This is a genomic window from Streptomyces sp. PR69 (genome assembly GCF_026420845.1).
GTDB lineage: Bacteria > Actinomycetota > Actinomycetes > Streptomycetales > Streptomycetaceae > Streptomyces.
The window spans coordinates 57,672-171,463 of sequence record NZ_JAOWCB010000003.1 but is presented as its reverse complement, the minus strand read 5'-3'; the positions used below and the strand labels follow the sequence as shown (position 1 = coordinate 171,463).

At 72.8% G+C, this 113,792-nt stretch carries 94 protein-coding genes, 3 pseudogenes and 1 riboswitch (2 of these 98 cut by a window edge); of the genes and pseudogenes, 59 read left to right on the top strand and 38 right to left on the bottom strand.

What is annotated here, in order from left to right:
* The 3 genes from OF819_RS04140 to OF819_RS04130 form a co-directional block, all read left to right on the top strand.
* Nucleotides 1-278, top strand: the 3' end of a protein-coding gene (locus OF819_RS04140; RefSeq protein WP_267241938.1) for an ABC transporter ATP-binding protein. It extends 661 nt beyond the left edge of the window; the window shows 278 of its 939 coding nt (coding positions 662-939); its start codon lies off the left edge, out of view; it ends in the stop codon at nucleotides 276-278.
* A gap of 79 nt (nucleotides 279-357) precedes the next feature.
* Nucleotides 358-1,938, top strand: a complete 1,581-nt coding sequence (locus OF819_RS04135; protein WP_267241937.1) for an amidohydrolase — start codon at nucleotides 358-360, stop codon at nucleotides 1,936-1,938.
* Nucleotides 1,939-2,078: 140 nt separating this feature from the next.
* Nucleotides 2,079-2,645 carry a GNAT family N-acetyltransferase gene (locus OF819_RS04130; protein ID WP_267241936.1) on the top strand — a complete coding sequence of 189 codons (567 nt, stop codon included), beginning with the start codon at nucleotides 2,079-2,081 and terminating at the stop codon, nucleotides 2,643-2,645.
* A 106-nt stretch (nucleotides 2,646-2,751) separates the two neighbouring features.
* On the opposite strand, the gene OF819_RS04125 is transcribed toward OF819_RS04130, so the two are convergent.
* From OF819_RS04125 to OF819_RS04100, 6 genes are all read right to left on the bottom strand, one after another.
* Complete coding sequence (locus tag OF819_RS04125) at nucleotides 2,752-4,002, bottom strand: acetylornithine transaminase (RefSeq protein WP_267241935.1); 1,251 nt, start codon at nucleotides 4,000-4,002, stop codon at nucleotides 2,752-2,754.
* Nucleotides 3,999-4,910, bottom strand: a complete 912-nt coding sequence (gene argB, locus OF819_RS04120; protein ID WP_416370466.1) for an acetylglutamate kinase — start codon at nucleotides 4,908-4,910, stop codon at nucleotides 3,999-4,001. Before argB ends, OF819_RS04125 begins: the two co-directional genes overlap by 4 nt.
* Before the next feature lie 23 nt (nucleotides 4,911-4,933).
* Nucleotides 4,934-6,085: a bifunctional glutamate N-acetyltransferase/amino-acid acetyltransferase ArgJ gene (argJ, locus tag OF819_RS04115; RefSeq protein ID WP_267241934.1), complete on the bottom strand. Its 1,152-nt coding sequence runs from the start codon at nucleotides 6,083-6,085 to the stop codon at nucleotides 4,934-4,936.
* Nucleotides 6,082-7,122: an N-acetyl-gamma-glutamyl-phosphate reductase gene (gene argC, locus OF819_RS04110; protein ID WP_267241933.1), complete on the bottom strand. Its 1,041-nt coding sequence runs from the start codon at nucleotides 7,120-7,122 to the stop codon at nucleotides 6,082-6,084. Before argC ends, argJ begins: the two co-directional genes overlap by 4 nt.
* 60 nt (nucleotides 7,123-7,182) lie before the next feature.
* A complete protein-coding gene (locus tag OF819_RS04105; RefSeq protein WP_267241932.1) occupies nucleotides 7,183-7,839 on the bottom strand; it encodes an isochorismatase family protein in 657 nt (218 codons plus the stop codon).
* A gap of 87 nt (nucleotides 7,840-7,926) precedes the next feature.
* The gene (locus OF819_RS04100; protein ID WP_267241931.1) at nucleotides 7,927-8,646 is read right to left on the bottom strand and encodes a siderophore-interacting protein; all 720 of its coding nucleotides are present in this window, start codon (nucleotides 8,644-8,646) and stop codon (nucleotides 7,927-7,929) included.
* 160 nt (nucleotides 8,647-8,806) lie between these two features.
* Here OF819_RS04100 and panD point away from each other — a divergent pair, with 160 nt between their 5' ends.
* Nucleotides 8,807-9,223, top strand: coding sequence for an aspartate 1-decarboxylase (gene panD / locus OF819_RS04095; protein ID WP_267241930.1), 417 nt, complete (start codon nucleotides 8,807-8,809; stop codon nucleotides 9,221-9,223).
* Nucleotides 9,224-9,553: 330 nt separating this feature from the next.
* On the opposite strand, the gene gndA is transcribed toward panD, so the two are convergent.
* The gene (gene gndA, locus OF819_RS04090) at nucleotides 9,554-10,996 is read right to left on the bottom strand and encodes an NADP-dependent phosphogluconate dehydrogenase (protein ID WP_267241929.1); all 1,443 of its coding nucleotides are present in this window, start codon (nucleotides 10,994-10,996) and stop codon (nucleotides 9,554-9,556) included.
* Between the two features lie 368 nt (nucleotides 10,997-11,364).
* Between gndA and OF819_RS04085 the strand changes: the two genes are divergently transcribed.
* The 7 genes from OF819_RS04085 to OF819_RS04055 all read left to right on the top strand — a co-directional run bounded on the left by OF819_RS04085 (nucleotide 11,365) and on the right by OF819_RS04055 (nucleotide 19,568).
* Complete coding sequence (locus tag OF819_RS04085; protein ID WP_267242072.1) at nucleotides 11,365-12,126, top strand: DeoR/GlpR family DNA-binding transcription regulator; 762 nt, start codon at nucleotides 11,365-11,367, stop codon at nucleotides 12,124-12,126.
* A gap of 143 nt (nucleotides 12,127-12,269) precedes the next feature.
* Nucleotides 12,270-13,637 (top strand): ABC transporter substrate-binding protein, encoded by a 1,368-nt coding sequence (locus tag OF819_RS04080; RefSeq protein WP_267241928.1) that lies wholly within the window; start codon nucleotides 12,270-12,272, stop codon nucleotides 13,635-13,637.
* Nucleotides 13,634-14,623, top strand: coding sequence for a carbohydrate ABC transporter permease (locus tag OF819_RS04075; protein ID WP_267241927.1), 990 nt, complete (start codon nucleotides 13,634-13,636; stop codon nucleotides 14,621-14,623). The genes OF819_RS04080 and OF819_RS04075 overlap by 4 nt, the downstream gene beginning before the upstream one ends.
* Nucleotides 14,620-15,498 carry a carbohydrate ABC transporter permease gene (locus OF819_RS04070; RefSeq protein ID WP_267241926.1) on the top strand — a complete coding sequence of 293 codons (879 nt, stop codon included), beginning with the start codon at nucleotides 14,620-14,622 and terminating at the stop codon, nucleotides 15,496-15,498. The genes OF819_RS04075 and OF819_RS04070 overlap by 4 nt, the downstream gene beginning before the upstream one ends.
* Nucleotides 15,495-16,487: a zinc-dependent alcohol dehydrogenase family protein gene (locus OF819_RS04065; protein ID WP_267241925.1), complete on the top strand. Its 993-nt coding sequence runs from the start codon at nucleotides 15,495-15,497 to the stop codon at nucleotides 16,485-16,487. The genes OF819_RS04070 and OF819_RS04065 overlap by 4 nt, the downstream gene beginning before the upstream one ends.
* A complete protein-coding gene (locus tag OF819_RS04060; RefSeq protein ID WP_267241924.1) occupies nucleotides 16,484-17,410 on the top strand; it encodes a PfkB family carbohydrate kinase in 927 nt (308 codons plus the stop codon). The genes OF819_RS04065 and OF819_RS04060 overlap by 4 nt, the downstream gene beginning before the upstream one ends.
* An 865-nt stretch (nucleotides 17,411-18,275) precedes the next feature.
* Nucleotides 18,276-19,568 (top strand): transglycosylase family protein, encoded by a 1,293-nt coding sequence (locus OF819_RS04055; RefSeq protein WP_267241923.1) that lies wholly within the window; start codon nucleotides 18,276-18,278, stop codon nucleotides 19,566-19,568.
* Here the strand turns inward: OF819_RS04055 and OF819_RS04050 are convergent.
* Nucleotides 19,449-20,456 (bottom strand): DMT family transporter, encoded by a 1,008-nt coding sequence (locus OF819_RS04050; protein WP_267241922.1) that lies wholly within the window; start codon nucleotides 20,454-20,456, stop codon nucleotides 19,449-19,451. The two genes, OF819_RS04055 and OF819_RS04050, sit on opposite strands and share 120 nt — an antisense overlap.
* A 398-nt stretch (nucleotides 20,457-20,854) precedes the next feature.
* Here OF819_RS04050 and OF819_RS04045 point away from each other — a divergent pair, with 398 nt between their 5' ends.
* Together OF819_RS04045 and OF819_RS04040 are read left to right on the top strand one after the other, a co-directional pair.
* Entirely contained in the window at nucleotides 20,855-22,315 is a 1,461-nt protein-coding gene (locus tag OF819_RS04045; protein ID WP_267241921.1) for an SDR family NAD(P)-dependent oxidoreductase, read from the top strand.
* Nucleotides 22,316-22,600: 285 nt separating this feature from the next.
* A complete protein-coding gene (locus OF819_RS04040) occupies nucleotides 22,601-22,774 on the top strand; it encodes a hypothetical protein (RefSeq protein ID WP_267241920.1) in 174 nt (57 codons plus the stop codon).
* A 162-nt stretch (nucleotides 22,775-22,936) separates the two neighbouring features.
* On the opposite strand, the gene OF819_RS04035 is transcribed toward OF819_RS04040, so the two are convergent.
* The 3 genes from OF819_RS04035 to OF819_RS04025 are packed head-to-tail and all read right to left on the bottom strand — an operon-like array spanning nucleotide 22,937 to nucleotide 25,751.
* Nucleotides 22,937-24,343, bottom strand: a complete 1,407-nt coding sequence (locus OF819_RS04035; RefSeq protein ID WP_267241919.1) for a lipase maturation factor family protein — start codon at nucleotides 24,341-24,343, stop codon at nucleotides 22,937-22,939.
* Entirely contained in the window at nucleotides 24,343-24,936 is a 594-nt protein-coding gene (locus OF819_RS04030) for a DUF1990 family protein (protein WP_267241918.1), read from the bottom strand. The genes OF819_RS04035 and OF819_RS04030 overlap by 1 nt, the downstream gene beginning before the upstream one ends.
* Nucleotides 24,933-25,751, bottom strand: a complete 819-nt coding sequence (locus OF819_RS04025; RefSeq protein ID WP_267241917.1) for a YndJ family protein — start codon at nucleotides 25,749-25,751, stop codon at nucleotides 24,933-24,935. Before OF819_RS04025 ends, OF819_RS04030 begins: the two co-directional genes overlap by 4 nt.
* Nucleotides 25,752-25,895: 144 nt before the next feature.
* Here OF819_RS04025 and OF819_RS04020 point away from each other — a divergent pair, with 144 nt between their 5' ends.
* From OF819_RS04020 to OF819_RS04010, 3 genes are all read left to right on the top strand, one after another.
* Nucleotides 25,896-27,095, top strand: a complete 1,200-nt coding sequence (locus OF819_RS04020; protein WP_267241916.1) for a DUF6777 domain-containing protein — start codon at nucleotides 25,896-25,898, stop codon at nucleotides 27,093-27,095.
* A 65-nt stretch (nucleotides 27,096-27,160) separates the two neighbouring features.
* Nucleotides 27,161-29,257 (top strand): SpoIIE family protein phosphatase, encoded by a 2,097-nt coding sequence (locus tag OF819_RS04015; protein ID WP_267241915.1) that lies wholly within the window; start codon nucleotides 27,161-27,163, stop codon nucleotides 29,255-29,257.
* Nucleotides 29,258-29,568: 311 nt separating this feature from the next.
* The gene (locus OF819_RS04010) at nucleotides 29,569-30,453 is read left to right on the top strand and encodes an Fpg/Nei family DNA glycosylase (RefSeq protein WP_267241914.1); all 885 of its coding nucleotides are present in this window, start codon (nucleotides 29,569-29,571) and stop codon (nucleotides 30,451-30,453) included.
* A 62-nt stretch (nucleotides 30,454-30,515) separates the two neighbouring features.
* Here OF819_RS04010 and OF819_RS04005 read toward each other — a convergent pair whose 3' ends face one another.
* Entirely contained in the window at nucleotides 30,516-31,229 is a 714-nt protein-coding gene (locus OF819_RS04005) for a zf-HC2 domain-containing protein (protein WP_267241913.1), read from the bottom strand.
* Nucleotides 31,230-31,345: 116 nt separating this feature from the next.
* On the opposite strand from OF819_RS04005, the gene OF819_RS04000 reads away from it, so the two are divergent.
* The 4 genes and pseudogenes from OF819_RS04000 to OF819_RS03985 all read left to right on the top strand — a co-directional run bounded on the left by OF819_RS04000 (nucleotide 31,346) and on the right by OF819_RS03985 (nucleotide 36,198).
* The gene (locus tag OF819_RS04000; RefSeq protein WP_267241912.1) at nucleotides 31,346-32,137 is read left to right on the top strand and encodes a LytR/AlgR family response regulator transcription factor; all 792 of its coding nucleotides are present in this window, start codon (nucleotides 31,346-31,348) and stop codon (nucleotides 32,135-32,137) included.
* Nucleotides 32,138-32,274: 137 nt separating this feature from the next.
* Nucleotides 32,275-32,658: a hypothetical protein gene (locus tag OF819_RS03995; RefSeq protein ID WP_267241911.1), complete on the top strand. Its 384-nt coding sequence runs from the start codon at nucleotides 32,275-32,277 to the stop codon at nucleotides 32,656-32,658.
* A 34-nt stretch (nucleotides 32,659-32,692) separates the two neighbouring features.
* Nucleotides 32,693-34,396, top strand: a pseudogene (locus tag OF819_RS03990) (cation acetate symporter); the annotation flags it as partial.
* 584 nt (nucleotides 34,397-34,980) lie between these two features.
* Entirely contained in the window at nucleotides 34,981-36,198 is a 1,218-nt protein-coding gene (locus OF819_RS03985) for a sensor histidine kinase (RefSeq protein ID WP_267241910.1), read from the top strand.
* A gap of 28 nt (nucleotides 36,199-36,226) precedes the next feature.
* On the opposite strand, the gene OF819_RS03980 is transcribed toward OF819_RS03985, so the two are convergent.
* A complete protein-coding gene (locus OF819_RS03980) occupies nucleotides 36,227-36,808 on the bottom strand; it encodes a hypothetical protein (protein WP_267241909.1) in 582 nt (193 codons plus the stop codon).
* A 239-nt stretch (nucleotides 36,809-37,047) separates the two neighbouring features.
* On the bottom strand, nucleotides 37,048-37,629 hold the full coding sequence (locus OF819_RS03975; RefSeq protein ID WP_267241908.1) for a sigma-70 family RNA polymerase sigma factor: 582 nt from the start codon (nucleotides 37,627-37,629) through the stop codon (nucleotides 37,048-37,050).
* A gap of 338 nt (nucleotides 37,630-37,967) precedes the next feature.
* On the opposite strand from OF819_RS03975, the gene OF819_RS03970 reads away from it, so the two are divergent.
* The 3 genes from OF819_RS03970 to OF819_RS03960 all read left to right on the top strand — a co-directional run bounded on the left by OF819_RS03970 (nucleotide 37,968) and on the right by OF819_RS03960 (nucleotide 43,544).
* Nucleotides 37,968-39,158, top strand: coding sequence for a CapA family protein (locus OF819_RS03970; RefSeq protein ID WP_267241907.1), 1,191 nt, complete (start codon nucleotides 37,968-37,970; stop codon nucleotides 39,156-39,158).
* Between the two features lie 55 nt (nucleotides 39,159-39,213).
* The gene (gene lysX / locus OF819_RS03965; protein ID WP_267241906.1) at nucleotides 39,214-42,525 is read left to right on the top strand and encodes a bifunctional lysylphosphatidylglycerol synthetase/lysine--tRNA ligase LysX; all 3,312 of its coding nucleotides are present in this window, start codon (nucleotides 39,214-39,216) and stop codon (nucleotides 42,523-42,525) included.
* Nucleotides 42,526-42,647: 122 nt separating this feature from the next.
* On the top strand, nucleotides 42,648-43,544 hold the full coding sequence (locus OF819_RS03960) for a polysaccharide deacetylase family protein (protein WP_267241905.1): 897 nt from the start codon (nucleotides 42,648-42,650) through the stop codon (nucleotides 43,542-43,544).
* Between the two features lie 145 nt (nucleotides 43,545-43,689).
* Here the strand turns inward: OF819_RS03960 and OF819_RS03955 are convergent, their stop codons facing one another.
* Nucleotides 43,690-44,346, bottom strand: coding sequence for a class F sortase (locus OF819_RS03955; RefSeq protein ID WP_267241904.1), 657 nt, complete (start codon nucleotides 44,344-44,346; stop codon nucleotides 43,690-43,692).
* Between the two features lie 377 nt (nucleotides 44,347-44,723).
* Here OF819_RS03955 and OF819_RS03950 point away from each other — a divergent pair, with 377 nt between their 5' ends.
* A complete protein-coding gene (locus tag OF819_RS03950) occupies nucleotides 44,724-45,206 on the top strand; it encodes a hypothetical protein (protein WP_267241903.1) in 483 nt (160 codons plus the stop codon).
* A 95-nt stretch (nucleotides 45,207-45,301) separates the two neighbouring features.
* Here the strand turns inward: OF819_RS03950 and OF819_RS03945 are convergent, their stop codons facing one another.
* Nucleotides 45,302-45,817: a hypothetical protein gene (locus tag OF819_RS03945; RefSeq protein WP_267241902.1), complete on the bottom strand. Its 516-nt coding sequence runs from the start codon at nucleotides 45,815-45,817 to the stop codon at nucleotides 45,302-45,304.
* A gap of 334 nt (nucleotides 45,818-46,151) precedes the next feature.
* On the opposite strand from OF819_RS03945, the gene pip reads away from it, so the two are divergent.
* From pip to OF819_RS03925, 4 genes are all read left to right on the top strand, one after another.
* Nucleotides 46,152-47,114, top strand: a complete 963-nt coding sequence (gene pip, locus OF819_RS03940; RefSeq protein ID WP_267241901.1) for a prolyl aminopeptidase — start codon at nucleotides 46,152-46,154, stop codon at nucleotides 47,112-47,114.
* 242 nt (nucleotides 47,115-47,356) lie between these two features.
* Nucleotides 47,357-48,376, top strand: coding sequence for an SCO0930 family lipoprotein (locus tag OF819_RS03935; RefSeq protein ID WP_267241900.1), 1,020 nt, complete (start codon nucleotides 47,357-47,359; stop codon nucleotides 48,374-48,376).
* A 226-nt stretch (nucleotides 48,377-48,602) separates the two neighbouring features.
* Nucleotides 48,603-49,415 (top strand): SAM-dependent methyltransferase, encoded by an 813-nt coding sequence (locus tag OF819_RS03930; protein WP_267241899.1) that lies wholly within the window; start codon nucleotides 48,603-48,605, stop codon nucleotides 49,413-49,415.
* Nucleotides 49,412-51,580, top strand: coding sequence for a putative bifunctional diguanylate cyclase/phosphodiesterase (locus tag OF819_RS03925; protein WP_267241898.1), 2,169 nt, complete (start codon nucleotides 49,412-49,414; stop codon nucleotides 51,578-51,580). The genes OF819_RS03930 and OF819_RS03925 overlap by 4 nt, the downstream gene beginning before the upstream one ends.
* 626 nt (nucleotides 51,581-52,206) lie before the next feature.
* On the opposite strand, the gene OF819_RS03920 is transcribed toward OF819_RS03925, so the two are convergent.
* Nucleotides 52,207-53,088 (bottom strand): LysR family transcriptional regulator, encoded by an 882-nt coding sequence (locus OF819_RS03920; protein ID WP_267241897.1) that lies wholly within the window; start codon nucleotides 53,086-53,088, stop codon nucleotides 52,207-52,209.
* An 84-nt stretch (nucleotides 53,089-53,172) separates the two neighbouring features.
* Between OF819_RS03920 and OF819_RS03915 the strand changes: the two genes are divergently transcribed.
* The 3 genes from OF819_RS03915 to OF819_RS03905 are packed head-to-tail and all read left to right on the top strand — an operon-like array spanning nucleotide 53,173 to nucleotide 56,637.
* Nucleotides 53,173-53,931, top strand: a complete 759-nt coding sequence (locus tag OF819_RS03915; RefSeq protein WP_267241896.1) for a succinate dehydrogenase — start codon at nucleotides 53,173-53,175, stop codon at nucleotides 53,929-53,931.
* A 1-nt stretch (nucleotide 53,932) separates the two neighbouring features.
* Nucleotides 53,933-55,894 (top strand): fumarate reductase/succinate dehydrogenase flavoprotein subunit, encoded by a 1,962-nt coding sequence (locus OF819_RS03910; RefSeq protein WP_267241895.1) that lies wholly within the window; start codon nucleotides 53,933-53,935, stop codon nucleotides 55,892-55,894.
* Nucleotides 55,891-56,637, top strand: coding sequence for a succinate dehydrogenase/fumarate reductase iron-sulfur subunit (locus tag OF819_RS03905; protein WP_267241894.1), 747 nt, complete (start codon nucleotides 55,891-55,893; stop codon nucleotides 56,635-56,637). Before OF819_RS03910 ends, OF819_RS03905 begins: the two co-directional genes overlap by 4 nt.
* A 573-nt stretch (nucleotides 56,638-57,210) precedes the next feature.
* Here OF819_RS03905 and uvrA read toward each other — a convergent pair.
* Nucleotides 57,211-59,676, bottom strand: a complete 2,466-nt coding sequence (gene uvrA / locus OF819_RS03900) for an excinuclease ABC subunit UvrA (RefSeq protein WP_267241893.1) — start codon at nucleotides 59,674-59,676, stop codon at nucleotides 57,211-57,213.
* 37 nt (nucleotides 59,677-59,713) lie between these two features.
* Nucleotides 59,714-60,706 (bottom strand): LLM class flavin-dependent oxidoreductase, encoded by a 993-nt coding sequence (locus tag OF819_RS03895; protein WP_267242071.1) that lies wholly within the window; start codon nucleotides 60,704-60,706, stop codon nucleotides 59,714-59,716.
* Between the two features lie 147 nt (nucleotides 60,707-60,853).
* Here OF819_RS03895 and OF819_RS03890 point away from each other — a divergent pair, with 147 nt between their 5' ends.
* The gene (locus tag OF819_RS03890) at nucleotides 60,854-61,345 is read left to right on the top strand and encodes an HAD family acid phosphatase (RefSeq protein ID WP_267241892.1); all 492 of its coding nucleotides are present in this window, start codon (nucleotides 60,854-60,856) and stop codon (nucleotides 61,343-61,345) included.
* An 80-nt stretch (nucleotides 61,346-61,425) separates the two neighbouring features.
* Here the strand turns inward: OF819_RS03890 and OF819_RS03885 are convergent, their stop codons facing one another.
* Entirely contained in the window at nucleotides 61,426-61,641 is a 216-nt protein-coding gene (locus OF819_RS03885; protein WP_267241891.1) for a dodecin, read from the bottom strand.
* A 187-nt stretch (nucleotides 61,642-61,828) separates the two neighbouring features.
* On the opposite strand from OF819_RS03885, the gene OF819_RS03880 reads away from it, so the two are divergent.
* The 3 genes from OF819_RS03880 (at nucleotide 61,829) to OF819_RS03870 (ending at nucleotide 65,010) form a co-directional block, all read left to right on the top strand.
* On the top strand, nucleotides 61,829-63,082 hold the full coding sequence (locus OF819_RS03880) for an extracellular solute-binding protein (protein ID WP_267241890.1): 1,254 nt from the start codon (nucleotides 61,829-61,831) through the stop codon (nucleotides 63,080-63,082).
* A 171-nt stretch (nucleotides 63,083-63,253) separates the two neighbouring features.
* Entirely contained in the window at nucleotides 63,254-64,072 is an 819-nt protein-coding gene (locus tag OF819_RS03875; protein WP_267241889.1) for a GNAT family N-acetyltransferase, read from the top strand.
* Nucleotides 64,069-65,010, top strand: a complete 942-nt coding sequence (locus OF819_RS03870; protein WP_267241888.1) for a lysophospholipid acyltransferase family protein — start codon at nucleotides 64,069-64,071, stop codon at nucleotides 65,008-65,010. Before OF819_RS03875 ends, OF819_RS03870 begins: the two co-directional genes overlap by 4 nt.
* Nucleotides 65,011-65,044: 34 nt before the next feature.
* Here the strand turns inward: OF819_RS03870 and egtD are convergent, their stop codons facing one another.
* Genes egtD through egtA form a run of 4 tightly spaced genes read right to left on the bottom strand, consistent with a single transcriptional unit; the run spans nucleotide 65,045 to nucleotide 69,360 of the window.
* Nucleotides 65,045-66,007 (bottom strand): L-histidine N(alpha)-methyltransferase, encoded by a 963-nt coding sequence (egtD, locus tag OF819_RS03865; RefSeq protein ID WP_267241887.1) that lies wholly within the window; start codon nucleotides 66,005-66,007, stop codon nucleotides 65,045-65,047.
* Nucleotides 66,004-66,759, bottom strand: coding sequence for an ergothioneine biosynthesis protein EgtC (gene egtC, locus OF819_RS03860; protein ID WP_267241886.1), 756 nt, complete (start codon nucleotides 66,757-66,759; stop codon nucleotides 66,004-66,006). Before egtC ends, egtD begins: the two co-directional genes overlap by 4 nt.
* On the bottom strand, nucleotides 66,759-68,054 hold the full coding sequence (gene egtB, locus OF819_RS03855) for an ergothioneine biosynthesis protein EgtB (RefSeq protein ID WP_267241885.1): 1,296 nt from the start codon (nucleotides 68,052-68,054) through the stop codon (nucleotides 66,759-66,761). The genes egtC and egtB overlap by 1 nt, the downstream gene beginning before the upstream one ends.
* Before the next feature lie 4 nt (nucleotides 68,055-68,058).
* Nucleotides 68,059-69,360, bottom strand: a complete 1,302-nt coding sequence (egtA, locus tag OF819_RS03850) for an ergothioneine biosynthesis glutamate--cysteine ligase EgtA (protein ID WP_267241884.1) — start codon at nucleotides 69,358-69,360, stop codon at nucleotides 68,059-68,061.
* A gap of 125 nt (nucleotides 69,361-69,485) precedes the next feature.
* Between egtA and OF819_RS03845 the strand changes: the two are divergent.
* The 4 genes and pseudogenes from OF819_RS03845 (at nucleotide 69,486) to OF819_RS03830 (ending at nucleotide 73,025) form a co-directional block, all read left to right on the top strand.
* A pseudogene (locus OF819_RS03845) lies at nucleotides 69,486-70,224 on the top strand (TIGR02452 family protein).
* Nucleotides 70,225-70,337: 113 nt separating this feature from the next.
* Entirely contained in the window at nucleotides 70,338-71,366 is a 1,029-nt protein-coding gene (locus tag OF819_RS03840; protein WP_267241883.1) for a LacI family DNA-binding transcriptional regulator, read from the top strand.
* A gap of 60 nt (nucleotides 71,367-71,426) precedes the next feature.
* On the top strand, nucleotides 71,427-71,693 hold the full coding sequence (locus OF819_RS03835; protein WP_267241882.1) for a hypothetical protein: 267 nt from the start codon (nucleotides 71,427-71,429) through the stop codon (nucleotides 71,691-71,693).
* A gap of 147 nt (nucleotides 71,694-71,840) precedes the next feature.
* Nucleotides 71,841-73,025, top strand: a complete 1,185-nt coding sequence (locus OF819_RS03830; protein ID WP_267241881.1) for a thiolase family protein — start codon at nucleotides 71,841-71,843, stop codon at nucleotides 73,023-73,025.
* A 28-nt stretch (nucleotides 73,026-73,053) separates the two neighbouring features.
* On the opposite strand, the gene trxA is transcribed toward OF819_RS03830, so the two are convergent.
* Together trxA and OF819_RS03820 are read right to left on the bottom strand one after the other, a co-directional pair.
* The gene (trxA, locus tag OF819_RS03825) at nucleotides 73,054-73,461 is read right to left on the bottom strand and encodes a thioredoxin (RefSeq protein WP_267241880.1); all 408 of its coding nucleotides are present in this window, start codon (nucleotides 73,459-73,461) and stop codon (nucleotides 73,054-73,056) included.
* Nucleotides 73,462-73,712: 251 nt separating this feature from the next.
* Complete coding sequence (locus OF819_RS03820; RefSeq protein ID WP_267241879.1) at nucleotides 73,713-74,432, bottom strand: CBS domain-containing protein; 720 nt, start codon at nucleotides 74,430-74,432, stop codon at nucleotides 73,713-73,715.
* A 217-nt stretch (nucleotides 74,433-74,649) separates the two neighbouring features.
* Here OF819_RS03820 and OF819_RS03815 point away from each other — a divergent pair, with 217 nt between their 5' ends.
* The 4 genes from OF819_RS03815 (at nucleotide 74,650) to OF819_RS03800 (ending at nucleotide 80,582) form a co-directional block, all read left to right on the top strand.
* Nucleotides 74,650-75,390 (top strand): helix-turn-helix domain-containing protein, encoded by a 741-nt coding sequence (locus tag OF819_RS03815; protein WP_267241878.1) that lies wholly within the window; start codon nucleotides 74,650-74,652, stop codon nucleotides 75,388-75,390.
* Between the two features lie 96 nt (nucleotides 75,391-75,486).
* Nucleotides 75,487-76,308, top strand: coding sequence for an HAD family hydrolase (locus tag OF819_RS03810; RefSeq protein WP_267241877.1), 822 nt, complete (start codon nucleotides 75,487-75,489; stop codon nucleotides 76,306-76,308).
* Nucleotides 76,305-78,710 (top strand): glycoside hydrolase family 65 protein, encoded by a 2,406-nt coding sequence (locus tag OF819_RS03805; protein ID WP_267241876.1) that lies wholly within the window; start codon nucleotides 76,305-76,307, stop codon nucleotides 78,708-78,710. Before OF819_RS03810 ends, OF819_RS03805 begins: the two co-directional genes overlap by 4 nt.
* A 126-nt stretch (nucleotides 78,711-78,836) precedes the next feature.
* The gene (locus OF819_RS03800; protein WP_267241875.1) at nucleotides 78,837-80,582 is read left to right on the top strand and encodes a GAF domain-containing protein; all 1,746 of its coding nucleotides are present in this window, start codon (nucleotides 78,837-78,839) and stop codon (nucleotides 80,580-80,582) included.
* Between the two features lie 80 nt (nucleotides 80,583-80,662).
* On the opposite strand, the pseudogene OF819_RS03795 reads toward OF819_RS03800, so the two are convergent.
* From OF819_RS03795 to OF819_RS03780, 4 genes and pseudogenes are all read right to left on the bottom strand, one after another.
* Nucleotides 80,663-81,331: pseudogene (locus OF819_RS03795) on the bottom strand (response regulator); the annotation flags it as partial.
* Between the two features lie 108 nt (nucleotides 81,332-81,439).
* A complete protein-coding gene (locus OF819_RS03790) occupies nucleotides 81,440-82,162 on the bottom strand; it encodes a CBS domain-containing protein (RefSeq protein WP_267242070.1) in 723 nt (240 codons plus the stop codon).
* Between the two features lie 73 nt (nucleotides 82,163-82,235).
* Nucleotides 82,236-82,694, bottom strand: coding sequence for a Crp/Fnr family transcriptional regulator (locus tag OF819_RS03785; protein ID WP_267241874.1), 459 nt, complete (start codon nucleotides 82,692-82,694; stop codon nucleotides 82,236-82,238).
* Nucleotides 82,695-82,783: 89 nt separating this feature from the next.
* A complete protein-coding gene (locus OF819_RS03780) occupies nucleotides 82,784-83,371 on the bottom strand; it encodes a hypothetical protein (protein ID WP_267241873.1) in 588 nt (195 codons plus the stop codon).
* Nucleotides 83,372-83,535: 164 nt separating this feature from the next.
* Between OF819_RS03780 and OF819_RS03775 the strand changes: the two genes are divergently transcribed.
* Entirely contained in the window at nucleotides 83,536-84,501 is a 966-nt protein-coding gene (locus OF819_RS03775) for a pirin family protein (protein WP_267241872.1), read from the top strand.
* Nucleotides 84,502-84,523: 22 nt separating this feature from the next.
* Here the strand turns inward: OF819_RS03775 and OF819_RS03770 are convergent, their stop codons facing one another.
* Entirely contained in the window at nucleotides 84,524-85,501 is a 978-nt protein-coding gene (locus tag OF819_RS03770; RefSeq protein WP_267241871.1) for a LysR family transcriptional regulator, read from the bottom strand.
* A 110-nt stretch (nucleotides 85,502-85,611) separates the two neighbouring features.
* Between OF819_RS03770 and OF819_RS03765 the strand changes: the two genes are divergently transcribed.
* Nucleotides 85,612-86,019, top strand: coding sequence for a DUF4345 domain-containing protein (locus OF819_RS03765; RefSeq protein WP_267241870.1), 408 nt, complete (start codon nucleotides 85,612-85,614; stop codon nucleotides 86,017-86,019).
* A gap of 63 nt (nucleotides 86,020-86,082) precedes the next feature.
* Here OF819_RS03765 and OF819_RS03760 read toward each other — a convergent pair whose 3' ends face one another.
* From OF819_RS03760 to OF819_RS03745, 4 genes are all read right to left on the bottom strand, one after another.
* On the bottom strand, nucleotides 86,083-87,270 hold the full coding sequence (locus OF819_RS03760; RefSeq protein WP_267241869.1) for a GTP-binding protein: 1,188 nt from the start codon (nucleotides 87,268-87,270) through the stop codon (nucleotides 86,083-86,085).
* Nucleotides 87,271-87,275: 5 nt separating this feature from the next.
* Nucleotides 87,276-87,446, bottom strand: coding sequence for a 50S ribosomal protein L32 (rpmF, locus tag OF819_RS03755; protein ID WP_267241868.1), 171 nt, complete (start codon nucleotides 87,444-87,446; stop codon nucleotides 87,276-87,278).
* Nucleotides 87,447-87,549: 103 nt separating this feature from the next.
* Nucleotides 87,550-92,037, bottom strand: coding sequence for a caspase, EACC1-associated type (locus OF819_RS03750; protein ID WP_267241867.1), 4,488 nt, complete (start codon nucleotides 92,035-92,037; stop codon nucleotides 87,550-87,552).
* Entirely contained in the window at nucleotides 92,006-92,422 is a 417-nt protein-coding gene (locus OF819_RS03745; RefSeq protein WP_267241866.1) for an effector-associated constant component EACC1, read from the bottom strand. Before OF819_RS03745 ends, OF819_RS03750 begins: the two co-directional genes overlap by 32 nt.
* A gap of 201 nt (nucleotides 92,423-92,623) precedes the next feature.
* On the opposite strand from OF819_RS03745, the gene OF819_RS03740 reads away from it, so the two are divergent.
* The 3 genes from OF819_RS03740 (at nucleotide 92,624) to OF819_RS03730 (ending at nucleotide 97,852) form a co-directional block, all read left to right on the top strand.
* A complete protein-coding gene (locus tag OF819_RS03740; RefSeq protein ID WP_267241865.1) occupies nucleotides 92,624-94,708 on the top strand; it encodes a PQQ-binding-like beta-propeller repeat protein in 2,085 nt (694 codons plus the stop codon).
* Between the two features lie 160 nt (nucleotides 94,709-94,868).
* Complete coding sequence (locus OF819_RS03735) at nucleotides 94,869-96,728, top strand: glycosyltransferase family 2 protein (protein WP_267241864.1); 1,860 nt, start codon at nucleotides 94,869-94,871, stop codon at nucleotides 96,726-96,728.
* Nucleotides 96,725-97,852, top strand: a complete 1,128-nt coding sequence (locus tag OF819_RS03730; RefSeq protein WP_267241863.1) for a glycoside hydrolase family 26 protein — start codon at nucleotides 96,725-96,727, stop codon at nucleotides 97,850-97,852. Before OF819_RS03735 ends, OF819_RS03730 begins: the two co-directional genes overlap by 4 nt.
* A 33-nt stretch (nucleotides 97,853-97,885) precedes the next feature.
* On the opposite strand, the gene OF819_RS03725 is transcribed toward OF819_RS03730, so the two are convergent.
* The 3 genes from OF819_RS03725 to OF819_RS03715 form a co-directional block, all read right to left on the bottom strand.
* Nucleotides 97,886-98,872: an alpha/beta hydrolase gene (locus OF819_RS03725; protein WP_267241862.1), complete on the bottom strand. Its 987-nt coding sequence runs from the start codon at nucleotides 98,870-98,872 to the stop codon at nucleotides 97,886-97,888.
* Between the two features lie 332 nt (nucleotides 98,873-99,204).
* Entirely contained in the window at nucleotides 99,205-100,635 is a 1,431-nt protein-coding gene (locus OF819_RS03720) for a serine/threonine-protein kinase (RefSeq protein WP_267242069.1), read from the bottom strand.
* A gap of 98 nt (nucleotides 100,636-100,733) precedes the next feature.
* Nucleotides 100,734-101,546 carry a serine/threonine protein kinase gene (locus OF819_RS03715; protein ID WP_267241861.1) on the bottom strand — a complete coding sequence of 271 codons (813 nt, stop codon included), beginning with the start codon at nucleotides 101,544-101,546 and terminating at the stop codon, nucleotides 100,734-100,736.
* A gap of 156 nt (nucleotides 101,547-101,702) precedes the next feature.
* Between OF819_RS03715 and OF819_RS03710 the strand changes: the two genes are divergently transcribed.
* The 11 genes from OF819_RS03710 to OF819_RS03660 form a co-directional block, all read left to right on the top strand.
* The gene (locus tag OF819_RS03710; protein ID WP_267241860.1) at nucleotides 101,703-102,476 is read left to right on the top strand and encodes a DUF72 domain-containing protein; all 774 of its coding nucleotides are present in this window, start codon (nucleotides 101,703-101,705) and stop codon (nucleotides 102,474-102,476) included.
* 236 nt (nucleotides 102,477-102,712) lie between these two features.
* Nucleotides 102,713-103,399 carry a 2OG-Fe dioxygenase family protein gene (locus tag OF819_RS03705; RefSeq protein WP_267241859.1) on the top strand — a complete coding sequence of 229 codons (687 nt, stop codon included), beginning with the start codon at nucleotides 102,713-102,715 and terminating at the stop codon, nucleotides 103,397-103,399.
* Nucleotides 103,396-104,253 (top strand): class I SAM-dependent methyltransferase, encoded by an 858-nt coding sequence (locus OF819_RS03700; RefSeq protein WP_267241858.1) that lies wholly within the window; start codon nucleotides 103,396-103,398, stop codon nucleotides 104,251-104,253. Before OF819_RS03705 ends, OF819_RS03700 begins: the two co-directional genes overlap by 4 nt.
* Nucleotides 104,250-106,181, top strand: a complete 1,932-nt coding sequence (locus OF819_RS03695) for a hypothetical protein (RefSeq protein ID WP_267241857.1) — start codon at nucleotides 104,250-104,252, stop codon at nucleotides 106,179-106,181. The genes OF819_RS03700 and OF819_RS03695 overlap by 4 nt, the downstream gene beginning before the upstream one ends.
* Nucleotides 106,178-107,479 carry an MFS transporter gene (locus tag OF819_RS03690; protein ID WP_267241856.1) on the top strand — a complete coding sequence of 434 codons (1,302 nt, stop codon included), beginning with the start codon at nucleotides 106,178-106,180 and terminating at the stop codon, nucleotides 107,477-107,479. Before OF819_RS03695 ends, OF819_RS03690 begins: the two co-directional genes overlap by 4 nt.
* Complete coding sequence (locus tag OF819_RS03685) at nucleotides 107,476-108,777, top strand: ATP-grasp domain-containing protein (protein ID WP_267241855.1); 1,302 nt, start codon at nucleotides 107,476-107,478, stop codon at nucleotides 108,775-108,777. The genes OF819_RS03690 and OF819_RS03685 overlap by 4 nt, the downstream gene beginning before the upstream one ends.
* Nucleotides 108,774-109,940, top strand: a complete 1,167-nt coding sequence (locus OF819_RS03680; RefSeq protein ID WP_267241854.1) for a GNAT family N-acetyltransferase — start codon at nucleotides 108,774-108,776, stop codon at nucleotides 109,938-109,940. The genes OF819_RS03685 and OF819_RS03680 overlap by 4 nt, the downstream gene beginning before the upstream one ends.
* 72 nt (nucleotides 109,941-110,012) lie before the next feature.
* Nucleotides 110,013-110,194: riboswitch (cobalamin riboswitch) on the top strand.
* A gap of 156 nt (nucleotides 110,195-110,350) precedes the next feature.
* Entirely contained in the window at nucleotides 110,351-111,340 is a 990-nt protein-coding gene (locus OF819_RS03675) for an ABC transporter substrate-binding protein (RefSeq protein WP_267241853.1), read from the top strand.
* Nucleotides 111,337-112,479 carry a FecCD family ABC transporter permease gene (locus OF819_RS03670; RefSeq protein ID WP_416370465.1) on the top strand — a complete coding sequence of 381 codons (1,143 nt, stop codon included), beginning with the start codon at nucleotides 111,337-111,339 and terminating at the stop codon, nucleotides 112,477-112,479. Before OF819_RS03675 ends, OF819_RS03670 begins: the two co-directional genes overlap by 4 nt.
* On the top strand, nucleotides 112,479-113,333 hold the full coding sequence (locus OF819_RS03665; RefSeq protein WP_267241852.1) for an ABC transporter ATP-binding protein: 855 nt from the start codon (nucleotides 112,479-112,481) through the stop codon (nucleotides 113,331-113,333). Before OF819_RS03670 ends, OF819_RS03665 begins: the two co-directional genes overlap by 1 nt.
* A protein-coding gene (locus OF819_RS03660; protein WP_267241851.1) for a (2Fe-2S)-binding protein crosses the window boundary here: on the top strand, nucleotides 113,330-113,792 show its 5' portion. 260 nt of this gene lie beyond the right edge of the window; only the first 463 of its 723 coding nucleotides appear in the window; its start codon is at nucleotides 113,330-113,332; its stop codon lies off the right edge, out of view. The genes OF819_RS03665 and OF819_RS03660 overlap by 4 nt, the downstream gene beginning before the upstream one ends.

The following is a 113,792-nucleotide window of genomic DNA, read 5'->3' as shown; positions in this document are numbered from 1 at the left end:
TGCACGACCTCAACCAGGCGTGCCGCTACGCCACCCACCTCATCGTGATGAAGCCCGGCGGCGCGGTCGCCGCCGAGGGCCCTCCGGCGACCGTGATGACCGAAGAGCTGGTCCAGGAGGTGTTCGGGCTTCCCTGCAGGATCATCGACGACCCGGAGACCGGCACGCCGCTGATGGTGCCGGCCGCGCCACGACGCCATGAGCCGGCCGACGGCGCCGATGACGGGCAGCCCGCCTCATCCGCCGACGTGGCCATGGCCGCCTCCGAGACTTCCTGACCTCTCCCGCACACCCAACGCCCTGTCCTGCCCTGTCCTGCCCTGTCCTGCACGTCCGACCCCGGGGACGGAACCGCCCATGCTCTGCACGAGGCTGACGAACGCTCACTTCATCACCATGGACCCGGACCACCCCGTCGCCCGCGACGTCGGGATCTGGCGGGGCCGCATCGTCGGCCTGGACGAGGCCGCGACCTCCCTGCCGGCCCGCGAGGTCGTCGACCTCCAGGGCGCGACCGTCCTGCCCGGATTCATCGACAGCCATGTCCATCTGGCGTGGACGGGACTGAAGGCGAGCACCCCCAGCGTCGCCCCCTGCGAGCGGGTCGACGACGTCCTCGCGGTCGTGGCGCGGGCCGTCGACGGCACGCGCGGGGACGGCGTCTGGGTCGACATCGCCGGATACGACCAGCGCGCCCTCGGCCGCCATCTGACCGCGGCGGAGCTGGACCGGGTCAGCCGCGGGCGCAAGGTGTTCCTGATGCACGACTCCGGGCACGCCTGCGTGGTGAACAGCGCCGTGCTGGAGATGCTGCCGGGCGACGTCCCGCACCAGGACGGCTTCCTGGCGGAGAGCGCCATGACCGCCGCACGGCGGCTCCGTCTGCCCTACTCGCAGACCGAGATCGCCGACGCCGTCGAGCGCGCCGGCCGCGGCTGTCTGGCGGAGGGCGTGACCGCCTGTACGGAGGCGGGCATCGGCGGCGGTCTGCTGGGGCACAGCCCCGTCGAGCTCGGCGCGTACCAACTGCTCCGCGACCAGGGCCGGCTGCCCCTGCGCGTCCAGCTCATGGCGGCCGCGGACACCCTGCGGCCGCTGGACGCCCACCGGGAGGACGGCATGCCGCGGGCTCTGGACCTCGGCCTGCGCACCGGCTTCGGCGACGACTGGCTCTCCCTGGGAGCGCTCAAGGTGTACACGGACGGCGGCATGATGGCCCGTACGGCCGCGCTCACCGCACCGTACGAGGGCATGACCCACACCGGTCAGCTGCAGGACGACCCCGCACATCTCGCCGAGCTGATCGTGGACGGGCATCTCGCCGGGTGGCAGCTCGCCGTCCACGCCATCGGGGACCGGGCCGCCGACCTCGCGCTGGACGCCCTGGAGCGCGCCCAGCGGCTGCGCCCACGCCCGGAGGCGCGCCACCGCGTCGAGCACGCCGGTCTGATCAGGCCCGACCAGCTTCCGCGCTTCGCCCGCCTCGGCGTCAGCGCCGTCGTCCAGCCGAACTTTCTGCGCTACTTCGGCGACGACTACGCGACGATCATGGGTGAGGAGCGTGCGCCCTGGATGTACCGGGGGCGCTCCTTCCGCGACCACGGCATCACGCTCGTCGGCAGCTCCGACCGGCCCGTCGCGGACGGATCGCCGCTGCGCGCCGTCCAGTTTATGGTCGAACGCGCCTCCGTCTCAGGGCGGCGCATCGGGCCCGACGAGGCGATCACCGTCGAAGAGGCCCTGCGCGCCTACACGGTCGCCGGGGCGTATGCCTCGCGGCAGGACGGCAGCGCCGGCACTCTGACGCCGGGCAAGCGCGCGGATCTCGTCGTCCTGGGCGACGATCCACGGCGCGTCGGCCCTGCTGCGATCGGGGACATCGAGGTCGTCGCGACGTTCGTGGACGGGCGCGAGGCGACGGAGACAGGCAAGCTCTGAGCGCATCGGCGGCTGCGCCCACCCGACTTGGCCAGAAGCTTAGGTAAGGCTAACCTAAATCTCACTGTTTCACCGGGGTGAACGCAGCAGGCCAAAAGGCCTTCCCACACGGTGGAACCCGAGGAAGGAACGCCTTGAACATGGCCCTGCCGCGCCCCGCCACGCTGCTGCCCCGCGCGCCCCGCCCACACCGCCCGTCCCCCGCCGCGTCTGCCGAGTCTGCCGCTCCCGCCGCTCCCGCCGCATTCTCGGTCCGCACCGCGCATCCCCGGGACGCCGCCGAACTCGCCGCCCTCTCCCAGCCGTTCATCAGCTCCGGGGCACTGCGCCCCCGCCCGTTCCACGTCTACGCGCAGCGCGCGAGCGACTTCCTCGTGGCCGAGGGGCCCGACGGCGCCCTGGACGGCTGCCTGGCGCTGCGCCTCCTGCCCGAACCGGCGCACGACGGACGGGCCGCCGGAGTCGTGTACAACTTCTGCGTCGCACACCGCAGGCAGGGCAGCGGTGTGGGAGCCCGGCTGCTGGCCGCCGCGCTGGCTCAGGGCCTGTCGCGGTCACTGGACGCGCTGTTCACGGCGACGACCGGAAGCGGCCGGCTCTTCCTGCGCTACGGCTTCGCCCCGGTCTCCGCCGACCTGGCCCCCGTGTCCTGGGCCCGGTCGCTGGACCCGCGGCGCAACGCCCAGGTCCTCGCCAGGGTCCTCTGACAGACGGCCCGGCGCATATACGAGGAGAAGGGGGAAGGGGGGAGGGGCCCGAACCGCTCGAACGGTTCGGGCCCCTCCCCCCTTCCCCTCGTATGCCCGTACGGCGTCAGCCGTCCAGGATGCCGGGCAACTCCTTCACCAGCGCCGCGATCTCCTCCTCCGCGACCGTCAGGGCGGGAGCCAGCCGCACGGTCGACGCACCCGCGGCGTTCACCAGGAAGCCCGCGTCCTGAGCGGCCCGCTGGACCCGCGCCGCCACCGGTTCGGCCAGTACGACGCCCAGCAGCAGCCCGGCGCCCCGCACTTCGCGCACACGGGGGTGCCTCAGCCCCTCGATGCCGCGGCGCAGCGCCTCGCCCTTGCGCACGACCTGCGCCAGCAGCCCCTGCGCCTCGATCGTCTCCAGCACGGCGAGCCCCGCCGCACAGGCCACGGGGTTGCCCCCGAAGGTCGAGCCGTGGTGCCCCGGACCCAGCAGGCAGGCCGCGTCGCCGAACGCCACCGCGGCGCCGATCGGCAGCCCGCCGCCCAGCCCCTTGGCAAGGGTCACCACGTCGGGGTCCGCGCCGGGGACCGACTGGTGGGCGAACCAGCGGCCGGTCCGGCCGACGCCGGTCTGCACCTCGTCCAGCACCAGCAGGGCGCCCGCGGCGCGCGTGATCTCCCGCGCGGCCCGCAGATAGCCCTCCGGCGCGGGCACCACGCCCGCTTCGCCCTGCACCGGCTCCAGGACGACGGCCGCGGTGTCCCCGGTGACCGCGGCGCGCAGCGCCGCCACATCCCCGAACGGCACATGGGTGACATCACCGGGCAGCGGCAGAAAGGGGTCGCGTTTCGCGGGCTGGCCGGTCAGGGCCAGGGCGCCCATGGTCCGCCCGTGGAAGCCGTTCTCGGCCGCGACCACATGGGTCCGCCCCGTACGCCGGGCGATCTTGAAGGCGGCCTCGACCGCTTCCGTGCCCGAGTTGGCGAAGAACACCCTGCCGGGCCGCCCCAGCAGGCCCAGCAGCCGCTCGGCCAGCGCGACGGCAGGCTCCGAGACGAACAGATTGGACACATGCCCCAGCCGGGCGATCTGAACGGCGACCGCGTCCGCCACGGCGGGGTGCGCATGCCCGAGTGTGTTGACCGCGATCCCGCCGGTGAAGTCCGTGTACGCCCGCCCCGAGGCATCCCAGACGGTGCTGCCCGCACCGCGCACCAGCGCCAGCGGGGGAGTGCCGTAGGTGTCCATCATCACCGCCCGCCAGCGCTCGGTCAGCTCGGTCGCTCCGGCGGTCCCGGCGGTCCCGGCGGTCTCGGCCGGCTTGACGGGCTTGACGGGCTTGGCCGGGGAGGCGGCGGCATCGGCCGTCATACGTTTATCTCCTCATCGACGGGAGCCGGATCGGGGACGACGGTCGTGCCGGGGCTCGCCTGAGTGAACACACCGCTCAGCACCGCGTGCGGCACCCGGCCGTCCAGCACATGCGCCCGTGCCACACCCGCACGGACCGCCCGCAGACAGCCCTCCATCTTCGGCAGCATCCCGCTCGCCAGCCCCGGCAGCAGCCCGTCCAGCTCACCGGCCGTCAGCCGCTCGATCACCTCGGTGCTGTGCGGCCAGTCCGCGTACAGTCCCGCCACATCGGTCAGCATCACCAGCCGTTCCGCCCCGAGGGCCACGGCCAGCGCTGAGGCGGCGAGATCCGCGTTGACGTTGTAGACCTGGCCGTCCGCGCCTCGGGCGACGGGCGACACCACCGGGATGCGCCCCTGCTCCAGCAGCCCCCGCACCGTCCCCGGATCGACGGCGACGACATCGCCGACCTGCCCGATGTCCACCGGCCGGCCGTCCACCCAGGCCGGACGCCGCACCGCTGTCATCGTATGGGCGTCCTCGCCCGACATCCCGACGGCGAACGGCCCGTGTGCGTTGATCGCGCCGACCAGCTCGCGCTGGACCCGGCCCGTCAGCACCATCCGGACCACGTCCATGGCCTCCGGCGTCGTCACCCTCAGGCCCGCCTCGAAGCGGACCTCCAGACCGAGCCGGTCGAGCATCGCGCTGATCTGCGGACCGCCGCCGTGTACGACGACGGGGTGCAGCCCGGCGTGCCACAGCTCCACCACATCCCGGGCGAAGGTCCGGTGGAGCGCGGGGTCCACCATGGCGTTGCCGCCGAACTTGATGACGACGGTGCGGCCCTGGAGCTCCTCCAGCCACGGAAGGGCGTCCGCCGGCAGACCGGCCCCGGCCATGCGCTGATCGAGGGAAGTCCTCATCCCTGTTCCTGCCCTGCTTTCGCTCATGAGCTGTAGGCGCTGTTCTCGTGGACGTACTCGGCGGTGAGGTCGTTGGTCCAGACGGCGGCGGAGGCGTCGCCCGCACGGAGGTCCACGGTGACGGTGATCCCGCGCCCCGACATGTCCACCGTGTCGCGGGGCTCCCCGGCCGCTCCGTCGCGGCAGACCCAGACGCCGTTGATCGCCACATCCAGCCGATCCGGATCGAAGACGGCGTCCGTCGTGCCGATCGCCGACAGCACCCGGCCCCAGTTCGGGTCCTCGCCGTGCAGCGCACACTTGAGGAGGTTGTTCCGGGCCACCGACCGGGCCACCGTGACGGCGTCCTGTTCGGACGCCGCGCCGACGACCGCCACCTCGATCTCCTTGGACGCGCCCTCGGCGTCGGCGACGAGCTGCCGTGCCAGATCGCGGCAGACGGCGTGTACGGCCTCGGCGAACTCCCCTTCGTCCGGCGTCAGTCCGGAAGCGCCGGACGCGAGGAGGAGCACCGTGTCATTGGTGGACATACAGCCGTCGGAGTCCACCCGGTCGAAAGTGGTGCGCACGGCCGCGCGCAGCGCCGCGTCGAGCGCCGGGCCGCTCACCTCGGCGTCGGTGGTGAGGACCGCCAGCATGGTGGCCAGCCCCGGAGCGAGCATGCCCGCGCCCTTGGCCATCCCTCCCACGGTCCAGCCGGACCGGGTCGCCGCCGCGGTCTTGTGGACGGTGTCCGTCGTCTTGATCGCCACGGCCGCGTGCCCGCCGCCGTCGGCCGACAGCCGCCCCGCGGCGGCGTCGATGCCCGCGGTGACCCGGTCCATCGGCAGCGGCACGCCGATGAGGCCCGTCGAGCACACGGCCACATCGCCGGCGTCCGCCCCGAGTGCCTCGGCCGTGCGCTTTGCCATCAGCCGGGCGTCCTCGGCTCCCGCCGGGCCCGTACAGGCATTGGCGCCGCCGGAGTTGAGGACGACCGCGGTCAGCCGGCCGTCCGCCAGCGCACGGCGGGACCAGCGCACCGGCGCGGCCTGCACCCGGTTCGAGGTGAACACCCCGGCGGCGGCGCGGGACGGCCCCCGGTTCACCACCAGGGCCAGGTCGGGAGCGCCGGATTCCTTGATGCCGGCGGCCACGCCGCTCGCAAGGAACCCCTGGGCAGCGGTCACGGTCACGGAGCCACTCCATTCACGGGCAGGCCCAGCTGCTCGGGCAGGTCGAGGGCGATGTTCATGCACTGCACCGCGCCGCCGGCGGTGCCCTTCACCAGGTTGTCGATAGCGCTGACGCAGATCAGCCGGCCGGCGGCCGCGTCCACGGCCACCTGCACCTGGACAGTGTTCGAGCCGACCACAGAGCCGGTGGACGGCCAGTGGCCAGGCGGCAGCAGCCGGATGAACGGTTCGCCGGCGTACGCGGCTTCGAAGGCCGCCCGCACCTCGTCGAGTCCGCCGCCCCCGGCGACCCCCGGACGCAGCCGGGCGGAGCAGGTGGCGAGGATGCCGCGCGGCATGGGCGCCAGCGTCGGGGTGAACGACACGGTCACCCGCTCGCCCGCCGCCCGCGACAGGTTCTGCGTCAGCTCCGGAGTGTGCCGGTGGCCGCCGCCCACGCCGTACGGCGTCATCGAGCCCATCACCTCGGAGCCCAGCAGATGCGGCTTCGCCGCCCGGCCTGCCCCGGATGTTCCGCTGGCCGCCGTGATGACGGCGTCCGGCTCCGCCAGCCGGGCGGTGTAGGCGGGGAACAGCGCCAGGGTGACCGCCGTCGGATAGCACCCCGGTACGGCGATCCGGCGCGAGCCGCGCAACTCGTCGCGGGCGCCGGGCAGTTCCGGCAGCCCGTAGGGCCAGGTCCCCGCGTGCTCCGAGCCGTAGAAGCGCACCCAGTCGGAGGCGTCGCGCAGCCGGAAGTCCGCGCCGCAGTCCACGATGAGGGTGTCGTCCGCCAGTTCGCGGGCGAGCGGCGCCGATGCGCCGTGGGGGAGGGCGAGGAACACCACGTCATGCCCGCGCAGCACCTCGGCCGAGGTCCGCTCCAGCGTGCGGCCGGCGAGCGCCGCCAGCTGCGGCTGTACGTCGCCGAGCATGCGGCCGGCGCTGCTGTGCGCCGTCACGGCGCCGATCTCCACGCCGGGATGCCAGGCCAGCAGACGCAGCAGTTCGCCGCCGGCATAGCCACTGGCTCCGGCCACCGCGACCCGTACGGTCATGTTCGTTCCGTCTTTCCTGTTACGTGAGCGTGTGGAGGGAGGGGCGGGATGGGCGGGATGTCATGCGTCCCGCGGCGCCCTGCGGAGCAGCAGATCGCGCAGCAGGACGTCCGTGGGGCAGACCACGCCGCTGCGGGCCGCCCACCGCAGGGCCATGGAGTGCTCCTCGGCGGAGAAGTCGGCCACGGCGTCCGCGACGACGAACGGCTGGATGTCGTTCATAAAGGCGTCGGCGGCCGTGAGCAGCACGCCCAGATGGGCGAAGACCCCGCAGATGATCAGCTGGTCCCGCTCCTCCTGGCGCAGCAGCCGGCCGAGGTTGCTCCGGAGGAACGCGTTGGGGCGGACGTTGGGCAGCAGATGCTCGCCCGGGCGCGGAGCCAGCGGGCTGACGATGGCCCCGGCGTCGGGCTCGTCCCCGATGCCAGGACCCCATATATCCGCCGCGAGTCCGCGCCGGCCGGGGTGCTGGGCGGCGGGCTCGGCGCTGAAGACCACCGGGATGCCCAGCGTTCTGGCGAGCTCGCGCAGCGCGGCGATATTGCGGACCAGCTCCACCACAGGCGAGTGGTCCCGCGGAAACGCCCGTACGAAGTGGTTCTGCATGTCGTGGACGAGGAGCGCTGCCCGGTCCGGATCGATGGTCCAGGAGGCGCATGACCGGGGGAGCGCCGAGCGGTCGGGCATCGGATACGCCTCGATCGCCGGTATGCCCATGACCGCCCCTCCCGGAAAGCACAGGTGTGCGTCACGCTCTCCCGCGTGACTTAGCTAAGCCTAACCTAACTTAATCGTGGGGGTGTGTCAGTCCGCCCGCCAGTAGCCGAGGGCGTACAGACGCTCCTTCGGTACGCCGAGCTGCTTGTGCGCGAAGGCGGCGAGGGTCCGGGTGGTCGCCGTGTCGCAGGCGATCCAGACGTACGCCGAGTCGTCCAGCCGCTTCGGAAGGGCCTCGCGGACCGTCTCGACAAGATGGCCGCCCCCGTCCCGCCGCGGCACGGGGACCAGTTCGCGCGAGCCGCCGCCGCCCTGCGGCATATGGTCGCCGTCGCGGGGATGGGCCGTCTCGTACCAGATCACAGCCGGCGTCTGCGGCATCGCGTCGAGCAGGGAGTCGATGGCCGGACGGGAGGCGGCGTCGCCGACGACGAGAAGCCGGGACGGCAGCGGGTCCGGCACGGCGAACTGCGAGCCCTGCACCGTCGCCTCGATCGTGTCACCCGGACGGGCCGCCCGCGCCCAGTCGCTGGCGCAGCCGGAGTGCAGAGCGAAATCCATGCCGAACGTGCCCGCTGCGGGGTCCGGCTCCACCAGGGTGTAGGCACGCTGATGGGGCCGGCCACCGTTGTCGAACCACAGACGCACCCACATCGTCGGATGCACCCCCGTGGCCTGGAGCATTCCGCCGTCGTCGAACGAGAGACGGTGCAGCCGCTCCGAGAGCCGCTCGTTCGACCGCACGGTGAAGGTGAAGTCCTTGCCGCGCATGAGCTTGAGGACGGCGCCCTGCCAGCCGTGTCCCACAGTGCCCCCTGGAGTTCGAAGTAATTAGGTAAGCCTAATCTAAATCGATCTGACGTTCACAAGGGAAGGGGCTGACCGGGCCAGCGGATCGTTGTATGGTGCGAAGACCGCCCTTGACCTGCGACAAGCAGGCAGGGAGCAGACACAACGGGAGTTTTCCGTGCTTCGTACCATGTTTAAGTCGAAGATCCACCGGGCCACCGTGACCCAGGCCGATCTGCACTATGTCGGCTCTGTCACCGTGGACGCCGAGCTGATGGAGGCGGCCGATCTGCTGCCCGGCGAGCTGGTTCATATCGTCGACATCACGAACGGCGCCCGGCTGGAGACCTATGTCATCGAAGGCGAGCGCGGCTCGGGGGTCATCGGGATCAACGGCGCGGCCGCGCATCTCGTGCACCCCGGTGATCTGGTGATCCTGATCAGCTATGCGCAGGTGGACGACGCGGAGGCGCGGGCCCTGGAGCCGAAGGTCGTGCACGTCGACGCGGACAACCGGATCGCGGCGCTGGGCTCCGACGCCTCGGCGCCGGTGCCGGGCAGCCGTACGGAGCGCAGCCCGCACGCCGTCGGCTGAAGCGTTCCTCCGCCGGGAGTGAACCGGGCGGGCGTGGGCACGCGACGGGGAGAGAAGCGGGAACGCATGACGTCCGACCTCTGGAGGCCAGGCATGCCCCATCCGTACCCCGATCTCGTATCGCCGCCCCCGCCCCGCCCCAGGCCGGTGCCCGAGCCGACGCCGGGCCCGGTGCCGCCGGCGCCGGGGCCGGGACCCGGGCCCGTCCCGACGCCGGAGCCCATGCCCAGCCCCGGGCCCGACCCGGTTCCGAAGCCGCCGGGCCCCGACCCCGTGCCGGAGCCGGAGCCCGAGCCGGGCCCGGTGGGCTGACCAGGGCAGGCTGCCAGATCAGTCCGCGGACACCTCCGAGCGGTCACCGCCCCAGAGCGTGTGGAACGAGCCCTCCCGGTCGGTCCGCCGATAGGTGTGGGCCCCGAAGAAGTCCCGCTGGGCCTGGGTGAGCGCCGCGGGCAGCCGGTCGGCGCGCAGGGCGTCGTAGTACGCGAGAGCGGCCGAGAACCCCGGCGTCGGCACGCCCTGCCGGGCGGCCGTCGCCACCACCTCGCGCCAGTCGTCCTGCGCCGCGCCGATCTCCTCCGCGAACCGCTTGTCCGCCAGCAGGCTCGGCAGCTCGGGCCGGATCTCGTACGCGGCCCGGATGCGGTCCAGGAACGCCGCCCTGATGATGCAGCCCGCACGCCAGATCGACGCCACCGCGCCCGGGTCGACGCCCCACCCGTACCGCTCGCTGCCCGCCTGGATCTGGTGGAACCCCTGTGTGTACGACACGATCTTTGACGCGTACAGCGCCTGCTCCACCCGCCCGGCGAACCGCGCCGCCTCCTGTTCGTCCAGCGGCCGCGGCACCGGCCCCGGCAGTGACGCCGACGCCTCGCGCAGCTCCGCGTGCCCGGACAGCGAGCGGGCGAAGACCGCCTCCGCGATGCCGGAGACCGGCACACCCAGATCGAGGGCGATCTGCACCGTCCAGCGGCCGGTGCCCTTCTGCTCCGCGCGGTCGGCGACCACGTCCACGAACGGCCGGCCCGTCACCGGGTCCGTATGCGCCAGCACCTCGGCCGTGATCTCGATCAGATAGGAGTTCAGACGCCCCTCGTTCCAGGTGCGGAAGGTGTCGGCGATCCGGGCGGGGGAGTACCCGGCGACCGCGCGCAGCAGATGGGAGGCCTCGGCGATCAGCTGCATATCGGCGTACTCGATGCCGTTGTGCACCATCTTGACGAAGTGCCCCGCCCCGTCGGGGCCGACATGGGTGACGCAGGGCGTACCGTCCGGGGCCTTGGCAGCGATCTTCTCCAGCAGCGGCCCCAGGGATGCGTACGACTCGGCCGAGCCGCCCGGCATGATGCTCGGCCCGTGCAGCGCACCCTCCTCGCCTCCGGAGATGCCCACGCCCACGAAGTGGATGCCGCGCTCCCGCAGTTCCCTCTCCCGGCGGCGGGTGTCCGCGACATGCGCATTGCCGCCGTCGATGATCACATCGCCCTCCTCCAGGAGCGGCGCGAACTCCTGGATCACCGCGTCCGTCGGATCGCCCGCCTTGACCATGATCACCAGACGTCGGGGGCGCTCCAGGGCCGCGACGAACTCCTGGGCCGACTCGGCCGGGACGAAGGCCCCCTCGTCGCCGAACTCGTCGACCAGCGCCCGCATCCGGGCGGCCGTGCGGTTGTGCACCGCCACCGTGAACCCGTTGCGTGCGAAATTACGGGCCAGATTGCGGCCCATGACCGCGAGCCCCGTGACGCCGATCTGGGCATGTCCGCTCATGCTGTGTGCTCCCGTCCGCCCTGCGTGCCTGTTATGCCGATGTGGTCGTCCGTGTACGTGTGGAGTCTTACGCACGCACACGGCCCGCCGCTCAACGATCGGCACACACGCCCGCCCGCGGGCACGATTCGGGCGCGCCCCAGCGGCAAACGGGCGGCGTCGGCGGCGCTCCGAGCACGTCGACCCATGACGTTCCGGACGCCCGTGCTAGAGAAACGGGCATAAACGGGCACGGCAGAGGCGGCGAAGAGCCTGGTGAAGCGCCCGCGCGTGCTTGTACAAACGACGCACGGGCCCGAACGGACTCGACGGACTCGAAGGGCCCGGGCGCGGAACAGCGCAACAGCACACACCCAGGGATGACTGCCATGGACACCGAGGAACGCCGGCGGGGGATTCTCGAAGCCGCGCGCGCCGACGGAGCGGTCGAGGTCAACGTCCTCGCCGAGCGTTTCCGGGTGGCCAAGGAGACCATCAGGCGCGATCTGCACGCACTGGAGGAGCACGGCCTGGTCCGCCGGACGCACGGCGGGGCCTATCCGGTCGAGAGCGCGGGCTTTGAGACCACGCTCGCCTCCCGCACCCTGCGTCATGTGCCGCAGAAGTCCCGGGTCGCCGCGGCCGCCGCCGAACTGCTCGGCGACGCGGAGACCGTCTTCGTCGACGAGGGCTTCACCCCGCAGCTCGTCGCCGAAGCCCTGCCCCGGGACCGCGCGCTGACCGTGGTCACCGCCTCCCTGACGGTGGCGACGGTCCTCGCGGACGCCGAGAAGATCACCGTACTGCTGCTCGGCGGCCGCGTACGCGGCGGCACCCTGGCGACCGTCGACACCTGGACCACCCGGATGCTCGCGGACTTCGTCATCGACCTGGCGTACATCGGAGCGAACGGCATCTCCCGCGAATACGGGCTCACCACCCCCGACCCGGCGGTCGCCGCCGTCAAGTCCCAGGCCATGCGCAGCTCACGACGCCATGTGTTCGCCGGCATCCACGCCAAGTTCGGCGCGGTCAGCTTCTGCCGGTTCGCCGACGTCGGCGAGTTCGAAGCCATCGTCACCGACGCGGCGCTGCCCGCGGCCGAGGCCCAGCGCTACTCGCTGCTCGGCCCGCAGGTCATCCGCGTCTGACCACACCGCCGCCGCACCGGCGGCACACCGCCACAACCACATCCGGCAAAACCCCCGGCGCCGCCGGGGGCAGGACCGAGCCTTCCCTAAAACGCCACCCCCGCCTTCCTGATCGAGCCGCTACCAGACATTCAGGAGATCTCATGTCCGTACGGAGAAGAGCACACACGGGCCGCACCAGAGCAGTGCAGACAGCCGCGGCAGCCGCCGCCATCGCCCTCCTCGCCGGCTGCGCCGGCGCGGGCGGCGCGGCCGGAGGCGGGGGCGGCGACGGCCTCAATGTGCTGATGGTCAACAACCCCCAGATGGCCGACCTGCAGAAGCTCACCGCCGAGCACTTCACCAAGGACACCGGCATCAAGGTCAACTTCACGGTGCTCCCCGAGAACGACGTCCGCGACAAGATCAGCCAGGACTTCGCCAACCAGGCCGGCCAGTACGACGTCGCCACCATCAGCAACTACGAGGTGCCGTTCTACTCCAAGAACGGCTGGCTCCACGCCCTCGACGACTACGTCGAGGAGGACAAGGAGTTCGACCAGTCCGACATCCTCCCGCCGCTGCGCGACTCCCTCACCGCCGACGGCAAGCTCTACGCCCAGCCGTTCTACGGCGAGTCGTCCTTCCTGATGTACCGCAAAGACGTCTTCGACAAGCACGGGCTGACCATGCCCGACGAGCCCACCTGGCAGGAGGTCGCCGACCTCGCCGCCAAGGCCGACCGGGCCGAGAGCGATATGAAGGGCATCTGCCTGCGCGGACTGCCCGGCTGGGGCCAGCTCGTCGCCCCGCTCACCACCGTCGTCAACACCATGGGCGGCACCTGGTTCACCGAGGACTGGAAGCCCCGGCTCACTTCGCCGGAGTTCACCAAGGCCACCGAGTTCTACGTCGACCTGGTGCGCAAGCACGGCCAGGCGGGCGCGGCCCAGTCCGGCTACACCGAGTGCCTCAACAACATGACCCAGGGCAAGACCGCCATGTGGTACGACGCCACCGCCGCCGCCGGATCGCTGGAGGCCGCGGACTCCCCGGTCAAGGGCAAGATCGGCTATGTGCCCGCGCCGGTCGAGAAGACGAAGAGCTCCGGCTGGCTCTACACCTGGGCCTGGGGCGTGCAGAAGGCGTCCAAGAAGACCGACGACGCCTGGAAGTTCATCTCCTGGGCCTCGGGCAAGAAGTACGAGCAGCTGGTGGGCGAGCAGCTCGGCTGGGACAAGGTGCCCGCCGGCAAGCGGAGCTCCACCTACGCCAACCCCGACTACCGCAAGGCTGCCTCGGCGCACGCCGACGTCACCGAGGAGGCCATCGCCAGCGCCGACGCCAAGAGCCCCGGAGTGCAGCCGCGCCCCGCGCCCGGCATCCAGTTCGTCGGGATACCGGAGTTCACCGACCTCGGCACCAAGGTTTCCCAGGAGATCAGCGCCGCGATCGCCGGACGCCAGTCCGTCGCGGAGGCCCTCCAGAAGTCCCAGAAGCTCGCCGAGAAGGTCGCCGAGGAGTACCGATGAGCACCCTCGCGGCCCCCAGGGAGGCCGCCCCGCCCGCCGGTCCGCCGCCTTCGGGCGGCGGGCCCGGCGGGGGACCGGGACCGCGCCGCGGCACAGTCAGGGCCTGGGCGACACGCGCGCCGCTGCTGCCCGCGCTGGTCTTCCTGATCGCCGTCACACAGCTCCCCTTCGCCGCCACCCTCGTCATCTCGCTCTTCGACTGGAATTCCCTCAGCCCCGACGAGCGGGCGTTCGCGGGCTTCGCCAACTACGCCGAGGTGTTCACCGACGCATCGCTGCGTGAATCGGTGCTCACCACAGTGCTGCTCACCGCGAGCGTGGTGATCGTCAGCGTGGTCCTCGGGCTGCTGCTGGCGCTGCTCCTCGACCGCACCTTCGCCGGGCGGGGCATCGTCCGCACCCTGCTGATCACCCCGTTCCTGATCGTCCCCGTCTCCGCGGCGCTGCTGTTCAAGCACGCCCTCTACAACCCCGAGTACGGGCTGCTCAACGGCGTCTGGAGCTGGCTCGCCTCCCTCTTCGGCAGCGACCGCCCCGCCCAGCCGGACTGGATCTCCGACATGCCGCTGACCGCGGTCGTCGCGGCGCTGGTGTGGCAGTGGACGCCGTTCATGATGCTCATCCTGCTGGCCGGGCTGCAGAGCAGGCCCGCGGAGATGATGGAGGCGGCACGGCTCGACGGCGCGGGCAACTGGCAGACGTTCCGCTATCTGACGCTGCCGCATCTGCGCCGCTACCTCGAACTCGGCATCCTGCTCGGCTCGATCTACATCGTGCAGAACTTCGACGCCGTGTTCACCCTCACCTCCGGCGGGCTGGGCACCGCCAACCTGCCGTACACCATCTACCAGACCTTCTACCAGGCCCATGAGTACGGGCTCGCCTCGGCGGCCGGGGTCGTGGTGGTGCTCGGCACGATCGTGATCGCCACCTTCGCGCTGCGCGTCGTGTCGTCCCTGTTCAGCGAGGAGGTCTCCCGCTCATGACCGCCGTGTCCCTCCCGCCTGGCGGCCGTGCGGCCGCCCTCGCCGCCCGGCGGGCACGCCGGCGCTCCGCCGCGCTCGGCGTGCTCGCCTGGGCCGCCGGGATCGGCTTCTGCCTGCCCGCCCTGTGGATGGCGGTGACCTCGCTGCACTCCGAGACCGACGCCGCCGCCAACCCGCCCGCCCTGACCGCCTCCCTCACCCTCGACGGCTACCGGGCGTTCTTCGGCGCGGACGGCGGCTCCACGCCCTGGCCGTCGCTGCTCAACTCGCTCAGCGCGTCCGTCCTGTCCACCGTCCTCGTGCTGCTGCTGGCGCTCCCGGCCGCGTACGCCCTGTCCATCAGGCCCGTACGCAAGTGGCGGGATGTGATGTTCTTCTTCCTGTCGACGAAGATGCTGCCGGTCGTCGCCGGGCTGCTGCCGGTCTATCTCTTCGCCAAGAACGCCGGGCTGCTGGACAACATATGGCTGCTCGTCATCCTCTACACCTCGATGAACCTGCCGATCGCGGTGTGGATGATGCAGTCCTTCCTGGCGGATGTGCCGGTCTCCATCATCGAGGCCGCACAGGTCGACGGGGCGCGGCTGCCGACCGTACTGGCCCGGGTGGTCGCCCCCGTAGCCGCCCCCGGCATCGCCGCCACCGCGCTGATCTGCTTCATCTTCAGCTGGAACGAACTTCTCTTCGCCCGGGTGCTCACCGGCGTCGCCGCCCAGACCGCACCCGTGTATCTGACCGGATTCGTCACCAGCCAGGGCCTGTTCCTCGCCCAGCTGTGCGCCGCGTCCGTCGTCGTGTCCCTGCCGGTGCTCGCCGCCGGCTACGCCGCCCAGGACAAGCTCGTCCAGGGCCTCTCCCTTGGAGCTGTGAAATGAGGGCAGCGATCGTCGAAGCCCCCGGCAAGGTCTCGGTCACCACCGTCCCCGACCCGTCCCCCGGGCCGCGCGAGGTGGTGGTCCAGGTGGCCTCCTGCGGGCTGTGCGGCACCGATCTGCACATCCTGCAGGGTGAGTTCGCCCCCACTCTGCCGATCGTGCCCGGCCATGAGTTCGCCGGCGAGGTCGTCGCGGCCGGCGCGGACGTCACCGAGGTGTCCCTCGGCGACAAGGTCGCCGTCGACCCCTCCCTGCACTGCCACGAATGCCGCTACTGCCGCGCCGGCCGCGGCAACCTCTGCGACCGCTGGGCCGCCATCGGCGTCTCCGTCGCCGGAGGCGCGGCCGAGTACGCCGTCGCGCCCGTCGCGAACTGCGTCAGGCTGCCCGACCACGTCGACGTCGCCGACGCCGCGCTGATCGAGCCGCTGTCCTGCGCGGTGCGCGGATACGACGTGCTCTCCGGCACCCTCGGCGCGGAGGTCCTGATCTACGGCTCCGGCACCATGGGCCTGATGATGCTGGAGCTCGCCAAGCGCACCGGCGCGGCGAGCGTCGACGTACTCGACGTCAACCCCGACCGGCTGGCCACCGCCGGGCTGCTCGGCTGCTCCCGCTCGGCCGCCCGCGCCGAGGAACTGGACCGCGGCCCGCGCGGCTGGGACGTCGTCATCGACGCCACCGGCAACGCCGCCGCCATCCAGGACGGCCTCGGCCGGGTCGCCAAGGGAGGCACCTTCCTCCAGTTCGGGGTCTCCGACTACGCGACCACCGCCGTCATCGAGCCGTACCGCATCTACAACCAGGAGATCACCATCACCGGCTCCATGGCCGTCCTGCACAGCTTCGAACGGGCCGCCGCGCTCTTCGCCGCAGGGGTGCTCGACCCGGCCGTCTTCATCAGCGACCGGCTGCCGCTGGAGCAGTACCCCGAGGCCATGGAGCGCTTCAAGGCAGGCCAGGGCCGCAAGATCGTGGTCCAGCCGTGACCGGTGGCTCCGACGCCGTACTGGTCCTCGGCGAGGCGCTGATCGACCTGATCCCCGTGCCCGGCGCCCCCGGCGCGCTGTCGGCCCAGCCGGGCGGAGCCCCCGCCAATGTCGCCGCCGGGCTCGCCCGACTGGGCACCCCCGTCGCCTTCGCCGGGACGCTGGGCGGCGATGCGCTCGCCGGTCTGCTTCAGGAACGGCTGAGCACGGCCGGAGTCGATCTGAGCCTGTGCGGCCGCTCCGCGCTGCCTACCCCGCTCGCGGTCGCCGACCCGGCCGCGCACGGCAACGGCTACCGCTTCCACCTCCAGGCCACCGCGGCCTTCCAGCTGCCGCAGCGGACCGCTGACGTCGCGCGCTTCGGCGCCGTGTACGCGGGCGGGCTCGCCGCCGTCGTCGAACCGGCGGCCCGCGCCGTCGCCGAGACTGCGCGTGCCGCGGCCGCCGGGAACAGCCTGCTGGTCGTCGACCCCAACGTCCGCGCCGACCGCACCCTCGACCCGCTGCGCGGGCCGCGGCTGCTGCGCGAGTTGTGCGCCCTCGCCCATGTCGTCAAGGCGAGCGACGAGGACCTCGCGCAGCTCTGGCCGCACCGCGATCCGCGGGGGAGCTGCCGGGCTCTCGCGGCGCGGGGCAGGCTGGCGGTGCTCACCCGCGGCGCCGACGGCAGCACCGGGTATCTGCCGGACGGGAGCGAGGTCCATGTGCCCGCCGTGCGCGTCGACGTGGTCAACACCATCGGCGCGGGCGACGCCTTCACCGCGGCCCTGCTGAGCCGGCTCGCCGGCCTGCGTCCCGGGCGGCTCGGGCAGCTCACTGCCCGTCAGGCCGCGGAGATGCTGTCGTTCGCCGCGCGGACGGCTGCGGGGGTCTGCGCGCAGGAGGGGACGGATGTCGTACCGCCCGGAGCCGTGACGTCCTGACGGCGTCGGCCGTCGGGCCCGGCCGCGCCTCGGGCGCGTGCTGCCGGGGCCGCCCGGCCGGTTCCCGAACCCGGAACTCTGCCCCCAGACCTGATGCGGGGCTCCGCCCCGGACCCCCGCGCCTCAGTCTCCCCCCGGCTCCTCCCCCAGCCACCGCTGGGAGGTGCCCCCAGGGGCACCCCCACGGGGCTGGATTTCTGGCCCTTGTGCCTCAACCGCCGACGGGCTTGATGTGCGGCACTCCTGGGTGGTGTCCCGCCGAGTGGTGCAGCCGGTCAGCCTGGGCGGTTTCGCAGGCGGCGGCAGATTCGGCCCGCGCGCCCGGCGGCCTCCGCCACCCTGGCCGGCTCGCGCGGCGGCGCGGAGCTTCCGCCGGGCCGGCCGATCACAGGGCGTCCGGACCAGTGCGGTCCGGATGGCCACACCACTCGCGTGGCCACCCTCCTGGCATGCCAATCGGCGGCGGGGCTGAGATCCGGCGCGGCCGAATGGAGCCCGTTGGGGCCACCTCCATGGGGTACCCCTGGGGGCACCTCCGCGGGGTGCCCCCGGACGGAGTCTGGGGGAGGTGGCCGGGGGAGCTTGCGGACACGACCGGAGGCCGTACAGGGCGCGGCGGCGCGAAGCTGCCGCACCCTGGGGCGCGGGGCGTCATCCCCGCAGGCCCTACCCCCCCGGAGGTGGCTGGGGGCGGAGCCCCCGTTTCGGGAAGGGGGGCCCAGGGCGTGGGGGAACCCCACCGCGGGCCCGGGCGGGGCGCAGAGTGAACCGCATGTGCGCCGTGACTGAACCCTTGTCATGCTCCCTGTGCCGGACCTAAGTTGGCCGATTGCGAGATGACCAACGCCAGTGGGGGAGCCCTGACATGGCCGCTACCGGTCGACACCGCCGAGTCCAGCCGAGCCGTTTCCATCGCGCGTCCCTCACTGTCACGGCGGCAGGCGGTGCGGGCATGGCCCTGCCCCTGATCGGTGCGGGGACCGCGCACTCCGCGTCCGTGGACGTCTGGGAGAAGGTCGCCGCCTGTGAATCCAGCGACGACTGGTCGATCAACACAGGCAACGGCTACTACGGGGGCTTGCAGTTCAAGCAGTCCACCTGGGAGGAGTACGGCGGACGGCAGTACGCCCCGCGTGCCGATCTCGCCACCAGGGACCAGCAGATCGCCGTGGCCGAGCGGGTGCTCAAGGGGCAGGGGCCGGGCGCCTGGCCGGTCTGTTCGGTGCGGGCGGGACTGACCCGCGGCGGTGACGCCCCGGACGTCTCCGCCCAGTCGGGCGGCTCCAGGCCGGGGGCCGACGCCGAAACACGCGAAGGGCGCGAAGAGCGGGAAGCGCGCGAAAAGCGGCGTCAGGCCGCGTCGGCCGCCTCGCCCACCTCCGTGCCGACACGGCGTGAGGGCTATACGGTCGCCAGGGGCGACTCCCTCTCCAAGATCGCTGAGGCCAGGCGGGTCAGCGGCGGCTGGCCGCGGCTTTACCGCGACAACCGCTCGGTCGTCGGCGACGACCCCGATCTGATCTTCCCCGGCCAGCGGCTGACACTGCCCGGCGGCAGGAGCGCCGGCCGTGCCGCGGAGGAGCGGCCTGTGGCGCAGGGGCAGCCGAAGGCGAAGGAGAAGCAGCAGCCCGAAAAGCGCGCCAAGCCCGGGGAACAGCCCACGACGCAGCCGAAGGCCCCGCCCGGGGCAGCGCCGGAGGCAGAGCGCGGGCAGGCGGCGAAGCCCGTACGGGACGACGCCCCGGCAGGGAGCGGCACTCTGTCCGCCCCCGTCGAGGCGGGCCCCGGCACCCCCTACCGCAAGGCCGGCGCGGCCTGGGCGAGCGGCTACCACACCGGTGTGGACTTCCCGGTGCCCACCGGCACCGCCGTGAAGGCCGTCGCACCCGGCCATGTGGTCTCCGCCGGCTGGGAGGGGCCGTATGGCTATCAGGTCGTCATCCGGCACATGGACGGCAAGTACAGCCAGTACGCGCATCTGTCCGCGCTGAACGTGCGCCCCGGCCAGCAGGTCAACAGCGGCCAGCGGATCGCCCGCTCAGGATCCACCGGCAACAGCACGGGACCGCACCTGCACTTCGAGGTGCGCACGGCCCCCGGGTACGGCTCCGACATCGACCCCCTCGCCTACCTCAGGTCGGGCGGCGTCGCCGTCTGACCGCGACGGCCTGGACGGCGGCCGTCGGGCCGGGTGTTCCGACGGCTGCGCCGGCAGCCGCACGGCACGCAGCCGCTGCCGCGTCAGCATGATCAGACCCGCGGCCGCTACCGCCCCCGACGTCAGCGCCAGCATCGCGCCCGGCGCCCCGAACCGGAATGTCTCGCCGAACAGCGTCACCCCGACCGCCGTGGCCGCCACCGGGTTGACCACGGTCACCGTGGCCAGCGGGGCGGTGAGCCCCGCACCGCGGTAGGACGCCTGGGACAGCAGCAGTCCGCCCACGGCCAGCACCGCCATCACCAGCAGGCTCGGCCACTGCGCCAGCGGGGCGCTCCACGACCAGTCGACCGACACCGTCTTGGTGAACACGGACGCGATGCCGAAGGCGGCGCCTGCCGCGCCCGCCAGCAGCACGCTGCGCACCGCGCCGCGGTGCACGCCCTGGGCCAGCAGGAACAGCAGCGCCACCCCGCCCAGCGTGGCCGCCGCCAGCAGCCCGCGCTCCGCGCCGTCCAGCGAACGGGAGCCGACGGGACCCGTCAGGGCCAGCAGCCCGGCGAGCCCCGCCGTCGCCACCAGCGCTCCGCGCCAGGCGGCGGCCGGGGCTCTGCGCCGTACGAACAGCGCCGCCATCGGCAGCGCGAAGACGATCGTCAGGGCTCCGAGCGGCTGCACCGCGCTCAGCGGCCCGTACGCCAGAGCCAGCACATGCAGCACCGCGCCGAGCCCGTTCAGCCCCACGGCCGCCCACCAGCGCCTCTGGTGCAGCGGGGCGTAGGGGTGGGCGGGGCTGGTCGCAGCCACCCGCTCCTGGAGGATCGCCCCGCCCGCATAGGCGAGCGCGGAGAGCAGGGACAGCAGTACGGCCGGCGCGAGGGTACTCATGGGCACCACGATGTCCCCTGTCGGCCTTCACGTCGTCGTCCTTGAGCAGGCACTTGAACATACTGCCGACGTAGTACGGGAGTATGTCCGCAGTCCCCCTCCCGGCGGGGGCGCGGGCCGGGCCATGGCACGTGCCCGGACCCGTCCGACGTGAACGGCGGTGTCCCACCAGTATCCGGCGCACGCCTGAGGCTCGCTCGCCGCACGCCCGAGGACCGCAAGGCTCCCCTGTGCCGGGGGACTGGCCAAGATCATCCATCGGGTCCGGACGGCGGATGCCAGCGGTTGTCAAGGGAACGGGCGGCGCATGCGGGCATTTGGCCGAATACTTGAGCACTCAGTAAAGTTTCACTCTTGGAACTACGGCGTACGAGTGACAGAGGAATCGGCAACCCGCGATGACGGCGACTGACGAAAGCCCGGCACCGGCATACGGCCCGGGCATCGACCCCGAGCGGCTGGCCGTCTGTCTCGGCGTGCTCGAAGAGCTGGACAAACTGGAGATCGACCACCCGGACGCGATCGCCGTGCGCCGGGCCACCGCGGGCATCTACCGCACCGTGAAGCAGCGCCGCAGGCAGGAGCGCCGGGCCGCCAAGACCGCCCACGACCGGGCCGTCACCGAGGCCACCGCCACCGGCTCGGCCGACCGCATCGACGACGAGACCCAGGGCCTGCTGCCCACCTCGTCGGTCGTCGGGGAGATCGCGGGCATACTCCAGCGCCCCCGTTCCTGCTATATCTGCAAGACCCGCTACACCGAGGTCGACGCCTTCTACCACCAGCTGTGCCAGAAGTGCGCCGCCGAGAACCGCGCCCGCCGCGACGCCCGCGCCGATCTGACCGGCAGGCGCGCCCTGCTCACCGGCGGCCGCGCCAAGATCGGCATGTATATCGCGCTGCGGCTGCTGCGCGACGGCGCGCACACCACCGTCACCACCCGCTTCCCCAAGGACGCGATCCGCCGCTTCAAGGCGATGCCGGACAGCGATGAGTGGATTCACCGGCTCAAGATCGTCGGCATTGATCTGCGCGACCCGGCGCAGGTCGTCGCCCTCGCCGACTCGGTGGCCGCCGAGGGGCCGCTGGACATCCTGATCAACAACGCCGCGCAGACCGTGCGCCGCTCCCCGCAGGCATACAGCGAGCTGCTCGCCGCCGAGGCCGCCCCGCTGCCCGCGGGCGAGCTGCCCGTCTCCGAGGTGATCGGCGCCTTCGGCAGCGGCGCGCAGGCCGCGCTGCCCGCCGGCGGCGGCGAGAAGCTGTCCGCCCAGGACGTCGCCGAACTGGCGCTGGTCACCGGCTCAGCGTCCCTCGCCAGGATCGAGGCGGGCACCGCGATCGACGCCGGCGGCCTGGTCCCCGATCTGCAGGACACCAACAGCTGGGTCCAGACGGTCTCCGAAGTGGAGCCCATCGAGCTGCTTGAGGTCCAGCTCTGCAACTCCACCGCGCCGTTCATCCTGATCAGCAAGCTCCGCCCGGCGCTCGCCGCCTCCTCCGCCCGGCGCACCTATGTCGTCAACGTCTCAGCGATGGAAGGCGTCTTCAGCCGCGGCTACAAGGGTGCGGGACACCCGCACACGAACATGGCCAAGGCCGCGCTGAACATGCTCACCCGCACCAGCGCCCAGGAGATGTTCGAGACCGACGGCATCCTGATGACCGCGGTCGACACCGGGTGGATCACCGATGAGCGCCCGCACCCGGACAAGATGCGCTTGGCGGACGAGGGTTTCCACGCTCCGCTCGATCTGGTCGACGGCGCGGCCCGCGTCTACGACCCGATCGTACGGGGCGAGGCCGGCGAGGATCTGTACGGCTGCTTCCTCAAGGATTACGCCCCCGCCAACTGGTAACTCGTCCGTCACACAAGACGCACACCACCCAAGTTCCTCATAGGTTCAACGGACCGTTCAACGGACCATAGGGCAACTGGCCGGAATTGAGCAGATTTACAGGCCCCATCGAGCGGGGGCGCGCTCATTTGGTTAGTCTTGGGTGGACGGACGGCCTCCAAGGGATCCACGAAGCCCCCTCGGCCGTCCTGGGACAGGCCTGAAAGCAGGCCGCGGTCCCGCCAGCAACGGCGCCACCGCGACCGAACTGCCCCTGTCCCCTTACGCGACACAGAGGAGTGCGCGGTGACGACAGAAGTGACGAAGCATGACAAGCGCCCACCGGAAGGCGCCGACGAGCAAGCCCGTCAGCCGGAGGAGCTCAACAGCCTCGATGTATGGGCCCGGTCGGCGCCCATCCGGCTGGCCGGTTACGAAGACGACCTCGCTGAGCCCCACATCCTGCCCGGCGTCGACTGAGAGCGCGGTGCTTCCGCTTTTCGCAGTTTCGCAGTTTCGTACCCCCTGGCCCCGGAGCCAGGGGGTACGGCCGTCCGGGTGAACCGGCCAGGCTCGGCGCGCCGACGGCGGCTCAGCGGCGGCTCAGCCGGTTTTCGGCCATGGTCGGGGGCGTGCCGGGGCTCAGCGCAGCCGCGTCGGGCGGAGGAAGTCGCGCACATAGGTGCGGTGCCACCAGGCGCCGGTGGTGCGCAGCTCGCGCCAGGTGGTGAAGCGGTAGTGGAACAGCCGGGCGCGCACGTACACCGGCGGGGCGTCGGGGAAGGGATTGCGGGCGAGCAGCCGCAGGGTGTCGCGGTCGCCGTCCAGCAGGCGTGCCGCGAAGGGGCCGAACCAGGGGCGGGCATAGGCGGGGGACAGGGCCGCGAACCACATCATCCAGTCCAGCCGCAGATGGTACGGGGCGTACTGGCGCGGCAGCCGGCGGACGTCGGTGGGCTTGCCCTTGAAGCCGTACTCGCGCCACACCGTGCCCTCATGCAGCACCCGCTCATCCGTGCCCTCGACGACGACCTCGAAGCGGATCCGGCCCACCGAGCCGAACGCGCCATAGGCGTTGACCAGATGGAAGGGGTCGAAGGAGCGGTTCATCGCCTGATGGCGGGAGAGCAGATTGCGCGCCGGCCGGTAGCTGAGCAGCAGCACCCCGGCGGCGACCGCGATGACGACGGCCTCGTACCAGAGCGGGGGCCGCGGCAGCGACGGGGGCGCCGCCAGGGCCGAGAAGTCCACCGCGCAGAGCGCGAGTGCGATCGTCAGCCAGTTCAGCCAGGAGAAGTTGCCGGACAGCACCAGCCACAGCTGGGTGAGCACCATCAGCCCGGCGGCCGCGGACGCCACCGGCTGCGGGGTGAACAGCAGCACCGGGACCAGCAGCTGCGTCACATGGTTGGCGGCGGCCTCGACGCGGTGCAGGGGGCGCGGCATCCGGTGGAAGAACCAGCTCAGCGGCCCCGGCATCGGCTGGGTCTCATGGTGGTAGTAGAGGCAGGTCAGATCCCGCCAGCATTGATCGCCGCGGATCTTGATCAGCCCCGCGCCGAACTCCACCCGGAACAGCACCCACCGCAGCAGCCAGAGCACCAGCACCGGCGGCGCGGTCCGCTCGTTGCCCAGGAAGACGGCGAGGAACCCCGTCTCCAGCAGCAGCGACTCCCAGCCGAAGCCATACCAGGTCTGCCCCACGTTGACGATGGACAGATACAGCGCCCACAGCGCCGCCCACCAGGCCATCGCCGCCCACAGCGGCACATCGTCGGCCGCCCCGGCCGCGAGGGCGGCGGCGAGCGCGCAGCCGGTCCAGGCGACCGCGGCGAAGAAGCGGTCGGAGTAGTGGAGATGGAACAGGCTCGGCATCTGCCGCGGCGACGTGTGCCGCAGATAGTCGGGGACGGGCAGCATGCCCCGCTCACCGATCAGCGCCCGGAACTGGAGCGCCGCGGTGAGGAACGCGATCAGATACACACCGGCGAGAGCCCGCTGGAAGATCAGCCGACTCAGCCAGTAGTCACCATCCGTGAACCATTCCATCACTCCCAGTATCGGTCTGCGGCGATGCTCCGCAGAGCACGGCCGAGCCGGCGGGCGTAAAGCCGCTGGAGCACGGGGACGATCGGGCCCGCCAGCCGGGTGTACCAGACGGCGGGGCGGCTGAAGGCGGTGACGGTGAACCACACCGCGCCGTCCTCGCGGAGCTCGACGGTGAACGACTCCTCGCCGCGCTCCGGGTGCCCGGTCAGCGTTCCATAGGCGAAACCCGTGCGGTCCGGCCCGTACGCCGTCCACACCACCTCGCACGGAGCGCTCAGCCGCAGCGGGCCGAGGCCGGCCGACACCGTGAGCCGTACGCCGGGCTCCGCCCGCACCGCGTCGGCGTCCACCCGGACGCCCGACTGACGGTGCATCCGCCAGGTGGTGACCGCGGCGCCCGCCGCCTCGAAGCTGGAGCGGCCGTGTCCGATCCGCTCGGTGTGCCGGAGGTGGGAGTAGCCGGCGGGCAGCGGCTCATGGCGGGTGGCGCCGACCTCGGCGTAGCCGAGCACGCGCGTGTCCCGGTCGGCACGGGGCCCGCGGCGGGCGCGGCTGAAGCGGTGGGGGCGGTGGGGGCGGTGGGAGAGGTTCATACGGGGGTTTCCTTGAGTCGTCGCCAGGCGAGCAGCGAGCAGAGCGCGAAGCCGAGGGCGTTGCCGAGGCCGTGGGTGGCGGCCATCCAGGTCAGGTTCGGGTGGGGGAGGCCGGTGGCCTCGCCGACCGCCCAGCTCAGGGCGAGCAGCATGGTGGCCGCCAGGACCGCCGCCGAGACGGTCAGCAGCGTGCGGGTGACCCGGTCCCGTCCGCCGGTCCGGATGTCGCGCCAGGTCAGCACTGCCACCGTCCACATGCCGGCGGTCAGGACGAGCGCTCCGGCCAGCTCGGCCCAGTCGTCGATGAAATAGCCGGCCAGCACGAGCAGTGTGCCCAGCGGCACGCTGAACGCCGCGAACCGCGCTCCCGGTCCCGCCGCGGTGCGGCAGACGAGCCCCGCCACGAGGGCGGCCGCGAAACCGGCGTAGTGGAAGTGCGGCACCGTCAGGGCCAGGATCTCCAGGCTGAAGCCGAACAGCTCATGGCCCGCACGCTCCGCTGTCAGCGCCGCCCCCGCCACCGAGGGGGCGGTCAGGGCGGCGAGCACCGCCGACTCGGCCGCCGCGAGGGAGCGGCTGCGCGCCAGCCTGCGGGCGGCGGCCGCGGCCGGCAGCAGGGTGCCGATCGCGTATACGGCGGCAAGGGCCGTCGCCGCCGCCGAACGCGGGAGCCACAGCGCGACCGCACCGCACACGGCGAACAGCGGCCATATCCGCCGAATGGGCGCGAGCCCCTCGGAGTCGATCAGACGCAGCCCGGCGGGCACCACGAACAGCATGCCGAGCATCACGATCAGGTTGACCAGCACGGACATATCCATCCCACCCCGGGCTTTGAACGTGTTCAACTTCTTCGGGGGTGACGGTAGGCGGTTTTTTGAACATGTTCAAGTCGCGGTGTCCGCGGGATTCCGGCAAAACGAATAACGACATGCCGGGCAGGAGAGTCGGGAGCATCTGTGCGCACAACCACGCGTCGCGGATATGCCGCGTCCGCCGCCGCGGTCGCGCTGTCCATCGTGCTGTTCGCCTCCGGGTGCGGCGGCGACAGCGAAGCGGCGGGGCCGCAGGAGATCCTCCTGCAACCGGTCGCCTCACCCGGCCCCGACCCCTTCACCAGCTCGACGTCCCTGATGATGCCCAGCCCCGCCCCCGACGGGACCGCCGAACCGACCGCGTCGCCCACGGCCGCCCCGACGCCGACGCCCTCGCCCAGCACCAGCCCCACCGTCCAGTCGCTGCGCACCGTCTCGGGCTCGATGGCCGGCCTCTACGGAGGCATCCGGAACGAGCCGAGCTGCGACGCGGACCGGCAGGTGCGCCTGCTGGGCGCCGACCAGGCGAAGACGCGCGCCTTCGCGCAGGCGGCCGGCGTCACCCAGGAGGCCGTCCCGTCCTTCCTGCGCGGGCTGACCCCCGTTGTGCTGCGCGCCGACACCCGTGTCACCAACCACGGCTACCGCTCCGGCGCGGCCGTCGCCTTCCAGTCCGTCCTGCAGGCGGGCACCGCGGTGCTGGCGGACGAGTACGGCGCACCGCGCGTACGCTGCGCCTGCGGCAATCCCCTCAAGCCGCCCGTCGCGGTCAAGGGCGCCGTCGTGCACAGCGGGCAGCCATGGCCCGGCTTCCAGCCGGAGAGGAGCGTGGTGGTCAAGCCCTCCGCGCAGATCGTCAGCAGTCTGATCATCGTCGACGTGGACAACGGCACCTGGATCGAACGCAGGACCGGCACCCACGGCGAGGAGGACCGGGAGCCCGATGTGCTGCCGCCCGTCGACCCCGACGACGTCTTCGGCGGGCCCCGGGCCGGCGAACCGTCCGCACCCGACGCCAGCCCCGCCAGCCCCGACGGCGCGGGCGGCCGGACCGCACCGGCACAGGGCCGGGACACCCCGGCCCCGGTCGCCCCGGACGGGTCCGGGCAGGTCACCCCCGGCAGCTCACCCGCCGCGCCGTCCGACCCCGCCGCCCCGCCGCCGGCCGACCTGCCGCCGCCGGCCGACCTGCCGCCGCCGGCCGAGCCGCCCCGGGCCGACCAGCCGCCGCCCGCGCCGCCCTCGGACGCGCCCGTGCCCCCCGAGAACGACGTCACCAGAACCGGCCCCGACGAACTGATCACCCCCGACGGGCCGGCCCAGCCGGACCTCTTCCCCGGCTGAACAGGCCCGCGGAAGGGGCGAGCGGAACAGTCGAAGAAACCGACGAATGATGGCAGAGTGGCTCCATGGTTGATCGGGCAGCGGGTGCCCTGTCGCTCCCCGACGACTGGCCGGCCCACCCGGATCTGAGCCTCACGCTCAACCGCATGGGCAGCTTCGACTGGGATCTGGCCAGCGGACTGCTCCACATGGACCGGTCCGCCCTCGAGGTGTTCGATCTGCGCCCCGACGAGTTCGACGGCCGCCCGGAGAGCCTCGCTGCCCGGGTGCCCGCGGATGAGCGTGTCCGCCTCGACACCGTCGTCACCCAGGCACTCAAGAACGCGGAGGACCACTACGGCGCCTACTTCCGCATCCGCTGCCGCGACGGAAGCCCGCGCTGGACGCACACCCAGGGCACGGTGCGCCGCGACGAGAGCGGACGGCCGACGCGGATCATCGGCATCGTCCGCGACGCCACCCAGGAGCTCGCCGACTCCCTCGCCCGCCGCGAGGTCGACGTCGAACGCCGCCGCCAGACCAGCGTCGTGGAGTCCACCACAGCCGCGCTCGCCCACGCCAGAACCGTCCAGGACGTGATCGACATCCTGAACGACTCGCACGGCCTGGAGCACTTCGGCGCGACAAGCCTGGTCATGGGCCTGCTGGAGTCGGGCCGCATCCATCTGGTGGCCGAGGGCCCCGAAGGCTCCTTCGTCCCGGGCACCCGCTACACCCGCATCGACGAGGGCTATCCGATGAGCGAGGTGGTGCGCACCCTCGCCCCCCGTTTCATCGAGTCCAAGGAGGACTTCGCCGAGTCCTATCCGCTGCTCTGGCCGCACATCGCCCACCTGGGCATCAACGCCGCCGCCTATCTGCCGCTGATCGCGCAGGCCCGGCCGATCGGCGCGCTGGGCCTGCTCTACCGCGACCGGTACGGATTCAGCGCAGAGGAACGCAATGTGCTGGTGGCGCTCGGCAGCAGCATCGCGCAGAGCCTGCAGCGGGCCATGCTCTACGAGCAGGAGCACGACCTCGCCGAAGGCCTGCAGCAGGCGATGCTGCCGCGGCGCATCCCGGACGTGCCGGGCGCGCAGATCGCCGTGCGCTACCGCTCCGCCCGCCTCGGCCAGGACATCGGCGGCGACTGGTACGACGTCATCAGCCTGCCCGGCGGCCGGGTCGGCGCGGTCATCGGGGACGTACAGGGCCATGACACCCACGCCGCCGCGGTCATGGGACAGCTCCGGATCGTGCTGCGCGCCTACGCGGCCGAGGGACACACTCCGGCCACCGTGATGGCCCGGGCGTCCGTCTTCCTCCATGAACTGGACACGGACCGCTTCGCGACCTGCACCTACGCGGAGGCCGACCTGTCCACGGGCGTCGTACAGATGGTGCGCGCCGGACATGTCGACCCGCTGATCCGGCAGAACGACGGCGCGACCCGCAGACTCCCGGTGGAGGGCGGGCTGCCGCTCGGCCTCTCCGCGGAATTCGGCAGGCTTGAGTACCCCGTCACCACCGTGGAGCTGGACCCCGGCCAGATCCTGCTGCTCTACACCGACGGGCTGGTGGAGATGCCCGGCTCGGACCTCGACGACGGGATGCAGCTGCTGACCTCCCTCGTGGACAGCGGGCCACGCGATCTGCAGCTGCTCGCCGACCGGCTGTGCGAAGTGGTCGACGAACGCGGCGGCGAGGACGACGTCGCCCTGCTGCTCCTCCGCCGCAAGGGCACGGTCAGCCCGCAGACCGGCGGGCGGCTGCAACAGCACGTCGCGCAGAACGACCCCGAGGCGCTGCGCTCCGCCCGGCACATGATCAGGGCGGCCGTACGGGCCTGGGGCGCGCGGGAGCGGTCGGACGAGATCGAACTGGCCGCCGACGAGCTGGTCACCAATGCGCTGATGCACACCGACGGCGGGGCGATCGTGACCATCCGGGTGCTGTCCGCCATGGAACGCCGGCTCAGGGTGGAGGTCGAGGACCGCTCCAGCGCGCTGCCGCGCCGCCGGGACGCGGGCGTGTCCGGCGTCTCCGGACGCGGGCTGATGCTGGTGGACCGGCTTGCGGAGGCGTGGGGGGTGGAGTCCCGGGGCAGCGGCAAGTGCGTGTGGTGCGAGTTCATCATCCCGGACCGGGTCCCAGCCGCCTTCCCGGGCGGGCCCGGCGCCTAGCTCCCCCGGGGGCTCCGCCCCCGAACCCCCGCGCCTCAAACGCCGGCGGGGCTGGGTTTCTGGTTCTTGCGCCTCAAGCGCCGGCGGGGCTGGGTTTCTGGTTGCTGTGCCTCAATCTCCCCCAGACTTCGTGCGGGGGCACCCCCCGCGGGGCTGGGGTTTGGCGTAGCCAAATTCAGCCCGTTGGGGGCACCTCCGTGGGGGTCCCCCCGGACGGAGTCTGGGGGAGGTAGCTGGGGGAGATTGAGGACCGGGGGTCTGGGGGCGGAGCCCCCAGTGCGCGGCCCGCGGTGCTGCGGCAGTCTGGAGGCATGCCCGAGCTGCCCGAAGTGCAGGCCCTGCGGGAGTTCCTCGGTGAGCGTCTCGTCGGGGAGGACTTCGCCCGTGTCACCCCCGTGGCGATCAGCGTGCTCAAGACCTACGACCCGCCGCTGTCCGCCCTCGAAGGCGCACGGGCCACCGCCGTGGCCCGCCACGGCAAGTGGCTCGACATCACCGCGGACGCCGCCGCGCGCGGGGCGCGGCACGAGCTGCACCTCGTCGTGCATCTCGCGCGGGCCGGCTGGCTGCAGTGGAAGGACGAGCTCCCGGCCGCGCCCCCGCGGCCGGGAAAGGGCCCCCTCGCGCTGCGGGCGGCGCTCGTCTCCGGCGCGGGGTTCGACCTCACGGAGGCGGGCACCGCCAAGCGGCTCGCCGTGCATCTCGTCCATGACCCGTCCGACGTCCCGGGCATCGCCCGCCTCGGCCCCGACCCGCTCGCCGACGACTTCGACGAGGCGGCCTTCGCCGCGCTGCTGGCGGGCGAACGACGGCAGGTCAAGGGCGCGCTTCGGGACCAGAGCCTGGTCGCCGGGATCGGCAACGCCTACAGCGACGAGATCCTGCACGCCGCGAAGATGTCCCCCTTCAAACCCGTACAGAATCTCACTGCGCAGGAGACGTCCGCGCTGTACGCCGCCCTGCGCACGACCCTCGGCAAGGCCGTGGAGCGCTCCCGGGGGCTCGCCGCGGGCCGCCTCAAGGCCGAGAAGAAGAGCGGTCTGCGCGTCCACGGGCGCACCGGCCTGCCCTGCCCGGTCTGCGGCGACACCATCCGCGAGGTCTCCTTCAGCGACTCCTCGCTCCAGTACTGCCCCACCTGCCAGACCGGCGGCAAACCGCTCGCCGACCGCCGGCTTTCCCGGCTGCTCAAGTGATCTGACGCGGGCTCAGGACCAGTGGCGGGCAGGGCGGGCTGCCGGGGAGACCAGTGCGGTCTTCAGGGACTGCCGTCGCCGCCCAGTGACAGCACCCGTTCCCCGCCCTCGTCCCGCACCTCCCACCGTGCGATCTGCCCGCTCGGCAGATCCGTGCCGCCCTCCAGCGTGACCGGCTCCCCGGCGGCGCCCCGCGGCCCGGAGCCGGACGGCTGGGACCAGCCAAGCACGGGATGGTCCGCCCCGTCCTTGCCCACCGCCACCAGGCGGAACTCCTTCCGGTCCGGCAGCCCCGGCAGGCCCGGCAATCCTGCCAGCCCCGAGAGCCGCAGGGCGACCTCCGTGCCCCACTCCCGGTCCCGTGTCGTCGCCTCGGCCGTCACCCCCGACGCCTCGTCCCTCACGACGGTCGTCTGCCCGTCCGCGACCGGCCGGCCCGCGGCCCCGTCCCGGTGCGCCACCACCCCCGCCGGCAGTGCGACGATCAGCGCCGCCGCGCCCGCGACCAGCGCCAGCCGCCGCCGGCGGGCGCGCCGCGCCCGCCCCGCCACCTCACGCGTCAGCCGCTCCAGCATGCGCCCGCCTGGCCGGCGGCCCCACACCGGGCACGGCCCTGCCAGCTCCGCCAGAGCGGCCGCCGCCGGCGCGAAGTCCGACAGCCACACCGCGCACATCACACATCCCGCCAGATGCTCCTCAAAACGGAACGCGTCCCCGGGCTCCAGCACGCCCAGCGCATAGGCGGCCACGTCCCGGTGCCGCTGCTGCGCACTCATGGGCGGTCCTCGATTCCTCTCCTGTCCTGCCGTGTCGTCCTGGTATACGCAGCGCATCCCCGCCCAGTTCAACGGCTCCGTGGCCGGGGCTCCGCGGCCCGCCTACACTCCGCAGCATGCTGCGCGCACTGGCCGTCGACGACGAGAGACCCGCTCTCGAAGAACTGCTGTACCTCCTCCGCTCCGACGCGCGCATCACCAGCGCCGAAGGGGCCACGGACGCCACCGAGGCCCTGCGCCGCATCACCCGTGCCCTGCAGGCGGGGCCGGACGGCGAGGACGCCATCGACGTCGTCTTCCTCGACATCCATATGGCCGGGCTCACCGGACTCGACGTGGCCCGGCTCCTCACCGGCTTCGCCCGGCCCCCGCTGATCGTCTTCGTCACCGCGCACGAGGGCTTCGCCGTCGAGGCGTTCGACCTCAAGGCCGTCGACTATGTCCTCAAGCCGGTGCGCAGAGAACGCCTCGCCGAGGCGGTGCGGCGGGTCGACGGCCTCGCGGCCGCGCCGGGCCCGCCCGCGGGCGCAGGGGCGGGCCGGCCGGCCCGCCCCGCTCCGGCGGTGAGCGGCGGCGAGCAGATACCCGTGGAACTCGGCGGCGTCACCCGTTTCGTGCCGGTCGACGACATCTCCTATGTCGAGGCTCAGGGGGACTACGCCCGGCTCCACACCCACGGCGGCGCCAGCCATCTGGTGCGCATCCCCCTGTCCGCCCTGGAGGAGCGCTGGGCCTCCCGCGGCTTCGTCCGCATCCACCGCAGCCATCTCGTCGCCCTGTCCCGGATCGAGGAGCTGCGCCTCGACGCCGGGACGACCACGGTCCGCGTCGGCGACGCCGAACTCGCCGTCAGCCGCCGCCACGCACGCCAGCTGCGCGATCTGCTGATGCGACACGCCCGCCCGTGACCGCAGCCGCCGACCCCGGCTGCCGACCGCTGCCGGTGTCCGCTGCCGGTGTCCGCACGACACCTGCCGACCGTAATCGCTCCTGCGTAGACTCCACAGCTCCCGAGAGTTCGCCGACACGCTGGAGCGGACGGACGATGTCTGGAGAGCAACAGCCCCGCCGCGAGGTGGTCACCGGGGTGCCGCGCGCCGTGCGCCGTCCCGCGCCCGGACATGCGCCGGCGCGGTCGGAGATCAGTGAGCACACCACGGTGGGGGAGACCTATGTCCGCTCCCTGATGCGCAGCCAGCTGCGCGCGGCCCTGTCCGCCCTCGGCGCGCTCGCCCTGCTCGTCGGCTCGCTGCCGCTGCTCTTCGCGCTGCCCGCCGCGTTCGGCGGCGGGCCCTTCTCCGCCGGGCCGTTCGTCTGGGCGGCGCTCGGAGCCGGTGTCTATCCGGTCATCTGGCTTATCGCCCGCTGGTACATACGCCGCGCCGAACGCAACGAGCGCGACTTCACCACACTCGTCGAAGGCCGCTGACCGTGCCGCGCACCCGGCCGCCGGGGGACCCGGAGTGAACCAGACGTACGCGGTGGCCGCCGTCGCCGCCGTGGTGCTCGCCACCGTGCTCGTCGGGGCGCTGGGCCTGCGCATATCCCGCACCACCTCCGACTTCTACGTCGCCTCCCGCACCGTCGGCCCCCGCCTCAACGCCGCGGCCATCAGCGGCGAATACCTCTCCGCCGCCTCCTTCCTCGGCATCGCGGGGCTGATCCTGCTCCAGGGCCCGGACATGCTCTGGTACCCCGTCGGCTACACCGCCGGTTATCTCGTCCTCCTGGTGCTCGTCGCCGCACCGCTGCGCCGCTCCGGCGCGTACACCCTCTCCGACTTCGCCGAGGCCCGGCTGCAGTCCGCCGCGGTCCGCAGGCTCGCCGTCCTGTTCGTCGTCGGCATCGGCTGGCTCTATCTGCTGCCGCAGCTCCAGGGCGCGGGACTCACCCTGGAAATCCTCACCGGCGCGCCCGACTGGGTCGGCTCCCTGGTCGTCGCCGTGGTCGTCACCGGGGCGGTGGCCGCGGGCGGCATGCGCAGCATCACCTTCGTCCAGGCCTTCCAGTACTGGCTCAAGCTCACCGCGCTGACCGTTCCCGCGCTCTTCCTGATCGCCGCCTGGCTGGGCGACGACGCCCCGCGCGCCCGCTTCGACGCCCCGGCGGTCTTCCGCGAGCACACCGCCGTACGCGTCGACGACACCGTCCGCATCGAGATCGACGCGCCGCTCACCCTCACCGTCTCCGGAACCATCGACGGCACGGCGTACGAGGACGAGCGCCTCACCCTCGACGAGGGAGCGCACACGGTGGCGTCGGGCACGGCACTGGCCTTCCCCGAAGGGGCGCGGGCGCCTGAGCGCGCCCACGCCGAGGCCGGACCATCCGGCTGGTCCCAGCCGCTGTCCGCGGGCCGCGACGGGCATCGGCTGTATGCGACGTACGGGCTCATCCTCGCCACGTTCCTCGGCACGATGGGGCTGCCGCATGTCGCCGTCCGCTTCTACACCAGCCCCAACGGGCGCGCCGCCCGCCGCACCACCCTCGTCGTGCTGGCCCTGATCGGCGCGTTCTATCTGCTGCCGCCCGTCTACGGGGCGCTCGGCCGGATCTACGCCCCCGAACTCGCCCTCACCGGCGACGCGGACGCCGCCGTGCTCGTCCTGCCGGACCGGCTGGTCGGCGGGACGGCCGGCGAACTGCTCGGCGCGCTGCTGGCGGGCGGCGCGTTCGCGGCCTTCCTGTCGACCGCGTCCGGGCTGACGATGTCCGTCGCCGGAGTCATCAGCCAGGACGTCCTGCCGTCGCGCGGCGTACGGCACTTCCGCCTCGCCGCCCTGCTGGCGATGGCCGCGCCGTTCGCGCTGAGCGTCGTGTCGGAGAATGTGCCGGTCGCCGACGCGGTGGGCCTCGCCTTCGCGGTGTCGGCGTCCTCGTTCTGCCCGCTGCTGGTGCTGGGCATCTGGTGGCGCGGACTCACTCCGCCCGGCGCGGTCGCCGGGCTCGTCGTCGGCGGCGGGTCCGCGCTGACGGCGGTGCTGGCCACCCGCGCGGGCCTCGCGCCAGACGGCTGGCCGCACACCCTGATGGCCTGGCCCGCCGTCTGGTCCGTGCCGCTCGGCTTTCTGACGATGCTGCTGGTGTCGCTGGCGACCCCGAGCCATGTCCCGCCCGGCGCGGCCGCGATCCTCACCCGCCTTCACCTCCCGGAGGACCTGGCGGACCGGGACGCCCCGGACGGCGAGCCCGGCGACTGGGGCCGCCCCACCCGCCGGCCGTCCCGCCGGGACGAGGCGCCGCCGTACCGGTACGGCGGCCCGCCGCCCGCCGGGGGCCGCGCAGACGGCGTGTCGTCGGCCGGCCGGGGTCCGTCCGATGGCAGTGGCCCCGTCGGGGCCGGAGCGATGGGCGGTGATGTTCCCGGGGGCAGCGGGGGCAGCGGGGGCGGCCTGGCAGGGCCCGGCGCGGGTTACGCGGGCACCGTGGCGTCGCCCGGCCGGGGTCCGACCCACGGCAGCCGGCCGGCGGCAGACCGGGCGGAGGGCCGGTCGCCGGGCCGGGGTGGGCTGTCCGGCGGGCCGTTCGGCGATGCCCAGCCGTCCGGCGGCGGCCGCCCCGGTGGCGATGTGGCGGAGGGCCGGTCGCCGGGCCGGGGTGGGCTGTCTGGCGGGCTGTACGGCGATGCCCAGCCGTCCGGCGGCGGCCGCCCCGGTGGCGATGTGGCGGAGGGCCGGCCGGCGGGGGCCGCCGGGGATCGCCGCGGGCAGGCCGGGACGCCGGACGGCGACCCCGCGGAAGGAGCCGGGGCATGACCGCCGCACACGTCGTCGCCCTGACCGCCGCCGGTGTGCTGCTCTTCGCGTTCGGACTCGCCGTCGGCCGCCTCGCCGCGCGCCGCGGCGAGCGCCGAGACCTCGATCTGGGCACACCCGTCGAGCGGGCCACCTTCCACACCCTGCACACCGCCTCCCTCGCCGCGCCCCCGCTGCGCGCCGGGCTCACCGAGGACACGGCCCGCAAGGCGGCGCGGCGGCTGCGCTCGCTGCTGGGCACCGAGGCGCTGTGTCTGACCGACCGCGAGGCCGTGCTCGCCTGGGACGGCCCCGGCGGCGACCACCACCGGGCAGGGGTGATGGCCAAGGTCGCGAGCATTCTCGACTCCGGGCGCAGCCAGAGCGTGCACACCGGGTGCGACGACGTCCGCTGCCCGCTGCGCTGGGCGGTGATCGCTCCGCTGACCGGTGAGGACGGGGTGCTGGGCGCGCTGGTCGCCTACGGCTCACGCGAGTCGGCGGTGCTGGTGCGCGCGGCGAGTGAGGTGGCGCGCTGGGTCTCCGTACAGCTGGAGCTGGCCGAGCTGGACCGGTCGCGGACGAGGCTGATCGAGGCCGAGATCCGCGCCCTGCGCGCGCAGATCTCACCGCACTTCATCTTCAACTCGCTCGCCGCGATCGCGTCCTTCGTGCGGACCGACCCGGAGCGGGCGCGTGAGCTGCTGCTGGAGTTCGCCGACTTCACCCGCTACTCCTTCCGCAGGCACGGCGAGTTCACCAACCTCGCCGACGAACTGCGGTCGATCGAGCAGTATCTGGCGCTCGCGGGCGCTCGTTTCGGGGAACGGCTCAAGGTGACGCTGCAGGTCGCGCCAGAGGTGCTGCCGGTGGCGCTGCCGTTTCTGTGTCTCCAGCCGCTGGTGGAGAACGCCGTCAAACACGGACTTGAGGACTCGGGCCGGCCGTGCCGCATCACGATCGCGGCGCGGGACGCGGGGGCCGAGGCGGTGGTGGTCATCGAGGACGACGGCGTGGGCATGGACCCGTCGGTGCTGCGCGGCATCCTGGCGGGGGAGCGGCCCGGCGCTTCCGGCATCGGACTGTGCAATGTCGACGAGCGGCTGCGCCAGGTGTACGGGGACGAGCACGGCCTCGTCATCGAGACGGGCGTCGGCGCGGGGATGAAGATCACCGTCCGGCTCCCCAAGTATCAGCCGGGCGTGCACGCCGGGGCGGCCCGCCACCGCCCGTGAGACCGGCCGCATCAGGACCCCGGCCGCGTCAGAACAGATGGATGGCCAGATGGCTGAGCGGCAGGCCCAGCCGCCAGGCCGGTGTCCATATCCGCGCGCTCTCGTCCACGCCGGTCTCGAAAGGGGGGCCGGACTCGAAGGGGCCGGTCATGTCGGTCATATACAGGGGGCGCCCCGGGCCGTGCGGCGGCCGGGAGAGGTCGCCGTCTCCGAGATCCGTGGCGAGCAGCTCCGTCGTCCGCAGCCACTTCCACGCGGCGCGCGCCAGCGCGAGGTCGGGATCGGCCGCCCCGCCCGGCTCCTGCTCCAGCCTCGCCTCGCGGGCCGCGAGTCTGTCCTCCACCCACGCCTGCCAGGGATGGCCGTACGAGGTGAGGACCAGCCACTCCTCGATCCGGGCGACGGCCGTCGTGCCCGCGAGCCCTTCCGTGGCATCGCACAGATACACGGTGAGCGCCAGCGTCTGACGGCCCGCCCGGTACTCCAGGGAGCCGGTCTCCACAAGCTCGCCCGTGCGGAGCATTTCATCGGCGATGTACTCGGCGCACAGCCACGCCATCGGGACGGTCAGCCGGCCTCCGCTGGTGCCGTTCGTGCTCTCGGGCCGCAACGTTCCCACCTTCTCCCCGGACGTCTTCGGACGGCTCGACGACGAGCCTCCACCGAAGGACACGGCTGGGTACCCGTCTTTACTCAACTTGAGCGTGAGGTTTCGCATACGGTCGCTCCTGCGTCGTGATCGCAGAGGTCCAGGGCCACTGCCGGGGCCGCGGTGACGCACGGGACGGGGACGGGGACGGAACAGCCGGTGCGGGGATTGAGCAGCCGGGCGGCGTCGGCCGTGCGCGCTCAGCGCCCGGCGGAGGAGCTGTAGCCGGGGAGGCAACGGGCGAGGGCGCGCAGACCGTAGTACGAGCGGGACTTGACGGTGCCCGGCGGGATGCCGAGCTCCTCGGCGGCCTCGTTCACGGTCAGCCCGGAGAAGTACAGCCGTTCCAGCACCGCCCGGTGCTCTGGGCTCAGGGTGTCCACGGCCGCCCGCACATCGAGCGACGCCACGGCGGTCTCCGTGAGGTCACAGGGGTCGGGGGTGGTGGCGAGCACCCCGTCTCCGATCTCCGCGGGACGGGCCAGCCGGGAGCGGCGGGCGTCGATCGCCAGCCTCCGGCCGACGGTGAACAGCCAGGGCCGCATCGACTCATACGGGCCCTCGAATGCCTCCGGGTGCTGCCAGGCCCGCACCAGGGCCTCCTGCATCAGGTCCTCCGCACGCTGCCGGTCCCCATAGGTGAGGCCCAGCAGAAAGCTCAGCAGGGCGGGGCCGTGCTCGCGCTGCAGCCGTGCCAGCGCCCGCTCGTCGGTCAGCTCCCGCTCACCGGTCGTCGCGCTCCCGGCCGCCTTCGCCGTGCCGGCGGTCGTCGCGGTCGCCATGGTCAACACCCCTCAGACGCAGAGTTCCTGTCCTTTGAACGCCTTCACGAGCCGATGGCAGCGCATGCGGCCCCGCGGCGACAGACGGCGTGCAGCGGTCTTCGGCGAGCGGTCGCTCGCGTCGGCGAACGGTGCGGTGAGCGGGCGGCCGGAAGCCTCCCCGGGGCCGGACACCCGCCCCGGCCTGCGCCGTCCTGGCCTGCGCCGTCCCGGCGATCCATACGGCCCAGCTCCTTGACTCCCGGATGCCACGCCGCGACTGTCAGGACATCAGCTCATCCGATTAATGCTGACTCGTACTGATATACGACCGCATATTCTGCTCAGGAGTCCGCTCGATGGCCTGGCGACACACACGACACACCGCGGCGGCCCTCGCCGCCCTGCTCCTCGGCGGCGCCGCCGCCTGCGCCGCCCCCGATCGCGGCGAGCCCGCACAGCCGCAGAGCACCGGCCCCTCCGCCGCCGGCGGCGCCGCGCAGGCGAAGCTCCGCGGCTTCACCCTCATCGCAAGCGGCGACGTCCTCCCGCACGACTCGATCATCCGCCAGGCGGCCGCCGACGCAGGCGGCGAAGGATTCGACTTCCGCCCGATGCTCTCCGGCGTCATGCCCGTCGTCTCCCGGGCCGACCTGGCGATCTGCCATATGGAGACCGTCTACGGAGAGAACGGCGACTACAGCGGCTACCCCCTCTTCCGGTCCCCGCCCGAGATCGCCCAGGCCCTCGCCGCCGTCGGCTACGACTCCTGCTCCACCGCCTCCAACCACACCCTCGACGACGGCCCCGACGGAGTGCGCCGCACCCTCGACGCCCTGGACGCGGCGGGCGTCAAGCACGCCGGATCGGCCCGCACCGCCGAGGAGGACCGGCAGCCCGCCTGGCTCAAGGCGGGCAGCGCCAAGGTGGCCCAACTGGCCTACACCTACGGCACCAACGACATCCCGCTGCCCGAGGGACAGCCCTGGGCCGTCGACCTGATCGACGAACAGAAGATCGTCGCCGACGCCCGCGCCGCCCGCAAGGCAGGCGCCGACGTGGTCGTCGTCAGCCTGCACTGGGGCACCGAGTGGCAGACCGCCCCCGACGACGCCCAGCTCTCCCTCGGGAAGCGGCTCACCGCCTCCGCCTCCGGAGGCCGCCCCGACATCGATCTCATCATCGGCACCCACGCCCATGTCCCGCAGCCCTACGAGAAGGTCAACGGCACCTGGATCGTCTACGGCATGGGCGACCAGATCGCCGGGCCGATGACCAACTACTCAGGCTCCTTCGACCCGCGCGGCAACCAGGGCTCCCTCGCCCGCTTCACCTTCGCCCCGCCCGCCGAGAAGGGCGGACGCTGGAAGGTCACGAAGGCGGAATACATCCCCCAGTGGATGGACATCGAACGCGGCCGCGTCGTCAACCTCCCCGACGAACTGCACCGCTACGGAGAGAACACCGACTACGAGCGCGAACAGAACGCCATCAGCGAAGCCGTCCTCAGCCGCGGCGCCGCCGACGACGGGCTCGTGATGGGACGCTGACCCGGCCGCCGCGCACGACAGGCGGGCCCCGCGCACTCTCCCTACAGTGCAGATCATGGGTGCCACCGTGCAGGAGACCCGCTCCGCCACCGCTGCCGCCCCCGCCCGCTGGCACGCCAGGGTCCCGGGCGCGCTCGGAGGTTTCTTCGCCGCGCTCGGCGTGTTCTGCGCCATCCTCGCCCTGATCCCCCCGGTCCGCCGGCTGCTGCGCCCCCTCGCCCTCTTCCTCGACCGCGTCGCCGTCCCCGTCAGCGCCAACCTCGCCTACGCCGCCTTCCTGCTGCTCCTCGCCGCCGCCCTCGGCGCGCGCAAGAAAGCCGCATGGTGGCTCGTCGTCGCCTATCTAACGCTGCTCGCCGTCGCCGACGTCCTGCTCCTCGCCCTCGACCAGGACTGGACCTGGGCCCCCAATCTGGCGCTGTGCCTGATCGCCCTGGCCGTGCTGGCCGGCACCCGCGGCGAGTTCTACGCGCAGACACGGCACGGGGCTTTCCGCCGCGCCCTGCTCGTCCTCGTCCTCGGACTGGGCCTCGGCATCCTCGCCGGCTGGGCCCTGGTCGAGCTCTTCCCCGGCTCCCTGCCGCGCGGCCAGCGGCTGCTGTGGTCCGCCAACCGGGTGCTCGGCGGTCTGGTCTCCGGCGACCAGTTCGACGGCCGCCCGCCCCGCGCCCTGTTCTTCCTCCTCGGCCTCTTCGGCGCCGTCGCCCTGCTCAGCGCAGCGGGCGCCCTCTTCCGCTCCCAGCGGATGGAGGCCGCGCTCCACGGCGACGAGGAGTCCCGCATCCGCGCGCTGCTCGGCGCATACGGCGCACAGGACTCGCTCGGCTACTTCGCCACCCGCCGCGACAAGGCCGTCGTCTTCTCGCCCAGCGGCAAAGCGGCCGTCACCTACCGCGTCGAGGCGGGCGTCGCCCTCGCCAGCGGCGACCCGATCGGCGACCGCGAAGCCTGGCCCGGGGCCATCGAGGCCTGGCTGAGCCTCGCCCGCCGCTACGCCTGGGCCCCCGCCGTCATGGGCGCGTCCGAAGAAGGCGCCAAGGCCTGCGCACGCGCCGGGCTCAGCGCCATCCAGCTCGGCGACGAGGCCATCGTGCACGTCGCGCGATTCGACCTCGCGGGCCGCGACATGCGCGTCACCCGCCAGGCCGTCCACCGCGTCCAGCGCACCGGAGCCACCGTCCGCGTCCGCCGCCACTCCGCCCTGACGGACGAGGAGATGCGGCGTCTCGTCGACAAGGCCGACGCCTGGCGCGACACCGAGGCCGAACGCGGCTTCTCCATGGCCCTGGACCGCCTCGGCGACCCGGCCGACGGCGACTGCCTGCTCGTCGAGGCCTTCGACCGGGACGGCGGGCTGATCGCTCTGCTCTCCTTCGTGCCCTGGGGCCCCGACGGCATCTCCCTCGACCTGATGCGCCGCGACCCCAGGGCCCCCAACGGCATCATGGAGTTCATGGTCGCCGAACTCTGCGGCCACGCCCGCAAGATGGGCATCCAGCGGATCTCCCTCAACTTCGCCGTCTTCCGCTCCGCCTTCGAGGAGGGCGCCCGCATCGGCGCAGGCCCCGTGCTGCGCCTCTGGCGACGCCTGCTGCTGTTCCTCTCCCGGTGGTGGCAGCTCGAAGCGCTGTACCGGTCCAATGTGAAGTACCAGCCCGAGTGGTACCCCCGCTTCCTGTGCTACGGCGACGCCGGCTCCCTCGCCCGCGTCGCCCTCGCCTCCGGCATCGCCGAAGGCTTCGTCTCCGTACCCAGCCTGCGCTCCCTGTGGGGCAGAGGGCGGCCGCGCGGCGTCGTCAGCCCCGCCACCACCGCGGGGCTGCCCTCCCTCGCCGCGCTGGGCCTCGCCGGACCGGGCGCCGGCTCCGCCGCGGGCGAGCGCCCGCTCCCCGAACAGATCCGCATCCGGCACGCCAAGCTCGACCGGCTGCGCGCCGACGGCGCCGACCCGTACCCCGTCGGCGTCCCCCAGCCCACCAGCACTCTCGCCGGGCTCCGCGCCGCGCACCCCGGCCTCGCCCCCGGCGCCCGGACCGGCGAACAGGCTGCCGTCGCCGGGCGCGTGATTCTCGTACGCGACCTGGGCGGCATCGTCTTCGCCGTCCTGCGCGACTGGTCCGGCGACCTCCAGCTCGCCTTCGCCCGCGACATCTGCGGCCGGCAGGTCCTCGACCGGTTCACCTCCGACGCCGACCTCGGCGACCACATCGCCGCCCACGGCGAGATCGGCGTCAGCGACCGCGGCGAACTGTCCCTCTTCGTCACCGACTGGCAGCTCACCGGCAAGTGCCTGCGCCCGCTGCCTGACAAACGGCACGGACTCGCCGACCCCGAGGCCCGCGTCCGCCGCCGCTACCTCGACCTCGTCGTCAGCGCGGACGCCCGCGATGTGATCCGCCGCCGCTCCGCCGCCGTGCAGGCGCTGCGCCAGGGCCTGCTGGACCGCGGCTATCTGGAGGTCGAGACCCCGATGCTCCAGCAGATCCACGGCGGCGCCAACGCCCGGCCCTTCACCACCCACATCAACGCCTACGACCTGGACCTGTATCTCCGCATCGCACCCGAGCTGTATCTCAAACGGCTGTGCGTCGGCGGTCTGGAGAAGGTCTTCGAACTGGGCCGCACCTTCCGCAACGAAGGCGTCTCCTACAAGCACAACCCCGAATTCACCATGCTGGAGGCCTACCAGGCGTTCGCCGACTACGACGTGATGCTCGACCTGACCCGCGAGCTGATCCAGCAGGCCGCCGTCGCCGCCTTCGGCGAACCGGTCGCCCACAAGGCGGGGCCGGACGGCCGGCTCACCGCCCACGACATCTCCGGCCGCTGGCCCGTCAGGACCGTCTACGAGGCCGTCTCCGAAGCCCTCGGCGAACACATCGACGCCGACACCGGCGAAGCGGCGCTGCGCCGCCTCTGCGACCGCTCCGGCGTGCCGCACATCCCCGACGACACGCGCGGCGACATCGTGCTGGAGATGTACGAGCGGCTCGTCGAGGAGCGGACCGTGCTGCCCACCTTCTACAAGGACTTCCCGACCGAGGTCTCCCCGCTCACCCGCCAGCACCGCCGCGATCCGCGCCTCGCCGAACGCTGGGACCTGGTCGCCTTCGGCACCGAACTGGGCACCGCCTACTCGGAACTGACCGACCCCGTCGAGCAACGCCGCCGGCTCACCGCCCAGTCGCTGCTCGCCGCGGGCGGCGACCCCGAAGCCATGGAACTCGACGAGGACTTCCTCGACGCGCTCGAATACGCCATGCCGCCCACCGGAGGTCTGGGCATCGGCGTCGACCGGCTCGTGATGTTCCTGACCGGCCTCACCATCCGGGAGACCCTGCCCTTCCCCCTCGTACGCCGCACCTGAGGCTCCGGCCGGGGCGCGCGCCGGCGCGCCGCGAGCCCCGCACATGCTCCCATCGGTTAGATTCACCGTAATCTCCGGCGTTTTGCTGGCGCATCGAGCACCGGCCATGCGAGCAGTTGGTCATGAAAGAGGATCAGCTGTCTCCGGGGCGTCGCTCGCTGCTCCGTGCCGCCGCCGCCCTGGGCGCGACCGCCACGGTCTCACTGGTCGCCGTCGAGGGCTTCGGCCGCTCCGCGCCCCCGGGCACGCCACCGGCCGCGGGTGCGCCCGCCCCGCCCGCCGCCGCCCCCTCGGCGTCGGCGAGCGGGGCCGCCGGACCCGAGGCTGTGCCGCTCGCCGGGTCACCGGTCAACGCCTCCGCCTACCGGCTGCGGCCCATCACCTCCTACGCCCCGCCGGCCGTCCGCCGCGCGCTGCCCCCGGTGCGGTCCCGTCCCTTCCTCAAGCTGTCCGGCGCGGGCCGGGCCATGGTGCTCACCTTCGACGACGGGCCCGACCCCCGCTACACCCCCGGCATCCTCAAGACACTGCGCGAGTACGGCGTGCCCGCGATGTTCTTCGTCTGCGGCGAGATGGCGGACGCCCACCGCGATCTGCTGCGCGAGATGGCGGACGACGGCCATGTCATCGGCAACCACACCTGGTCCCATCCGCTGATCCCCTCCCTGCCCCCGTCCCGCATCCGCGACGAACTGGGCCGCACCAGCGAAGTAGTCGACCGGGAACTGGGCAGGGCCCCGCTGTGGTACCGGGCCCCCTTCGGCGCCTGGAACAAGCACTCCTTCGAGATCGGCGCGGAACTCGACATGGAGCCGCTCGCCTGGACCGTCGACACCCTCGACTGGACCGAGCCCAGCACCGCGACAATCGTGCGCCGGGTGAGGGACGGGGCGGGGCCGGGCGTCGTGGTCCTCTCCCACGACGCGGGCGGGGACCGGACACAGAGCGTGGCCGCGTTGCGCACGTATCTGCCGTGGCTGCTGGAGCAGGGCTACCGCATCACGGTCCCCCGCCGCTGACCCTTCCTCCGGGGGCTTTGCCCCCGGACCCCGGTCCTCAAGCTCCCCCGGACTTCGTCCGGGAGGCGCTCCCAGACGGGCTGGAAGATCCAGCCCGTCCGGCGCCGGGGCCCTCAGTTCCGGGAAGGGGCACGCTCACGCACGCTCACCGGACCTTGACCATCCGCGCGAACACCACCACATTCCCGTCGTACCCGCCCGCCTTCGAGTACCCGCCCCCACACGTGATCACCCGCAGCTCCGCATGCCCCGTGTCCGCATACACCCGCGGCCCGGGAAAGTCGTTCGTGGCGAACACCTCGACGCCGTACACCTCGAAGACCACGACCTTGCCGTCAAAGCGCACCACCTCCACCAGCCGGCCCTTCTTCACGGAGCCGAGGCCGTAGAAGACCGCGGGGCCCGATCTGTTGTCGACATGGCCGACGACGACGGCGGTGCCGCGCTGGCCGGGGGCGATGCCGTTCTGGTACCAGCCGGCGAGGTTCGGGTCCTCCGGGGGCGGGGCCGCGACCCAGCCGTCGTCGTCCAGGCCCACGTCGACGACCGGCGCGTCCACCTTGATGGAGGGGATGCGCACCCGGGCGACAGGGGCGTACTCCAGCGGTTCCAGGGGCACGGGGATGAACGTCTCGCCGGCTTCCGGGGCGCTGCTGAGCGCGGCCGCCGCGGCGGGCTGAGGCGGGCCGAGGGACACATCGACGCCGTTCTTCATCAGCGCGATCCCGGTGAGCATGACGAGAGCCAGCACGCCCCAGGGCGAGCGTCTCCTCGTCTCCGGATCGCGGTAGTCCTCGCCCATCGAGCCGTTCTCCTTCCGCAGGTCACTTGGCAAGCTAAGCGCCCGCGCCGCCCGCGGCGACCGGGACGGGGCGAACGGGTGGCGACACGGTGTGCCGGGCCTTCCCCCGACCGCGGGCGGCGCGCGGAGCGGTGAGGGCCGACCGTGGTGCCCCATCCGGGTAATCAGCCGATCGGCCCGGTCACCACCGGTGACCTGCGGCTCCGTCAGCTCGGTCGGCGTGTCGCCGGCCCGTCGCCGGCGTGTCGCCTCACCGGGGTGGACCAGCGCCGAAATGCGCGGGAGCAGGCGGCCCATGAGTGTTCGTCATGGAAGGCGTACTCGTCGAATTCCCCCCGGAGCGCCGCTTCGGTGCGTCTTCCTCTGGAGGTTCAACGATGCGTTCTCGCGCTTTCGCGGTCGCCGCGGCCGCCTGCGCGGCCGTCGGGCTCGCTGCCCCCCTGGCCGTCGCCACCAACGGCCCGACCAATATCAGGCTCAACCCCTCCTCGGTCCATCAGGGCTCCACGATGACGATCAAAGTCGACGGCTGCGGACACGGCGGTACGGTCACGTCGAACGCGTTTCCCAAGACCCATCTGTCGGTCAACGCCGACGGCCACTCGACCGCGGTGGCGCGCATTCACAACCATGCAACACCGGGCCGCTACAACCTGGCCGTCAAGTGCAGCGACAATTCGATGGTCGCCACCGAGAGGTTCACCGTGCTCGCCGGCCGCGGCACCTCGGGCGGTCTGGGCGGCTCGTTCGGCCCGAGCTCCACGGAGATGGCCGTCGGCGGCGGGCTGGTGGCCACGGCCGCCCTGGGGGGCGCCGTGTTCATCGCGCGCCGTCGCCGCATGGACAGCGTAAGGGCCTGACCGGCCGAACCTCCCGGTGGGCTGACTGCGCCCGTCGTCCCGAGTCCAGGCCTGGACTCGGGACGACGGGCGTCACGGGCGAAGCGTGACGGGTGTCAGTGCCGCCGGTCGGCCGAGCGCCGGCGGAGGACATAGACGGCCGCGGCCGTCGCGGCGGCGACGAGCGCGGCGCCCGCGGCCACTTCACCGGCGTTCACGCCGCCGGCGCTGCCGCCGAGGCCGCCGCGGACGCCGAGCGTCGGCGCAAGCGAGGTGGCGCTGGCCGTCGGGCGGACGCCCGCGATGGTCAGATCCACCGACGCGGTTTCGGAACCACAGGCGAAACTCACGGAATAGACCGCTCCGGGCCGGGCATCGCGGTCCACGGTGGCCGTCGCGGAGCCGCCGGACGGAATGGTGACGGTGTCGAAGACACCCGAGGCCGCCGTGGCCGTGATGGGACAGCCCCCGGCGGTCAGCGTCACCCGGCCGCCCGCGGCCACGGTGGTCGGGGTGACGGTGAAGTCATACGGCGTGGTGTTCCCTTCGGGGGCCGCCGCCGCGGGCAGGGCGGTCAGCCCGAGCGCTGCGGCGCCCAGCAGGGCCGCAGACGCGATGCGTATCGCGTGCATGGTCATTCCTCCGGTTTCCCCGAGGAGGGCTGCGGACGCGGAGGCCCGCAGAGGCGGACCGAATGTCCGCAGGGGCGGACACCGCACCTCGTTCCGAAACGCTAGGAGCGCTCCTCACCGCTCGCGATCGCTGTGATGCGAATGGGTCATGACACCCCCTGTGACCTGCTGTTTCTTTCCGCGGCCCAGTCCGGCGAAAACCGGGGGCGGCGCCGCCCCCGCCCCGTCTAGGCTGGATCGTTCCGCGCGCTGATCCCCGCGGACCGCCTGCCCGGGCCCGCGGATCGTCCGCAGACCACAGCTGACCACTGCCGACCGCGAAGGAGCACCCCGGATGACCGCGCCGTATCCGCTCATCGCCCCCTACGACCGGGGCATGCTCGACGTCGGCGACGGCCAGTCGATCCACTGGGAGGTCAGCGGCAACCCTGAGGGCAAGCCGGCGGTGTACGTCCACGGCGGCCCCGGCTCCGGCAGCTCCGCCGGGGTGCGCCGGCACTTCGACCCCGACCGCTACCGGCTTGTGCTGTTCGACCAGCGGGGCTGCGGCCGCTCCACCCCGCACGCCGCCGACCCCGCCACCGACATGCGGCACAACACCACCGGCCGCCTCCTCGCCGACATGGAACGGCTGCGGGAGCATCTGGGCGTCGAACGCTGGCTGCTGTACGGCGGATCGTGGGGGTCCACTCTCCTCCTCGCCTATGCCGAGGCCCATCCGCACCGGGTGACGGAGATCGTCGTCAACTCCGTGACCACCACCCGCCGCTCCGAGATCGACTGGCTGTACCGGGGCGTCGGCCGCTTCTTCCCCGCGGAATGGGAACGCTTCCGCGACGGGGCGGCTGCCGCCAACCGGGGGGACGGCCTCCTCACCGCGTACGCCCGGCTGCTGGCCGACCCCGATGCACGCGTGCGCGACAGGGCCGCGGCCGACTGGTGCGCCTGGGAGGACGCCGTCGTCGGACTGGAGCCGAACGGAGCGCCCGCCCCCTATTCGGGCAGGCCCTCGGCCGCCCGCCTCGCCATGGTGCGCATCGCCGCCCACTACTTCGCCCACGGCGCGTGGCTGGAGGAGGGCGCGCTGCTGCGTGACGCCGGACGCCTGAAGGGAAATCCGGGGGTCCTCTTCCACGGCCGTTTCGATCTCGCCAGCCCTCTCGACACCGCATGGGAGCTCAGTCGCGTCTGGCCCGACGCGGAGTTAATCGTCGTCGACGACGCGGGGCATCTGGGCAGCGACGGTCTGCGGGCACGGCTGCGCGTCGCGTTGGACCGTTTCGCCAGTGACTCATGAGCGCTCTTCAGAAGCTCCGGTACTCAAGAGACGGCTGAGGCAGTCGATTTCCAGCCATTCCCGCGCGCGGTGAATTCCATCCCCGGCTCCCGCGGCATCTCACCTTCGCGAATGCCACGGTCGAAGATTTTTCCCGTTGTGTTGAACAGACTCCGCCCCCGGCCTCGTATGTAGGGCAAGAACGGCGCACAGGGCGTCGCGACAGGCTCGATGAAGCGTAAAGACTTCGGAGTGGAGTGCACATGAACACCTGGCGGAACGCCTCGCTCGCGGTGACTGCGGCGGCCGTACTCGCGCTGACGACGGCGTGCGGTCAGGACAACGGATCCGGGACACCCAATGGTCAGGCGGTCGGCGCGGCCAACCCGGCGGGACAGCCGGCGGACGCGGGCTATGGCGCGGGCGGCGGTTACGGCGCCGGCGCCGACGCAGGCGAGGCCGCGGTCAAGCCCGCGGGACAGCTGGCCGTGCGGAAGTCCGGGGACCTCGGCGAGGTCCTCACCGACAGCGCGGGCTTCACCCTGTACCGCTTCGACAAGGACACAGCCAACCCGCCCAAGTCCAATTGCGAAGGCGACTGTGCGAAGGCGTGGCCGGTGGTCTCGGCGGAGGGCGCCGCCGCACCTCCGGGGGTCGACGCCTCGCTGATGGGCGAGGTCACCCGCGCCGACGGGACCAAGCAGCTCACCATCGACGGCTGGCCGATGTACCGCTACGCCAAGGACACCAAGGCCGGGGACGTCAACGGCCAGGGCGTCGGCGGCACCTGGTTCGCCTCCGCGCCCGACGGCAAGAAGGCCGAAGCCGGCGCAGGGGGCGCGGGCGAGGACGGCGGCGACGGCGGCGATGCGGTCGCCGGAGGCGGCGGAGGAGACGAGAAGGCCCCCGCCGACCTGGCGGGACTCTCCGTCCGCAAGGACCCCAAGCTGGGCGAGATCGTCGTCGACAAGAACGGAATGACCGTCTACGGCTTCACCAAGGACTCACCCTGGCCGATGAAGACCGCCTGCACCGACGACTGCCTGAAGAAGTGGCCCGTCGTGGCCCCCGTCGACGGGGACGACATGGAGGGCATCACGGTCTCTAAGCGGGGCAATGTGACATTCAACCGTCCCGACGGGATCAAGCAGCAGACCATCGACTGCCGGCCCCTCTACACCTTCGCCGGCGACACCAAGGCAGGTGACACCAACGGTCAGGGCGTCGGCGGCAGCTGGTACGCCGTCGCGCCCGACGGAAAGCTGGTCGGAGCGCCTGAATAAGTCCCCACGCCGCGCCTCCGGCCCGCACCGGCCCGCCCATGCCCCCCGCATGGGCGGGCCGGTCGCATGCCCCCGGTTCGCCCCCGCCGCGACCGTGCCGTGTGACCAAGAACGGACCGCTAATTTCCGGTTCGACTCGCTCTCCTGGCGGGCGATCAGTAGCCTCGGCTCGAACACTGGCCATGGACATGGCCGCTCCCCCCGCGGCGACTTGTTGGAGACATCGATGGAGCGTCCCGCCTGGGCCCCGCAGGGCATCGACATATCGGTGCCGAGCGTCGCCCGCATTTACGACTACTACCTGGGCGGCTCGCACAATTTCGAAGTGGACCGGGAAGCCGCCCGCAAAGCCATGGAGTTCATGCCGGGCCTGCCCAAGATCATGCAGGCGCATCGGGCGTTCATGCGCCGCGCCGTGCACTACGCGGTGAGCCGGGGCGTCACCCGGTTCCTCGATATCGGCTCGGGCATTCCGGCCTTCGGAAACGTCCATGAAGTCGCCCGCGAGGCCGACCCCGCGGCCCGTGTCGTCTATGTCGACCACGACCCCGTCGCCGTCGCGCACAGCAGGGCCGTCCTGGAGGGCGACGGCCTCAGCGCCGTCGTCGCCGCCGATCTGCGCAAGCCGTGCGACATCCTGCACAGCCACGAGGTCACTTCGCTGCTCGACCCCGGCCGGCCCGTCGCCCTGCTCCTCGTCTGCGTACTCCACTTCCTCCAGGACGCCGACGACCCCTACGGCGCCGTCGCCGAGCTGCGCGACGCGCTCCCGCCCGGCAGCCTGTTCATCGCCAGCCACGCCTCCTACGAGGGGATGCCCGTCCCCGAACAGCAGGCGGACGGCGCGATCGACGTCTACCGCAACATCCGCAACCCCATCGTGATGCGGACCCGCGCCCAGGTCGAGGGGTTCTTCGAGGGCTACGAGATGGTCGACCCCGGACTCGTCTCACCGCCGCTGTGGCGGCCGTCGGGACCGACCGACCAGGAAGACCCATACGCCTTCTCGGGCTTCGCCGGGGTGGGGCGCAAGGCGTGAGGGCGTCGTCGCAGGCGACGGGTCCCGCGGCGGACCCCGACGGTCTGGAGGACAGACTCCGCCGGTTCGCGACCATCTGGAGCCGCGCCATCTTCCCGGTGACGGCCACGTCGATGACGCGGCCCGAGTTCGAACGGCATCTGCTGCCGCTGGCCCGCGAACTGAGCACGGCCCTGCACGAGGGCTCCTTCGACCCGCGTCCCGCACAGCGCACCGGCGCGGCGCTCGTGGACGCCCACTGCACCGACCCCGACGCCCTCAGCCGCACCCTCGGCGTCATCGACTCGTATCTGGTGCTGTACTGCGGCAGCGCACAGGAGTACAGCGCCGAGGAGCTCCGGGCCCGCTGCGCCCGGCTCCAGCACGCCGTGGCCGCGGGCTACGCCCATGCCCTGCGGGAACGCACCCTCGCCGAGCAGGAGGCCATCGCCCGCTCCTCGATGCAGGCGCGCAGCGACGCCGCCGAGGCCCTGCACGCCACCGAGGCGCGCTTCCGGGCGATCTTCGAAGGCGCGGCCATCGGCATCGGCATCGCCGACCTCGACGGCAATGTGCTGGAGGTCAACGAAGCCCTCACCCGGATGTTCGGCGGCCTCGAACACCATGTCCGCGGCCGCAAGGTCACCGACTGGTCCCATCCCGAGGACCGGCCGCACGTCTGGGAGCTGTACCGGGAGCTCGTCCGCGGCGACCGCGACCACTTCCGCGTCGAGAAGCCGTTCTACCGCAACGACGGCACCGTCCTGTGGACCAATCTGACGGTCTCCCTGCTGCGCGACGCCGACGGACTGCCCCAGTACCAGCTGGCCCTGATGGAGGACACCACCGAGCGCCGGCTGCTCAATCTGCGGCTGCGCTATGAAGCCACCCATGACGCGCTCACCGGACTGCCCAACCGCACCCTGTTCTTCGAACGCCTGGAGAAGGCCGTCACGGCGGGCGACGGCGCACGCTTCGGACTGTGCTACCTCGACCTCGACGGCTTCAAGGCCATCAACGACAGCCTCGGGCACGCCGCAGGCGACCGGCTGCTGGTGGAGGTCGCCGACCGGCTGCAGAGCTGCGCCACCGCCCCCGGAGAAATGGTCGCCCGGCTCGGCGGCGACGAGTTCGTGGCGCTGACCACCGGGCCCGGAGCCCAGCGCGAGGTCCATGAGCTCGCCGCCCGCATCCTCGCCGTGCTCGCCGCCCCGATCCGCATCGACGGCCGCGAGTTCACGGTGCGCGGCAGCATCGGCATCGTCGAGGGCCCGGCGGGCGGCGAACGCACCGCCGCCGAGGTGCTGCGCAGCGCCGACATCACCATGTACCGCGCCAAGTCGGCGGGCGGCAATCGCTTCGAGCTCGCCGACCCGGAGGCCGACGCCCGCGCCATCACCCGGCACGGCCTGACCACCTCGCTGCCCGCCGCACTGGAGCGCGGTGAGTTCTTCATCGAGTACCAGCCGCTGGTGCACCTGGGCGACGGGACCGTGCACGGGGCCGAGGCGCTGGTGCGCTGGTGCCATCCGCAGCATGGCGTCCTCGGCCCGGACCGCTTCATTCCGCTCGCCGAGCACACCGGGCTGATCGTGCCGCTGGGCCGCTGGGTGCTCCAGGAGGCGGTACGCCAGGCCCGCTTCTGGCAGCAGCGCCATGCCGACGGCGGCCCACTGCGGATCAACGTCAACCTCTCGCCCGCCCAGCTCCACCACCCCGGCCTGGTCGCCGACACGGTGGACGTCCTGGAGCGCTCCGGCCTCGAACCCGGCGCGCTGTGCCTGGAGGTCACCGAATCCGCCCTCATCGGCGCGGACGAGGATCTCCTCAAACCGCTGCGCCAGCTCTCCGAGATGGGCGTCGACATCGCCCTGGACGACTTCGGCACCGGCTACTCCAACCTGGCCAACCTCCGCCGCCTCCCGGTGAACGTCCTCAAGCTGGACCGCTCCTTCACCCAGGGCATGCAGCGCAGCCCCGCCGACCCCGTCGACCTCAAAATCGTCGAGGGCATCGTCTCCCTGGCCCACAGCCTGGAACTGGCCGTCACCGTCGAGGGCGTGGAAACCGGCGCCCAGGCGGTCCAGCTCCGCGAACTGGGCTGCGACACGGCCCAGGGCTGGTACTACGCCCGCCCGGGCCCGCCGGAGAAACTCCACGCCCTGTCCCTGGCCGACGCGGTCTGAGCCCCCCGGGGGCTTAAGCCCCCGGACGCCCCCTGACGCCGTTGCACCGACAGGCCTTCGCGGTCCCCACCGGGCGGCCTTTTGCAGCTCACCGCAACGGCATTGCGCCCCTCGCTGGGGCCCGCGCGCCTTCCGTCGCCGAGCGCGACTCCCTCCCGGTTCCGGTCGCCCGCACGCACGGGCGCGGCAGCTTCGCGCCGCCGGCTCCTGGGCCGGATGTGCTGTGGAGGTGGGTCTCTGCCGGCCCCGGCCCGGATTCGCCGCGGGGCCGCCAAGGCTGACCGTCTCCACCACTCGGCGCGACACCACTGCAGGGGCAGGAAGCCCGGCCCCGCCGGCGCTTGAGGCGCGGGGGCCAGAAGCCCAGCCCCCGTCGGTGACTGAGGTTCAGGGACCTGAAACCCAGCCCCGTTGGCGTTTGAGGCGCGGGGGCCGGAAGCCCGGCCCCGCCGGCGTTTGAGGCGCACGAGGCTGCACAATGCAGCCTCGTGGGGGCACCTCTGGGGGTACCCCCGGACGGAGTCTGGGGGAGGTAGCTGGGGGAGACTGAGGCGCGGGGGTCCGTGGGCCTAAGCCCCCGGGAAACGGGGCCTGGGGCGGAGCCCCAGCTTCGGGAGGCGGGTGCCCTACACCCGCGACTCCAGCAGCAGCCGCTGCACCTCCCGCGCCGCCCGCGGCGGCGCCACATCACTGCGGTGCGCCAGCGCGATCGTGCGCCGGAGCCCCGGCGCGGCCAGCGGCGTCACCCGCAGATCCCGCCCCGCGCCCCGCGCCGCCATCGCCGGGACGACCGCCGCACCCAGCCCCGCCCGTACGAACCCCAGCACCGCGTCCATCTCCCCGCCCTCCACGGTGAACCGCGGCTCGAAGCCCTCCGCACGGCAGGCGGCCACGGTCAGCTCGCGCAGGTCGTAGCCGTGCCGGAACATCACCAGCGGCTCGTCCGCGAGATCCGCGATCCGCACCGGATCCCGCGGCGTCGGGGCCGTCGGCGCGGTGACCACCACCAGGTCCTCGCGGAGGAGTTCGACCGTCGTCAGCGCGGGTGACGCGGGCGGCAGCGGCAGCACCACCAGCGCCAGATCGAGGGCGCCGCGCGCCAGCTCCCGCACCAGATCGTGTGAGCCGCTCTCCTCGATCAGCAGCTCGATGCCGGGATGCCGGTCGTGGAAGGCGCGCAGCACCCCGGGCAGCAGCCCGGTGCACAGGCTCGGCGTCGCCCCCAGCCGCACCCTGCCCCGCCGCAGCTGCGCCAGCTCCTGCACCTCGCGGCGCGCCGTGTCCGCGTCGGCGAGGATACGGCGCGCCAGCGGCAGCAGCGCCTCCCCGGCGTCCGTGAGCGCGATATTGCCCCGCGCCCGGCTGAACAGCTCCGCCCCCAGTTCCTTCTCCAGCGCCCGGATCTGCTGGGAGAGCGACGGCTGGGCGATGTGCACCCGCTCCGCGGCGCGTGTGAAGTGCCGTGTCTCGGCGACCGCCACGAAATACACCAGCTGCTGAAACTGCATGCACAGCACCATAGCCACTGCCTATGGAAACCAGCCGCATCATGTCTTGGACCTCTGGAGGCGTGCCGCCCTACGGTCGCAGTCATGGTTCTGGCAACGCGCACCCGCACGGGCCGCACACCCCGCACCGACGGACGGCCGCCTGCCCGTCGGCCCCCCGCCCGGCCGCCCTCTGTCGCCCGTCTGTTCTGGCGCTCCACCCTCGGCAAGAAGACCGTCATGGCGGCCAGCGGGCTGATCATGCTCGCCTATCTCATGGCGCATGTGATGGGCAACCTCAAGGTCTTCTTCGGCCCCGAGGAGTTCAACGCCTACGGCCACTGGCTGCGCGAGATGGGCGCGCCCGTCCTGCACCGCGAATGGGGCCTGTGGCTCGTCCGCATCCTGCTGCTGTCCGCCGTCGTGGCCCACGCGGTCTCCGCGTACCAGCTCAGCCGCCGCGACATCAGAGCCCGCCCCATCGCGTACGTCCACAAGCGGCCCCGGGCGAGCTACGCCACCCGCACCATGCGCTGGGGCGGGGTCATCCTCGGCCTGTTCATCGTCTGGCATCTGCTCGATCTGACCACGCTCACCGTCAACGAGAACGCCCAGCCCGGCCATCCGTACGAGAACGTCGTCGCGACCTTCTCCACCTGGTACGGCAACGTGATCTACATCACCGCGATGCTCGCCCTCGGGCTGCACATCCGGCATGGGCTCTTCAGCGCCGCCCAGACCCTCGGCGTCGGCAGCGCCGCCCGCGACCGCGCCCTCAAGACCGTCGCCAACCTCCTCGCGCTGGCCCTTACGGCCGGCTTCATCGCCGTACCCGTCGCCGTGCTGACCGGAGTCGTGAGCTGAAATGACCCAGCCGTACACCGAGTACACCGAGTACGCCACTGGTGCGCCGATCGCCGACACCGCCGCCCCGTCCGGCCCCATCGCCGAACGCTGGGACCGCCGCCGCTTCACGGCGAGACTGGTCAACCCCGCCAACCGGCGCAGGCACACCGTCATCGTCGTCGGCACCGGACTGGCCGGCGGCGCGGCCGGCGCCACCCTCGCCGAACAGGGCTACCACGTCGAGCAGTTCTGCTACCAGGACTCGCCCCGCCGCGCCCACTCCATCGCCGCCCAGGGCGGCATCAACGCCGCCAAGAACTACCGCAACGACGGCGACTCCGTCCACCGCCTCTTCTACGACACCGTCAAGGGCGGCGACTTCCGCGCCCGCGAGTCCAACGTCCACCGGCTCGCCCAGATATCCGTAGAGATCATCGACCAGTGCGTCGCCCAGGGCGTGCCCTTCGCCCGCGAGTACGGCGGACTCCTCGACACCCGCTCCTTCGGCGGCGTCCAGGTCTCCCGCACCTTCTATGCCCGCGGCCAGACAGGACAGCAGCTGCTGCTCGGCGCCTATCAGGCGCTGTCCCGGCAGATCGCCGCGGGCAATGTCACGATGCACCCGCGCACGGAGATGCTCGACCTGATCGTCGTCGAGGGACGGGCCCGGGGGATCGTGGCCCGCGACCTGATCACCGGGGCGGTTGCCGCGTACCACGCCGACGCGGTCGTCCTGGCCACCGGCGGCTACGGCAACGTCTTCTATCTGTCGACGAACGCCATGAACTCCAACGCGACCGCCGTCTGGCGCGCCCACCGGCGCGGTGCGTACTTCGCCAACCCCTGCTTCACCCAGATCCACCCCACCTGCATCCCTCGCACCGGCGACCACCAGTCCAAACTGACGCTGATGAGCGAGTCGCTCCGCAACGACGGCCGCATCTGGGTGCCGAAGGCGGCGGGCGACTCCCGCCCGCCGAACGAGATCCCCGAAGAGCAGCGCGACTACTACCTGGAGCGCGTCTACCCCTCCTTCGGCAACCTCGTCCCCCGTGACATCGCCTCCCGCGCCGCGAAGAACGTCTGCGACGAAGGCCGCGGCGTCGGCCCCGGCGGCCAGGGGGTCTACCTCGACTTCGCGGACGCCATCCGCCGCATGGGCCGGGCGAAGGTGTCGGAGAAGTACGGCAATCTCTTCGAGATGTACGAGCGGATCACCGCGGAAAACCCCTACGAGGTCCCCATGCGGATCTACCCGGCCGTGCACTACACGATGGGCGGACTGTGGGTCGACTACGACCTCCAGACCACCGTCCCCGGCCTCTTCGCGATCGGCGAGGCCAACTTCTCCGACCACGGCGCCAACCGCCTCGGCGCCTCCGCGCTGATGCAGGGCCTCGCCGACGGCTACTTCGTCCTCCCGCCGGCGGTCAACGACTACCTCGCCCGCACCCCGCACCACGGCGGGATCGACGACAGCCACCCCGCCGTGGCCGAGGCGCTCGCCGAGACCGAGGACCGGCTCCACAGGCTCCTCTCCGTCGGCGGCGACCGCACCCCCGACTCCTTCCACCGCGAGATCGGCGAGCTGATGTGGGACTGCTGCGGCATGTCCCGCACCGAAGAGGGCCTGGGCAAGGCGCTGGACCGCATCCCGCGGATACGTGAGGAGTTCTGGCGGCGTGTCAGAGTGCCCGGCGCCGGCGAAGAGCTCAACCAGACCCTGGAGAAGGCCAACCGCATCGTCGACTATCTGGAGCTCGCCGAGCTGATGTGCCTCGACGCGCTCCACCGCGGCGAATCCTGCGGCGGCCACTTCCGCGAGGAGTCGCAGACCCCGGACGGCGAGGCGGCGCGCCGCGACGAGGAGTTCTCATACGCGGCCGCCTGGGAGTTCACGGCGACCGGCGCGGCGCCCGTCCTGCACAAGGAAGACCTGGTCTTCGAGTATGTCCACCCCACCCAGCGGAGCTACGCATGAAGCTCACCGTCCGCGTCTGGCGTCAGCGTGACGCCGAGGCGCCCGGCGCGATGGCCGCCTATCAGCTCGACGGCATCTCGGAGGACATGTCCTTCCTTGAGATGCTCGACACGCTCAACGAGCAACTCATCCTGCGCGGTGAGGACCCCGTCGCCTTCGACCACGACTGCCGCGAGGGCATCTGCGGCGCATGCAGCCTCGTCATCAACGGCGACGCCCACGGCCCGGAGCGCACCACAGCCTGCCAGCTCCATATGCGTTCCTTCGCCGACGGCGACACCGTGGACGTCGAGCCGTGGCGCGCCGCGGCCTTCCCCGTCGTCAAGGACCTCGTCGTCGACCGCTCCGCCTTCGACCGGATCATCCAGGCCGGCGGCTATATCACCGCCCCCACGGGCAGCGCCCCCGAGGCACACGCCACCGCCGTCCCCAAGGAGGCGGCCGACCACGCCTTCGAGCACGCCGAGTGCATCGGCTGCGGAGCGTGCGTCGCGGCCTGCCCCAACGGCTCCGCCATGCTCTTCACCTCCGCCAAGGTCAACCACCTGGCCGCCCTCCCGCAGGGCGCGCCCGAACGGGAACGCCGGGTCCTCGACATGGTCGCCACGATGGACGCGGAGGGCTTCGGCGGCTGCACGCTGACGGGGGAGTGCGCGACGGCGTGCCCGAAGGGCATTCCACTGCCGTCGATCACGGCGATGAACGGGGAATGGCTGCGGGCGATGCGCACCTCTCGCCGCTGACGGCGAGCGTTTGCCCCCCACCCACCCGCCCTCCCCGGCGGGGCCAAGCCCCCACCCCCCCTGCACCGCCCGCGCCGACGCCCCGCGCGGCCGGGTCGCCTGCCGCGGCGCGGGCTGGTCCTGGACCGCGCCCACGGGCCCTGTGCCCGTGTGGGTCACGGGGCGTGGGCTGACGCTTCGCGGCGGCCGGTCGTCTGCCGGGTCAGGCGGGCTGGTCCTGGGGCAGCGCCTGCGGGGCTTGGGCCTGTGCCTGGGGTGGTCGCGGGGGCCATGTCCCTGGAGTGTGGGCTGGTCCCGGGCCATGACCTGGGGGCGGCTTTGTGCCCGGGGCGTGGGTTGAGGCTTGGCGGCGGCCTGGTCCCAGCCCAGGGGAGCGCGGGCTGACCCGGGGGTACGCCCCAGGGCAGCCCCGATGTACCCGGGGTTCGGGGGCCGGATGGCCGACGGGTTCCGGTGCGAAGCTGCCGGGTGCAGGGGTGTGGGGCGTCAGCCCCACCGACCTTCCCCCGGAGGGGGGCTGGGGGCGGAGCCCCCAGTTCCGGGGAGGGCGGGCGGGGGAAAGCACCCCGCCCCCTACCGCCGCGCCCGCGCCAAGTACCCCGCCGTCCGGCTCCCCTCCGCCCCCGCGACCTCCCCCGGCCGCCCCGCCGCCACAATCCGCCCGCCCTCGTCGCCGCCGCCGGGACCCAGGTCGATCACCCAGTCCGCACCGGCCACCACGTCCATGTCGTGCTCGACGACGACGACCGTCGACCCCGCGTCCACCAGCCCGTGCAACTGCCGCAGCAGCACCTCCACATCCGCCGGGTGCAGCCCGGTCGTCGGCTCGTCGAGGATGTACAGGGTGTGGCCCCGCCGCACCCGCTGCAGCTCGCCGGCCAGTTTGATGCGCTGTGCCTCGCCGCCCGACAGCTCCGTCGCGGGCTGTCCGAGCCGCAGATAGCCGAGCCCCACGTCCAGCAGGGTGCGCAGACTCCGCTGCGCCGCGGGCACGTCCGCGAAGAAGTCCGCCGCGGCCTGCACGGTCAGATCGAGCACCTCGGCGATGTTCCGGCCGCGGTACCGCACCTGAAGCGTCGCGGGGTTGTAGCGGCCGCCGCGGCAGTCCGGGCACGGGGCGTACGTGCTGGGCAGAAAGAGCAGCTCCACGGTGACGAAGCCCTCGCCCTGGCAGGTCTCACAGCGGCCGCCGGCCACGTTGAAGGAGAAGCGCCCCGCCTTGTACCCCCGCTCCCGCGCCGCCTCCGTCGCCGCGAACAGCTTGCGTACGACATCGAACAGCCCGGTGTACGTCGCCAGATTCGACCGCGGGGTGCGGCCGATGGGCCGCTGGTCGACCTGGACCAGCCGGCCGACCGCCGACAGCCCTTCGGCGGATGCGCAGTCCGCCGGCCCCGCCCCGTCGCCGCCGGACTCCACCGCGCCCGCGAGCACCTGGCCGGCCAGCGTCGACTTCCCCGACCCCGATACGCCTGTCACGGCGGTGAACACCCCGAGCGGAAAGTCCACATCCACGCCGCGCAGATTGTGCCGCCGCACCCCGCGCAGCCGCAGCCACCCCGAGGGGGTCCGCTCCCTGCGCGCTCCGCCCTCCCGCGGGCCGAACAGAAAGCGGCGGGTGGCCGACTCGGCCACGCCCGCAAGCTCGGCCACCGGACCGCTGTGCAGCACCCGGCCGCCGTGTTCGCCTGCCCGCGGGCCCACGTCCACCAGCCAGTCCGCGCCTCGGACCACATCGAGATGGTGCTCCACGACGAAGACCGAGTTGCCCGCCGCCTTCAGCTTGCCCAGCACCGTCAGCAGCGCCTCGGTGTCCGCCGGATGCAGCCCGGCGGACGGCTCGTCCAGGACGTACACCACCCCGAACAGCCCGGACTTGAGCTGGGTGGCCAGCCGCAGCCGCTGCAGCTCTCCGCTGGAGAGAGTGGGCGCCGTGCGGTCCAGGCTCAGATAGCCGAGGCCCAGCTCGGTGACCGTGCCGATCCGCGTCAGCAGATCGGCGGTGAGCACGCGCGCGCTCTCACCGCCAGCGCCAGCGCCACAACCGCCAGCGCCACCACCGCGACCGCCACTGCCACCGCCGCCACCGCCGTCTCCGGCCCGGTGCGCGGCGAGCACATCCGCCAGCGCCGTGAGCGGCAGCGCCGCAAGCTCGGCGATCGTACGGCCCGCGAAGGTCACCGCAAGCGCCTCGGGCCGCAGTCTGCTGCCCCCGCACGCGCCGCACGGCGCACTCCGCAGAAACCGCTCGGCCTTCGCCCGCAGCGTCTGGCTCTTCGAGTCGGAGAAGGTGTGCAGCACATAGCGCCGGGCGCTGGTGTACGTGCCCTGGTACGGCCGCTGGATCCGGCCGGCCTCCCGCACCGGATGCACCGTGACAACCGGCTGTTCGTCGGTGAACAGGATCCACTCCCGGTCGCGCGCCGGCAGCTCCCGCCACGGACGGTCGACGTCATGGCCCAGGGCGTCCAGCACATCCCGCAGATTCTTGCCCTGCCAGGCCCCCGGCCAGGCCGCGATCGCGCCCTCGCGGATCGACAGCGACGGATCGGGCACCAGCAGTTCCTCACTGGTGGTGTGCACCACGCCCAGACCGTGGCACGCTGGGCACGCCCCCGCCGCGGTGTTCGGAGAGAAGGCGTCCGAGTCGAGCCGCGGCGCGCCCGCCGGATACTCGCCCGCCCGGGAGAACAGCATGCGCAGCGAGTTGGACAGGGCGGTGACGGTGCCTGCCGAGGAGCGCGAGCCGGGGGAGGAACGCCGCTGCTCCAGCGAGACCGCGGGCGGCAGGCCCGAGATGTCGCCGACCTTGGGCGCGCCCACCTGGTGGATCAGCCGGCGGGCGTATGGGGCGACCGACTCGAAGTAGCGCCGCTGCGCCTCCGCGTAGATCGTGCCGAAGGCGAGGGAGGACTTCCCGGACCCGGAGACTCCGGTGAACACGACCAGGGCGTCGCGCGGAATGTCCACGTCGACGCCGCGCAGATTGTGCTCGCGTGCGCCGCGCACCCGGACGAAGGGGTCATGAGGATGGTGCATAACGCACCATCCTATGGATCGGCGCAGGTCAGTCCGGTCAGGCGGGGAAGCCGGCGGCGATCGGGGCGAGCCGCCGGTAGGAGTCGAGCAAGGCGGCCCGGTCATAGGTGCTCGTGGTCGCCAGCACCTCGTCCGCGCCGCTCTCGGCGAGCAGCCTCTCCAGCTCCCGCGCCACCCGGCGTTCACCGCCCGCGATATGGCCGCGCATCGCCCCCTCGTACAGTTCGCGCTGCTTCGCCGTCGCGGACGGCAGCAGCGCGGCGACCCGCTCGGGCGGGGTGAGCGGCGGGAAGACGCCGTGCGTACGGGAGCAGGCCAGCGACCAGGCCTCCGGCATCAGCAGCCGGCGCGCCTCCTCGTCCGTCTCCGCGACCACGACCGTCCCGGCGACCATGACATAGGGCCGCGCCAGCCAGGAGGAGGGCGAGAACTCCCGCCGATAGCGGTCGATCGCGGCCAGCATCCGCGACCGCCCGCGCAGATCGCCGATGACCAGCGGCAGCCCCGCCTCCGCGGCGACGCCCGCCCCCTCGCCGGTCGCCAGGATGTACGGCGGCACCCGCAGGCCCTCCGCGGGGTGGGCGTGCACCTGCGGATACGCCGTCTGGTCACCGGAGAACCAGCCCAGCAGCTCCCTGATCCGGGCGGGGAAGTCGTCGGCGTCGTCCATGCCCCGGCCCAGCGCTCTGCGTATCCCGCCGGTGAAGGCGACCGAACGGCCAAGGCCCATGTCGATCCGGCCGGGAAACAGCGCCTCAAGCACCCCGAACTGCTCGGCGACCACCATCGGCTGATGGTTGGGCAGCATCACCCCGCCCGTGCCGACACGGATCGCGGAAGTGGCCGCGGCGACGGCGGCGGCGAGCACCGTGGGGGCCGAGCCCGCCACCCCGGGGACGCCGTGGTGCTCGGACACCCAGAAGCGGTGATAGCCCAGCGCCTCCAGCTGCTGTGCCAGGCGCACGGTGTCCCGCAGGGCCTGGGGCCCGTCCTGGCCCTCCCGGGTGCGGGAGCGGTCCAGCACGGACACGCGGACGGCAGGGGCGGCGGGAGCGGCAGAGCCGGAAGCGGCGTCCGCAGCCGCAGCCGCAGCCGCGGTCTCAGTCTCGGGCTCGGTGCTCACACACGGTTTCAACGCTCCGCAGGCGTCGGAATTCCGGCTGCGTACGCTGTGGGCGTGACACACAGCAGGAGGCCGCTGGCCGTATTCGACCTGGACGGCACACTCAGCGACACCCGGCACCGGCAGCGCTTCCTCGAACGCAGGCCGCGCGACTGGAACGCCTTCTTCTCGGCCGCTCCCGCCGACCCGCCGCTGCCCGAGGGCCTCGCGATGTGCCGGGCGGCCGCCGAGGACTGCGAGGTGGTGTATCTGACCGGCCGGCCCGAGCGGTGCCGCGCGGACACCGTCGCCTGGCTCCAGGCCCAGGGGCTGCCGGAAGGACGGCTGTATATGCGGCGCGACGACGACCGCCGGCCGGCCCGCCGCACCAAACTGGAGCTGCTGCGCACGCTCGGCCGCGGCCGGGAGCTCCGTATGCTGGTGGACGATGACGAACTGGTGTGCGACGAAGCCGAAAGGGCCGGCGTCCCGGTCGTACGCGCCCGCTGGGCCGCCGCGGTCACCGAGGGCCTGAAGGACGCCCAGGAGCGCCTCGGCCGCACCTGAGGGTGCCCTGAGGGTGCCCCGAGGCAGCACCTGAGGGTGCCCCGAAGCCGCACCTGAGGCGGGTGGCCTCGGGCGGCCGGTCAGTCGCCGCCCTCCAGCCGGAACCCGACCTTCAGGCCGACCTGGAAGTGCTCGATCTGCCCGTCGACGAGATGCCCGCGGATCTCGGTCACCTCGAACCAGTCCAGACCCCGCAGGGTCTGGGAGGCCCGTGAGACGCCGTTGCGAATGGCCTGATCGACCCCCTCCGGGGAGCTGCCCACGATCTCGGTCACGCGATAGGTGTGGTTCGTCATTCCTCCACCGTGCCCCACCGGGGCGCGGCCCGCGCGGCGAAGGCCGGGCGGCGTCGCTCGCATGGACCGGCCATGGGGTTGACCACCTCATTGGTACATACCAAAATCCAGCCACACCCGTGCGAGCGCGGCGCGCTTCCCCCCATGTCGGGTCAAGTCCCCATGCCCACACGCAGAAGGTGATCCCGTGAGGAACCGTGTGCTCGCCCCGTCCATCGCGCTAGTCTCCGCCGTCGCCCTCGGCGGCTGCGGGGTGATACCGGGCACCGGGTCCGACGACACCCGGACCGTGTCGATCTGGCTGATGCGGGACACCGTCACCGAGGACTTCCTCCAGCGCTTCACCGACGCCTACGAGGACGCCCATCCGGACGTCAAGCTGGAGGTCACCTTCCAGGAGTGGACCGGCATCGGAAAGAAGGTCACGGCCGCGCTGGAGAGCGACAACCCGCCGGACGTCATCGAGGTGGGCAACACCCAGGTCGCCCAGTACGCGGAGAGCGACGCGCTGCTCGACCTCACCCTGGAGTCCGTACGGGACCTCGGCAACGAGGAGTGGCTGCCCGGACTCGCCGAGCCGGGCAGCATCAACGGCTCCCAGTACGGCATCCCCTGGTACGCCGCCAACCGCGTGGTCATCTACCACAAGGACCTGTTCGCCGACGCCGGGATCACACAGCCGCCGAAGGACCGCGAGGAGTGGCTTGAACAGACGGAGAAGCTCAACCGCGACGGCGTCCAGGGCATCTATCTCTCCGGCCAGGACTGGTACACCCTCGCCGGTTTCGTCTGGGACGAGGGCGGAGAGCTCGCGGAGCTGAAGGGAGGGGAGTGGCAGGGGACCCTGGACACGCCCGAGGCGCTGCGCGGCATGGCCTTCTACAAGGAGCTCCAGGCGCACGGCGAGGGCCCCAAGGACGCGGACGAGGTGACCCCGCCGCAGACCGAGGTGTTCGCCGGGGGCCGGGTCGCCCAGATGATCGCCGTGCCCAGCGCCGCGGCCGTCATCGAGAAGGCGAACCCGGCGCTCAAGGGCAGACTCGGCTTCTTCCCCGTGCCCGGCAAGGAAGCGGGCGTGCCCGGCGCGGTCTTCACCGGAGGCTCCGACCTGATCATCCCCGCGAACTCCCGCGAGCGGGGGGCCGCCATCGAGGTCGTCACCGCCCTCGCCGGGGAGGAGTGGCAGACCGAGCTGGCCCGCACCATGAACTATGTGCCCAACAAAACCACCCTCTCCTCAGTCATCGAGGGCGAGGAGAGCACCGCGGCGATGGCCGCGGGAGCGGCACGGGGCAGAGCGGCGCCGAACTCCCCGCAGTGGGCGAACGTCGAGGCCGACAACCCCATCAAGCCCTATATGACCGCCGTCCTCACCGGCGCGGACCCCGAGGATGCCGCCCGTGAGGCCTCCCGGCGCATCACGGCGGCGCTCCGCCCCTGATGACGGGCCGCGCCCGCCCCGGGAGGCGGGCGCGAATTCCCGCCATTCAGCCGTCGCACATCCGCCCTCCGCCGGGCGGTCATGTCGAATCCAGCCGGCCACGGAAGAAGTAAAGGGCCGGGCCGCCGCGCCCGTGGCCCGGACACCGTCCGACCGGCACAGGAGACCGCCATGCCCGCATCGCCAGCAGTCGTCCCCGCCCCCCTGGCCGCCCTGCCGGCGCAGCCCGTTCCGGAGCCGGGTCCGGAACCCCAGACGCAGCCCCGCTATCTGGTCGGCCTCGCCCGCGACCAGGAAGACGTACGGGCCGCGCAGCGGCTGCGCCACCAGGTCTTCGCCGGCGAGCTGGGCGCACGGCTGGAAGGGCCCGAACCGGGGCTCGACACCGACGCGTTCGACGCCTACTGCGACCACCTCCTCGTCCGCGAGGCGGACAGCGGCGAGGTCGTCGGCACCTATCGGCTGCTGCCGCCCGACCGCGCCCGGATCGCAGGACGGCTCTACTCCGAGAGCGAGTTCGACCTCACCCGCCTCGACCCGATCCGCGACGACCTGGTGGAGGTCGGCCGCTCCTGCGTCCACCCGCAGCACCGCAACGGCGCCGTCATCGCCCTCGTCTGGGCCGGCCTCGCCCGCTATATGACCCGCACCGGGCACAACTGGCTGGCCGGCTGCTGCTCCGTCCCGCTCGCCGACGGAGGCGCCCTCGCCGCCGCGACCTGGGACAAGGTCAAGGCCGACAACCTTGCCCCCGAGGAATACTGGGTCACCCCCCACAAGCTCTGGAACCCCGACCGGACGCCCCGCCCCGAAGGGCGCGTCGAACTGCCCGCCCTGCTCCGCGGCTATCTGCGGCTCGGCGCGTGGGTGTGCGGCGCCCCCGCCCACGACCCCGACTTCGGCGTCGCGGACCTGTACGTACTGCTCTCACTGCGCCGCACCAACCCCCGCTATCTGCGCCACTTCCTCTCCCTCGCCCCCGTGCGATGAGCCTCTGGCTGCCGACCGCGCCCTGCACCCCGCAGGGCTGCGCCGCCCGCCCGCGCCGGGACGCCGGCCGGATCGCCGCGGCCGCCCGGCTGGCGGCCGGCACAGCGGCCGTCCTCGCCGGGATTCTGTTCGCCCCGCTCGCCGCGCTGCTCGGCACGGCGGTGCGCCGCCGTATGACCCGGCTGTGGGCGCGCACCGTGCTGCGCGCCTTCGGGGTGCGCCTTCGCATCACCACGCAGGCGGGGGCCGACGCCCCCGCCCCCCACGCCTCGCTTGTCGTCGCCAATCACATCTCCTGGCTGGACATCCCGCTGATCGCGGCGGTGCTCCCCGGCCGGATGCTCGCCAAGTCCGAGGTGCGCGGCTGGCCGGTCCTCGGTCCGCTCGCCGCCCGCGGCGGCACGCTTTTCATCGACCGCGACCGGCTGCGCACCCTGCCCGGAACCGTCGCCGCCATGGCAGGCGCGCTGCGCGGCGGCGACCGGGTGATCGCCTTCCCGGAGGGCTCCACCTGGTGCGGCCGCGGCCAGGGCAGATTCCGGCCCGCCGTCTTCCAGGCCGCGCTGGACGCGGGTGCCGCCGTGCAGCCCGTGCGCATCGCGTACACGCCCACCGCGGCGGCCGCGTTCGTCGGCGACGACCCGCTCCTGGCGTCCCTCTGGCGGGTCGCGGCGGCCGGCGGCATCACCGCGGACCTCACGCTCCTGCCGCCGGTCCCGGCCGGGGCCCTGCCTGACCGCCGGGCGCTCGCCGAGGCCGTACAGCGGGCTGTCGTCCCGCGCTCGGCGGCGGGCTCCGGAGGTTGGGGACCTCCACGGAGGCACCCCCAGGCGGGGCTGGTTTCTGGCCCTTGCGCTGGCGGCGTGGTGCCCGCACATTTCAGCCCCGTGGGGGGCACCTCCGTGGGGGTGCCCCCGGACGGAGTCTGGGGAGTTTGAGGAGCGGGGTCCGGGGCGGAGCTTTGGGAAACCCCTAGCCCGCCGTTGACAGCGAGAGCGAGAACCGGTCCGCCGCGTCCGTCCACCACCGCGTCAGCTCCAGCCCCGCCGCCGCCAGCTCCGCGCTCAGGCCCTCGCGGCGGAACTTCGCCGACACCTCCGTCCGGAGCTCCTCGCCCTCCTCGAAGGGCACGGCGAGATCCAGCTCGCGGATCTTCACGGTGAGCGCGGAGCGTGCCCGCAGCCGCATTTCGATCCACTCGTTGGCGGGGTCCCACAGGGCGACATGGGCGAAGTCGTCCGGGTCGACGTCCGCGTCGAGTTCACGCGCGAGCACGGCCAGCACGTTCTTGTTGAACGCGGCCGTCACCCCGGCCGCGTCGTCGTAGGCGCGGACCAGCACGCGCTCGTCCTTCACCAGGTCCGCGCCGAGCAGCAGCGCGTCGCCGGGCGACATCAGGGCGCGCACCGAGCGCAGGAACACGGCGCGTTCCTCCGGCAGCAGATTGCCGATCGTTCCGCCGAGGAACGCCACCAGCCGCGGTCCGGGAGCCTCGGGCAGCGCAAGGACGCGGGTGAAGTCGGCGATCAGCGCGTGCACATGCAGCCCGGGCCGTTCGGCCAGCAGCGCGTGCCCCGCGCCGGTCAGCGCGCTCTCGCTGACGTCGACGGGTATATAGGTGTGCAGACCGGTCAGCGCGTCCAGCAGCAGGCGGGTCTTCTCCGAAGAGCCGGAGCCCAGCTCCACCAGGGTGCGCGCCTGTGTCGCCGCGGCGATCTCGGGCGCGCGCGAGGTGAGGATCTCCCGCTCCGCGCGCGTCGGGTAGTACTCGGGCAGCCGGGTGATCTCCTCGAACAGCTCGCTTCCGCGGGCGTCGTAGAACCACTTCGGCGGCAGGGTCTTGGGGGCGCCGGTCAGCCCGTGGAGCACATCGGCGCGCAGATCGGCGTCCGTGGCGTCTTCGGGGAGGGTGCGGGTCAGCTTCAACGTGCTCACGTGCAGGGCTCCTTGAGCGGGGTCAGTGAGATCCCGTCGCGCGTGGCGACGAGCAGGGTGCGGTCGGGCGTCTCGCGCCAGCGGGGGTCGTCGTCGTACGGCTCCGAGGCCACGACCGCGCTGCGGCCGGGGACGGACAGCTGCCAGAGGGTGTCGCCCCACGCGGTGGCGGCGATCGTCTCCCCGTCCGTGAGGAGCAGATTCAGCCGGGATCCAGGCGCGGCGGCGGCCACCGTCTGGACCGTGTCGGCCAGCGCCTGGCCGGGCGGGTCGCCCTCCCGCAGCCTGGTGAGGGCCAGCGCCCACAGCAGCGCCGAGTCGCACCGGGCTTCCAGCGACAGCAGCTCCCCGGCCGGCAGCGTGCGCGCGACCTGTGCCAGCGAGCCGGGCCAGCCGGAGACCGCGCCGTTGTGGCTGAACAGCCACCGGCCGAAGGCATACGGCGCGGCCGCCGCCTCACCGTCCGCGCCCGCCTGTGTGGCGTCGCGCACGGCCGCCAGCAGGGCGCCGCTGCGTACGACCCGCGCCAGGTCGGCGAAGGAGAGGTCGCCCCAGATGGGCCCGGCGCGCCGGTACCGGGCGGGCACGAGGTCGCCGTCCGCGTACCAGCCGACGCCGAACCCGTCGGCGTTGACGGTGCCGTACCGCTGGCGGCGCGGCGCCCACGACTGGCGCAGCAGCCCGTGCGCGGGCTCGACCAGCAGGGCCCCCAGCGGCTCGGGCGGCCCGGCATAGGCGATATGGCGGCACATCAGGCCGCGTCCCTGGCCGTGCGGAACCCGGAGAAGATCTGCCGGCGCACCGGCAGGTCCCAGTTGCGGAAGGTGCCCCGGCAGGCGACCGGGTCGACCGCGAACGAGCCGCCGCGCAGCACCTTGTGGTCGCTCCCGAAGAAGACTTCCGAATACTCCTTGTAGGGGAAGGCGGCGAAGCCGGGATACGGCAGGAAGTCGCTGGACGTCCACTCCCACACATCGCCGATGAGCTGCCGCACGCCCAGCGGCGACTGCCCTTCGGGATAGCTGCCGGCCGCGGCCGGACGCAGATGGCGCTGGCCGAGGTTGGCATGCGCCTCGGCCGGGTCCGCGTCGCCCCACGGGTAGCGGCGTGAGCGGCCGGACGCGGGATCGTGCCGGGCGGCCTTCTCCCACTCCTCCTCTGTCGGCAGCCGCCGCCCCGCCCACCGGGCGTAGGCGTCGGCCTCGTACCAGCTCACATGGAGCACCGGCTCGTCCTCAGGCACCGGCTCCAGCACCCCGAACCGGCGGCGCAGCCACTGTCCGCCCTCGCGCCGCCAGAACAGCGGGGCGCCGATGCCGTGCCGCCGTATCTGGTCCCAGCCGGCCTCGGCCCACCAGCGGCGCTCGCTGTAGCCGCCGTCTTCGATGAACGCCAGATACGCGCCGCAGGTCACCGGCGTGGTGTCGAGGAAGAACGCCGGGACCAGCCGCTCGTGTGCGGGCCTTTCGTTGTCCAGGGCCCAGGGCTCGTCGGAGGTCCCCATGGTGAACCGGCCGCCGGGGACGAGGACTTCGGCGGGCAGGCCGTCCGCCGTGCCCTGCGGCGGCGCGGGCGCGTGGAGCGCGGCGGGGCCGCGTCGCAGCTGATGGGTGATCAGCATGGTCTCGTCGTGCTGCTGTTCATGCTGGGCGACCATCCCGAAGGCAAAGGCGGCGTCGACGAGCGGCCGCCCCTCCAACGGGGTGCGCTCCAGGACGTCCAGCACCCGGCCGCGTACATCGCGGGCGTAGCCGCGGGCCTCGGCGGGGGAGAGCAGATCCAGCGTGGGCCGTACGGACCGCGGATGCTGGAAGGCGTCGTACACGGAGTCGATTTCCGGCCGCATGGCCTGCTGCCCGGCGACGTTGCGCAGCAGCCACAGCTCTTCCTGGTTGCCGATGTGCGCGAGGTCCCAGACGAGCGGGGACATCAGGGGGGAGTGCTGGGCGGTCAGGTCGCCGTCGTCCACGCAGGAGGTGAGGGCGGCGGTACGCGCGCGGGCGGCGGTCAGCGCGTCCAGGGCCCGCTGTCGCAGATCGTCGTTCATTTGCTCAGGTCCTTCCCGAGGGGCGGGCGAACGGCTGGGCGCCGAGGGACAGCAGGGCGGCGAGTTCGTCCGCCGCCGCGTCGGCGGGGGAGCGGCCGGTCAGCACATGGCGCTCATGGAAGGCGGCCACGGCGTCCATGACCGCGGGCGAGGCGTCGAGCCGCGGCAGCGCCTCAAGCGCCGCCGTGAAGCAGAGCTCCGCGGCCGCCCGGATCTCCGGATCGGCGAGGCCGTCGCGGGCCGCGGCCGTCCACAGCGGATTGCCCGGGGCCGCGGCGGTCTCCGCCAGCGGCTTGACGGCCCGGTAGACGGTTTCGGCCGCCTCCGGGTCCTCGAACAGCGCGGTCGCGACCGCGACCGGCACTTGCCAGCCGTCCGGGCCCGACTGGGCGTCGATCATGCGCAGTTCGAGATGGCCGCGGGGCCGCACGGGCGGGAAGAGCGTGGTCAGGTGGTAGTGCAGATCGTCCGCCGTGGGCGGACGCGGGGCCCCAGAGCGCAGCCACCCGCGGAAGGTGAGTCCCTCGGGGTCCGGCCATGGCCCTTCCGGAGCGTCGCGCACGAACATCACCGGCGCGTCCAGCGCATAGGTGCTCCAGGCCGTGCGGGGCGCTCCGTCCAGCGGGGGCGGCAGCCGCCGTACGGGGTCCACTCGGGCCATCACGGCCTCGCGGGCGGACCGCCATCCGGTGAACCGGCCTTCCGAGAAGGGAGAGTTGGCGAACGAGGCCAGCAGCACCGCGCCCAGCAGATGGGCGAGCCGCCAGCGTCGGGAGTGCCCCAGCGGGCCGGGCTCCTCCAGCCCCGCGTCCAGGCAGATCTGCACGGAGGCGCTGCTGCACATCATGATGCGGCCGGAGGGGGCCGTCCGGTCGTAGAACGCCTCCATGGCGTCGTAACGGGGGGAGCGGAGGTGTCGTCTCGGGGGGTGCCAGGGGTCGAGGCCCAGTCCGGTGAGGGCGAGTCCGGCCGGGCGGAGTGCGCGGCGCACGGCCCGGAGGTCGGCCGCGGCGGTGTCGAGGCACTCCATGAGGGAGGCGGCGGGGGGCGAGCTGAGCTCCAGCTGGCCGCCGGGTTCGAAGGTGAGAAGCGAGGTCAGGGGCAGTGCGCGGACGCGTTTATGGGCGTCTTCGAGGCGGTCGGGTCCTACGGCGGAGCCGGGCCGGGCGGCGTCATGGATGAACCACTCCAGCTCCACCCCGACCGCCTTGGGCGGACCGGTCTTGAAGCAGATACATCGCAGCAGGTCCTCCGCGTCGTCCTCGGTGATCGGCGGGCCGTATCCGCCGGTATCGGGTGGATGCATGCCGGTTCCTCCTGTCGAAGGGACTCTGCCAACCTAAAGCCAAGGCCGATGCTTCGCACAAGAGTGCATCAGCAGTCCCAGTAACCCTTTGCCGTATCTGGCGTATGCCCGTGAGGATGTCCGGCATGAGCGCACGACTGCGGGGGATCGCACGCCAGAACGAGCACATCGCCGACGCCGGCCGCTACCGGCTGCCCGACGGAACCGAGGTGTCCATCGAGCGGCAGCTGGCGGCGGCGGTGGCCGGCACCCGGATGTACGGCCCCGAGGCCCTGCCTGTCACCCCCGATGCCGACCGCACCCCGGCCTTCGAGGTCACCGGCGAGTCCAGCACCGAAGCGGCCCGGCGGCTCGTCGGGGAGAACCCCGACCGTCCGGTCGCCGTCCTCAACAACGAGCGCAGTGCCTTCTACTCCGACCGGGTGATCTTCCCCCATAGCCTTCGGCATGGGAGGTACCCCCACACCCTCCGTGCCGGTCTTCCGAGACGACCGCGGAGAGCTGCTCCGTACGCCGTACACCGCCGGATTCCTCACCTCGCCCGGCCCCAACGCGGGCGTCATCGCGCAGCGCACCCCCGAGGAGGCGCACCGCATCCCCGCCGCCCTGGCGTCCCGCGCCGAGCGGGTGCTTCAGACGGCGGCCGTGTGCGGCTACCGCCGACTGGTACTGGGGGCCTGGGGTTGCGGGGTGTTCCGCAACGACCCGGCCATGGTCGCGGGCGTCTTCCACGCCCTGCTCACCGGCGAGGGGCGGTTCGCGGGCCACTTCGAGCAGCTCGTCTTCGCGGTGCTCGACCGCACGGCGAACAGGTCCACGCTCGAAGCGTTCCGCCGTGTCTTCGCGTCTCAGATGCGGCTGTAGCGGCAGCCGCGGCGGCGGCCGCGGCACCGCCCCGCCGCACCGCTCGTTTCCGGCCATACCCGCACAACGGCAGGAGACCGGCCGCGAACCGGTCTGGAAAGATGCCGAGGGCGATGAGCCAGACACCGAAGCAGTCCGCAGAACGGCCCGTCCCGACCAGTGCCGACGTCGCCCGGCTGGCCGGAGTCTCGCGCGCCACGGTCTCCTATGTGCTCAACAACACCACGGCCGTGCGGATCAGCGAGCCCACCCGGCGCAGAGTGCGCGCGGCCGCCGAAGAGCTGGGCTATGTGCCGCACGCGGCCGCCCGCAGCCTGCGCGCCGGGCACACCCGGACCGTCCTGCTGCCTGCCGTGCACCCGCCCTCCGGGCCTCTCTACAGCAGGTTCTCCCATGAACTCCAATGGGCGCTGCGCCGCCTGGACTACACGGTCGTCCAGCACGGCAGCCTCGGCCTCGACGGGGACGAGGCGGCCCGCGCCTGGGCCGAGCTGCGCCCCGTCGCGGTCGTGGCGCTCGGCGACGTCGCGCTCACCCCGTACGGCGTCGGCGTGCTCAAACGCTCCGGCGCCAAGGCGGTGATCACACTCGGCCAGCGGCGCGTCGAGGGCGCACACAGCCTGATCATGGACCAGCGCGAGATCGGCGCATGTGCGGTCGGCCATCTGCTGCAGCGGGGCCGCCGGGCCATCGGCGTGGTCCTGCCGCAGGAGCCCGGCCACGCCTGCTTCGCCGGGCCTCGTCTGGAGGGCGCCCACTGTGCCGCGGCGAAGGCCGGGGCGGGTGTGCGGATCGAGCCGCTTCCCCTGTCGTACGAGGAGGAGTCGGCCGCCGCAATGGCCGCCCGCTGCCGCGCCCACGGCCTCGACGCCGTATATGCCTACAACGACGAGTACGCGATGCTGCTGATGCGTGCGCTGCAGGACGAGGGCGTCGACGTGCCGCGCCAGACGGCGGTCGTCGGCGCGGACGATCTCCTCCTCGGCCGGCTGCTGCGGCCCCGGCTCAGCACCGTCCGGATCGACCTGGTCACCGGCCGGCGGCTGGCCGAACTCGTCGACCGCGCCGTCCGCAACCCCGGAGCGCGGCCGGACCTGCACGCCCTGATGAGCGCCCACGCCGTCCCCCGCGAATCGAGCTGACTTCGGCCGGCGTCCGGCGACGACATGCGCGGGAGGCCGCGCATGTCTAGCGTCACTGGTATGAGCAGCCAGCCGCAGCGGTTCGAGATCCTCCTGGTGCCCGAGCATGTCGAGGGCAAGGAAGGCGCCGAACTGATCGAGAGCGCCATCCGCTCCGCGGTCGTCGAGGCGACCGGCCAGTACGGAGCCTCCGGCTACCCCCGCTACGTCGGCGGCGGCGTCGAGGCCGACATCGACCCCCGGACCCTGACGGTGGAGGCGCTGCTGGTGGACGGCGCGGAACTGGACTACGGCCTGTCGGCGAGGGTCGTCGAGGCGGAGAGCTGACCCTTCAGGGGCCGGGGGGCCGAGCCCCTCGGGGCGTTGACAGGGCGCGGGGAGCAGCAGAGACTCGGGCCTGACCAGGTGAACCACCGTTCACCGGACGAACAGAAGAACATGCGCATACGCTGGTCCACGCCCGGGAGACATCCGATGAGCATCCGCGACGTCTATATCGTCGACGCCGTCCGCACCCCCGTCGGAAAGTTCGGGGGCGCGCTCTCCTCCGTGCGGCCCGACGATCTCGCCGCGCATGTCATCAGGGCGCTGGCCGACCGCTCCCCGGACCTCGACCCGGCCCGGATCGACGACGTCGTCTTCGGGGACGCCAACGGCGCGGGCGAGGACAACCGCGACGTGGCGCGCATGGCCGTCCTGCTCGCCGGGCTGCCCGTGACCGTCCCCGGCGTCACGGTCAACCGGCTGTGCGGCTCCGGCCTGGAGGCCGTCATCCAGGCGGCGCGCGCCATCGCCCTCGGGGACGCGTCCATCGCGATCGCCGGCGGCGTGGAGTCGATGTCCCGCGCCCCGTGGGTGCTGCAGAAGCCCGAACGCGCCTTCCCCGCCGGGCATCAGCAGCTCCACTCCACCACCCTTGGCTGGCGGATGGTCAACCCCGAGATGCCCCCGGAGTGGACCGTGTCGCTCGGCGAGGGCGCGGAGCTGATCGCCGAGAAGCACGGCATCAGCCGCGAACAGCAGGACGCGTTCGCGCTGGCGAGCCATCAGAAAGCCGCCGCCGCCTGGGCGAAGGGACTGTACGACGGCGAAGTCACCGGCTGCGCGGGCATGGAGCCGATACGCGACGAGTGCATCCGCGACACCACCTCCATGGAGGCCCTCGCCAAGCTCAAGCCGGCCTTCCGCGACGGCGGCACGGTCACGGCGGGCAACTCCTCACCGCTGAACGACGGCGCCGCGGCCCTGCTGCTGGTCGACGAGGAGGGCCTGCGGGCCGTGGGCCGTGAGCCGCTCGCCCGTATCCGCGCCTCCGCGGTGACCGGCGTCGAGCCCCAGCTCTTCGGCCTCGGCCCCGTCGAGGCCGTCCAGCGGGCCCTGGGCAAAGCGGGCCGCACCTTCGCCGAACTGACGACGTTCGAGCTGAACGAGGCCTTCGCCGTCCAGTCGCTCGGCTGCCTCGCCGAGTGGCCTGAACTGGACCCGGCACTGGTCAACCCGCGGGGCGGCGCGATCGCCATCGGCCATCCGCTCGGCGCGTCCGGCGCGCGGCTCGCCGGCTCCGTCGCCCACCAGCTGGCCGCGGCGGGTTCCGGCACCGGGGTGGCGGCGCTGTGCATCGGGGTCGGCCAGGGCCTGGCCCTCGTACTCGAACGCTGACGCCGCCACGCCGCCGCCACCGGAGTTCTCAGGCCTCCGGGGCCCCGGTTGTGTCCTGGCCGCCCGCCTGCTGGCCGTTCTTCGCTTCCTTGACCGACTTGTGCACCGCGTCCATGTCCAGGGCGCGTGCCTGGCCGATCACGTCCTCCAGCGCGGGCTCGGGCAGTGCGCCCGGCTCCGCGAAGACGGCCACCTTCTCCCGTACGATCATCAGCGTGGGGATCGACTGGATGCCGAAGGCGGCGGCCAGCTCCCGCTGCGCCTCGGTGTCGACCTTCCCGAAGACCAGATCGGTGTGCCGCTCCGACGCCTCTTCGTACACCGGCGCGAACTGCCGGCACGGACCACACCAGGAAGCCCAGAAATCGATCAGAATGAAGTCGTTGTCGTTCACGACCTGATCGAAGTTCTCCTTGGTGAGCTCGACAGTGCTCATACGTACTACCTCTTCCTGGTGTCCCGTGGTTCCCGGCGTCCCGTGGACCCGCCCTGCGACAACCGGTTCCGGATGCCGGCTATTCCTGCCCCTGCCCGTGCAGCCCCGCCGCACACCCGCCGCCCACGGCGACGCGGGTCTCCCCCGGTGAGGACGGCGAGTACGCCCCCGGCCTCCGCGCCCGCGGCCGCTCATGGGCGGGCGCGGAGGCGCACCCCCGTACGGCCGCCGCCGCGGCCGTACCGGGCCGCTCACCCCGTCGCAGACGGGGCGGAAGAGACAGAAGAGCCGGACAGGGCAGACGGTGCAGACGGGGCCGCGGCGGGCGCCGGCCCGGTCAGCGAGCACACGACGTCCACCACACCCTCGACCGAACGGGCCAGGCTCCGGGCGAGCGGGATCCGCTCGCTGTCCCGCACCGTGCCCGTCAGACGGACCACCCCGTCGCACACCTCCACCCGGATGCCGTGCCGCGACACGGGGAAGAGCCGGTCCACCACCTGCGTCCGCACCTGGAAGGCCAGCTCGTCATCCGAGCGGAGGAAGACCTTCAGCAGATCGGCGCGGCTCACGATGCCCTGCAGCACACCCCCGGCGTCCACCACCGGCAGCCGTTTGACCTGGCGGCGGGCCATGACCCGGGCCGCCTGCGGCAGCGTCGCGTCGGCGCGGATCACCACCGCGGGAGTCGTCATCAGATCCTTCGCGCACACCCCGTCGGCCCTGGCGGTGTCCGCCGCCCGCTCCCGCTGCCCGACCGCGCCGGCCCCGCCGCTCCGGAACTCCTCCTTGGGCAGCAGATCCGCCTCGGAGACCACGCCGACGACGCGGCCCTCCCCTTCGATCACAGGCACCGCGCTGACCTGCCACCGCTGCATCGCGGCGGCGATCTCCTTGAAGCGGGCCTCCCGCTCCACGGATACGACGGCCCTGGTCATCACATCGTTCACGGTGTAGGGACGGTCATCCATGACAGGCGCTCCATGCATAGGCGGCGATGTGCGGGGAACCCCTCACACACCCCAGACTCCGCCGCCCACGGCGCCCGCGGACAGGGCCGACCGGCCCCGCCCGCGGGCTTGGCGGCCCATGCGGCCGCAGGGCCCGGCGGGGCAGCCTGGGGGTGACGGCCGGTCCGGCGCCGGACGAGGCTGCCGGGCGCTGCCTCTTCGAACGGACGTGAGGAACATGCCGACCACGAGACCACGTGCTTCATCCGCCGGTCCCGTCGCCCACCAGTCCACGGACATGGGCCGGCGCGTCGCCGCCCGCCGCGCGGAGCTGGGACTGACCCGCGAGCAGGTCGCGGCACGCTGCGGCGCGGCGCCCAGCTACATCCGGTATGTGGAGGAACACGCGTCCGCCCCCGGCATCGGGGCCATGATCAGGCTCGCCGACGCCCTGGAGACCACGGTCGCCGACCTCGCCGGCGGCTCCGCCGGCCGCCCGCCGGGCGCCGCCAGCGCGCCGCGCAACGCCCGGCTGGTCGAACTGGACCGGGACGAGAGCTGGGAGCTGCTCGCCGGCCACGGCGTGGGCCGGGTCGGCGTCACCACCGACGAAGGCCCCGCCATCGTCCCCGTCAACTATGTGGTCGCCGGCGGCGCGATCGCCTTCCGCACCGCACCCGGCGCCGTGCCCTCCGCCGCCGCCGGCTCCGAGGTCGCCTTCGAGGTCGACCGCATCGACGACGCCCAGTGCCAGGGCTGGAGTGTGCTGGTGACCGGCCGTGCCAAGGCCGTCACGGCCCCCGACGCCATCGGCCGCCTGGAGGCCGCGGCGCAGAGCCTGCCCTGGGCGGGCGGGCAGCGCGGGCTGTGGCTGGCGATCACCCCCGAGCGGGTGACCGGCCGGCGTGTGATCAACCCGCAGAGCGGCGTCCCCGACCACGCCCACGGCTCCCGCGAACCGTCCCGCGGACGGCCCTGACGCCGCCGACGCGTCCGCACCGGGCGGCGGCCCGGCGCACCCGGCGGCGGCCCACCGTGAGCGGGGACGGCGTACCGTGCAGATGAGAGGATCCGGATGGAACGCAGCACCGGGGCGGGAACCCACGAGCAGGCCACGGTCGAGCCACCCGGGCCGCGGCCCAGGTCGTTGCGCGCCGTCGTCTTCGACGCCGACGGCGTGCTGATCGACTCGGCCGGGGTGCACGCCGCCGCCTGGAAGCGCGCCTTCGACGCCTGTCTGCGCGCCCTGGCGGACCGCGACAGCCCTCAGGGGCGGCCCTTCGACGACGGCGACGAGTACCGGCGGCTGGTGGACGGCCGCTCGCGCGTCGAGGGCGCCCGCTCGTTTCTCACCTCGCGCGGCCTCTATCTGCCGCTCGGCGCCCCCGACGACCCGCCGGGCTGCGACACCGTCTGGGCCGTCGCCGCACGCAAGGACCAGATGTTCGTCGCCGCGCTGCGTGAGCGGCCCGTGCGGGTCTTCCCCGAGGTGCCCGAGACGCTGCACGCGCTCAGACGTGCCGGAGTCGCCTGCGCGGCGGCCTCCGCCTCCCGCCACGCGGGCGAACTCCTCGCCGCCTCCCGGGTCGCGGAACTGCTCGACGCCGTCGTCGACGGCACAGAGGTCGCCCGGCTGGGCCTGCCGTCCAAACCCGACCCCGCGCTGTTCCTCGAAACCGCGCGCCGCCTGGCGGCGCCGCCCTCGGCGAGCGCCCTCGTCGAGGACGCCGCCGTCGGCGTGGAGGCCGCACGCCGCGGTGGATTCGCCCTGGTCATCGGGGTCAACCGGGCCGGCGGCCGGGCCGGGGCCGACCGGCTGCGCGCCTGCGGGGCCGACACCGTGGTCGAGAACCTCACCGGCCTGCCCGGCCGGATCCGCCGGGGGAGTGGGCCGTGACCTCCTCATGGACCTGGGAGTACAGCGGCTACGACCCCAAGCAGGAACGTCTCAGGGAAGCCCTGTGCACCCTCGGCAACGGCCGCTTCGCCACCCGCGGCGCCGCCCCCGAGACCGACGCGGGCCCCGTGCACTACCCCGCCACCTACGGCGCGGGCTGCTACAACCGCCTGGAGTCACTGGTGGCCGGGCGGCGCATCGTCAACGAAGACCTGGTCAACCTGCCGAACTGGCTGCCGCTGCGCTACCGCTGCCGCCCCGCGGACGGCCCGCCCGGCGACTGGCTCACCCCCGACCACGCCAGTCTGCGCCGCTACCACCTGACCCTCGACCTGCGCTCCGGCGTGCTCACCCGCCATCTGCTCTACCAGGACGGCTACGGCCGCCGGCTGGGCGTCACCCACGCCCGCCTGGTCCACATGGGCGACCCGTATCTGGCCGCCCAGCGCACCACGCTGCGCGCCTACGGCTGGCAGGGCGAGATCGAGGTGGAGTCCGCACTGGACGGGGACGTCGTCAACGCGGGCGTCGACCGCTACCGGGAACTGGCGAACCGTCATCTGACCGGACTGCGCAGCGGAGTGGACCGTTCCGGAGCGCTGTGGCTGAGCTGCCGCGCCACCGACGGCCTGCTCCAGGCAGCCATGGCCCTGCGCACCGCCGTACGGCCCCTGGCCGCCGTCAGCACCTGGTTCAGCGGCGGCCGGGCCGCCCAGTCCTGCATCGTGCCGATCTCCCGCCAGCGCCATGTCACCGTGGTGAAGACCGCCGCCCTGCACACCACCGTCGACGGCCCCGCCGGCGAGCTGGTGCGCGACGCACTCGACAGCGTCACCCAGGCCCCCGGCTTCGCCGCCCTGCTCACCTCGCACCGCCAGGCGTGGGACAGGCTGTGGCAGCGGGCGGAGCTGTCCGTGCCGGGTGAGGCGGGCCGTGTGCTGCGGCTGCATATGTTCCATGTGCTGCAGACCCTGTCGCCCAACACCGCGGCCCTCGACGTGGGCGTGCCCGCCCGCGGCCTGCACGGCGAGGCCTACCGGGGCCATGTCTTCTGGGACGAGCTGTTCGTCCTGCCGTATCTCAGCCTGCACTTCCCGCAGGTCGCCCGCGCCCTGCTCGGCTACCGGCACCGCCGGCTGCCCGCGGCCTGCGAGTCCGCACGGAAGGCCGGGCACCAGGGCGCGATGTACCCGTGGCAGAGCGGCCGCGACGGCCGGGAGGAGAGCCAGGAGGTCCATCTCAACCCCCGCTCAGGCCACTGGATGCCCGACCATTCACGGCTGCAGCGGCACGTCGGCTCGGCCATCGCCCTCAACGTCTGGCGGTACGCGCAGACCAGCGGCGACACCGAATTCCTGCACGGCCCCGGCGCGGAGATGCTGCTCCAGATCGCCCGCTTCTGGGAGGGCGCGGCGGACTACGACCCCTCCCTCGCCCGCTGGCGCATCCGGGGCGTCGTCGGCCCCGACGAGTTCCATGACGCCTACCCGGGTGCCGACCGCCCCGGACTCGACGACAACGCCTACACCAATGTGACCGCCTCCTGGGTGCTCGCGCGGGCGGCCGCACTGGCGGCGGCGCTGCCCGAGGCGCGGCGGTCCGAACTGTTCGAGCAGCTCGGCGCGGAACCCGACGTCCTGGAACGCTGGGAGGCCGTCTCACGCGGTCTGCATGTGCCGTTCCACCAGGGGGTGATCAGCCAGTTCGAGGGGTACGGGGAACTGGCCGAGCTGGACTGGGACGCATACCGCGCCCGCTATGCGGACATCCGCCGACTCGACCGGATCCTGGAGGCCGAGGGGGACACGGTCAACCGCTACCAGGCGTCCAAGCAGGCCGACACGCTGATGCTCGGCCATCTGTTCTCCCCGGCCCAACTCGCGGAGCTGTTCTCGCGGCTCGGCTATGTCCTCGACGACGAGACCTGGCGTCGGACGGTCGCCTACTACCTGCGCAGAACCAGCCATGGCTCGACGCTGTCCAGTCTGGTCCACGGCTGGGTGCTCACCCGCCTGGGCGGCGCCGACGCCTGGCGCTACTGCGAGGAGGCGCTGCTCAGCGATGTGGCCGACGTCCAGGGCGGCACCACGGCCGAAGGCATCCATCTGGGCGCGATGGCCGGCACCGTCGATCTGGTGCAGCGCGGGCTGACCGGTCTGGAGACCGGCCCCGACGGACTGCGGCTGCACCCGGTGCCGCTGGACGAGATCTCCCGCTTCGTCTTCTCGCTGTGCTACCGCGGCCACCGGGGCATCCAGGTGCGGATGCTGCCCGGCCGCCTGGGCATCTTCGTGCCGCCGTCGCGGGCCGGCCCGCTCACCGTGATCCTCCCCGACGACCGGCATGTCGTGCTCAACCCCGGCGAGCGCCACTGGTACCGGCTGCCGCGCACCGAGTCCTGAGCCGCAGGGCTGCTGCGGCGGCTACCGTGGAAAGGACGCACACGGACACGCGACGGACACCAAGGGCACCGGCCACGGATGCGCGCTGACGCCTCACACAGGCGGATCACACAGGCGGAGGGGTCCATGCACCAGGACAGCGGAAGCGAGCAGGAGGGCCGGCTGCCGCGGCTGAGGCTGGACGAGCTGCTCGATGAGCTCCAGGGCCGCATCGACGAGGTGCGGGGCACCCGGGACCGGCTCAACGGCCTGCTGGAGGCGGTCCTGTCGGTGGGGCGCGAGCTCGATCTGCCGCAGGTGCTGCGGGGCATCGTGGAGGCCGCTGTGGCCCTCGTCGACGCCGGCTACGGAGCGCTCGGCGTCATCGGGGACGACCGGAAGCTGGCGCAGTTCCTGCCCGTGGGCATCAGCGACGAGGTACGCGAGCAGATCGGTGAGCTGCCGTCCGGACACGGGCTGCTGGGCGAACTGATCCGGAATCCGCAGCCGCTGCGCCTTGAGGAGCTGTCCGAACACCCGGCCTCGTCCGGCTTCCCCGAACACCACCCGCCCATGAGCTCGTTCCTGGGGGTGCCCATCCGCGTCCGCGACGAGGTCTTCGGCAATCTGTATCTGACGGAGAAGCGCGGCGGGGCCGCGTTCGACGCCGAGGACGAGGCGGTGGTGTCGACGCTCGCCGTGGCGGCGGGCATCGCCATCGAGAACGCCCGGCTGTTCGAGGAGGTCCGGCTCAGGGAGCGCTGGCTCGCCGCGAGCACCGAGATCACCGGCGCCCTGCTGTCCGGGTCCTCCGAGACCGAGGTGCTGGAGGTGATGGCGGAACGCGCCCGGCAGATCACCTCGGCGGAGCTCAGCGCCATCTATCTGCTGGAGCGGGATCCCCGGCACTCAAGCGGCCGGCTCCGCGGCGCCCTGGCTCTCGGCCAGGGGGCCGAGAGCCACCGCGGCAAGCTGCTGCCCGCCCGGGGCACCCTGATCGGGGCCGCGCTCGCCGAGGGCGCGCCGATCACCTCGCCCGACATCGCGAACGACGCGCGGGTCACCTTCGAGCCCGGCCGCTGGAAGGGCTTCGGCCCCGCGGTGGCCGTGCCGGTGGGCACCCATGACCGGGTGCGCGGCGTGCTGACCCTGGCCCGGGAGGCGGGACGGCCGCCGTTCAGCGACACGGAGACCGGGCCGCTGTCCGGGTTCGCGGCACAGGCGGCCCTGGCCCTGGAACTGGCCGACCGACGGCGGGACGCCGAGCAGATGAGCCTGCTCGCCGACCACGACAGAATCGCCCGCGATCTGCACGATCTGGCCATTCAGCGGCTCTTCGCCACCGGTATGACCCTGCAGAGCGCCCAGCGGTTCGTCCAGCACCCCGAGGCCGTGGAGCGGCTCGGCAGGGCCATCGACGACCTCGACTCCACCATCAAGATCATCCGATCGACCATCTTCGGCCTCCGCGAGCATGAGCGCACCAGAGAGGCCGACGGACTGCGCGGCCGCGCCGTGCGCGCCGTCGAGGACGCCGTCGGCGTGCTGGGCTTCGCCCCGGCGCTGCGCATGGAGGGCCTTATCGACACCGAGGTGCCCCGGGAGGTCGCCGACGAGGTCGTGGCCGTGATCGGCGAGGCGCTGAGCAACATCGCCCGGCACGCCCGTGCTTCGCGCGCCGAGGTCGCCCTCGTCGCCCGCGGCGGCACGCTGACCGTCACCGTGACGGACGACGGAGCCGGCATCTCCCGGCAGGCGCAGGGCCACAGCACCGGAGGTCTGCGGAACCTCGCCGAGCGGGCCGAGCGCCTCGGCGGCACGCTGACCGTGGCCTCACATCAGCCCGGCGGCACCCTGCTGGAGTGGCGCATCCCGCTGCCGGCCGCGGACTGAGGGCCCCGCTGCCCCTGCTCATGCTGGACATGCCGGTCGTGCTGCTCATGCCGTCCGCGCTGCTCCTGCTGCTCCTGCTGGTCGTGCACCTGGGCCGCGATCACCGCAGCCTGCACCCGGCGCTCCACTCCCAGCTTGGCGAGCAGCCGCGAGATATGGTTCTTCACGGTCTTCTCCGACAGATACAGCCGCTTGCCGATCTCGCGGTTGGTCAGCCCCTCCCCGATCAGCTCCAGCACGGACCGCTCCCGTTCGGTGAGCCCGGCCAGCCGCTCGTCCTCCTCCGCCGCCGGCTCGGGCCCGCGCAGCGAACGCATCAGCCTCGCCGTCGTGGCCGGGTCGAGCATGGACTGTCCGGTCGCCACCGTACGCACCGCGGACACCAGGTCGGAGCCCTTGATCTGCTTGAGCACATAGCCCGACGCCCCGGCCATGATCGCGTCCAGCAGCGCATCGTCGTCGTCGAAGGACGTCAGCATCAGACAGGCCAGGCCGGGCAGCCGCGAACGCAGTTCCCGGCAGACGGACACCCCGTCCCCGTCCGGCAGCCGCACATCCAGCACGGCGACCCTCGGGCGCAGCGCCGGTCCCCGTGCCAGAGCCTGCTCCGCGGTCGCGGCCTCCCCGACGACCTCGATGTCGGGCTCGGAGTCCAGCAGATCGTGCAGCCCGCGCCGGACGACCTCGTGATCGTCCACGAGCAGCACCCGGATGGGCGTCTCCGCTGAGAAAGCGGGAGCGTCGGACATATCGGCCCCCTGACCGTTCAGCCCCCTGACCGTCGGATGTGATCGATCGTGCCGCCGATGCGGGGGCGGCGACAGGGCCGAACGGGTCCCATCGCCGCCGGACAGTCCCTATCGCGACGCCCCGTCCCCCGTCCCCGTCCCGTCCCCCGTCCCCGTCCCGTCCTCCGTCCCCGTCCCGTCCCCCGCGCCCGCCTCGTCCCCGGTCCCCGCTCCGGCCCCGGCCTCGGCCTCGTCGTCGGGGTTCAGCTCGATCCGGACGTCCACCACGCCCTCCACCGCCCGCACGGACCGGGCGATCAGCGGAACGAGGGACCGGTCCGGCAGCCGGCCGCCGATCGTCGCCACCCCTTCCCGCACCGTCGCCCGCACCCGGGCGTCCGGCGGCAGATGCCGCAGCACCGCCTCGTCGATCTCGGCGGCGATCTCCTCGTCCCCGCGCAGAAACACCTTGAGCAGGTCACTCCGGCTCACGACGCCCTCCAGCATCCCCGACGCGTCCACCACGGGCAGCCGCTTCACCCGCCGCCGCGCCATGATCCGCGCCGCCTCGGGCAGCGTGGCATCGGGGTGGACCGTCACGGCCGGAGCCGACATCAGCTCCTCGGCGCACACGCCCTCGGCCTTCACCGCATCGGCCGGCGGCTCCGCGCCCCACAGCGGCCGCTCCACCCGGTACTCCTCCTTAGGCAGCAGATCCGCCTCGGAGACCACGCCGATCACCCTGCCCTCGCCCTCCAGGACGGGCAGCGCGCTGACCTTCCACCGCTCCATCAGCTCCACGATCTCCTTGTAGGCAGCGCGCCGCCCCACGGCGACGGCCGCATGGGTCATGACGTCGCTGACGGTGTGCGGGGCAGGCTTCCGCGGCCCGGCGTCGTTCGATGCCACCGGCATGGAGAACTCCTCAGCTTCCGCTTCCATGGGGTGCGTACAGATCCAGCAGCCGGACTCGCGTCGCATGCAGCCGGTGCGAGAGCACCCGCCCGATCCAGTGCCCCATCGCGGAGCCGAACGAGGGGTCGGCGTCCATCATCATCCGCACCACCTCGGCGTCGAACTCATGCGCCCGCACCGGTGTCATCGCCTCCGCGCCCAGCTGCCACACATACGGGCGATACAGCCAGGACCAGCCCACCAGCTCCCCGAACCCCAGCGAGTCGATGACGGCCTTGCGCCCGCCGGGCACCCTGAAGTCCAGCGTGACCGTGCCCGAGCGGATGATCCAGAAGTGGTCGGCCGACTGCCCTTCCTCGAAGATCCGGTAGTTCTCGGGGAAGCCGACCTCCCTGGCCGTCGCCATCAGCCGGGCGCGGTACTCGGCGGGCAGGGAGGCGGCCATACGCGTGGGGGAGGGGGTGCTCATCGCTGCTGCTCCTTCATCTCGCATCCTGTGTTCCAGCCTCGGACTCCGGCCCATCACACGGGAGGGCCGACTGGCCCAAGGCTGGGCCCTCACACTCCACGCCGGCTCCATTCGGGCTCCGTCTTCGCCCAGTCCGCCTCCCACTCCTCCATCCGGCGGCGCAGCGCGGCGCGGCGCTGCCACAGCCGGCCGCCCGCAGCGAGCGCGGCCGCACCGCCCGCGGTGAACGTGCCGACCACGATGGTGCTGGCCCACACGTCGGCGTCGCTGTCCGGCGGCTGGGTCACCCGCCCCCGCTCGTCCAGCCACACCACCGCGCGGTCACCGCGCACAGCGTCCTCCGGCGCCGGAACGAGCCCCTCTGCCTGCTTGCCGCCCGGCTCCTGCCAGCGGACCCGCGCCCAGGAGTCGATGCTCGTCCCGCCGCGGTCGGCCGACACCCGCGGCGCCCCGGCGTCCTCAAGGAGCCGCCCCTCGACGGGCTGGCGGGCCGCCGCCTGCTCGGCGGCAGCGGCGCGCCCGTGTTCGTACGTCATCCAGCCCGCGGCCGCCCCCGCCGCGGGAGCGCCCACGACCAGGGCCCCGGCGAACACGGCGGCGGTCCACGCCTCCACGACGTCGCACCTCCGGCGCAGCGGATTCCCCGCCGCCCGCCGCGGATGCGCTGTGTCCTTCATGGCGACCCCCGCCCTCTCAGGGACGTCTGCTACGCCCGGGGACGTCTGCTACGCCGTCGAACCCAGCGTCCACCGGCACGCCCCATCCGCCCCAGGGCTGCCCGGGCCTGGCGACAGGGCCGTTCGGCCCCCTCGCCCGGCCGGATCCGACTAGGTTGGCCGTCATGAGCAATCTCGACCGTCAGGCCGTCCCCTCCCTCTGCGGCGGCCGTGGCTTCGTCGTCGCCGAACCCGTACGAGAACTCCTCAGCCCCCGCCGCGTGCCCCTCGGGGAATCCACCGAGGTCCGCAGACTGCTGCCCAACCTCGGCCGCCGCATGGTCGGCGCCTGGGCCTTCGTCGACCACTACGGCCCCGACGACATCGCCGGGGAGCCCGGCATGCAGGTGCCGCCCCATCCGCACATGGGACTCCAGACCGTCAGCTGGCTCCACGAGGGCGAGGTGCTGCACCGTGACAGCACCGGCTCACTGGCCCTGGTCCGCCCCCGCGAACTGGGCCTGATGACCTCGGGCCGGGCCATCAGCCACTCCGAGGAGAGCCCCGTCCCGCACCCCCGCTTCCTGCACGGCGCGCAGCTGTGGGTGGCGCTCCCCGACAGCGCCCGCCACACCGAACCGCGCTTCGAACACCACACCGACCTGCCGGCCGTCACCGCCCCCGGCCTCACGGCCACCGTCATCCTCGGCGCCCTCGACGGCGCCGTCTCACCCGGCGTCGTCCACACCCCGCTGACCGGCGCGGACCTCACCCTCACCCGCGGCGCCGAGGCCCGCCTCCCGCTCGACCCCGACTTCGAGTACGCGGTCCTCGCCATGTCCGGCGAAACCCATGTGGACTCCGTCCCCGTCCTGCCCGGCTCGATGCTCTACCTCGGCTGCGGCCGCACCGAACTCCCCCTGCGCGCCGAGTCGGACGCGGCGGTGATGCTGCTGGGCGGCGAGCCCTTCGACGAGGAGATCGTCATGTGGTGGAACCTCATCGGCCGCACCCATGAGGAGATCGCCGAGGCCCGCGAGGCATGGATGACGGGCACCCGCTTCGGCGAGGTGAAGGGCTACGCCGGCGACCGCCTCCCCGCCCCCGAACTCCCCGCGACACCGCTGAAACCACGGGGGAGGGTGCGCTGAGCAGGCTTCGGCGCCGGGGCGCTCAGGCCGTCCCGCCGCCCGTCCCGCCCGCCGCCGTCTCCCACCAGCGGGCGTCCGGTCCGCCCTCCGCCGCCCGGGCCGCGAGCTCACCGGCCGCCCGCCGCAGCGCCACCACCCCCGGCGCGTCCCGGCGGGCCGTCGCCCACGCCAGCAGCGCCGTACAGGGCGGGGCGTCGAGGACGTCGACGTACCGGATGCCGGGCCGGGGAAACAGCTCGCGGCAGCTCGCCGAGACCAGCCGCAGCCCGGCGCCCCGGGCGACCGCCGCCAGGCTGCCCTCGAACGTCGCCGCCGTATGCGCGGTGTACGCCACGGGTGTGCCGTCCGGCCGCGGATCGGCCGCCCAGAAGGCCCGCCACCCTTCCGGCACGGCCGATGACAGACCGACCACCGGCACCTGGGCCAGCTCGCCCAGCGTCACGGAACCGCGGTCGGCCAGCCGGTGGCGGTCCGTCAGACAGGCGACGACCGGTTCCGTCGCCAGCCGCAGGGACTGCACGCCCGGCGGCGCCGGCCCGTAGCACAGCACCGCGTCGACCCGGCCGTCCAGCAGCGCGCCGAACTGCTCGGCGAAGTCCACCTCGCGCAGCGCCGTCTCCAGCCCGGGATGCCGCTCCCCGACCCGCTCCACCAGGGCCCGGATGACCGGCAGAGCCGTGACATAGCAGCCCAGGACGGCGCGGCCGGACAGCGCCCGCTCCTGTTCCCGCACGGCCTCCCGCAGCGCCTCGGCGGCCCCGACCGCCGCCCGGACGCGGGGGAGAAGGGCCTCACCGGCGGCGGTGAGCCGCACCCGCCGGGTCGACCGCTCCAGCAGGGCCACGCCCCACTGTTCCTCCAGCCGCCGAAGCTGTCTGCTGAGCGCGGGCTGGCTGATGTAGAGGCGCTCGGCGGCGCGCCCGAAGTGCAGCTCCTCAGCGAGGACCAGCAGCAGCCGCAGCTGACGCATGCTCGGATCGGACCCGTCACCCATACTCATAAACGGGAAGTTATCAATTGGGGCCGTACGCGCATCAGTCAGCACTTCCCGGCAGGCAGGCGGCCCGGCGACGATGGAATCACCGCACACACCTGAGCGAGGAGTCCGTCATGCCGTCGTCGCGCCGCTGGTTCCAGTCGGTGATCCTGCTGCTGGGCCTGGTCGTGGTGGGCACCGCCCTGGCCGACATCGCCGTCGGACCGTCCGTCCTGCCCGGCAGCCCGGAGGCAAGCGCCACGCTGGACAGCAACTACCGCTTCTTCGCCGGGCTGTGGTGCACCCTCGGCATCGTCATGCTGGGCACGGTCCGGCACATCGAACGCCACGCCTTCGCGCTGCGGGCCGTGTTCGGCGCCGTGTTCCTCGGCGGGCTGGCACGCGGCCTGTCGTATCTGTCGGCCGGCGCGCCGCACGCCCTCTTCACGGCCGGCATCGGGGTCGAGTTGCTGCTGCCGCCCCTGCTGCTCCTGTGGTCGCAGCGGGTATGCCGGGAGCCCGCACGGCTTGTGACGCACTGAGAGCCCGGGCGGGGCGACCGCTTCGGGGGTCGGCCGCCCCGCCCGCCGTCCCACCCGGAACCGCTACCTCTGCGGGGCGAGTCCGGGGTGCTCGTGCCGATGCCCGTGGTCGTGCTCGCAGGCGTCGTCGATGCCGTAGGCGTCCCATGGGGGAAACGGATCGGCGGCCGCGCGGCTCTCGCCTTCGGCCATGAGGCAGTCGGCGAGGGCCGTGTGAAGCGCCTCGGTGCGCAGCCCGGTGCCGATGAAGACGAGTTCCTGGCCCTGGGCGGCGGACTCGTCACGGGCGCCCGAGGGTTCGAAGCGGGCCACCGATCCGGCCTGCGACCACAGGCCGGTCACGTTCGGGCGGCTGGCCAGCCAGAAGAAGCCCTTGGACCGCAGGACCCGCCCGTACGCCCCGCTGTCGAGGCGCTCGGTCACGAAGGTCCACAGCCGGCCCGGGTGGAACGGCCGGGCGGAGCGGAAGACGGTGCTGGAGATGCCGTATTCCTCTGTCTCCGGGACATGGTCGCCGTTGAGCTCCATGACCCAGCCGGGGGCCTGCTGGGCGCGCTCCAGGTCGAAGAGCCCGGTGCCGAGGACGTCGCCGAGGTCCACGCGCCCATGGGTGGCGGACACCACCCGGGCTGCCGGATTGAGCCGGGTCAGCGCGGCCCTGAGCCGGTCGGCGTGCTCCGGGGCGATGAGATCGAGCTTGTTGGCCACGATGACGTCGGCGAACTCGATCTGGTCCATCAGCAGATCGCTGACGGTGCGTTCATCGTCCTCGTACTGGTCGAGTCCGCGCTCGGCGAGTGAGTCTCCGCCCTCCAGCTCCGGGAGGAAGTTCGCCGCGTCGACCACCGTCACCATGGTGTCCAGCCGGGCCAGCTCGCCGAGTGTCGCCCCGTCGTCGCGCGGGAACGCGAAGGTCGCGGCGACCGGCATGGGCTCGGAGATGCCGCTGGACTCGATCAGCAGATAGTCGAAGCGGCCTTCGCGGGCGAGACGGTCGACCTCCTCCAGCAGATCGTCGCGCAGGGTGCAGCAGATGCACCCATTGGTCATCTCGACCAGCCGCTCCTCGGTCCGCGACAGCGCGGCCTCGCCGCCCCGCACCAGCGCGGCGTCGATGTTGACCTCGCTCATGTCGTTGACGATCACCGCGACGCGCAGGCCCTCGCGGTTGCTCAGCACATGGTTGAGCAGGGTGGTCTTCCCCGCCCCGAGGAAGCCGGACAGCACGGTCACGGGCAGTCGGCCGGCCATCCCCGTCAGCCCTCGGGGCGCAGCAGACCGCGCTCGTACGCCGCGACGAGCCGCTGCGGCACCAGATGGACGGCTCCGTCCACCGTGACGGGCACGAGCTGCGGCGTGGCGGCCTTCCACTGGGCGCGGCGGTGGCGGGTGTTGCTGCGGGACATCTTCCGCTTGGGTACGGCCATGGTGTTCGGGTCCTCTCTGAGTCGGGCGAACCCGAGGCTATATGAAAATGGATTCCATTACGAATTAGGTCTCTGCACAGCCGATCCGGGCGGAGCGGCGCGGCTACGGGCAGGGCGGGGCATAGGCCCGGTCGGCGTCGCGGACGTACTGATCCCATTCGTCCCTGCTGATCGGGTCTCCGGAGACGGAGCAGATGTGTGCGGCCGCCCGCTCAGGGTCGGTCTCCCACAGCCGTACCGTTCGATCCAGACCGCTCGCTGCGAGGGTGTGGCCGTCCGGGCCGAAGGCCAAGGACAAGACGCCGTCGGCCGGACCGGTCAGGGTGGCCACGGTACGGGGTGCGGCTGGCTCGCTCAGGTCCCAGAGCCGTACTTTGTCGTCGGTTCCTCCAGTGGCCAGTGTGTTCCCGCTGAACTCCGCCCAGTAGACATAGCCGTTGTGGGCGGCGAGCGGGGCCCTGAGCCGGGTGGGGGCAAGAGGGCTGGACATGTCCCACAGGTGCAGCTTTCCATCAGCGTCGCCTGCGACCAGGACGTCTCGGCGGGGGTGGTATGCGACCGCGTACACATAGTTCTTCGCTCCCCCGAGTACCGCGACCGTCGTGGGATGGCGGGTGTCGGTGATGTTCCATACCCGGACGGTCCGGTCGACGCTGGCGGTGGCGATGAAGCGTCCATCGGGGCTGAACGCGACGGACTGCACATAGTTGTCGTGGCCGATGAGGGTGAACGCACGGGCAGGGCGCCGGGGGTCCGAGACGTCCCACACATGGACCATGTGGTCCTGGCCGCCGGCGGCGAGCAGCCGGTCGTCCGGGCTGAAGGCCAGGGTTTCCACCGAGTCTTCGGGGCCGGACAGCGGGCGCGACGTGTGCGGAACCGGCCGCTGCGGGTCGCTCACGTCCCACAGGTAGACGCTGCCTTTGTTGCCGCCGGTGGCGAGAAGGGGACGCTTCGGGCTGACGGCCAGGGACCCGGCGAAGTCGCCTGCTGCGGCATCGCTCGGCAGCAGCCCCCCGAACAGGGCGGGGCGGCGTCGGTCGGCCATGTTCCACAGCCAGAGAGTCCTGTCGCGGCTGCCTGCGGCGAGGACGTTGCCGCCCGGGGAGAAGGCGACGGTGAAGACGGCGTCCGCGGGGCCCCTCAGCGAGGCTCCGGGGAGCTTCCACAGCCGTACCGCCCCGTCGGATGCGCCGGTGGCCAGTGTCTGGGTGTCTCCGCCGAAGCCGACCGCGGGCACCGGGCCCGGATGGGGGAGTACCGAGACAAGGCGTCCGGTGGCCAGATCCCAGGTACGGGCCGTGTCGTCGGAGCTTCCGGCGGCGAGCGTCCTCCCGTCGGGGCTGAAGGCCACCGACTGGATGAAGCTGGTGGGACCGGTGAGCGGCTGTCCCAGCGTCCTGGGGCGTTCCGGATCGGAGACGTTCCACAGGCGCACGGTGTTCTCGGCGCCCCCGGCGGCGAGCGTCCGCCCATCGGGGCTGAACGCCACGGAGTAGACGTCTTTCCTCGGTTCGCTCAGGGTGGCGAGGGCTTTGGGACTCTCAGGGCCCGCCAGCGTCCACAGCCGGACCGTGTCGTCGGTGCCTCCGCTTGCCAGGAGCGTGCCGTCCGGGCTGAAGGCCACGGACTGCACAAAGCCCTGGTGGCCCTTGAGCGTGGCCACGGTCCTGGGACGCTCCGGTTCCGCCACGTTCCACAGGCGGATGGTCTTGTCCGCGCTGCCTGCCGCCAGCGTCGTGCCGTCGGGGCTGAAGGCCAGTGAGTAGATGGTGTCGCCTGCGCGCAGACGCTCCGTGGCGTAGGCGACGGGTCTCGCGCGGTCGCCGCCGAGCTCCCACAGCCGTACCACCCTGTCCATGCCCGCGGCGGCCAGCGTCCGGCCGTCCGGGCTGAAGGCGAGCGACATGACGGTGTCCGTGGGACCGGTCAGCGGCTGCCCCAGCAGGCTGGGGCGATGGCCGCCGGTCGTGTCCCACAGGTGCACAGACCCGTCGGCCCCGGCAGCGGCGAGTGTGTGCCCGTCGCGGCTGAACGCGACCGACTGGATGATGCCCTCGGGGCCGAGAAGGCGGGTCGCGGCCGGGCCCGTGGTCGAGTTGAGCAGGCTCGCCCGGGCTTCGGACGTCGGGGCGATACGGTACGCGATCAGGCTCAGCTGCATGGCGAGCGAGGTGTCGATGTCCCGCAGCTCATCCGCCTGCTTTGCGATCAGCCGGGACATGGCCAGGCCACGCTGCCGGTCGGCGTCCCTGCGCTGTTGCACCGCGTTCACCATAAGACCGCTCGCGATCAGCAGCAGCGCCGCCAGCGCGGCGAGGAGGCCGTACAGCAGTCGCGTTCGGCGACGCCTGGTGCGGACCTCCGCCCGCCGCTGCTGGAGACTCGCGTTCAGGAACTCGCGCATCGCCGGAGTCAGCAGATGCCGGTGACCCGACTCCGCCCATCTCTCGGCGATCTCCAGACGCGTGCCGCGGTAGAGGGACCCGGCATCGCGCCGCTCACGTTCCCACTGGTCGGCTGCCTCGGCGAGGCGCTGCCCGATGAGGAGTTCGGCACGGTCGGTGTCGATCCACCGGCGCAGCAACGGCCAGGCGTGGAGCAGGGCCTCATGGGTGATCTGTGCCTCCTGCTCGTCCAGCGACAGCAGCCGGGCCTGTGCGAAGGCATCGAGGACCCGGGCGACGGATGCCGGATCTGTGACGGCCTCCGCACCGGCGAGCTCGTCGAGTGAGGCGGGGCGGCGGGTGTCCTCGGTGCCGTCGCCGATGCGGACGAGCCGCAGCAGCAGGCGCCTGGCGATGCGACGGTCCTCCGGGTCGAGGCCGCTGTAGACGCGTTCGGCGGTCTGGGCGACCGCCTGCCAGATTCCTCCGGTCGCCTGATAGCCGGCGAGTGTGAGCAGTCGGCCCTCGCGCTGCTGCCAGGTGGCCAGCAGCGCATGGGACAGCAGGGGGAGCGTGCCGTGGTCCGGCCCGGTCGCGCCACCGGCTCGCAGATCCCGGATCAGCGTCTCGGCCAGCCCGTCTTCCAGAACCAGCCCGGCGGCGGCGGCCGGTTTCCCGATCGCGTCGAGCAGTTCGTCACTGCTCATTGGCTCGGTGACGAGCTGATGGTGCTGCAGTGCGGGGACCAGCTCGGGGTAGGCCGAGCAGTGTGCGTAGAAGTCCGCGCGGACGCCGAGCACGGCCAGCACCGGCGGTTCCGATCCGTCGGTACCGGGGCTGCTCGCCTGGCACAGCGCGCGGATGAAGGCCTGCTGCTCGGCGGGGTCGGTGCATGCGGTGAAAAGCTGCTCGAACTGGTCGATGATCAGGACGACTCGGCTGCCGGGCACAAGGGCGCCCGACGCCGGTGATCGCAGCAATCGCCGAGCGGCATCGGAAAGCCATCCCCGGCTGTCCGGAGATCCCGCGGAACACTCCGCGGAGGGTGCCGAGTTCTGCGCCGTCCGCTCGTACTGGGCCATCCGCTCGGCGAGTTCGCACAGTGGATGGGCATGCGGGGTGAACGTCAGCACAGGCCAGGTGCGGGACACCTCGACGCCCGGCAGTCCTTTCCGCAGGGCAGGCAGCAGACCGGCGTACAGCAGAGAGGACTTGCCCGACCCCGACGGGCCCGTCACCACCAGCGGACCGCTGTCCGGCAGCTGTTCGACGAGCAGCTGGACAAGCCTGGCCGTGAGCCGCTCCCGCCCGAAGTAGTAGTCCGCGTCTCCTGGCCCGAACGCGGCCAGGCCGCGGTACGGGCTGGTGGCCTGCGCGGCCCCTTCGTGCGCCGGGTCGGCGGATCTCGCCGCGGTGGGAGGCGGCGGCCGGTAGGCGCGGTTCATGGTGAGCACCATGTGATCGGCGAGCCCCGCTGCCTGCCTCTGCGGCCGTGGCAGCCCGCGATCCGCCATGGCGCGGGTGAGAAGCCGATAGACGTGATCGAGCGTCAGCGCGGGAGGGCCCGTCGGATCGCCCTCATGGAGCAGTCTGATCAGCTCTCCGGTGAAGGCGGTGTGACGTGCTCCGAGAGGAGCGTGAGCGGCTTCGTGGCGGGCTGCGGATGCCAGCAGATAGCCGCCGTGCACCTGCGCTGCGACCATGGCGTCCTCGGCGGGGCTGCCCAGGGAGCCATGGGCCCGCCCCGCGAAACAGCAGTCCAGCACGACCACGATGGTCCGGGCCCGGCAGGCGGCCAGGGCATCGCGGACCGCGGAGTACGGAAGCGCCTTGAAGGCCAGACCGCGGCTGTCGTCGTCCGTGGCGGCGGTGGCGAGGTGCAGCTGATTGCCCGCGCTGACCAGGCCGTGTCCGATGTACGAGAACATCAGGACGTCTTCGGCCTGCACGGCCGCCTGCATCAGCGCCTCACCGAGCGCCAGGGGATCGGGCGGGTCGAGCAGAATGCTCAGATCCGCGGGGGCGAGGCCGCACCGCTCCACCAGCGTTCGTCCCAGATCCCGCACCGTGCCGGGCACACTGGGGAGGGCCGGGAGCGTGGACTGCGCACCATGGGCGCCCGTCCCGGCCAGCAGGACCCTGACACCGGGGGCGCTCAGCGCCGTCGGCGGCTCACTCCTCGACGGGGCGCCGTGATCCGGCATCGCTCTCGCCGCCCGGCAGCTCGTCCTTGAGCAGCCGCTCCACCTCGGAGATCTGCCGCTGAAGCCCCGCTCCGTCGAGGCCGCGCACCCGTCTGGCCGACAGCGTCACCTGAGCGCGGTCACCGTCGCGCACGGCGGTCAGGGTCACATCGCTCGTGCGCTGCCGCAGCCAGGTGATCAGTACGCAGGACAGCACCGCCAGTGCGCCGCCTGGAGCCAGGGCCACCAGCAGCGCCTCCGTCCCCGCGCCCATCGTGCCCGGCTCGGGCGGATCGGCGGCGATCCCGACCCGGCCGCGGAGTTCGTCCTCCTGGGTCAGCCACCCGTGTAAGGACCGCAGTTCGTCGCCCGGTTCATCCGTCAGCAGGGTGATCGTCACATCCACAGGTCCCGCCCCTCCCGGCGCCGGACATCCCTTCGGCCGCCGTCTTCATGCCGCCGTAACATAGCGGCTTAAAAGGGCTGTTGGGCACCCCCCGTTCGTCGCGCGGCCCGGTGGGGAAGGCTCTCCCCCGTCGCCCCGCGTGACAGCGTCACGCCGCGGTGGGCACCAGGTTGGCTGTCAAGGAGTCATGAGGGGGGCGCCTTGGAATCGCTGACGTCGGACGATCCCCGCGCCATCGGCCGGTACCGGCTGCTCGCCCGGCTGGGCAGCGGCGGGATGGGGCGGGTGTATCTGGCCCGGTCGCCGGAGGGCGAGCAGGTCGCGCTGAAGGTGATCCGGCCCGATCTCGCCGGGGAGGACACCTTCCGCGAGCGTTTCGCGCGGGAGGTCGCCGCCTCCCGCTCCGTGGCCGGTCCGTTCACCGCCGCGGTCGTCGACGCGGACCCCGGGGGGTCCCCGCCCTGGCTGGCGACCGCCTTCATCCCCGGTCCTTCGCTGTACCAGGCGGTGCGCGCCGCGGGGGCGCTGCCCGAGACGTCCGTACGGGCGCTGGGGCTCGGGCTGGTGGAGGCGCTCGCCGCGATCCACGCGGCGCGCGTGGTGCACAGGGACCTCAAACCGAGCAATGTGCTGCTCGCGTCCGACGGGCCGCGGGTCATCGACTTCGGGATCTCCCGCGTGGCCGAGGCCAGCGTGCTGACCAGGACGGGGACGCTGATGGGCTCGCCGGGGTACATCGCGCCGGAGCAGATCCGCGGCAAGGGCATCGGGCCGGCCGCCGATGTGTTCTCGCTCGGCGCGGTCCTGGTCTTCGCGGGAACCGGGGCCGGTCCGTTCGGCGAGGGCACGGCCGATCTGCTGCTGTACCGCATCGTGCACGAGGAGCCGCGACTGGACGCGGCGCCTCAGTGGCTGCGCCCCATCGCCGCCTCCTGCCTGGACAAGGAGGCGGCACGGCGTCCCCGGCTGCACGAGGTCGCGGCGGTGCTCGGCGCCGGGCGGGCCAGGGCCGAGCTCCTCGGGCCCGGCTGGCTGCCCCCGCTGCCCTCCGGCCCCGCGACGGATCCGCGGGGCATCCTCGCCCACACCGACGGCGGGCAGGAGACGGACCCCGGCACGGACCCCGGCGCGGACGCCGATCTGCGGCAGAACGGCGCACCGGACGGCGCACCGGACGGCGGCGACGGCCCCTCCGGTGCGTCCGGTCCAGGCTCCGGCTCCGGGCGGCCCCCCGGAGGTCCCCGCCGCCGCGTGGCGCTGGCCGCCGCCGCGCTTACGGCCACCGCGGCCCTGGGGTTCACCGGATGGCGGCTCCTCAGCGGCGGCGACTTCGGGCGGGAACCGCCCGGGACCCGGCTGTGGCGCTTCCCGGTCGCCGGAATCCTCGTCAACCACCCGCGGGTCGCCGGGGACCTGGTGTACGCGGCGAGCAACGACGGCACCCTGTACGCGGTCGAGGCGGCGTCGGGCGCGCGGCGCTGGGCGTACACGACCGGCGCCGCCCTGGGCTCGGCGCCGTACATCCTCGGCGGGGTGGCCTATCTGGGCAGCGACGACGGCAAGCTCTACGCACTCGACGCCAGAACCGGCGACGAGCGCTGGACGTTCGCCACCGGCGGCATCGTGCACTCGCCCGCGGTGACCGGCGGCGTGGCGTACGTCGGCAGCTCAGACGGGTACCTCTACGCCGTCAAGGTGTCCGACGGCAGCCGGCTGTGGCGGTTCAGGACGGGCCATGACACCCACTCCCCGGTGATCGCCGGAGAGACCGTCTACGTCGGATGCAGCAACACCCGTCTATACGCCGTGGACGCCCACCTCGGCGTCGAGCGGTGGGCGTTCACCACCAAAGGCGCCGTCTCCTGGTTCCCCGTGGTGACCGGCGGGCTGGTGTACTTCGGAAGCACCGACAACACCCTCTATGCCGTACGGGCCACCACGGGCCGCGAGGTGTGGCGGGCCGGGGGAGCCTCCGTCAAGGCCGGGCCCGCGGTGGCGCGCGGCACGGTCTTCGGCGGCGGCGGCCGCGATCTGTTCGCCCGGGACGCCGCGACCGGCAGGAAACGGTGGTCGCTGCCCACTGGGGGCGATGTCACCGCGCCCGCGGTCGTCGACGGGACCGTGTACGCGGGCAACAGCGACCAGAAGCTGTACGCCGTCGACGCCGACAGCGGCGAACTGCGCTGGACGTTCACCGCCGGCGCGGAGGTGCATCCGCCGGCGGCCGCCGCGGACGCCGTCTACTTCGGGGGCGGTGACCAGCAGCTCTACGCCGTACGCAGGTGATGCACGCACGCGGAGCAGCCGAGGGGAAATCCCCGGCTCGCGCGGGTGCGGTTAAGGAACCGTGCCGAAGCGGCGGGGTGTCTGAGGCGGTGCACAGGGTGAGACGGGGCCTCCGCGCGGCCCGCAGCGGCGGTGCGGCGCGCCCCAGGGGGAGGGACCGATGCCGCTGCGCGGGCTGCGTGCCCAGTCGAAACAGCGACGACGCCTCCGTCCGCGCGGGCGGCGGCCGGACTCCGGCGACGCGCAGGGAAAGGACCGGGCGCGCGCCGCCTACCGGCGCTGCGCCTGGACCGCAGGACCGCTGACGCTCGTGCACACCGGACCGGCACGGGTGCGGTTCCGCTCCGTCCTGACCGCCGTCCAGCGGCTCGTCCTGACCGCTCTGGCCGCGCTGACCGCGCTCAGCGGACTGGCCCTCGCCGCCTGGCTGCTGCTGCCCCAGCACATCCCCGGCCCCGGCGTGACCGCGGCCGGGGACTGGCGGGTCGTCCTCGCCCGGTTCGCCTTCTGCGTGGTCGTCACCATCGAGGTCATCAAGGTGGTGCAGGTCTTCGCCGTATGGACATTCGCCTGGCACGCCAAGGACCCGGTGCCGCTCACCCCTCCCCGCGGGCTGCGGATCGCGATGCTGACCACCATCGTGCCGTCCAAAGAGCCCCTCGCCGTGGCCGAGCAGACCCTGGAGGCGATGCTGAGGGTCGCCTACTACGGGGGCGCCGTGGACGTCTGGATCCTGGACGAAGGCGACGACCCGGCCGTGCGGGCCACGGCCGCCCGGCTCGGCGTACACCACTTCAGCCGCAAGAACCGCCCCGAGTACCACCGGCCCTGGGGCATCTTCCGGACCCGCACCAAGTCCGGCAACCACAACGCATGGCGCGCCGAGCACGAGCGCCGCTATGACGTGGTCGCCCAGATGGACCCGGACCATGTCCCGCTGCCGTGCTTCCTGGAGCGCACCCTCGGCTACTTCCACGACCCCGACGTCGCGTTCGTGGTCGCCCCCCAGGTGTACGGGAACATGTACGACAACTGGATCGCGCACGGCGCGTCCGTGCAGCAGTACCTCTTCAGCGGGATCGTCGAGCGCGGCGGGAACGGACTCGACGCACCGCTGCTGATCGGCACCAACCACCTCTACCGGACCGCCGCCTGGCGCAGCATCGGCGGCTACCAGGACTCCATCATCGAGGACCACCTCACCAGCATGCGCGTCCAGGGCACCGTCAACCAGCGCACCGGCAACCGCTGGAAAGGCGTCTACACCCCGGATGTGATCGCCGTCGGCGAAGGCCCCACCACCTGGACCGACTACTTCAACCAGCAGAAGCGCTGGGCCTACGGGGTCTGGGAGATCAAGCTCAACCGCCGCCTCACCGACGGCATCCGGCTGACCCGGCGTCAGCGGCTGCTGTACACCCTGGTGCAGTTCTACTACCCCAGCGTCGCCCTGACCCTGCTCCTGGGCACCGCCGCGACCGTCCTCGCCCTGCTGCTCGGCATCATGTCCGCCGGACTGGACGGGCCGACCTGGCTGGGGCTGTGGTCCGCCGGGATGGGCAGCTGGCTCGTCCTGTGGCTGTGGCTGCGCCGCTTCAACCTCGCCGCACACGAACGGCGCGATCCGGGGCTCACGGGCTTCGCGCTGGCGCTGTTCGCCGGCCCGGTGTACGCGGCGGCCGCGGTGTCCGCGCTGCTGCGCCGGCCGCTGGGGTATGCGGTCACCGCCAAGGGCGAGCTGCGCAGCGCCGACACGCCGCGCACCTTCCGGCTCCATCTGATCTGGGCGGCGGCGGTCGCGGCGCCGCTGGCGGCCAGTTACGCGCTGGGGTACGACCATCCCGCGCCCCGCTTCTGGGCGGCGCTGGCCCTGCTGGCGGGCCTGCTTCCGCCGCTCATGGCCGCCGCCACGGCGCTCGCCGCGCCCACGCCCACGCCCGCCGTCGCCGGGGACGCGGCCCTCGGCGCCTCCGCCCTCGGATCCTCCTCTGCCGGTCAGCGTGCCCCGGACGCCCGATGACGCGGTTCACGGCCGCCAAGGCGCTCGTCGCGGCGTTCGCCGTGCTGCTGGCGGGCTATGCCTTCGTGGTCGGGCCGCAGCTGGCGGCCGAACAGCAGCGGCGGCGCGCGGCGGCCGTCGACGCCGCGCTGCCGCCCACCGCGGGCCTCCCGCCGAACGGGCCGGACAGGGCCACGGACAGCGCCGTCCCGCGCGGCACGTTCCCGGAGCGCGGCGAGGTCTTCGTCGGCATCATGACCGGTGAGGGGCTTCACGATCTGTCCGAGGCCGCCGACTTCACCCGCCGCACCGGACACCGGCCGCAGGTCTACCAGTTCGCCCAGGACTGGGCGCACGACCGGTTCGACGCGGAGCGGATCGACGACGTCGCCCGGCGCGGCATGATGCCTATGCTCGCCTGGGAGCCCTGGGACCACCGGGCGGAGGCGGAGGATCCGCGACTGCGGGGCGAGCAGCCCGCCTACCGGCTCTCCAGGATCGCCGACGGCGCGTTCGACCCGTACATCCGCGCCTGGGCCGAAGGCGTCGCCTCCCTCGACTACCCCGTCGGGATCCGCTTCGCCCATGAGATGAACGGCTACTGGTACCCGTGGTGCGAGCAGTCCAACGACAACCGCCCCGGCGACTATGTACGGGCCTGGCGGCATGTGCACCGCATCTTCGAGCGGGCCGGGGCGGACAACGCGGTCTGGGTGTGGAGCCCCAACGTCCATTACGCCAACGCCACACCGTACGAACGCCTCTACCCGGGCGACGCCTATGTGGACTGGGTGGGGCTCTCCGGCTACTACGGCACCGTCGGCAAGGAGAACTACCAGTCCTTCGACCGGATCTTCTCCGGCTCACAGGCCCGGCTGCGCCGTCTCACCGCCAAACCGCTGGTGATCACGGAGGTGGCGGCGACGGACGCGGCCGGGCGCAAAGCGGAGTGGATCACCGGGATGTTCCGCTCGCTGCCCCGGCACCCGGGCATCATCGGCGTGATCTGGTACCAGGCGGTCAGGGAGATCGACTGGCGGGTCACCACCTCGCGCGAGAGCGTCGCCGCCTTCGCGCGCGGTGTGTCGGCGCCCCGCCACCGCGCACCCTGGTCCCCGTACGACGATCCGCGCCGCCGTCTGTGAGACGCGGCCGGGCTATGCCTTGCTTATGCCTCGCTATGCCTTGCGGAGCCGGCCGATGATCCCGTTGAGGTCGTGGATGAACAGATCCTCCCGGACATGGTGGCCGCCGGGGCGCTCGTGCCACTCGTGCGCAATGCCGGCCCTGTCGAGCAGGCCGCGGAACTCCCGCTGCCCGCCCAGCACATGGACCTCGTTCAGGGTGTCGAACGGGTTGGCCGGATCCGGGCTGGCGCCCGCGACCAGGAAGACCCGCTTGTCGCGGTAGCTCTCGATACGCTGCACCGGGTTGTCGGCGCTGATCCTGTTCTGGTCCCACGGCACTCCGTAGACCGTGCCGCCGCCCAGTTCCACGGCCGCGGAGGACACATTGGCCCAGCGGATCACCGCGCTGTCGTCGCGGCGCAGGCTGGCCGGGCCGGAGTGGGAGCTCACCGAGGCGAAGTGGCCCCCGTGCTTGGCCGCGTACTTCAGCGCGCCGAAGCCGCCCATCGAGAACCCGGAGACGGCGCGGCCGGCGCACTCGGCGTAGGTGCGGAAATTGTCGTCGACCCACCGGATCAGCTGCTCGATATGGAAGTGCTCCCAGTTCCTCGGCCCCGCGAGGGAGCTGACCGGGTTGGAGTACCAGCCTGCCTTTCCGCCGTCGGGCATCACCACGATGATCGGCTTGCCCGCGGTCCAGGCGCGGATGTTCAGCGGCGGGCGGTCGAAGGCGGTGAAGTCCCCCAGGCCGCCGTGGAACAGATAGAGAACGGGGTATCTGCGCCCGCTGGTGTGATAGCCGTCCGGGAGCAGGACGTTGACGCCGGGGTCCCAGCCGATCGCAGCCGTCCTGAAGCGGTAGTGCCGCATACGGGGATCGCTCTCCAGGCGGTCCACGATCCGCAGCCCGTGCCCGTCGCCCACCGCACTCGCCGGCGACGCCGCCGCGAGCACGCTTCCGCCGCCCAGCGCCATGGCCGCCCAGGCCCCGCCGGCGGCCTTCAGGACGCTTCTGCGGGTGGGGCGGTGCTCGCTCAACTGGGCCTCCTGGGGGAACCGGCGGCTTGGAAGGTATCCGCGGTCGTTCGGGCCAGGGCACCCGGAACGTTACGGACTGACAGCGCCCGGCGATCCCCGATAGGGCTCAGGGTGCCGCGGAAACACGGCGCTTCCAGCTCAGCCGAGCCCAGCCGAGGGAGATTCCTGTGCCCCCCAGAACGGGACCTGTGCGCCGTGCCCGCCGCGGGGCTCCTCCAGCCGGCCGCCGCGGCCGCGGCGGACGCGGCGAGACGGCGCCCGTCTGGGACGCGGGGCCCCGGACAGTGCGCCTGACCGCGGCGGCCGCACCCCGCGGCCCGGCCGCCGGCGGCTCAGCGCGCGGAGAAGGGCCGGGTGCACTCGGGAAGCCCGGGGCGGTCCTTCGTCCGCACCGCGGGCAGCCATGCGGTCGCCCGCTCGGAGTCCTCCGGCAGACGGACCCGGAACCACTCGGCGGACCGGGTTCCCACCTCGTCGACGATCACCATGCCGTCGGGGTAGCGGCACTCGGCGGCGAGGACGTCCCCGTGCCACACCCGGTGCGGCACGACATTGTCCGCTGTGTACGGCAGCAGGGGGTCGACCGAGAGGCCGAGGCTGCACGGCCGGGCCCGGTCGGCACGGTCGCGGCAGCTCGGCTCGGCGTTGAACACCTGGACGCGTCCTGCTGGGCCGGCCGCGTCCGGATCGGCGGAACCGCCGCCGCGCACCGCCCGCGCACCGCCCGCCGCGGCCGTCCCGCACACCATGACAGCGGTGAGGAGGGCCAGGGTCCGCTTCCGCCGTCCGACGGCGGCGGAGGAGGAGGCGGGGCCCGGGGCGGCGGCGGCCGTGCCCGGAGAAGGGCCGGCCGCCTCGGACGGCGCGTCGGACCCGCCGCCCTGCCCGCCCGTCCAGGCCCGCTGTCCGGCCCTGATCCGGGCCAGCAGGCGCTCGGCGGTGTGCTCCGCGCGCGCCTGATGCGTCGGGGCGAGGCAGTCGGCGGCCAGGGCGCGCCAGAACGGCGGCACGGCGTCGTCCAGGCGCAGCGGCGCCCGCGCTTCCGCGTACTCCTGCACCGCAGCGGCACGCGCGATCGGGGTGCCGCCGGGGAAGGGCGAGCGGCCGCCCGCGAACACCTCGTGGATCATGATGCCCAGCGCCCAGATGTCGCCGCTGGGCCGCACCTGCACGCCGCGCTCGCCCAGTGGGGCCCGCCAGCGCTCCGGCGGCAGATAGTCGGGGGTGCCCATCGGCGGGATGTAGCCATGGGTGCCGTGCGTGCCGGCGAGTTCCGCCGCGAGGCCGAAGTCGGAGAGCTTGACCGAACCGTCCGGCATGAGCAGCACATTGTCCGGCTTGAGATCGCCGTGCACCCAGCCCAGCCCGTGCAGCTGGGCCAGCCCCTCGCAGACCCCGGTGAGCAGCCGGGCCGCCTCGGCCCGGTCCACCGGTGCGTCGAGCAGGTCCCGCAGGCTGCCCCGCGCCCGCTCCATGACGAGGACGACAGCCCCGTCCAGAGCGGGGCGGTCCGGTTCGCTCAGTACGGCGAAGTCCAGCAGCCGGATGAGCCCCGGATGGCGGACGCGGCGGCCGAGGTCGATCTCGCGCCGGGCCGTCTCCACGACCGAACGCGCCTGACGCGGGGCGAGCCCGGCGGTGGGCAGAAACTTGAGCGCGACCCGCTGCCCGCCCGGCTCCGTGCCGTCGCCCGCCGCCCGGCCCTCGTAGACCGTGGCCCAGCTGCCTGCCGCGATCGGCTCGGTGACCTCCCAGCCGCCCACGCGATAGCCGCGCGGGAGGCCGGCCGCAGGCGCGTCGTCCGGCGATGCGCCGACCGGGCCGAGCAAGGCCGCGTCGCCCCTCCGCCGGCCGTCCCGGCTCACCGGGCCGCCTCCCGCAGCCATGGGCCCGCGCCCGTCCGCGGCGGCAGCAGCGCGAGATGCTCCTCCCGGACGAGCCCGAACCGCAGCGCCAGCCCCACGACCGCCTCCCGTTTGCCGTTGCGCCGCGCCGCCCGCTGCGGCTCGGTCTCGGCCGGAGTGCTGATGCGCAGCTTCTCCTCGGCCAGATAGTCGATATGCGCCGTCACCGCCCGCGCCGTCAGCCGCCGGCAGGCCGGGTGGTCTCCTAAACGCTCGACGACCTGCGGGGTGGTCGGCACCGCCACCGCCGACTCGTCCCGCAGCCGCGGCTCGCACAGCGCGACCAGCACCAGGAAGTAGGTGGCCGTCTCGTCCAGGGAGTACGCGGTGAGCGTATGGCTGCCCCACGGGCCGCCGGCGCCCTCGGAGTCGAGGTAGACATGGTCGGGCGCGAACACCTGGAAACTGACCGGCGTCTCCCGCGCGGGCAGGACGACGCGCGCGAACTCGAAGGGAATCGGGGCGCCCACCCGGCGCGGCGGCACTCTCAGATACTCGCCCGCCCCCTCCGGGTTCTCCACCAGATAGCTCTGGGTCGCGCTGTGATTGCTGAGCTGCCAGTGGTCGTCCGTCACCCGGATCTCGCCCGCCAGCCGGGAGACCGCCGCATCGGCGAACCGCAGCTCCACCGGGGTCGCCGCCGACCCCCGGCCGAAACGGGCTGTTTCGCCCGGCCCGAGCCGCAGGGTCACGGGTCCGCCGCCGTCGCCCCCGCCGTCGCTCCCGCCGTCCTCACAGCCGCGCGGTAGATGGATCAGTACCCCGCTCACCAGCCCCTCCTTGTCCGCACGCCGCCAGAACTGACGTGCGGCCCCAAAATACCGGCACCCACGGAGGCATCCCACGTGGTCTCGGGCACGTCGGCCGAACGTGGGGCTGTGCGGACCGGGCGTTATGCGCCGGGGGCCGGGGGCAGGCATCGGACCATGCCCCTGCTCGTCGGAACCTCGGGATGGCAGTACAAGGACTGGCGCGGTGTGCTCTATCCGGCCGGGAAGCCGCAGCGGCTGTGGCTGGAGGAGTACGCGCGGAACTTCGCCACCGTCGAGAGCAACAACGCCTTCTACCGGCTGCCGTCCACGGAGAACTTCGCCTCCTGGCGGGAGCGGACCCCGGAGGGGTTCGTCATGGCGGTCAAGGCCAGCCGCTATCTGACGCATGTCAAGCGGTTGCACGACCCGGAGTCGCCGGTACGGCTGCTGCTGGAGAGGCTTCAGGGGCTGGGGGACCGGCTGGGTCCGGTGTTGTTGCAGTTGCCGCCGAACTTCCGTGTGGACGTCGGTGCTCTGGACGCGTGTCTGCGGTGCTTTCCCGACGCCGTACGGGTGGCCGTCGAGTTCCGTCACACCTCGTGGTGGGAGGCGGAGCGGGAAGTGCGGGCGGTGCTGAGTGAGCACGGCAGCGCGCTGTGCTGGGCGGACCGCGGGTCCCGCCCGGCAGCCCCGCTGTGGCGCACAGCGTCCTGGGGATATGTACGGCTGCACGGCGGCGGCGCCGCACCGCCGCCGCGCTACGGACGGCAGGCGCTCGCCTCGTGGGTCCGCCGGATCGCCGACGCCTGGCCGGACCGGGCCGACGTCCATGTGTACTTCAACAACGACATGGGCGGCGCGGCCGTCGTGGACGCCGCGCACTTCGCGCGGCTCGCGGCCGCGCGGGGACGCACCGTGAGCCGTACACCGCAGGCGACAGAGGTGTAGAGCCCGGGGGCGAGGCGAACGTTTCCAGCCATGAGCCGATGACCTCAAGACGTCGTACGGGCCCCTGCCGACGGGTCCCGGGGCGGGCTTCGTGGGCGGTTTGCCGCTGATGTGTCGCCCGTACGTCCGTCTTGATTCACTCCTTGTTCGACTTTCGTTCATCTGTTTACCATCGCGAAGATCAAATGAGACCTGGGGGTCTGGGCCAACCAGAACCAGTCACGGGGGAGTTCTGCATGTCCTTAAACGACCAGGGGTTCGTCGTCATCGACACCCCCGCACTCGACGACTACACGCTGGGCGAGTTCGGGAAACTGCCCATGGATCCGTACACCGGGTCCGCCCAGCGGTACCGCCGCTTCTCGCAGTTCCGGCTCCGCCACGAGGGCGCCTGGACGCTGGAGCTGCTGCCGCACCGGCACTTCTCCCAGCCGCGGCAGTTCAACGACCTCGTCGGCGGACAGCTCCGCACGCTGGAGCCGCTGACTGTCGACCCCACGCCGCTCATCGCCGCCGGCGCGGACGCCCTCGGGCTCGACAAGGGGACCGACTGGCAGCTCAATGTGCACCAGTGCCGTGTGGTGTCCACCCCGGACGTCAAAGGCGTCGCAGCCCCCGAGGGGCCGCACCGGGACGGCCATCACTACGGCATCGTCGCCGTCACCCGCCGCCACAACATATCCGGGGGTGAGACCCAGCTCATGCCGCTCGGCGGCGGCGAGCCCTTCTTCCGCACCACCCTGCGGGACGGCCAGGCGATCGCCTTCGACGACCGGGTGATGTTCCACCATGTCACCGACATCGAGCACCTCACCGACGAGGGCGGACACCGCGACGTATGGCTGGTCGCCGTCAACCCGTGGGAGCAGCGCCGCTACGGCGAGGAGTACGAGGCCGAAGTGCTCGCCGGCGGGCGCGTATGAGCGGCATGGAGCGCACCCTGCTCACAGACCCCAGGGACCCCGCGGACCAGGCGGCCGTCCCCGCCGCCCCGGCCACGGCCGCCGTTTACGACAGGATCGGCATCGGCTACTCCTCCGTGCGCCGCCCCGACCCCCGCTGGGCACGGCTGATCCGCGAGGCCCTCGGCGACGCCCGCACCGTCCTCAACGTGGGTGCCGGGGCCGGATCTTATGAGCCGGCCGACGTACGGCTGGTGGCGGTCGAGCCCTCCCAGGAGATGCGGGCGCAGCGGCCCGCCGACGCCGCGCCCTGCGTCGCCGCCGGCGCCGAGCGGCTGCCCTTCGACGACCAGAGCTTCGACGCCGCCATGGCCGTGCTGACCGTGCATCACTGGTCCGACCTGGCGGCGGGCGTCGCCGAACTCCAGCGTGTCGCACGGCGTTTCGTCATCGTCACCTATGACATGGACGTACAGGCGGACTTCTGGCTCACCCGCGAGTACATCCCCCAGATCGCGGACGCCGAGCGCTCCCGCGTCCCCTCGATGCGGCGGCTCACCTCGCTGCTCGGCCCCTGTGAGACCGCCGGGCTTCCGGTGTGGCACGACTTCGCCGACGGGTTCATGACCGCGTTCTGGCGGAAGCCCACGGCCTATCTCGATCCGGCCACACGACGGGCGTGTTCGGCCTTCGCGCTCACCGACCGGACCGCCGTCGACCGGGGCATCGCCCGGCTCGGGGAGGACCTCGCCTCAGGCGCATGGCATCGGCGTCACGCCGACCTGCTGGAGAGGGACCACATGGACGCCGGATTCCGGCTGATGACCGGGGTCTCGCCGCACGCGGCCCGGACGCCGGGGGAGCCGTCCGCATGAGCCCGGCATCCTCGCCGGGGGACACGGGTCCGGACAAGGCCCCGGAGACGGGCCCGGACACGGCCCCGGAGTGGGACCACGAACGCCTCGCGCGGCTGGGCGCCCATCACCCGACCCCCTTCCACGTCCTGGACTGCGCCCGGCTGGACCGGGCCGCGGACCGTCTCACAGCCGTCCTCGGCTCGCTGGACCGGCGCACCCGCGTCCACTACTCCGTCAAGACCAACTATCTGCCGTTCATCCTGCGGCGGCTGGCCGGCCGGGGCATGGGCGCGGACGTCGTCTCCGGTTACGAGCTGGAAGCGGCCCTGGACGCCGGATTCGCCCCGGCGGACATCGTGTTCAACGGCCCGGTGAAGACCGACGGCGAACTGGCCGCAGCCGTACGGCACGGAGTACGCGTCCACGTCGACGGCGAGCAGGAGATCGCGGCGCTCGAACGGCTGGCGGCGGAAGCCGGACGCCGGATCGAGGTGGGCATCCGGCTGTCCCCCGGCGTGCCCGTCTCGACCTCCTCCGACCCCTCGTACCGGGCCCAGGCCGCGACCGCCGCCCTGCGCAACCGCTTCGGCTGGCCGGCGGGCTCCGGCGAACTCAACCGGGTCGTCGGCCTGATCGCCCGCTCGCCCCATCTGTCGCTCACCGCCGTGCACACGCATCTGAGCAGCCAGATCGTCCACGAGGAGCTGATGCTCCAGGCACTGGGGCGGATCGTGGACGAGGCGGCGGCCCTGCACCGCCGCTTCGGGCTGCGGGAGGTCAACATCGGCGGCGGCTTCGGCGTTCCGGGCATCCGGCGGCCCCGCACCGGCCCGCTGACATCGCTGTGGGCCCAGCAGGGCGGGGTTCCGCCACAGGACCCGGAGCCCTTCCTCGACATCGCCCGGCTGCTGCCCGCGGCCGACGAACTGATGCGGCGGGCAGGCCTCGACGGCGTGGCGCTCGCCTGCGAGCCCGGCCGCTGGCTGGTGTCGGACGCGATGGCCATGGTCACCCGAGTCGTCTCCCGCAAGGAACTCCCCGCCGCCCGCTGGCTGCTCCTCGACGGCGGCCACAATGTCGCGCCATGGGCGGGTACTGGTGAAATCCACCGGATGACCCCGATCGGGCGCACCTACGCCGCCCGGCACAGCACCTGGTCGGTGTCGGGCCCGCTGTGCTACGAGAACGACATCCACGCCACAGCCGCCGAACTGCCGGACGACATCGGGCCCGGCGATCTGCTCTGCCTGCACGACACGGGTGCGTACTCCCTGGGCCGCAGCAACAACTTCATCCGCACCAGGGCGGCCGTCGTCGCCCTCGACGGCGACACCGAGACGGTGGTCTGGCGCGCGGAGACCACCGCGGACGTCTTCGCCTTCGCGGACCCGGAACCCCAGCCCGCGGACGCGGAGGCTGTGCGCCCTGCCGACCGCGAGTCCGGGGCCGCGGACCTCAGTGCCGCGAGCCCCGCTGATCCGGAGGCCGGGTCCGCAGAGCCGGGGGGCGTACGGCTCACGGCCCCGCAGCTCCGGCCCGCGGGGCCGCAGGCTGCACGGCCTGTCGGCCCGGAAGCCGGGGCCGCCGGTCCGGCGGCTCGGTCGTCCGTCGGCCGGGGAGCACGGCCTGTCGGCCCGGAGCCCTGGTCCGCGGGGCCGGAAACCGTGGCGTTGGCCGGGCCGGAGGCAGAGGCCGCCGGTCCGCAGGTCCGGTGCGCTGACTCGATGGACGGGGCAGCCCGGCTGTCCGTACAGTCCGTCGGCCCGGAGCTCCGGCCCGCGGGCCTGGAGATCCGGTCCGCGGGCGCGGGTGCTGTGCGGCCTGCCGGTCGGGAGGCCGGGGTCGCCGGTCCGGCAGGTCAGTCGTCCGCCCGCCGGGTGGCGCGGTCCGCGGGACCGGAAACCGAGCCGTCCGCCGGCCCGGCGGACGGGGCAGCGCGGCGATGAAGGGGTACGCGGAGCTTCTGCGGCTCCCGGGTGCGGGCGCGGCGGCGGGGCCCGCCGCGCTCGCACGTGTCGCCGGCACGATGACACCGCTGTCTCTGCTGCTGGCGATGGTCCAGTCGGGCCACTCCCTGGCCGTCGGCGGCGGTGCGGGAGCCGCGTACGCACTCGGCGGGGCCGTCGGCGGGCCCGCCATCGGACGGGCGATGGACCGCGCGGGCCCCAGCCGCGTACTGAGGCTGACCGCACCGGCCGCCGGTCTGCTCCTGACCGCGGTGGCGCTGTGCGTCACCGCGGCGCCGACCGCCGTGCTGCTGGCCGCCGCCTGCGCCGCCGGACTGGCGACCGCGCCGGTCGGGGCGTCGATGCGGGCCCTGTGGCCGTCGCTCACCGACGACCCGGCCCTGCGGCAGCGCGCCTACGCGTTCGAGGCGACGCTCAGCGAACTGCTGTTCATCCTGGGGCCCTCGGCGGTCACCCTGCTCGCCGCGCTGGCCGGGTCCCGCAGCGCCCTGCTCGCCACCGCCCTCCTGCTGGGCGCGGGCGGCCTGGGCTACGGACAGGCAAGGGCCGTACGCCGCCGCGCAGGCGGAGGGGCCGGCGCACCGGCTGCCCCGCGCGAGGCGAGGCCCCGCGGCCCCGCCCGGACCGCCGCGCTGTCCGTGCTCGTCGCCATCGCCCTCACCGCGGCCCTGTCCAGCGCACTGGCCGTCGCGGTCACCGCCTTCCTCCAGGACCAGGGCACCGCCGCGGAGTTCGCCGGAACGCTGATCGCGGTCCAGTCCGTCGGCAGCGTGGCGGGCGGGCTGATGTACGGCTCACGCACCTGGGGTGGCACGTCTTACCGGCGCTATCTGCGGCTGCTCGGCGTCCTGGCGGCCGCGCTGGCCCTGCTGCCGCTGGTCGTCCCGGCGCGCGGCGCGGGCCTGGGCGTCACCTGGGCCGTCCTGCTGCTGGGCGGGCTGCTGCTGCTCAGCGGGCTGCCGCTGGCGCCGGCCGGCGCGGAGGAGTTCCAGCTCATCGGGGAGATGACCGCGCGGGACAAGGCCACACAGGCCTTCGCGGGCGTCGGCAGCTTTATCGCGGCCGGCGGCGCGGCCGGGTCCGCCGTGGCGGGTCTGGCGGCCGAGGCGCTCGGGCCGGCCGCGGCGCTGGGGCTGCCCGCCGCCTTCACCCTGGCCGCCCTCCTGGTGAGCCTGGCCGCGCGCGGACCGGTCCTCGCCGCCGTGGCCGCCCGCCCTGAAGAACCCGCGGGACCACGGCCCGGCACACCCTCGAACACGAAAGAACAGCACGCATGACCACCACACCCCGGCCGACCGGCCCCGGCGTACTCGCCGTCGTCGAAAGCCAGTTGTCCAACTTCGGCCTCACCCCGCTGCGCGCGGCGCACGAACTCGGCTTCCACACCCTGCTGCTGAGCAACGACCCCGACCGCTACCGGACCGTGAGCCTGGCCGAGGAGGTGTTCGCCCGGCACATCGACGAGATCGTCCGCACGGACACCAACTCCGTCGACGCCGTGGTCGCCGCCCTGGAGCCCTGCCGCAGCGCGGGCCGGCTCAGCGGAGTGCTCACCGTGACCGACTACAACATCCCCATCGTGGCCGAGGCCGCCTCCCGCCTCGGCCTGCCGGGGCTGTCCCCGCAGGCCGCCCGCGTCTGCCGGGACAAGCTGCTGATGCGGCAGGCCTGCGCCGCGGCCGGCGTCGCCGTGCCGGGCTTCTGCCAGGCGACGTCCGAACAGGCCGCGCTGGCCGCCGCTGACCGCTTCGGCTACCCGTGCGTCGTCAAGCCGATGACCGAGTCCGCGAGCATCGGCGTCAGCCTCTGCCGCACTCCGGACGAGGTCCTCGACGCCTACCGAGCGATCAGCTCCCGCCCCACCGACTTCCGCGGACAGCCCCGCCGCCCCGGCGCGCTGGTCGAGGAGTACCTCCTCGGCTACGAGGTGAGCGTGGAATCGGTCCTCTCGGCGGGCGAGCGGACCGTCCTCGGCGTCACCGACAAGGCGCTCGGCCCCCACCCGCACTTCGTCGAAATGGGAGACACCTTCCCCTCCATGCTCTCCGCCCCCGTACGCGAGGAGTGCACCGAACTCGCCCTGCGCGCCCTGCAGGCCGTCGGCCATGACTTCGGCGCCGCGCACGTCGAGGTCAAGATGACCGAGAAGGGCCCCTTCGTCGTGGAGGTCAACGGCCGGATGGCCGGGGCCGAGATCAGCATGCTGATCCGCGAAGCGACCGGCATCCATCTGCAGCGCGAGGTCGTTCGGCTGCACACCGGGCAGCCGGCCGAGCTGACCGCGACCCGCAGCCGAGCCGCCGCCTCCCGGTATCTGGCCGCCCGCGCGGCCGGCGTCCTCACCGCCGTCGAAGGCACGGAGCTGGCGCGCCGTGTCCCCGGCGTCGTGGAGGTCGATCTGGAGGCACACCCCGGCGACGCGGTACGGCCCCCCGAGAGCAACCTCGATCTGCTCGGCTGCGTCGTCGCGTCCGGCGACACCACCGGCGACGCCGTACGCCGGGCCGAGGCCGCCCTCGGCCAGCTCACCCCCGTGATCGACACCCGCGGCGCGACGCCCGGCGGGCGGCGATGACCCCCGCGACGGGCGCGTCGTCCGCCGTTGACGTCACGGTGCGCCGCGAGCCCGACGAGAGCGGGACGGAACGCTGGGACGCCCTTCTCGGCCCCCGCGGCTTCTACGCGGCGGGCCCCTGGCTGCGCCACGCGCACGCCACCGCCGAGCCCGCTCCGTACTATCTCACCGCCCGTCTGAGCGGCCGGGCCGTGGGCGTGCTGCCCGCCTATCCGCTGCACCCCGGCACGCCCTTCGTCTTCTGCAGCCCCGGCCGGGTCGTCGACGCCATCCACCGGAGCGCGACGGGCGAGGACGCCCCGTGGGCCGCCGGGCTGCTGCCCGCCCTGGCCTGCGGGGGACGCAACCCCTCGCACACCAAGGCCGGTCTCGACACCTCCCTGCCCCCGGAGCGGCAGCGCGAGGTGCTGACCGCGCTGGCCGAGGCCGCGGAGCGGGAAGCGCGGGCCGCGCAGCTGGAATCGGTGGCGTTCCTGTACGCCGACGAGGATGACGAGCAGCTCCGTTCCGTCCTGGCCGGGCGCGGCTACGCCGCACTGCCCGGCCAGCGGGCCTATTCCCTGCCGGTCCCGGACGGCGGCGGCTTCGACGCCTACCTGGGGCGCTTTGAACCGCGCAGGCGGCGCAAGCTCGCCCGCGAGGCACGCATCCTGGACGAAGCCGGCGTCGGCTACCGTACACAGCCGCTCAGCGAACAGCTCATCGGGGAACTCGCCCCCCTGGAGCTCGCCCTCTACGCCAAGTACGGCACCCCGGCCGACCCGGACGCCTTCCAACGCGTCCTGCACAGCATCCGCACGCACGCCCCGGACACGGCCCGGGTGACGACGGCGCACCTCGGCGGGCGGCTCGCGGGCTTCGTCCTGACCTTCACCCACCGAGGTGAGCTGTACGCACGCCAGGCGGGCTTCGACTACGACGTGCAGGGCCCTCTGCCGCTCTACTTCGGCCTCGTCTACTACGAACTGCTGCGGCTGGCCCAGGCCGAGGGACTCTCCCATATCCACTACTCCACCGGGTCGGACCGGGCCAAGCTGCTGCGCGGCTGCACTCCCCGCAGGCAGATCGCCTATGTCAAGGCCCGCCGCGCAGAGCAGCAGGAGCGGCTGGACGCGCTCGCACAGAGCTGCGGGGCCGACGATGCCGGTGATCTGCCTGCCTGAGATGCTCTGACCGGCGCGCGCCGGACCCCCGCACAACGGCGTCGCGCCGCACACGCGGTGGGCCAGGGCGCTGCTTTCTGCCATGATGTCAGCCGAAAGGCGACGGCGGAACGAGGAAGCCGGTGAGATTCCGGCGCGGTCCCGCCACTGTGATCGGCGAGCAGATCCCGAACAGACCACTGCCCGGATGCGGGTGGGAAGGCCGGGACGAGCCATGACCCGAGAGCCAGGAGACTCACGCGGTCGCCTCCTCAATGGAACTGGGGCGGATTTCCCCAGAGGGGAGGGTTTTGCATGCCCACGGTGGGTTTGCCGGCCGATCAGGGCCGGCGCGCGGCCGTTCGGCCGCCGCGCTCCGCTCCAGGACCATCCGAGCCAGCCGATCCACCCTGCGGTGAGAGGACCCACCCATGACGGGCAAGCGCCCCCTGTCCCTGCTTTCTGCCGTGGCCGCGGCAACCCTGCTGATATCCGGCTGCGGCGGCGCCTCCGAGGGCGGCTCCGCGCCGGCCGCATCCGCCGCCGAGGGCTTCCCGGTCACCGTCTCCAACTGCGGGGTGAAGACCACATACCAGCGCCCGCCGGAGCGAGCGGTGTCGCTGAACCAGCACGCCACGGAGGTCATGCTGGCGCTCGGCCTGGAGAAGTCCCTGGTCGGCACCGCCTACCTCGACGACAAGATCCTGCCCGAATACCAGGACGCCTATGGCTCCATCAAGGTCCTGGCCAAGAAGTATCCGTCCTTCGAGACGCTGCTTGCGGCCGAACCGGACTTCGCCTACGGAGGGTTCGCCAGCGCCTTCGAGGAGAAGGAAGGCCGTAGTCGCGACGCCCTGAAGAAGACCGGCGTCAACTCCTATCTGAACATCGAGGAGTGCCCCGACGGGCCGGTGACCATGGACACGCTGGACCAGGAGATCCGCAATGTGGCCAAGGTCTTCGGCGTCGCGGACCGCGGCGAGCAGCAGCTCAAGAAGCTCCACAAGACCCTCGACGGCGTCGACGCCAAGCTCGCCGGGGTCGAGCCGAGGAAGGTCTTCGTCTACGACAGCGGTGACAAGACCGCCTTCACCGCGGGCGGCGCGGGCATCGGCAACGAGATGATCAAGCGGGCGGGCGGAGTGAACCTCTTCGCCGACGTCGACAAGGCATGGGGCGATGTGTCGTTCGAGCAGGTGGCCGAGCGAGCCCCTGAGACCATCCTCATCTATGACTACGGCGACCAGCCCGTCGAGGACAAGAAGAAGTTCCTCCTCGGCCACCCGGCGCTGAAGGACGTTCCCGCGATCAAGAACAAGAGCTTCGCGGTGCTGCCGCTGTCCTCCGCCGTGCTGGGCGTCCGCGCGCCCGCGGGAGTGGAGTCCCTGGCCCGCCAGCTCCACCCGGAACGCTTCAAGTGAGCGACATAGCCGACACGGTCGGCACAGCCAGCACATCCAGTACGGCCGTCGCACAGAAGACGGCTGACACGCCGGCGCCCGGGCACCCGGGCGCCGGCACGGCCCCGGGCGGCCGCACCCGCATCCCCTACCCTCTCGTCCTTGTGCTCCTCGGCGCCCTGCTGGCCGCGACGGCCACCGCCGGGATCGCCGCCGGCTCGATCAGCATCCCGGCCGGCCAGGTCTGGGGCATCCTGCTGCACAAGCTCCACCCGGCGCTGGCGGATGTCACCTGGACCCCCGTACGGGAGACGATCGTCCTCGACGTCCGGCTGCCGCGCGTACTGCTGAGCGCGGTCGTCGGGGCCGGGCTCGCCGTATGCGGCATGGCGCTCCAGGCCCTGGTCCGCAATCCGCTGGCCGACCCCATGCTGCTCGGCGTCTCCTCCGGGGCCGCCGTCGGCGCGGTCCTGGTCCTGGTCTGCGGCGTCACGCTGTTCGGGATGTTCTCCCTGCCCATCGCGGCGTTCTGCGGAGCGCTCGCGGCACTGGTCGCCGTCTACTTCCTCGCCAGATCAGGCGGACGGATGACCACGGTCCGGCTGGTGCTGGCAGGCGTCGCCATGGCCGAGGTGCTCTCGGCCGTGGCCAGCTTCCTGGTCGTCACCTCCGACGACCCGCACAAGACGCAGGCGGCGCTGCGCTGGATGCTCGGCGGACTGGCCGGCACCTCCTGGACGGCGGTGTGGATCCCGGTGGCGGCGGTGCTGCTCGGGACTGCCGTTCTGCTCGGCGTCTGCCGGCCGCTCAATCTGCTGCTCGCGGGCGAGGAGGCCGCCGCCGCCCTCGGCCTGGACGTGCACCGCTTCCGCGGCGCGCTGTTCGTCCTGGTCGCGCTGATGATCGGCGCCATCGTCGCGGTCAGCGGCCAGATTGGCTTCGTCGGCCTGATCATGCCGCATGTGGTGCGGCTGCTCGTGGGCGCCGATCACCGCCGTGCGCTGCCCGCCGCGGCCCTGCTCGGCGCGGCCTTCCTCATCGCGGCCGACCTCGCCGCACGCACGCTCATGACCCCGGAGGAGATCCCCGTCGGCATCCTCACCGCCCTCGTCGGCGGCCCGTTCTTCCTCTGGCTGATGCGACGGAAGGCGACCTCCTGATGCCACTGCCACTGCCCGTCGCCAGCCGGCCGGATGTGGAGCCGGGCGCACTCGACATCCAGGACATCACAGTTGAAACCGGCGGAAGAAGACTCGTCGACGGCATCCGGCTGTCGGTCGCGCCCGGCGAAGTGGTGGGGCTGGCGGGCCCCAACGGCGCCGGCAAGTCCACGCTGCTGCGCACCGTCTACCGTGCGCTGCGCCCCACGTCGGGCAGGGTGCTGCTGGACGGCGAGGACGTCTGGCGGATGCCGGGCAGACGCGCGGCGCAGCGGCTCGCCGCCGTACTGCAGGAAAGCACGGGCGAGTTCGAGCTGACCGTGTACGACGTGGTGGCCATGGGCCGCACCCCGCACAAGCGGGCCTTCGCGGGCGACGACGCCGGCGACCGGGGCATCATCCTGTGGGCGCTCGGACAGCTCGACGTCGCCGCCCTGGCCGACGCCGCGTTCGACCGGCTCTCCGGCGGCGAGAAACAGCGCGTGCTGATCGCCCGGGCGCTCGCCCAGCGCACCGGCACCATGGTGCTGGACGAGCCGACCAACCATCTGGACCTGCGCCATCAGCTCGAAGCCCTCCGGCTCGTCCGCGGGCTCGGCGTGACGGCGCTCGTCGCGCTCCACGACCTCAATCTGGCCGCGGCGTTCTGCGACCGGATCTGCGTCATGGACCGCGGCCGGGCAGTCGCCTCAGGGCCGCCGTCCGACGTCCTCACCCCCGCCCTGCTGGCCGACGTCTACCGCGTCGACGCGGATGTCACCGAGCATCCGCGCACCGGCATTCCGCAGGTGACCCTGCTGTCGGGGCCAGGCATCGGGTCCCGGACGGGGTACGGCGCGGGGAGGGAGGAGTGAACCCCCTGCCGGCGGCGCCACCGGACTCCGTTGCCCGGGCATTGCAGGACGTCGCCCGCCTGGGGCCGTTCTTCACGGTCGGCCTCGATGCGCCGGACAACGGCTGGCATCCGGTCGAGGACGCCTACGAGCGGGGCCTCGCGGACCTGATCGCCCGGACGGCCGCCCGGTACGACACCCGCGAGCTGCGCATCGGCGCGTCCATCGTGCAGCTCGGGCACGCGGCCCGGCTGTGGTCGCCGGTGCTGGCCTGCACCGTCCTGCACGGCGTCATCCCCGATCTGACAGGGCTGCACCGCGCCGACGACGGCCCGCAGCTGCGGCTCGCCGCCCCCGCCGGGTGGCACGCCGAGCCCGCGACGCCCCCCGCGCAGCTCGCCGGTGTGCTGTACGAGGCGGTGATGGTCCGGCAGCTGGAGCGGCTGCGCACCGGGCTGCGGGTCAAGGTGGCGCCGGGGC

Excerpts from the sequence above, each read along its gene's own strand:
- OF819_RS03700 (WP_267241858.1), top strand. The coding sequence starts at position 103,396 with ATGAGCGGCATGGAGCGCACCCTGCTCACAGACCCCAGGGACCCCGCG.
- OF819_RS03835 (WP_267241882.1), top strand. The coding sequence starts at position 71,427 with ATGAGCAGCCAGCCGCAGCGGTTCGAGATCCTCCTGGTGCCCGAGCAT.
- OF819_RS03810 (WP_267241877.1), top strand. The coding sequence starts at position 75,487 with ATGGAACGCAGCACCGGGGCGGGAACCCACGAGCAGGCCACGGTCGAG.
- OF819_RS03785 (WP_267241874.1), bottom strand. The coding sequence starts at position 82,694 with ATGAGCACCCCCTCCCCCACGCGTATGGCCGCCTCCCTGCCCGCCGAG.
- OF819_RS04135 (WP_267241937.1), top strand. The coding sequence starts at position 358 with ATGCTCTGCACGAGGCTGACGAACGCTCACTTCATCACCATGGACCCG.
- OF819_RS04085 (WP_267242072.1), top strand. The coding sequence starts at position 11,365 with ATGGACACCGAGGAACGCCGGCGGGGGATTCTCGAAGCCGCGCGCGCC.
- OF819_RS03730 (WP_267241863.1), top strand. The coding sequence starts at position 96,725 with ATGACGCGGTTCACGGCCGCCAAGGCGCTCGTCGCGGCGTTCGCCGTG.
- trxA (WP_267241880.1), bottom strand. The coding sequence starts at position 73,461 with ATGAGCACTGTCGAGCTCACCAAGGAGAACTTCGATCAGGTCGTGAAC.
- OF819_RS04075 (WP_267241927.1), top strand. The coding sequence starts at position 13,634 with ATGAGCACCCTCGCGGCCCCCAGGGAGGCCGCCCCGCCCGCCGGTCCG.
- gndA (WP_267241929.1), bottom strand. The coding sequence starts at position 10,996 with ATGAGCGGACATGCCCAGATCGGCGTCACGGGGCTCGCGGTCATGGGC.
- OF819_RS03995 (WP_267241911.1), top strand. The coding sequence starts at position 32,275 with ATGTCTGGAGAGCAACAGCCCCGCCGCGAGGTGGTCACCGGGGTGCCG.
- egtC (WP_267241886.1), bottom strand. The coding sequence starts at position 66,759 with ATGTGCCGCCATATCGCCTATGCCGGGCCGCCCGAGCCGCTGGGGGCC.
- rpmF (WP_267241868.1), bottom strand. The coding sequence starts at position 87,446 with ATGGCCGTACCCAAGCGGAAGATGTCCCGCAGCAACACCCGCCACCGC.
- OF819_RS04035 (WP_267241919.1), bottom strand. The coding sequence starts at position 24,343 with ATGGAATGGTTCACGGATGGTGACTACTGGCTGAGTCGGCTGATCTTC.
- OF819_RS03960 (WP_267241905.1), top strand. The coding sequence starts at position 42,648 with ATGAAAGAGGATCAGCTGTCTCCGGGGCGTCGCTCGCTGCTCCGTGCC.
- OF819_RS03765 (WP_267241870.1), top strand. The coding sequence starts at position 85,612 with ATGCCGTCGTCGCGCCGCTGGTTCCAGTCGGTGATCCTGCTGCTGGGC.
- OF819_RS04030 (WP_267241918.1), bottom strand. The coding sequence starts at position 24,936 with ATGAACCTCTCCCACCGCCCCCACCGCCCCCACCGCTTCAGCCGCGCC.
- lysX (WP_267241906.1), top strand. The coding sequence starts at position 39,214 with ATGGGTGCCACCGTGCAGGAGACCCGCTCCGCCACCGCTGCCGCCCCC.
- OF819_RS03885 (WP_267241891.1), bottom strand. The coding sequence starts at position 61,641 with ATGACGAACCACACCTATCGCGTGACCGAGATCGTGGGCAGCTCCCCG.
- OF819_RS03775 (WP_267241872.1), top strand. The coding sequence starts at position 83,536 with ATGAGCAATCTCGACCGTCAGGCCGTCCCCTCCCTCTGCGGCGGCCGT.
- OF819_RS03665 (WP_267241852.1), top strand. The coding sequence starts at position 112,479 with ATGCCACTGCCACTGCCCGTCGCCAGCCGGCCGGATGTGGAGCCGGGC.
- OF819_RS03800 (WP_267241875.1), top strand. The coding sequence starts at position 78,837 with ATGCACCAGGACAGCGGAAGCGAGCAGGAGGGCCGGCTGCCGCGGCTG.
- OF819_RS03735 (WP_267241864.1), top strand. The coding sequence starts at position 94,869 with ATGCCGCTGCGCGGGCTGCGTGCCCAGTCGAAACAGCGACGACGCCTC.
- OF819_RS04015 (WP_267241915.1), top strand. The coding sequence starts at position 27,161 with ATGGTTGATCGGGCAGCGGGTGCCCTGTCGCTCCCCGACGACTGGCCG.
- OF819_RS04010 (WP_267241914.1), top strand. The coding sequence starts at position 29,569 with ATGCCCGAGCTGCCCGAAGTGCAGGCCCTGCGGGAGTTCCTCGGTGAG.
- OF819_RS04065 (WP_267241925.1), top strand. The coding sequence starts at position 15,495 with ATGAGGGCAGCGATCGTCGAAGCCCCCGGCAAGGTCTCGGTCACCACC.
- OF819_RS04055 (WP_267241923.1), top strand. The coding sequence starts at position 18,276 with ATGGCCGCTACCGGTCGACACCGCCGAGTCCAGCCGAGCCGTTTCCAT.
- OF819_RS03815 (WP_267241878.1), top strand. The coding sequence starts at position 74,650 with ATGCCGACCACGAGACCACGTGCTTCATCCGCCGGTCCCGTCGCCCAC.
- OF819_RS03820 (WP_267241879.1), bottom strand. The coding sequence starts at position 74,432 with ATGGATGACCGTCCCTACACCGTGAACGATGTGATGACCAGGGCCGTC.
- pip (WP_267241901.1), top strand. The coding sequence starts at position 46,152 with ATGACCGCGCCGTATCCGCTCATCGCCCCCTACGACCGGGGCATGCTC.
- OF819_RS03950 (WP_267241903.1), top strand. The coding sequence starts at position 44,724 with ATGCGTTCTCGCGCTTTCGCGGTCGCCGCGGCCGCCTGCGCGGCCGTC.
- OF819_RS03790 (WP_267242070.1), bottom strand. The coding sequence starts at position 82,162 with ATGACCCATGCGGCCGTCGCCGTGGGGCGGCGCGCTGCCTACAAGGAG.
- uvrA (WP_267241893.1), bottom strand. The coding sequence starts at position 59,676 with ATGCACCATCCTCATGACCCCTTCGTCCGGGTGCGCGGCGCACGCGAG.
- OF819_RS03705 (WP_267241859.1), top strand. The coding sequence starts at position 102,713 with ATGTCCTTAAACGACCAGGGGTTCGTCGTCATCGACACCCCCGCACTC.
- OF819_RS03760 (WP_267241869.1), bottom strand. The coding sequence starts at position 87,270 with ATGGCCGGCCGACTGCCCGTGACCGTGCTGTCCGGCTTCCTCGGGGCG.
- OF819_RS03750 (WP_267241867.1), bottom strand. The coding sequence starts at position 92,037 with ATGCCGGATCACGGCGCCCCGTCGAGGAGTGAGCCGCCGACGGCGCTG.
- OF819_RS03920 (WP_267241897.1), bottom strand. The coding sequence starts at position 53,088 with ATGCAGTTTCAGCAGCTGGTGTATTTCGTGGCGGTCGCCGAGACACGG.
- OF819_RS04050 (WP_267241922.1), bottom strand. The coding sequence starts at position 20,456 with ATGAGTACCCTCGCGCCGGCCGTACTGCTGTCCCTGCTCTCCGCGCTC.
- egtA (WP_267241884.1), bottom strand. The coding sequence starts at position 69,360 with ATGCATCCACCCGATACCGGCGGATACGGCCCGCCGATCACCGAGGAC.
- OF819_RS03690 (WP_267241856.1), top strand. The coding sequence starts at position 106,178 with ATGAAGGGGTACGCGGAGCTTCTGCGGCTCCCGGGTGCGGGCGCGGCG.
- OF819_RS03770 (WP_267241871.1), bottom strand. The coding sequence starts at position 85,501 with ATGAGTATGGGTGACGGGTCCGATCCGAGCATGCGTCAGCTGCGGCTG.
- OF819_RS03780 (WP_267241873.1), bottom strand. The coding sequence starts at position 83,371 with ATGAAGGACACAGCGCATCCGCGGCGGGCGGCGGGGAATCCGCTGCGC.
- OF819_RS03910 (WP_267241895.1), top strand. The coding sequence starts at position 53,933 with ATGACCCAGCCGTACACCGAGTACACCGAGTACGCCACTGGTGCGCCG.
- OF819_RS04080 (WP_267241928.1), top strand. The coding sequence starts at position 12,270 with ATGTCCGTACGGAGAAGAGCACACACGGGCCGCACCAGAGCAGTGCAG.
- OF819_RS04000 (WP_267241912.1), top strand. The coding sequence starts at position 31,346 with ATGCTGCGCGCACTGGCCGTCGACGACGAGAGACCCGCTCTCGAAGAA.
- OF819_RS03680 (WP_267241854.1), top strand. The coding sequence starts at position 108,774 with ATGACCCCCGCGACGGGCGCGTCGTCCGCCGTTGACGTCACGGTGCGC.
- OF819_RS03710 (WP_267241860.1), top strand. The coding sequence starts at position 101,703 with ATGCCCCTGCTCGTCGGAACCTCGGGATGGCAGTACAAGGACTGGCGC.
- OF819_RS03695 (WP_267241857.1), top strand. The coding sequence starts at position 104,250 with ATGAGCCCGGCATCCTCGCCGGGGGACACGGGTCCGGACAAGGCCCCG.
- argC (WP_267241933.1), bottom strand. The coding sequence starts at position 7,122 with ATGACCGTACGGGTCGCGGTGGCCGGAGCCAGTGGCTATGCCGGCGGC.
- OF819_RS03985 (WP_267241910.1), top strand. The coding sequence starts at position 34,981 with ATGACCGCCGCACACGTCGTCGCCCTGACCGCCGCCGGTGTGCTGCTC.
- OF819_RS03675 (WP_267241853.1), top strand. The coding sequence starts at position 110,351 with ATGACGGGCAAGCGCCCCCTGTCCCTGCTTTCTGCCGTGGCCGCGGCA.
- OF819_RS04005 (WP_267241913.1), bottom strand. The coding sequence starts at position 31,229 with ATGAGTGCGCAGCAGCGGCACCGGGACGTGGCCGCCTATGCGCTGGGC.
- OF819_RS03830 (WP_267241881.1), top strand. The coding sequence starts at position 71,841 with ATGAGCATCCGCGACGTCTATATCGTCGACGCCGTCCGCACCCCCGTC.
- OF819_RS04070 (WP_267241926.1), top strand. The coding sequence starts at position 14,620 with ATGACCGCCGTGTCCCTCCCGCCTGGCGGCCGTGCGGCCGCCCTCGCC.
- OF819_RS03915 (WP_267241896.1), top strand. The coding sequence starts at position 53,173 with ATGGTTCTGGCAACGCGCACCCGCACGGGCCGCACACCCCGCACCGAC.
- OF819_RS03930 (WP_267241899.1), top strand. The coding sequence starts at position 48,603 with ATGGAGCGTCCCGCCTGGGCCCCGCAGGGCATCGACATATCGGTGCCG.
- OF819_RS03840 (WP_267241883.1), top strand. The coding sequence starts at position 70,338 with ATGAGCCAGACACCGAAGCAGTCCGCAGAACGGCCCGTCCCGACCAGT.
- OF819_RS03875 (WP_267241889.1), top strand. The coding sequence starts at position 63,254 with ATGCCCGCATCGCCAGCAGTCGTCCCCGCCCCCCTGGCCGCCCTGCCG.
- OF819_RS03685 (WP_267241855.1), top strand. The coding sequence starts at position 107,476 with ATGACCACCACACCCCGGCCGACCGGCCCCGGCGTACTCGCCGTCGTC.
- OF819_RS04130 (WP_267241936.1), top strand. The coding sequence starts at position 2,079 with ATGGCCCTGCCGCGCCCCGCCACGCTGCTGCCCCGCGCGCCCCGCCCA.
- OF819_RS03955 (WP_267241904.1), bottom strand. The coding sequence starts at position 44,346 with ATGGGCGAGGACTACCGCGATCCGGAGACGAGGAGACGCTCGCCCTGG.
- OF819_RS03935 (WP_267241900.1), top strand. The coding sequence starts at position 47,357 with ATGAACACCTGGCGGAACGCCTCGCTCGCGGTGACTGCGGCGGCCGTA.
- egtB (WP_267241885.1), bottom strand. The coding sequence starts at position 68,054 with ATGAACGACGATCTGCGACAGCGGGCCCTGGACGCGCTGACCGCCGCC.
- OF819_RS04125 (WP_267241935.1), bottom strand. The coding sequence starts at position 4,002 with ATGACGGCCGATGCCGCCGCCTCCCCGGCCAAGCCCGTCAAGCCCGTC.
- OF819_RS03870 (WP_267241888.1), top strand. The coding sequence starts at position 64,069 with ATGAGCCTCTGGCTGCCGACCGCGCCCTGCACCCCGCAGGGCTGCGCC.
- OF819_RS04105 (WP_267241932.1), bottom strand. The coding sequence starts at position 7,839 with ATGGGCATACCGGCGATCGAGGCGTATCCGATGCCCGACCGCTCGGCG.
- OF819_RS03970 (WP_267241907.1), top strand. The coding sequence starts at position 37,968 with ATGGCCTGGCGACACACACGACACACCGCGGCGGCCCTCGCCGCCCTG.
- argB (WP_416370466.1), bottom strand. The coding sequence starts at position 4,910 with ATGAGGACTTCCCTCGATCAGCGCATGGCCGGGGCCGGTCTGCCGGCG.
- OF819_RS04045 (WP_267241921.1), top strand. The coding sequence starts at position 20,855 with ATGACGGCGACTGACGAAAGCCCGGCACCGGCATACGGCCCGGGCATC.
- OF819_RS03975 (WP_267241908.1), bottom strand. The coding sequence starts at position 37,629 with ATGGCGACCGCGACGACCGCCGGCACGGCGAAGGCGGCCGGGAGCGCG.
- OF819_RS03945 (WP_267241902.1), bottom strand. The coding sequence starts at position 45,817 with ATGCACGCGATACGCATCGCGTCTGCGGCCCTGCTGGGCGCCGCAGCG.
- OF819_RS03905 (WP_267241894.1), top strand. The coding sequence starts at position 55,891 with ATGAAGCTCACCGTCCGCGTCTGGCGTCAGCGTGACGCCGAGGCGCCC.
- OF819_RS04025 (WP_267241917.1), bottom strand. The coding sequence starts at position 25,751 with ATGTCCGTGCTGGTCAACCTGATCGTGATGCTCGGCATGCTGTTCGTG.